General features: G+C 66.6%; 107 protein-coding genes (2 of these 107 cut by a window edge). 43 read left to right on the top strand and 64 right to left on the bottom strand.

The window, feature by feature from the left end:
• Positions 1-172, top strand: the final stretch of a protein-coding gene (locus tag AC1DDH_RS01885; RefSeq protein ID WP_476870868.1) for a class I SAM-dependent methyltransferase. Its footprint begins 524 nt before the window's first position; the window shows 172 of its 696 coding nt (coding positions 525-696); the start codon falls outside the window, past its left edge; the stop codon is at positions 170-172.
• A gap of 37 nt (positions 173-209) precedes the next feature.
• Here the strand turns inward: AC1DDH_RS01885 and AC1DDH_RS01880 are convergent, their stop codons facing one another.
• Positions 210-539: a YqfO family protein gene (locus AC1DDH_RS01880; RefSeq protein WP_439954074.1), complete on the bottom strand. Its 330-nt coding sequence runs from the start codon at positions 537-539 to the stop codon at positions 210-212.
• A 191-nt stretch (positions 540-730) separates the two neighbouring features.
• Between AC1DDH_RS01880 and AC1DDH_RS01875 the strand changes: the two genes are divergently transcribed.
• Together AC1DDH_RS01875 and AC1DDH_RS01870 are read left to right on the top strand one after the other, a co-directional pair.
• Complete coding sequence (locus AC1DDH_RS01875) at positions 731-1,156, top strand: GNAT family N-acetyltransferase (RefSeq protein ID WP_476954726.1); 426 nt, start codon at positions 731-733, stop codon at positions 1,154-1,156.
• Between the two features lie 123 nt (positions 1,157-1,279).
• Positions 1,280-2,002, top strand: coding sequence for an AAA family ATPase (locus AC1DDH_RS01870; protein ID WP_476930945.1), 723 nt, complete (start codon positions 1,280-1,282; stop codon positions 2,000-2,002).
• A 101-nt stretch (positions 2,003-2,103) separates the two neighbouring features.
• Here the strand turns inward: AC1DDH_RS01870 and AC1DDH_RS01865 are convergent, their stop codons facing one another.
• Complete coding sequence (locus AC1DDH_RS01865) at positions 2,104-2,898, bottom strand: MBL fold metallo-hydrolase (RefSeq protein ID WP_476954725.1); 795 nt, start codon at positions 2,896-2,898, stop codon at positions 2,104-2,106.
• 441 nt (positions 2,899-3,339) lie between these two features.
• Between AC1DDH_RS01865 and AC1DDH_RS01860 the strand changes: the two genes are divergently transcribed.
• On the top strand, positions 3,340-4,014 hold the full coding sequence (locus tag AC1DDH_RS01860) for a ScbR family autoregulator-binding transcription factor (RefSeq protein ID WP_476870871.1): 675 nt from the start codon (positions 3,340-3,342) through the stop codon (positions 4,012-4,014).
• Positions 4,015-4,466: 452 nt separating this feature from the next.
• Here AC1DDH_RS01860 and AC1DDH_RS01855 read toward each other — a convergent pair whose 3' ends face one another.
• The 3 genes from AC1DDH_RS01855 to AC1DDH_RS01845 all read right to left on the bottom strand — a co-directional run bounded on the left by AC1DDH_RS01855 (position 4,467) and on the right by AC1DDH_RS01845 (position 5,889).
• The gene (locus AC1DDH_RS01855) at positions 4,467-4,955 is read right to left on the bottom strand and encodes a GNAT family N-acetyltransferase (protein WP_476954724.1); all 489 of its coding nucleotides are present in this window, start codon (positions 4,953-4,955) and stop codon (positions 4,467-4,469) included.
• 201 nt (positions 4,956-5,156) lie between these two features.
• Positions 5,157-5,396 (bottom strand): hypothetical protein, encoded by a 240-nt coding sequence (locus AC1DDH_RS01850; protein ID WP_476954723.1) that lies wholly within the window; start codon positions 5,394-5,396, stop codon positions 5,157-5,159.
• Positions 5,397-5,556: 160 nt separating this feature from the next.
• On the bottom strand, positions 5,557-5,889 hold the full coding sequence (locus AC1DDH_RS01845; protein WP_476849242.1) for a hypothetical protein: 333 nt from the start codon (positions 5,887-5,889) through the stop codon (positions 5,557-5,559).
• A 141-nt stretch (positions 5,890-6,030) separates the two neighbouring features.
• Between AC1DDH_RS01845 and AC1DDH_RS01840 the strand changes: the two genes are divergently transcribed.
• Positions 6,031-7,083 carry a S66 family peptidase gene (locus tag AC1DDH_RS01840; RefSeq protein ID WP_476947754.1) on the top strand — a complete coding sequence of 351 codons (1,053 nt, stop codon included), beginning with the start codon at positions 6,031-6,033 and terminating at the stop codon, positions 7,081-7,083.
• A 46-nt stretch (positions 7,084-7,129) separates the two neighbouring features.
• On the opposite strand, the gene AC1DDH_RS01835 is transcribed toward AC1DDH_RS01840, so the two are convergent.
• The 5 genes from AC1DDH_RS01835 to AC1DDH_RS01815 form a co-directional block, all read right to left on the bottom strand.
• Positions 7,130-8,503, bottom strand: coding sequence for an FAD-binding oxidoreductase (locus AC1DDH_RS01835; RefSeq protein ID WP_476954722.1), 1,374 nt, complete (start codon positions 8,501-8,503; stop codon positions 7,130-7,132).
• Positions 8,504-8,563: 60 nt separating this feature from the next.
• Positions 8,564-9,013 (bottom strand): cupredoxin domain-containing protein, encoded by a 450-nt coding sequence (locus AC1DDH_RS01830; protein ID WP_230009278.1) that lies wholly within the window; start codon positions 9,011-9,013, stop codon positions 8,564-8,566.
• Positions 9,014-9,128: 115 nt separating this feature from the next.
• The gene (locus AC1DDH_RS01825; RefSeq protein WP_476954721.1) at positions 9,129-9,890 is read right to left on the bottom strand and encodes a MerR family transcriptional regulator; all 762 of its coding nucleotides are present in this window, start codon (positions 9,888-9,890) and stop codon (positions 9,129-9,131) included.
• Between the two features lie 105 nt (positions 9,891-9,995).
• The gene (locus tag AC1DDH_RS01820; RefSeq protein WP_476855790.1) at positions 9,996-11,186 is read right to left on the bottom strand and encodes a Fic family protein; all 1,191 of its coding nucleotides are present in this window, start codon (positions 11,184-11,186) and stop codon (positions 9,996-9,998) included.
• A 123-nt stretch (positions 11,187-11,309) separates the two neighbouring features.
• Positions 11,310-11,699, bottom strand: a complete 390-nt coding sequence (locus AC1DDH_RS01815) for a VOC family protein (RefSeq protein WP_476855789.1) — start codon at positions 11,697-11,699, stop codon at positions 11,310-11,312.
• Positions 11,700-12,060: 361 nt separating this feature from the next.
• Between AC1DDH_RS01815 and AC1DDH_RS01810 the strand changes: the two genes are divergently transcribed.
• From AC1DDH_RS01810 to AC1DDH_RS01795, 4 genes are all read left to right on the top strand, one after another.
• Positions 12,061-13,350, top strand: a complete 1,290-nt coding sequence (locus tag AC1DDH_RS01810; RefSeq protein WP_476954757.1) for a DJ-1/PfpI family protein — start codon at positions 12,061-12,063, stop codon at positions 13,348-13,350.
• Positions 13,351-13,468: 118 nt separating this feature from the next.
• Positions 13,469-13,855, top strand: a complete 387-nt coding sequence (locus AC1DDH_RS01805; protein ID WP_476857036.1) for a hypothetical protein — start codon at positions 13,469-13,471, stop codon at positions 13,853-13,855.
• A gap of 380 nt (positions 13,856-14,235) precedes the next feature.
• Entirely contained in the window at positions 14,236-15,222 is a 987-nt protein-coding gene (locus AC1DDH_RS01800) for a sensor histidine kinase (RefSeq protein ID WP_476954720.1), read from the top strand.
• A 71-nt stretch (positions 15,223-15,293) separates the two neighbouring features.
• On the top strand, positions 15,294-15,908 hold the full coding sequence (locus tag AC1DDH_RS01795; RefSeq protein WP_476954756.1) for a response regulator: 615 nt from the start codon (positions 15,294-15,296) through the stop codon (positions 15,906-15,908).
• A 48-nt stretch (positions 15,909-15,956) separates the two neighbouring features.
• Here the strand turns inward: AC1DDH_RS01795 and AC1DDH_RS01790 are convergent, their stop codons facing one another.
• The 3 genes from AC1DDH_RS01790 to AC1DDH_RS01780 all read right to left on the bottom strand — a co-directional run bounded on the left by AC1DDH_RS01790 (position 15,957) and on the right by AC1DDH_RS01780 (position 17,304).
• Complete coding sequence (locus AC1DDH_RS01790) at positions 15,957-16,349, bottom strand: SHOCT domain-containing protein (RefSeq protein ID WP_476954719.1); 393 nt, start codon at positions 16,347-16,349, stop codon at positions 15,957-15,959.
• Positions 16,350-16,520: 171 nt separating this feature from the next.
• The gene (locus AC1DDH_RS01785; protein WP_156945122.1) at positions 16,521-16,676 is read right to left on the bottom strand and encodes a hypothetical protein; all 156 of its coding nucleotides are present in this window, start codon (positions 16,674-16,676) and stop codon (positions 16,521-16,523) included.
• A 94-nt stretch (positions 16,677-16,770) separates the two neighbouring features.
• Positions 16,771-17,304, bottom strand: a complete 534-nt coding sequence (locus tag AC1DDH_RS01780; protein WP_476886497.1) for a VOC family protein — start codon at positions 17,302-17,304, stop codon at positions 16,771-16,773.
• 82 nt (positions 17,305-17,386) lie between these two features.
• On the opposite strand from AC1DDH_RS01780, the gene AC1DDH_RS01775 reads away from it, so the two are divergent.
• Entirely contained in the window at positions 17,387-17,830 is a 444-nt protein-coding gene (locus AC1DDH_RS01775) for a DUF3054 domain-containing protein (RefSeq protein ID WP_476849253.1), read from the top strand.
• 88 nt (positions 17,831-17,918) lie between these two features.
• Positions 17,919-18,200 carry an Lrp/AsnC family transcriptional regulator gene (locus AC1DDH_RS01770; RefSeq protein WP_028276733.1) on the top strand — a complete coding sequence of 94 codons (282 nt, stop codon included), beginning with the start codon at positions 17,919-17,921 and terminating at the stop codon, positions 18,198-18,200.
• Positions 18,201-18,274: 74 nt separating this feature from the next.
• On the opposite strand, the gene trpD is transcribed toward AC1DDH_RS01770, so the two are convergent.
• Complete coding sequence (gene trpD / locus AC1DDH_RS01765; protein ID WP_476858457.1) at positions 18,275-19,336, bottom strand: anthranilate phosphoribosyltransferase; 1,062 nt, start codon at positions 19,334-19,336, stop codon at positions 18,275-18,277.
• Between the two features lie 148 nt (positions 19,337-19,484).
• Between trpD and ctaE the strand changes: the two genes are divergently transcribed.
• From ctaE to qcrB, 4 genes are all read left to right on the top strand, one after another.
• Positions 19,485-20,123, top strand: coding sequence for an aa3-type cytochrome oxidase subunit III (gene ctaE, locus AC1DDH_RS01760; protein WP_230009034.1), 639 nt, complete (start codon positions 19,485-19,487; stop codon positions 20,121-20,123).
• A gap of 85 nt (positions 20,124-20,208) precedes the next feature.
• Positions 20,209-20,997, top strand: a complete 789-nt coding sequence (gene qcrC / locus AC1DDH_RS01755) for a cytochrome bc1 complex diheme cytochrome c subunit (RefSeq protein ID WP_476849256.1) — start codon at positions 20,209-20,211, stop codon at positions 20,995-20,997.
• Positions 20,998-21,097: 100 nt separating this feature from the next.
• Complete coding sequence (qcrA, locus tag AC1DDH_RS01750) at positions 21,098-22,171, top strand: cytochrome bc1 complex Rieske iron-sulfur subunit (protein ID WP_028276730.1); 1,074 nt, start codon at positions 21,098-21,100, stop codon at positions 22,169-22,171.
• Positions 22,149-23,825, top strand: coding sequence for a cytochrome bc1 complex cytochrome b subunit (gene qcrB, locus AC1DDH_RS01745; RefSeq protein WP_028276729.1), 1,677 nt, complete (start codon positions 22,149-22,151; stop codon positions 23,823-23,825). The genes qcrA and qcrB overlap by 23 nt, the downstream gene beginning before the upstream one ends.
• Positions 23,826-23,977: 152 nt before the next feature.
• On the opposite strand, the gene AC1DDH_RS01740 is transcribed toward qcrB, so the two are convergent.
• Entirely contained in the window at positions 23,978-24,769 is a 792-nt protein-coding gene (locus AC1DDH_RS01740) for a GntR family transcriptional regulator (RefSeq protein WP_476954718.1), read from the bottom strand.
• Between the two features lie 273 nt (positions 24,770-25,042).
• Between AC1DDH_RS01740 and AC1DDH_RS01735 the strand changes: the two genes are divergently transcribed.
• Positions 25,043-25,336 carry an HPr family phosphocarrier protein gene (locus AC1DDH_RS01735; RefSeq protein WP_028276727.1) on the top strand — a complete coding sequence of 98 codons (294 nt, stop codon included), beginning with the start codon at positions 25,043-25,045 and terminating at the stop codon, positions 25,334-25,336.
• Between the two features lie 196 nt (positions 25,337-25,532).
• Here AC1DDH_RS01735 and AC1DDH_RS01730 read toward each other — a convergent pair whose 3' ends face one another.
• The 5 genes from AC1DDH_RS01730 to AC1DDH_RS01710 all read right to left on the bottom strand — a co-directional run bounded on the left by AC1DDH_RS01730 (position 25,533) and on the right by AC1DDH_RS01710 (position 30,732).
• Entirely contained in the window at positions 25,533-25,934 is a 402-nt protein-coding gene (locus AC1DDH_RS01730) for a cytochrome c oxidase subunit 4 (protein ID WP_018773077.1), read from the bottom strand.
• Positions 25,931-27,652: an aa3-type cytochrome oxidase subunit I gene (gene ctaD, locus AC1DDH_RS01725; RefSeq protein ID WP_223917347.1), complete on the bottom strand. Its 1,722-nt coding sequence runs from the start codon at positions 27,650-27,652 to the stop codon at positions 25,931-25,933. Before ctaD ends, AC1DDH_RS01730 begins: the two co-directional genes overlap by 4 nt.
• A 10-nt stretch (positions 27,653-27,662) precedes the next feature.
• On the bottom strand, positions 27,663-28,535 hold the full coding sequence (ctaC, locus tag AC1DDH_RS01720; protein WP_028276725.1) for an aa3-type cytochrome oxidase subunit II: 873 nt from the start codon (positions 28,533-28,535) through the stop codon (positions 27,663-27,665).
• A gap of 207 nt (positions 28,536-28,742) precedes the next feature.
• Positions 28,743-29,132, bottom strand: coding sequence for a HesB/IscA family protein (locus tag AC1DDH_RS01715; RefSeq protein WP_028276724.1), 390 nt, complete (start codon positions 29,130-29,132; stop codon positions 28,743-28,745).
• A gap of 169 nt (positions 29,133-29,301) precedes the next feature.
• Complete coding sequence (locus AC1DDH_RS01710; protein ID WP_476849257.1) at positions 29,302-30,732, bottom strand: M20/M25/M40 family metallo-hydrolase; 1,431 nt, start codon at positions 30,730-30,732, stop codon at positions 29,302-29,304.
• A 106-nt stretch (positions 30,733-30,838) separates the two neighbouring features.
• Here AC1DDH_RS01710 and AC1DDH_RS01705 point away from each other — a divergent pair, with 106 nt between their 5' ends.
• Positions 30,839-31,438 carry a DUF3043 domain-containing protein gene (locus AC1DDH_RS01705; protein ID WP_223917351.1) on the top strand — a complete coding sequence of 200 codons (600 nt, stop codon included), beginning with the start codon at positions 30,839-30,841 and terminating at the stop codon, positions 31,436-31,438.
• Positions 31,439-31,539: 101 nt separating this feature from the next.
• Here the strand turns inward: AC1DDH_RS01705 and AC1DDH_RS01700 are convergent, their stop codons facing one another.
• Positions 31,540-32,613, bottom strand: coding sequence for a quinone-dependent dihydroorotate dehydrogenase (locus tag AC1DDH_RS01700; protein ID WP_476870881.1), 1,074 nt, complete (start codon positions 32,611-32,613; stop codon positions 31,540-31,542).
• Positions 32,614-32,776: 163 nt separating this feature from the next.
• Here AC1DDH_RS01700 and AC1DDH_RS01695 point away from each other — a divergent pair, with 163 nt between their 5' ends.
• Together AC1DDH_RS01695 and AC1DDH_RS01690 are read left to right on the top strand one after the other, a co-directional pair.
• Positions 32,777-34,471, top strand: a complete 1,695-nt coding sequence (locus tag AC1DDH_RS01695; protein WP_476954717.1) for an FAD-binding dehydrogenase — start codon at positions 32,777-32,779, stop codon at positions 34,469-34,471.
• 36 nt (positions 34,472-34,507) lie between these two features.
• Positions 34,508-35,479: an alpha/beta hydrolase gene (locus AC1DDH_RS01690; protein WP_476849260.1), complete on the top strand. Its 972-nt coding sequence runs from the start codon at positions 34,508-34,510 to the stop codon at positions 35,477-35,479.
• A gap of 6 nt (positions 35,480-35,485) precedes the next feature.
• Here AC1DDH_RS01690 and AC1DDH_RS01685 read toward each other — a convergent pair whose 3' ends face one another.
• The 3 genes from AC1DDH_RS01685 to leuA all read right to left on the bottom strand — a co-directional run bounded on the left by AC1DDH_RS01685 (position 35,486) and on the right by leuA (position 39,062).
• Positions 35,486-36,337: an isoprenyl transferase gene (locus AC1DDH_RS01685; protein WP_476849340.1), complete on the bottom strand. Its 852-nt coding sequence runs from the start codon at positions 36,335-36,337 to the stop codon at positions 35,486-35,488.
• Positions 36,338-36,357: 20 nt separating this feature from the next.
• Positions 36,358-37,110, bottom strand: coding sequence for a DNA repair protein RecO (recO, locus tag AC1DDH_RS01680; protein ID WP_476954716.1), 753 nt, complete (start codon positions 37,108-37,110; stop codon positions 36,358-36,360).
• Between the two features lie 212 nt (positions 37,111-37,322).
• Complete coding sequence (leuA, locus tag AC1DDH_RS01675; protein WP_028276716.1) at positions 37,323-39,062, bottom strand: 2-isopropylmalate synthase; 1,740 nt, start codon at positions 39,060-39,062, stop codon at positions 37,323-37,325.
• A gap of 252 nt (positions 39,063-39,314) precedes the next feature.
• Here leuA and AC1DDH_RS01670 point away from each other — a divergent pair, with 252 nt between their 5' ends.
• From AC1DDH_RS01670 to AC1DDH_RS01655, 4 genes are all read left to right on the top strand, one after another.
• Positions 39,315-41,267 carry a M13 family metallopeptidase gene (locus tag AC1DDH_RS01670; protein ID WP_476954715.1) on the top strand — a complete coding sequence of 651 codons (1,953 nt, stop codon included), beginning with the start codon at positions 39,315-39,317 and terminating at the stop codon, positions 41,265-41,267.
• Positions 41,268-41,356: 89 nt separating this feature from the next.
• Complete coding sequence (locus tag AC1DDH_RS01665; RefSeq protein ID WP_028276714.1) at positions 41,357-41,683, top strand: ArsR/SmtB family transcription factor; 327 nt, start codon at positions 41,357-41,359, stop codon at positions 41,681-41,683.
• Positions 41,683-42,450: a cation diffusion facilitator family transporter gene (locus AC1DDH_RS01660; protein WP_230008759.1), complete on the top strand. Its 768-nt coding sequence runs from the start codon at positions 41,683-41,685 to the stop codon at positions 42,448-42,450. Before AC1DDH_RS01665 ends, AC1DDH_RS01660 begins: the two co-directional genes overlap by 1 nt.
• A 159-nt stretch (positions 42,451-42,609) precedes the next feature.
• Complete coding sequence (locus AC1DDH_RS01655; RefSeq protein WP_476849341.1) at positions 42,610-43,191, top strand: dihydrofolate reductase family protein; 582 nt, start codon at positions 42,610-42,612, stop codon at positions 43,189-43,191.
• A gap of 126 nt (positions 43,192-43,317) precedes the next feature.
• Here AC1DDH_RS01655 and AC1DDH_RS01650 read toward each other — a convergent pair whose 3' ends face one another.
• From AC1DDH_RS01650 to AC1DDH_RS01625, 6 genes are all read right to left on the bottom strand, one after another.
• On the bottom strand, positions 43,318-44,883 hold the full coding sequence (locus AC1DDH_RS01650; protein WP_476857049.1) for an LCP family protein: 1,566 nt from the start codon (positions 44,881-44,883) through the stop codon (positions 43,318-43,320).
• A gap of 133 nt (positions 44,884-45,016) precedes the next feature.
• Positions 45,017-45,976, bottom strand: coding sequence for a GTPase Era (gene era / locus AC1DDH_RS01645; RefSeq protein ID WP_476857050.1), 960 nt, complete (start codon positions 45,974-45,976; stop codon positions 45,017-45,019).
• On the bottom strand, positions 45,960-47,291 hold the full coding sequence (locus AC1DDH_RS01640; RefSeq protein ID WP_223917363.1) for a hemolysin family protein: 1,332 nt from the start codon (positions 47,289-47,291) through the stop codon (positions 45,960-45,962). The genes era and AC1DDH_RS01640 overlap by 17 nt, the downstream gene beginning before the upstream one ends.
• Entirely contained in the window at positions 47,288-47,761 is a 474-nt protein-coding gene (gene ybeY, locus AC1DDH_RS01635) for an rRNA maturation RNase YbeY (RefSeq protein ID WP_028276709.1), read from the bottom strand. Before ybeY ends, AC1DDH_RS01640 begins: the two co-directional genes overlap by 4 nt.
• Positions 47,758-48,846, bottom strand: coding sequence for a PhoH family protein (locus tag AC1DDH_RS01630; protein ID WP_028276708.1), 1,089 nt, complete (start codon positions 48,844-48,846; stop codon positions 47,758-47,760). Before AC1DDH_RS01630 ends, ybeY begins: the two co-directional genes overlap by 4 nt.
• Positions 48,847-49,151: 305 nt before the next feature.
• Positions 49,152-49,667: a flavin reductase family protein gene (locus AC1DDH_RS01625; RefSeq protein ID WP_476849264.1), complete on the bottom strand. Its 516-nt coding sequence runs from the start codon at positions 49,665-49,667 to the stop codon at positions 49,152-49,154.
• Positions 49,668-49,832: 165 nt separating this feature from the next.
• Here AC1DDH_RS01625 and AC1DDH_RS01620 point away from each other — a divergent pair, with 165 nt between their 5' ends.
• Entirely contained in the window at positions 49,833-50,504 is a 672-nt protein-coding gene (locus AC1DDH_RS01620) for a class I SAM-dependent DNA methyltransferase (protein WP_476954714.1), read from the top strand.
• On the opposite strand, the gene AC1DDH_RS01615 is transcribed toward AC1DDH_RS01620, so the two are convergent.
• The gene (locus AC1DDH_RS01615) at positions 50,499-51,545 is read right to left on the bottom strand and encodes an NAD-dependent epimerase/dehydratase family protein (protein ID WP_476954713.1); all 1,047 of its coding nucleotides are present in this window, start codon (positions 51,543-51,545) and stop codon (positions 50,499-50,501) included. The genes AC1DDH_RS01620 and AC1DDH_RS01615 overlap by 6 nt on opposite strands.
• Positions 51,546-51,876: 331 nt before the next feature.
• Here AC1DDH_RS01615 and AC1DDH_RS01610 point away from each other — a divergent pair, with 331 nt between their 5' ends.
• Both AC1DDH_RS01610 and AC1DDH_RS01605 read left to right on the top strand, forming a co-directional pair.
• The gene (locus tag AC1DDH_RS01610) at positions 51,877-52,320 is read left to right on the top strand and encodes an N-acetyltransferase family protein (protein WP_476954712.1); all 444 of its coding nucleotides are present in this window, start codon (positions 51,877-51,879) and stop codon (positions 52,318-52,320) included.
• Between the two features lie 46 nt (positions 52,321-52,366).
• A complete protein-coding gene (locus AC1DDH_RS01605; protein ID WP_476954711.1) occupies positions 52,367-52,882 on the top strand; it encodes a GNAT family N-acetyltransferase in 516 nt (171 codons plus the stop codon).
• A gap of 54 nt (positions 52,883-52,936) precedes the next feature.
• Here the strand turns inward: AC1DDH_RS01605 and AC1DDH_RS01600 are convergent, their stop codons facing one another.
• Positions 52,937-53,434, bottom strand: coding sequence for a GNAT family N-acetyltransferase (locus AC1DDH_RS01600; RefSeq protein ID WP_230009229.1), 498 nt, complete (start codon positions 53,432-53,434; stop codon positions 52,937-52,939).
• Positions 53,435-53,522: 88 nt separating this feature from the next.
• Positions 53,523-54,596, bottom strand: coding sequence for a DNA polymerase IV (locus tag AC1DDH_RS01595; protein WP_476870894.1), 1,074 nt, complete (start codon positions 54,594-54,596; stop codon positions 53,523-53,525).
• 213 nt (positions 54,597-54,809) lie between these two features.
• Between AC1DDH_RS01595 and AC1DDH_RS01590 the strand changes: the two genes are divergently transcribed.
• From AC1DDH_RS01590 to AC1DDH_RS01580, 3 genes are all read left to right on the top strand, one after another.
• The gene (locus AC1DDH_RS01590) at positions 54,810-55,208 is read left to right on the top strand and encodes an NUDIX domain-containing protein (RefSeq protein WP_476870895.1); all 399 of its coding nucleotides are present in this window, start codon (positions 54,810-54,812) and stop codon (positions 55,206-55,208) included.
• 313 nt (positions 55,209-55,521) lie between these two features.
• Positions 55,522-56,640, top strand: coding sequence for a PheS-related mystery ligase SrmL (gene srmL / locus AC1DDH_RS01585; protein WP_476954710.1), 1,119 nt, complete (start codon positions 55,522-55,524; stop codon positions 56,638-56,640).
• 399 nt (positions 56,641-57,039) lie between these two features.
• A complete protein-coding gene (locus AC1DDH_RS01580) occupies positions 57,040-57,921 on the top strand; it encodes a GerMN domain-containing protein (RefSeq protein WP_476954709.1) in 882 nt (293 codons plus the stop codon).
• A gap of 50 nt (positions 57,922-57,971) precedes the next feature.
• Here the strand turns inward: AC1DDH_RS01580 and AC1DDH_RS01575 are convergent, their stop codons facing one another.
• The 3 genes from AC1DDH_RS01575 to hrcA form a co-directional block, all read right to left on the bottom strand.
• Positions 57,972-58,760 (bottom strand): 16S rRNA (uracil(1498)-N(3))-methyltransferase, encoded by a 789-nt coding sequence (locus AC1DDH_RS01575; RefSeq protein ID WP_476849273.1) that lies wholly within the window; start codon positions 58,758-58,760, stop codon positions 57,972-57,974.
• Between the two features lie 2 nt (positions 58,761-58,762).
• Positions 58,763-59,893, bottom strand: a complete 1,131-nt coding sequence (dnaJ, locus tag AC1DDH_RS01570) for a molecular chaperone DnaJ (protein ID WP_028276700.1) — start codon at positions 59,891-59,893, stop codon at positions 58,763-58,765.
• Positions 59,894-59,985: 92 nt separating this feature from the next.
• Entirely contained in the window at positions 59,986-60,999 is a 1,014-nt protein-coding gene (gene hrcA, locus AC1DDH_RS01565; RefSeq protein ID WP_476849274.1) for a heat-inducible transcriptional repressor HrcA, read from the bottom strand.
• A 317-nt stretch (positions 61,000-61,316) separates the two neighbouring features.
• Between hrcA and AC1DDH_RS01560 the strand changes: the two genes are divergently transcribed.
• Positions 61,317-62,168: a DUF3097 domain-containing protein gene (locus AC1DDH_RS01560; RefSeq protein WP_476930922.1), complete on the top strand. Its 852-nt coding sequence runs from the start codon at positions 61,317-61,319 to the stop codon at positions 62,166-62,168.
• A 143-nt stretch (positions 62,169-62,311) separates the two neighbouring features.
• A complete protein-coding gene (locus AC1DDH_RS01555; RefSeq protein WP_026537291.1) occupies positions 62,312-62,731 on the top strand; it encodes a DUF4870 domain-containing protein in 420 nt (139 codons plus the stop codon).
• Positions 62,732-62,858: 127 nt separating this feature from the next.
• On the opposite strand, the gene hemW is transcribed toward AC1DDH_RS01555, so the two are convergent.
• Entirely contained in the window at positions 62,859-64,097 is a 1,239-nt protein-coding gene (gene hemW, locus AC1DDH_RS01550) for a radical SAM family heme chaperone HemW (protein ID WP_476954708.1), read from the bottom strand.
• Positions 64,098-64,142: 45 nt separating this feature from the next.
• A complete protein-coding gene (gene lepA / locus AC1DDH_RS01545; protein WP_026266375.1) occupies positions 64,143-65,996 on the bottom strand; it encodes a translation elongation factor 4 in 1,854 nt (617 codons plus the stop codon).
• Between the two features lie 359 nt (positions 65,997-66,355).
• Between lepA and AC1DDH_RS01540 the strand changes: the two genes are divergently transcribed.
• Together AC1DDH_RS01540 and rpsT are read left to right on the top strand one after the other, a co-directional pair.
• Positions 66,356-66,961, top strand: a complete 606-nt coding sequence (locus tag AC1DDH_RS01540; RefSeq protein ID WP_476954707.1) for a type II toxin-antitoxin system PemK/MazF family toxin — start codon at positions 66,356-66,358, stop codon at positions 66,959-66,961.
• Between the two features lie 203 nt (positions 66,962-67,164).
• On the top strand, positions 67,165-67,425 hold the full coding sequence (rpsT, locus tag AC1DDH_RS01535) for a 30S ribosomal protein S20 (RefSeq protein ID WP_018773112.1): 261 nt from the start codon (positions 67,165-67,167) through the stop codon (positions 67,423-67,425).
• A gap of 268 nt (positions 67,426-67,693) precedes the next feature.
• Here the strand turns inward: rpsT and holA are convergent, their stop codons facing one another.
• Genes holA through AC1DDH_RS01520 form a run of 3 tightly spaced genes read right to left on the bottom strand, consistent with a single transcriptional unit; the run spans position 67,694 to position 71,365 of the window.
• Positions 67,694-68,710 carry a DNA polymerase III subunit delta gene (gene holA / locus AC1DDH_RS01530; protein WP_028276695.1) on the bottom strand — a complete coding sequence of 339 codons (1,017 nt, stop codon included), beginning with the start codon at positions 68,708-68,710 and terminating at the stop codon, positions 67,694-67,696.
• Positions 68,644-70,677: a ComEC/Rec2 family competence protein gene (locus AC1DDH_RS01525; protein ID WP_476954706.1), complete on the bottom strand. Its 2,034-nt coding sequence runs from the start codon at positions 70,675-70,677 to the stop codon at positions 68,644-68,646. The genes holA and AC1DDH_RS01525 overlap by 67 nt, the downstream gene beginning before the upstream one ends.
• 16 nt (positions 70,678-70,693) lie before the next feature.
• Positions 70,694-71,365 (bottom strand): ComEA family DNA-binding protein, encoded by a 672-nt coding sequence (locus AC1DDH_RS01520; RefSeq protein ID WP_476857061.1) that lies wholly within the window; start codon positions 71,363-71,365, stop codon positions 70,694-70,696.
• 886 nt (positions 71,366-72,251) lie between these two features.
• Between AC1DDH_RS01520 and AC1DDH_RS01515 the strand changes: the two genes are divergently transcribed.
• The gene (locus AC1DDH_RS01515) at positions 72,252-72,878 is read left to right on the top strand and encodes a hypothetical protein (protein ID WP_476954705.1); all 627 of its coding nucleotides are present in this window, start codon (positions 72,252-72,254) and stop codon (positions 72,876-72,878) included.
• Here the strand turns inward: AC1DDH_RS01515 and AC1DDH_RS01510 are convergent.
• The 3 genes from AC1DDH_RS01510 to leuS form a co-directional block, all read right to left on the bottom strand.
• Positions 72,862-73,047, bottom strand: coding sequence for a hypothetical protein (locus tag AC1DDH_RS01510; protein ID WP_476870903.1), 186 nt, complete (start codon positions 73,045-73,047; stop codon positions 72,862-72,864). The two genes, AC1DDH_RS01515 and AC1DDH_RS01510, sit on opposite strands and share 17 nt — an antisense overlap.
• Before the next feature lie 113 nt (positions 73,048-73,160).
• Complete coding sequence (locus tag AC1DDH_RS01505; protein ID WP_476954704.1) at positions 73,161-74,237, bottom strand: DegV family protein; 1,077 nt, start codon at positions 74,235-74,237, stop codon at positions 73,161-73,163.
• A gap of 136 nt (positions 74,238-74,373) precedes the next feature.
• The gene (leuS, locus tag AC1DDH_RS01500; protein WP_476849282.1) at positions 74,374-76,905 is read right to left on the bottom strand and encodes a leucine--tRNA ligase; all 2,532 of its coding nucleotides are present in this window, start codon (positions 76,903-76,905) and stop codon (positions 74,374-74,376) included.
• A gap of 876 nt (positions 76,906-77,781) precedes the next feature.
• On the opposite strand from leuS, the gene AC1DDH_RS01495 reads away from it, so the two are divergent.
• From AC1DDH_RS01495 to AC1DDH_RS01480, 4 genes are read left to right on the top strand one after another with little or no spacing between them, the layout of a single operon-like run.
• Positions 77,782-80,931, top strand: a complete 3,150-nt coding sequence (locus AC1DDH_RS01495) for an efflux RND transporter permease subunit (protein WP_476954703.1) — start codon at positions 77,782-77,784, stop codon at positions 80,929-80,931.
• Positions 80,928-81,386, top strand: a complete 459-nt coding sequence (locus AC1DDH_RS01490; protein ID WP_230008548.1) for a hypothetical protein — start codon at positions 80,928-80,930, stop codon at positions 81,384-81,386. The genes AC1DDH_RS01495 and AC1DDH_RS01490 overlap by 4 nt, the downstream gene beginning before the upstream one ends.
• Before the next feature lies 1 nt (position 81,387).
• Entirely contained in the window at positions 81,388-84,534 is a 3,147-nt protein-coding gene (locus AC1DDH_RS01485) for an efflux RND transporter permease subunit (protein WP_476849284.1), read from the top strand.
• Positions 84,535-84,565: 31 nt separating this feature from the next.
• Positions 84,566-85,504: a hypothetical protein gene (locus AC1DDH_RS01480; protein ID WP_476870907.1), complete on the top strand. Its 939-nt coding sequence runs from the start codon at positions 84,566-84,568 to the stop codon at positions 85,502-85,504.
• 75 nt (positions 85,505-85,579) lie between these two features.
• Here the strand turns inward: AC1DDH_RS01480 and glpK are convergent, their stop codons facing one another.
• The 3 genes from glpK to AC1DDH_RS01465 all read right to left on the bottom strand — a co-directional run bounded on the left by glpK (position 85,580) and on the right by AC1DDH_RS01465 (position 89,836).
• Complete coding sequence (gene glpK / locus AC1DDH_RS01475; protein ID WP_476857067.1) at positions 85,580-87,094, bottom strand: glycerol kinase GlpK; 1,515 nt, start codon at positions 87,092-87,094, stop codon at positions 85,580-85,582.
• Between the two features lie 54 nt (positions 87,095-87,148).
• Positions 87,149-87,901 carry an MIP/aquaporin family protein gene (locus tag AC1DDH_RS01470; RefSeq protein ID WP_476857068.1) on the bottom strand — a complete coding sequence of 251 codons (753 nt, stop codon included), beginning with the start codon at positions 87,899-87,901 and terminating at the stop codon, positions 87,149-87,151.
• Positions 87,902-88,057: 156 nt separating this feature from the next.
• Entirely contained in the window at positions 88,058-89,836 is a 1,779-nt protein-coding gene (locus AC1DDH_RS01465) for a glycerol-3-phosphate dehydrogenase/oxidase (RefSeq protein ID WP_476886473.1), read from the bottom strand.
• Positions 89,837-89,959: 123 nt separating this feature from the next.
• Here AC1DDH_RS01465 and AC1DDH_RS01460 point away from each other — a divergent pair, with 123 nt between their 5' ends.
• The 4 genes from AC1DDH_RS01460 to AC1DDH_RS01445 all read left to right on the top strand — a co-directional run bounded on the left by AC1DDH_RS01460 (position 89,960) and on the right by AC1DDH_RS01445 (position 93,900).
• On the top strand, positions 89,960-90,922 hold the full coding sequence (locus AC1DDH_RS01460; protein ID WP_476849289.1) for a sugar-binding transcriptional regulator: 963 nt from the start codon (positions 89,960-89,962) through the stop codon (positions 90,920-90,922).
• 82 nt (positions 90,923-91,004) lie between these two features.
• Positions 91,005-91,874 carry an aldo/keto reductase gene (locus tag AC1DDH_RS01455; RefSeq protein WP_476849290.1) on the top strand — a complete coding sequence of 290 codons (870 nt, stop codon included), beginning with the start codon at positions 91,005-91,007 and terminating at the stop codon, positions 91,872-91,874.
• A gap of 11 nt (positions 91,875-91,885) precedes the next feature.
• Positions 91,886-92,812 carry an alpha/beta fold hydrolase gene (locus tag AC1DDH_RS01450; RefSeq protein WP_476857071.1) on the top strand — a complete coding sequence of 309 codons (927 nt, stop codon included), beginning with the start codon at positions 91,886-91,888 and terminating at the stop codon, positions 92,810-92,812.
• Entirely contained in the window at positions 92,809-93,900 is a 1,092-nt protein-coding gene (locus AC1DDH_RS01445) for a glycosyltransferase family 4 protein (protein ID WP_476954702.1), read from the top strand. The genes AC1DDH_RS01450 and AC1DDH_RS01445 overlap by 4 nt, the downstream gene beginning before the upstream one ends.
• Positions 93,901-94,158: 258 nt before the next feature.
• Here AC1DDH_RS01445 and AC1DDH_RS01440 read toward each other — a convergent pair whose 3' ends face one another.
• The 13 genes from AC1DDH_RS01440 to pyrR all read right to left on the bottom strand — a co-directional run bounded on the left by AC1DDH_RS01440 (position 94,159) and on the right by pyrR (position 109,709).
• Positions 94,159-96,378: a primosomal protein N' gene (locus AC1DDH_RS01440; RefSeq protein ID WP_476954701.1), complete on the bottom strand. Its 2,220-nt coding sequence runs from the start codon at positions 96,376-96,378 to the stop codon at positions 94,159-94,161.
• 195 nt (positions 96,379-96,573) lie between these two features.
• A complete protein-coding gene (gene metK, locus AC1DDH_RS01435) occupies positions 96,574-97,809 on the bottom strand; it encodes a methionine adenosyltransferase (protein ID WP_028276457.1) in 1,236 nt (411 codons plus the stop codon).
• 77 nt (positions 97,810-97,886) lie between these two features.
• The gene (locus tag AC1DDH_RS01430; protein ID WP_476954700.1) at positions 97,887-99,215 is read right to left on the bottom strand and encodes a bifunctional phosphopantothenoylcysteine decarboxylase/phosphopantothenate synthase; all 1,329 of its coding nucleotides are present in this window, start codon (positions 99,213-99,215) and stop codon (positions 97,887-97,889) included.
• A 52-nt stretch (positions 99,216-99,267) separates the two neighbouring features.
• A complete protein-coding gene (gene rpoZ / locus AC1DDH_RS01425) occupies positions 99,268-99,528 on the bottom strand; it encodes a DNA-directed RNA polymerase subunit omega (RefSeq protein ID WP_018773134.1) in 261 nt (86 codons plus the stop codon).
• A 39-nt stretch (positions 99,529-99,567) separates the two neighbouring features.
• Positions 99,568-100,140: a guanylate kinase gene (gmk, locus tag AC1DDH_RS01420; RefSeq protein WP_476954699.1), complete on the bottom strand. Its 573-nt coding sequence runs from the start codon at positions 100,138-100,140 to the stop codon at positions 99,568-99,570.
• A gap of 40 nt (positions 100,141-100,180) precedes the next feature.
• Positions 100,181-100,498, bottom strand: coding sequence for an integration host factor, actinobacterial type (gene mihF, locus AC1DDH_RS01415; RefSeq protein WP_223916673.1), 318 nt, complete (start codon positions 100,496-100,498; stop codon positions 100,181-100,183).
• A 189-nt stretch (positions 100,499-100,687) separates the two neighbouring features.
• Positions 100,688-101,554, bottom strand: a complete 867-nt coding sequence (pyrF, locus tag AC1DDH_RS01410; protein WP_476872425.1) for an orotidine-5'-phosphate decarboxylase — start codon at positions 101,552-101,554, stop codon at positions 100,688-100,690.
• Positions 101,547-104,846, bottom strand: a complete 3,300-nt coding sequence (gene carB, locus AC1DDH_RS01405) for a carbamoyl-phosphate synthase large subunit (protein ID WP_459384934.1) — start codon at positions 104,844-104,846, stop codon at positions 101,547-101,549. The genes pyrF and carB overlap by 8 nt, the downstream gene beginning before the upstream one ends.
• Complete coding sequence (carA, locus tag AC1DDH_RS01400) at positions 104,846-106,105, bottom strand: glutamine-hydrolyzing carbamoyl-phosphate synthase small subunit (protein WP_476857075.1); 1,260 nt, start codon at positions 106,103-106,105, stop codon at positions 104,846-104,848. Before carA ends, carB begins: the two co-directional genes overlap by 1 nt.
• 37 nt (positions 106,106-106,142) lie before the next feature.
• Positions 106,143-106,664, bottom strand: coding sequence for a PH-like domain-containing protein (locus AC1DDH_RS01395; protein WP_476849297.1), 522 nt, complete (start codon positions 106,662-106,664; stop codon positions 106,143-106,145).
• Positions 106,661-108,049: a dihydroorotase gene (locus AC1DDH_RS01390; RefSeq protein WP_223916683.1), complete on the bottom strand. Its 1,389-nt coding sequence runs from the start codon at positions 108,047-108,049 to the stop codon at positions 106,661-106,663. The genes AC1DDH_RS01395 and AC1DDH_RS01390 overlap by 4 nt, the downstream gene beginning before the upstream one ends.
• A complete protein-coding gene (locus AC1DDH_RS01385) occupies positions 108,049-109,113 on the bottom strand; it encodes an aspartate carbamoyltransferase catalytic subunit (RefSeq protein ID WP_476954698.1) in 1,065 nt (354 codons plus the stop codon). The genes AC1DDH_RS01390 and AC1DDH_RS01385 overlap by 1 nt, the downstream gene beginning before the upstream one ends.
• Positions 109,110-109,709 (bottom strand): bifunctional pyr operon transcriptional regulator/uracil phosphoribosyltransferase PyrR, encoded by a 600-nt coding sequence (gene pyrR, locus AC1DDH_RS01380; protein WP_026537264.1) that lies wholly within the window; start codon positions 109,707-109,709, stop codon positions 109,110-109,112. The genes AC1DDH_RS01385 and pyrR overlap by 4 nt, the downstream gene beginning before the upstream one ends.
• 136 nt (positions 109,710-109,845) lie before the next feature.
• Between pyrR and AC1DDH_RS01375 the strand changes: the two genes are divergently transcribed.
• Entirely contained in the window at positions 109,846-111,120 is a 1,275-nt protein-coding gene (locus AC1DDH_RS01375; RefSeq protein WP_476954697.1) for a PrsW family intramembrane metalloprotease, read from the top strand.
• A gap of 89 nt (positions 111,121-111,209) precedes the next feature.
• Here the strand turns inward: AC1DDH_RS01375 and nusB are convergent, their stop codons facing one another.
• The 4 genes from nusB to aroB form a co-directional block, all read right to left on the bottom strand.
• Positions 111,210-111,620, bottom strand: a complete 411-nt coding sequence (gene nusB, locus AC1DDH_RS01370; RefSeq protein WP_018773145.1) for a transcription antitermination factor NusB — start codon at positions 111,618-111,620, stop codon at positions 111,210-111,212.
• The gene (efp, locus tag AC1DDH_RS01365) at positions 111,620-112,183 is read right to left on the bottom strand and encodes an elongation factor P (protein ID WP_018773146.1); all 564 of its coding nucleotides are present in this window, start codon (positions 112,181-112,183) and stop codon (positions 111,620-111,622) included. Before efp ends, nusB begins: the two co-directional genes overlap by 1 nt.
• Positions 112,184-112,338: 155 nt before the next feature.
• A complete protein-coding gene (locus tag AC1DDH_RS01360; RefSeq protein ID WP_476857080.1) occupies positions 112,339-112,857 on the bottom strand; it encodes a tetratricopeptide repeat protein in 519 nt (172 codons plus the stop codon).
• On the bottom strand, positions 112,857-113,549 hold the 3' portion of the coding sequence (aroB, locus tag AC1DDH_RS01355) for a 3-dehydroquinate synthase (protein WP_476954696.1). 399 nt of this gene lie beyond the right edge of the window; 693 of the gene's 1,092 nt are visible here — the last part of the coding sequence; the start codon falls outside the window, past its right edge; it ends in the stop codon at positions 112,857-112,859. Before aroB ends, AC1DDH_RS01360 begins: the two co-directional genes overlap by 1 nt.

Below are 113,549 nucleotides of genomic sequence, written 5' to 3'. Positions count from 1 at the left end.
GCACCGCCCTCCCCCGGAAGCGACTGTCACCCTCGCGGACATCACCGGGGGTCTCAACGCTGCCGTATGGAGCATCACGAGTGCCGAGGAGATCACGCGGACACTCCCCGGACCCGGTGACCGTGCGTTGCCGCTGCACGACGTCGTCGTGCGTGCCACCCGGCGCGGGTGACCTCACAGTTTCCGCCGCGCTGCACCCCCGGTGTTGCTCAGTCCGGCCGGCTGGCATCTACCGGGTAGGTCATGAACGCCGGCGTCTCGTACGGATGAACGGACAACGCGGCATTGACGACGGCGTTACGCCGCGAGCGGGGGAAGATTGCCTCGATCCGGGTTTCCGGCACCTCCTCGGAGGAACCGACGACGCCGACGAACGGGGTCGCGCCGGGTAACGGGGTAAAACGCCCGGTGCCGTCGAGGCTGAACGAGCAGTGGGAGTAATTGCCGAGCCTGCCCGCCCCGGCGTCGCCAATGGCCTGCCGGACCGCGGGCGCAGCGTCGGTGGGGACGTAAATGACCAGACAATCCATGGGCTCCATGGCAGAAAGTCTGCCACCGGGTGCCTCTCAGCGCCGAGGGTTCCAGCTAATCAGAATGTGGATGCTCCGGACCCGCCGAGCGGGTCCTCGCGCTCGATCTGGGCGGCCTTCGGATCGTTCTCGTCGGCGCCGTAATCGGAGTTGCGCACGGTGTCCATGAACAAATGGCAAGGCCATGCAACACTGGTCGGATGCCGGCGTTCAGCATCCTCACATCCAACGAGTTTTCCGATGCCGAGGTTCTCTCGTTGTACGAATCTGTGGGGTGGGCCGCCTATACCCGGGATCCGGAACTGCTCGCCAGAGCGATCCGAAGTTCCTCGTTTGTCGTGACGGCCCGGAATGCGGATGGTGAGCTTGTTGGCCTCGCGAGGGTTGTGTCCGACGATGCGACCATCTGCTATTTGCAGGACATCCTTGTACGGCCGCCTTTCCAAGGCACGGGCGTAGGCCGGGCTCTGGTCGAGCACGTCACGGCACGATACGCGCATGTCCGGCAAACAGTACTCATCACTGACAATGAACCGGGGCAACGCGCCTTCTACGAAGCCATGGGTTTTACGGAGGGGTCGAACTTCGCTCCGGAACCCGTGCGTGTCTTCGCTCTATTTCGGTAGTCCCGGAGTTTCAGTTCGAAATGACTGGTATGTTCCAGGACCTTTCGTCATGAGCCGCTGCGAACTCCCCAGTGACCCTGCCCGGTGGGGAAGGACCGCGAGAGGTGCCTGTAAGAATGGGGCATGCCCCCGCATAGTTTTCCGATCAGACGGTTGGCCGAAGACCCGGACCACGTCCTCGACCGGCGCCGGTGGCCAGGCAACCTGCCCCCTGTCGCACAGGTTCTGGACCAAGGGCTCGACCTGACCCCGGCCACAATCTTCGTAGGCGAAAATGGGTCGGGAAAATCCACTCTCGTGGAAGCCATTGCACTGGCTTATGGCTTGTCTCCAGAAGGCGGATCTACAGGCGCCCGCCACAGCACCCGATCCACGGAGTCCATACTTGCCGATCACCTGCAGCTTGTCCGCACCGCCGGCGCCACAAGACGCGGCTACTTCCTGCGCGCGGAAACCATGCACGGCTTCTTCACCTACCTCGAGAAGAACCCGAGCACCGCGGGTCCGGACATCTCGTTCCACGACATGTCACACGGTGAATCGTTCCTGGAGCTGGCCGTGGATCGTTTCCGGGGACCCGGATTGTGGGTGCTCGATGAACCGGAATCAGCGCTGTCCTTCGCGGGATGCCTCAGCCTCCTTGCGGTCTTGAAAGATCTCCTCGCCGAAGGCTCCTCGCAAGTCATCATGTCCACGCACTCCCCAGTTCTTGCAGCGCTTCCAGGCGCGCAGATTCTCGAAGTCGGCCCGTGGGGACTTCGGCAGCAGGAATGGTCGGACCTCGATCTGGTTTCCAACTGGCGATCATTCATGGACTCCCCCGAAAGATACCTGAGACACCTATAAGGCCGGCCCGGTCGGGGTTGAACTAACGGCGTCCCCGAACGGAAAATGCCAGACAACGCCACAGGGGAAAAACGAACCGCCGACCGCGGTCAACGCTCATGTCATGTGTCGAGCTTTCCCGACTTCCTTTGGGCGAGGCGCTGGAGTTGCCGTGCGTGAACGCCGCTCACCCAGTCCCACCCGGGAGCGGCCGATGGGCCGACCCGCGGGTCGCTGGGCTCATGGGCGTCACGCAAGGCGTGCACGTACGCCCGATCCTGGTCGATCCGTGCGTGTACCTGTTCAGCTCCGCCGACGGACCCGTGTCCGGGGACAAGGACATCGACGTCGCCCGCCACGCCCTCGAGCAGCCGCAGCGCGGCGAGGTAGTCCTCGATCGGGTCTTCGGTGTCGTTCAAGTCGAGCATCGGGATCAAAACATCAGAAAGCATGTCGCCGGCGACGAGAACCCCACGTTCCTCAATCAACAGCGCCGCGTGGCCCGGGGCATGTGCTCGATGCTCGAGAATGCGGACTTGGGGCCCATCCCAAGGAATCTGCACCGTCCCGACGGGCAGGCCGGTAAGAAGGCCGAGGAGGTCCAGCGGTACCTGTTCGGGGATGCCGGCCGCCTTCGCGACCGCGTCCACTCCGCCCGACAGCCGATCCCGGGCGGTAGCCGCGCAGCGCGCGGTGCCGTAACGGGGAGCCGCGCCGAGCCCGGCGTGCCAAAGCAGGTGGTCCCAATGAGGATGCGTCGAGAAGCCTGCCACAACGGTCTGGCCCGAATCGGACAGATCCTTCGCGAGGCAGTCCATTTCGTAGCCGTGCACCCCGGCGTCGATGAGCAGCACGCCAGCCCGGCCCTTTACGACGACGGCGTTACTCTGGCAGAACTCGCTCTCGTGGATCAGCACACCCTCCGCGACCTGCCTCAACACGAACTGGCCTCGTTTACATCGCGGACGGCGTGGTTGTCCCCCGGAACTTGCTCCACCCGCAGCTCGGCGGAGACATTCATCCAATGGTCGATGCGGCCCATCATCTCCTCTTCCTAACAGTGATACGTTCTGCAACTCCTATACTGAGGACCAAATACCTGTCAAGGAGGAATTGTGGAACCTCGGTCCCAGTACACCCTCGGCAGCTGGGGCCTCGGCTGGCGCACCAAGACGGTTGACCGTTTTGCTAGGATCGGACCAGTCTTTCGTCCCCTACCTTTCAGTTGGCGGCCGGTGGATCCCGGAAATGCGCGCCAGGGTGCTTCAGAGAAGGCCAGCGGAACTCCCGATCAACTCGCGCAGCGGGTGGGTAAAGATCCTGCTTCCACATCCCAGAGTTGAAGTTGAGGTTCACAGATGGTCATTCAGGATCGCGCGAAGGCCACCCGCGGTGCCATTGTCGTCGGTGCCGCTGCGGTCTTTGAGGAGCACGGCTACGGCAGTGCCAGCCTGACCCAGGTCTCTGAGACAGCCGGGGTGACCAAGGGCGCCCTCTATTTCCACTTTCAGTCCAAGGAAGATCTCGCCAGGGCGGTCATCGAGGAGCAGCATCGGATCGTCGTGGCCGAAAGCGAGAGCATCCTTGCCGGGGATTGGCCAGGCCTGACGGCAATGATCCTGCTGTGCCGCGCTTTCGGTCTTCAGCTCGTGCACGAGCCAGTTGTCAGGGCCGGCATCCGATTGACGTTTGAAGCGACGGCTTTTGGTCCGCCCGTGCGCGGCCCCTACGAGGACTGGATCGCCGTCATGGAGCAGCTTACCGAACGGGCCAAGGCAGAATTGCAGGTCCGGCCCTCCGTCGACGCCGGGACATTTGCCCGATACCTTGTTGCTTCGTTCACCGGGGTTCAGATGGTCTCCGGAGTACTTACCGACCGAGCGGACGTCATGCAACGGATCGAAGAGATGTGGGAGATCGTGCTGCCGGGGATCATGCATGACGATTTCAACGGTGACCCCCATGCTCTCTCCGGACTGGTTTCCGCTGGAAGCCCCAACCCGCCGCGGAATCCCACCCCACCAGCACCGTGACGGGCTCACACGGCCACCGAGTACTGCAGCCCCGGGCAGGTGGCGCCTTGCTTGCCATCCGCGGGACTTTCAGCGAGTCCAACTCCCATAAACCGGATGACCGCCTTGTTTTAGGGTGAGTGGTCATTTATTCTTGTCTCGGATCCATTGGGGACTCCGCTCGGAGAGCGGCTGTGTCGGCGCGCATTTTTTGGGGGGCGCCGGCACGGACCCCTGGCCTGGACTGTCCGCCATGGCGATCCAAACGTGACGGCGGCGGCCGCCGCCGTCACGTTTGAACTTGAACAGGCCTCCGCCTATGGTTGTGGGTGGCGCCCCGATGCATCCCCCAATAGCATCGGGGCGCCCCCATGTGCGGAGGCGTGAAGCGGGACGAGTGAGGCCGTTCGAGAGCCCTCCCCTAGGCCACTACCCACGCCAAAACTGCGCCGCTTACCGTCGAGACGAAAATCTCAGAGGGACAGTTTGAAGCCCACGTGCGACGCTTCGAAGCCAAGACGCTCATAGAACCGGTGTGCCGCGACCCTGGACTCGTCAGACGTAAGCTGAACCAGCCTTGCGCCACGCCGGCGCCCTTCAGCGATCGCCCACGTAATCATCGCCCCTCCAAGGCCGTTGCTCCGAAGGCTAGACCGGACCCGCACTGCCTCGATCTGCAGTCGTGTCGCTCCGCCTCTGGCGAGGCCGGGAATGAATGTCAGTTGCATGGTCGCAACCACTTCATTTTCGGTTGAGACAACTACGAGAAGAAGCTGCGCGGGGTCCGCATCAATTGCCTGGAAAGCAAGATCGTAGGGACGCCGGTGCTCGTCTGCAATCGAGTCGACAGAGGCCCGGAGCTGGTCGGCAGCCAGAAGCCCAACAATCGAAGCCACATCACATGATTCAGCTTTCCTGATGGTGAATGGGCCGCCAGGCAGTTCCAGTTCAGCGAGAGTCATTTCCCCAGTATTCCAGCCATCTCGAATCAGTCAGGCGCCGGCCTCCGTCGACTCGAAACTACATGGTGAATTCTGGACTGCCGCTGGCCAAAAAGCCGCAGGCTGGAGCCACCCGAAATTGCGGCTCCAACTTTCGGGCCACCGTTTCACGAGTCCATTTAGACCTTCGGAATATCGGGCCGGGAACTGCAGTGGCAAGGATCAGGCGATAGCGAACGGATTTCCGGGCTGCGTGGCGTTGGTCCGCCGGCGTGAGGCCAGCACGCCAATGATCGCGGTCACGACGACGACAAACGTTGCCAAAACTGACGCGTTGAGGACGAGCGAGAGTTCCATTTGGTGCGGGAGAAGCATAGATTCGTCCCACCCTGCATTGTCGGCGCGATTGATGAAGTCTGCGTCGATCGGATTCCACAGGATGGCCGCGACACTGGTTGCCACCAACGCGCAGAGACTGACGGCCAGCTGGACGACGGACCATACTGACGGCTTTCCCTTGTGGCTTAACGGACGTTTGTCCATAGCTTCCCCCGTTTAGTGTCTGCAGTGGCCGTTGCGGCCGCCGTGAATGCATTGCCCGTTGCCCACCGCCGGGGCGGCGTCAGCCGGCCCGGTCGCTTCGATAAGCCCTGAGTGCGTCTTCTCTGATCCACTTTCGGGTCAGGAAAGCGTCCAGAACGCAAGAAACGCCGAGGATCGTCCAGGAAGTCCAAACCGGCGCAAGTCCGGCAATCACCAAGACCCCGACAGCAACAACGAAGCCGACGGAGACGTAGCCATAGATCCGGCGTGCACGGGTTGCAAATCGCGCCTCTTGCGTTTCGCGAAAGTAGTTCAGCATCAGTCCCCCAAGGTTCGAATCGGAGCCTACAGCACTGGCTGCACCAAATACCGAAAATGGGTGCGCGCCAGATACGGCTTTGACCCACACCATTTCTGAATCACGGAGTTATCGGGCGTGTCATCGGCACCGCTATTTGGTCTGCTCCTCTCCGCAGCACGTTAAAGGATCCTGCACCGGCACGTCGGGTCGTCGAGTTGCCTCGAACCGCGTCCCGTCTGGTTCGATGAGTGCATGGATCATTCGCAACTGAAGCTGTCCGCCCCGAAACTCAATGCGGGCGATCGAGTCGCGGTTCTCTCCCCGTCGTTCGCCGCCCCCGGGTTCGCCCCGGCCGTGCATGAGCAGGCGATGCGGCGGCTTACATCGGCTACGGGTTTGATTCCTGTGGAATTCCCGACGACGCGCAAGCTCGGATCCAGTCCCGAGGAACGGGCGGCGGACATCAATGCGGCGTTCGCCGATCCCAGCATCCACGCGATTCTCGCCACGATCGGCGGCGACGACCAGATCACGGTCGTACCTCATCTTGACGAGGCGGCCGTCCGGGCGAATCCAAAGATCTTCGTCGGATACAGCGACAACACCAACCTGCTGAACTGGCTGTGGTCACTCGGGATACGCGGATATTATGGCGGTTCGACCCAGGTCCACCTCGGCGCCGGGCCGGGCGCTGACGACGTCCACCTCGCTTCCCTGCGGGCCGCGCTGCTCACTGGGGGCGAGCTCGAGGTCACCGATCCCGGGGAGTCAGAGGACTTCGGGCCGGATTGGCTCGAGCCGCGGGCACTCGTCGAATACGGCGACCGCGAACCCACCGAACCCTGGACGTGGACAGGTCCCGAGCGCACGGTCTCCGGTTACACCTGGGGTGGCTGCATCGAAGTCCTCGACCAGCTCGCCATCGCCGACAGGCTGCCCTCCGTCGACGCGCTCCGGGGCACAATCCTGATCCTCGAATCCAGCGAACTGCTGGTTCCCGCCGATTGGGTCAAGCGATGGGTTCGAGCGCTCGGTGAGCGTGGTGTCCTGGGGGCGGTCGACGGCGTGATGGTCGCCAGGCCTCCAGTCAGCAGCCACGGGCAGGTTCCGCCTGCCGCCGAACGGGCTCGGCTCCGCGCCGCACAGCGCGATGTGGTCAGCACCGAAATCGCGCGATACAACCCGGACGCCGTCGTGTGCATCGGGGTCCCCTTCGGACACACCCGACCGCAGTGGATCCTCCCCTACGGCGGTCGAATCCAACTCGACGGCGAAGCCAGGAGGGTTACAGCCAGCTATGCCTGATCGTGGCAGGCAGTGCCGTGAGCACACGTCGGGTGATCATCATTTCCTATGCGGTCGGACGCACGTTCTGATTTGACCGGAAGAGGTTGATGGGGTCGTATGCGGCTTTGACGGCGGCCAGCCGGTCGTAGTTGGCGCCGTAGGCTGCCCTCACCCGCTCCTCCCCTTCCTGGCCAAGATCGTTGACGTACACCCCGCTAGCAGCAAAGGGCTGCATCGCTTCGAAGAAGGCGCGGGCCCAGCCGACGTGTCGCTCCGTTTCTGCTGGATTGGACCACTGGGCCAGGATGAGGAGTTCGCTCTGGGACCGGCGATGGGGAAATGCCGTGGCCGCCGGGGGAACCCGAGCGGCCACACCGTGCAGTTGCTGCATTCCGATGCCGCTCGCCGTTGAAGGCATCTCGGCCGCAAACTGGAGCAGGACATCGATGGCGTCGGCGGTGAGGTCAGTCAAAAAGCTCGATTTCCAATAGTGGTGCCGGCCCGACGGAAAGCCGCCGTCGTGGGCGCTTTGCCAAACGCCATAGTTGGTGGGCACCACCGCGTCCACATCTGGGCCGAGGTCGCGCAGGGGCCGGAGCGCCAGCTCCGCCTCATCATGCCCGCCGCTCCAGCAGACGCCGACGCCGAAGACAGGGCGTCCTGAGGTGTCACACCCCAGACTGGCCGACATCGAGAGTTCGTCGGGGCACGAAGCGGCGAATCCGGGATAAAAGCCCAGGACCTCCCTTGTCCGTTCGGCCGGGAATGAGAGCGCTCCGGCAAGAACCTGTCCGACCGGATGCAAACGATAGGTGAAAGACGTGACAACACCGAAGTTGCCGCCGCCTCCGCGGATGGCCCAATGGAGGTCGGTGTGTTGGTCGGGGCTCGCCGTCAGCAGCCTGCCATCAGATGTCACGATGTCGGCGGCCAGCACGTTGTCGCAAGCGAGCCCGTGTTTGCCGTTGAGCCAGCCGATGCCACCTCCGAGGGTCAAACCGGCGATGCCGGTAACCGACACGACTCCGAGCGGCGTGGCCAGGCCGTGCGCCTGGGTGGCGACGTCAAGGTCGGCCAGGAGCGCACCCGCTCCGGCCACGGCGACGCGCCGTTCGGCGTCGACCTGAACGTTCTTCATGCCGGAGCAATCCAGCATGAGCCCATGGGCGCCGACGGCGTTCCCTGCCACGTTGTGGCCGCCGCCCTTGATGGAGACAGGGAGATCATTTTCCCGGGCGAAGGTCACGGCACGGCGAATATCCTCGGCGTCGGCAGGGCGGACAATGACGTCCGGCCGGCGGTCAATCATCGCATTGAAGACCTTCCGGGCTTCGTCGTAGCCGGCGTCTCCGGGCCGGAACAGCCGGCCCCGGAGCGCCGAGCCCAGGCCATCGACGGCGGATGGGTCAAGCGACGGTGCGGGGGTCCCGAAAGCCACGCCACGGCACCTTTCTCGTTCGAGATCGTCAAGGACGCGCGCCGGCCGGCGGCGTCGCGCTCATTTGACCGTCAATGAGCCGTGCATGTTGGGGTGGTAGTTGCAGTGAAAGGCGTAGGTCCCCGGTTCGGAAGGTGCCTTGAATGTGGCCGTCCCGCCGTTTTCCTTGACCTCGACATCAAAGAGGGTCGCATTCTGGTCTGCGGTTACCGTGTGCTCTGCGGTGTCCATGTTGATCACCTTCACCTCCGCGCCGGGAGCCACCGCACCCGGTATCTCGTAGGCGAAGTTGCTGATCGTGATTGCGGCGGCGGCGGCGTTTGCCGCCCCGCTTCCCGGCCCCGAAGCGGTGGAGCCGGCCGGGGCAGACGGTTCCATCGACATGCTGGGCGAGGTCCCGGCGGTCGTGGCGGGCGCCGACGCCTGCGTTCCGCCGCCTCCGGCACAGCCGCTCAACCCGATCAGTACCGTCGCCAACACAAGTGCAGTCCGTGTCTTGTTGCTCGTCATGATGTGCCGTCCTCGACGCTGGAGGGGGCTGAGAAATCAGCCCGGCTTCCTTCCATTCTGCATCCGCCACCATCAAAAAGCACCGCTGAAAAGCTCCGACAGAGAGCACGGGCCATCAGGGCTGCGTCCTGGACTCTTGCAGGTAGGCCATGAGTCCGGCCAGTTGCTCAGGGGTCCAGGGCAGACCGGCACTGAGGGCAGTCCTATTGTCCTGCCACATGGAACGGGCAGCGGCTTTGGTCTCTTCGCCTGCGTGGAACATGGATCCGATCTCGTCCCATGCCGTGGCCCATTCCCGGATGGACGGATCGGATGCCGGCGTCCCGTTTTCGACGTGCCTGAGACCCTCCTCGACCAATGCGGCCCACCGGACTTTGGCGGCCTCGATGCTGTCGCTGCCAAGTTCGGCCCTGCGGCCGGCCAGTTCCTGGCGCTGTTCTGGGGTGAAGTAGTTTTCGAGCATGGTGATCATCTCCAAAGTTGCCATGAACTGTTCCGGCGCCGGCATGGCGGCCCCGTCGATGCGTGAAAGCAGGTCGCGTATCCGGTCCTGGACCGCCCGGACCTGCTCGGCGTGCAGGCGAAGGTGCAGCAACTGCCTTTCCAGGAGCGTGCGCAGCGAGCCCATGTCATCGGCAGGGGTTCCCAGTGCGACGCCGATTTCGGCCAACGGGAGGCCGAGCATCTGCAGCGACCGGATCCGGTAGAGCCGCCGGACGTCTTTCTCGGTGTAGCGGCGGTGGCCGGAAGCCGTCCGCCGGCCTGCCGGCAGCAACCCAATCTCGTCGTAGTGATGGAGCGCCCTGACCGTTACGCCACACGCTTTGGCAAGCTCGCCGATGCTCCATTGATCTGCGGCACCGCTCGTCTCTGTCATGGGAACAACCGTAGATCCTCACCCCGCGTCAGGATCAAGACCCTACGCCGGCCCCGCGTGCCGGCCGCCGGCCCCGTCCCGTCCGGTCAGCCCGTCTTCCCGGCGTCAGCCAGCCTTACCGACGTCGGCCAGCCGGTTGTTCAGCCGGTCCACCTCGTCGAGGACTTCGGTCGCCGCCCAGGCACGGCTGCGCTTGGACTGGGTGACGGGGGTAATGACCCCGGCGGCGGAGAGCCGCTGCAGTGCGGCGTACACGGAGCTTTCGGCGACGCCGGCAATGTGGGCTGCGCTGTGGGCCTCGAACACGGGCCGCTCCAGCAGCCACGGAATGATCTTCTCGTCCGCGGATCCTCTGCGTGGCCTGGCCAGCTCCAGCCACATCGCCGGCAGCGCATCGAGGGCGGCGACGGATTCGCGGGCAGCATCCGAGGCACGGACAGCGGAACGGGCCAGGTAGAGCACGAACGGATCGGCATCACCGGAGCGGTAGTTATTGACCAGGCTGAAGTAGGTGTCGACGTCGGCGACCATCGCCGACGCGATAGGGGTGACGGTGTTCCTGGTGAGCCCACGACGCCGGGAAATCGCACCGATGAGTGCCCGCCCGATCCGGCCGTTGCCGTCCGTGAACGGGTGGATGGACTCGAAGTGGGCGTGCGCGATTGCCGCCTGCGCCATGATCGGCACGTCGCGGCGGTTGCAGAAGACCATCAGGTCTTCCATCAGGTCCGGCACGAGCTCCGGCGGGGGCGGGACGTGGATGGCGCCGCGTGGTGAATGGTCACTGCCACCGATCCAGTTCTGAACCTCCCTGAACCGGCCGGCGTGTGGGCCGTCCATCGGGTCGTCCTTCATGAGCGTGCGATGGGCGGCCAGCATTGCCTCCAGCCGGATCTCGCCGGTTCGCCCGGCGTCGTCGATCATTCCTTGTACGGCGTCGGCGGCCGCCACCATGGAGCGGGCGTCGTCACTGGCTTTGAGCCCGATCATGGCCCGGGCGTAGTCGTCGCGGTTGGCGTTGACGTGCTCGATTTTGGAGGAGGAGACCGCCTCGCTGCGGAGCAGGAACCCGCTAATGGCGGCCATCCGCGTGCCGGCGGTGACGTCCAGGGACGCGATGGCGACGGCGGCCTCTTCCAGGGCGACGATGGTCTCACGCCCCGGATCGAACCAGCTCCCGGCGATCAAGGGTGGCAGCGAGACCACCACCTCGGTGAATTCCCGGTCTTCGCGCGGCGGCCGCCCGGACGACTTCCAGGGCATCATCTTGCTGCCGTGCGCGGGCCAGCGGGTCATGGATCCTCCGGAAGTCTAAATAGTCACCCTACTATTTAGATTTTAGGGGCTAAACATGAATAACGCGACGCGTGCTTCGGAAAACCTGCCCTGGCGGGGCGCGCTGCCCTCGATCGTCCAGCCCTAGGAGCCGGCTTCCCTCACGTCCGGCCGCGTGGCTTCCTGCAGCACCCAGCGGTTGCCATCCGGGTCGCTGAAGTAGGCGAAGGCGATTCCACCCATGTCCTGGACTTCGCTGATTTCGGCTCCCCGCCGAAGCAGCTCAGCCCGCGTGGACGCCATATCGGGGACCACCAATTGCAGGCCCTCCAGGCTGCCCGGCGGCATGCTGGTCATTCCGGTACCGACGACGATAGAGGCGGCGGAGCCCGGTGGCGTGAGTTGCACGACCCTCATTCCCGGGATGTATTCGACGTCGTGGTCCAGAACGAACCCGAGCCGGTCCGTATAGAACGACTTGGCCTGGTCCACATCACTGACCGGTACTTGCACTACCTCGAGGCGCATCTCCATGCGGCTCACAGTACCCCTGTTTCCAGCTGCGCACAGGCCGTGGATCAAAGGCGCGCCCTACAGGTGATGCCAGATTCTTGTCGTTCACCGCGGAGTGGGACGTGCAACCTGCGGCGTACAGGAAGCATCCGATGGAGCGCCCGGGTAGTACCCAGGTACCACTTGTCCCTGTTCAGGAGTGTCCTCGGGGCCGATGTGTGTGGATTGGGCGATCCGTAGCGTGAAAGAACAACGCTGGGGACATGGACGGCACAAGCCCCGCAACTTCACACGGAATCGAGACTCACTCATGGCTCCCCTCTCTGGACGACTCATTCACGCCGCTCTCTCGGTTGGCCTGTCCCTCTTAGCTGTGACCGCGATGGCTTTCGCGGGCGCGGTGGTGGCGGACGCGCAAAGTCACATCCGCCCCGCCGCTCAAGAACTGACCAACCTGCCCACGAACCGGCCCTCCTCTTCCGGCACGATAGTTGTCGCCGTTGTCCTGGGATCGTCAGGCACCGTGGGAAGTGACGTTCTGGCCCCCTACGAAGTGTTTGCCAGTTCCCCGGATTTTTCGGTCTACACAATCGCAGCGCGGGCCGTCCCTGCCGCCGTCGACGGGGGTCCGGCGATTGTGCCCACGTACACGTTCGAGGACATCCGTTCGGGCAGGGCGCGGCAGCCTGACCTGGTGGTGGTCCCGGCCGTCGGCGCCCCGGAGAGCGCAAAAGAAGCACCCACGCGGGACTGGATCGCGGAACAAGCGGGGCGCGGCGCCCGCATCCTTGGCGTGTGCAGCGGATCAATGGTCCTGGCCGAAGCCGGTGTGCTGGACGGGCGAAAGGCTACGAGCCACTGGTCCCGCCTGGGTGCGCTCAAGCGGAGCCATCCCGAGGTCCAATGGATGGGAGGCCTGCGATTCGTTCAGGACGGCAGGATCACCACCACGGCCGGTGTGTCTTCCGGCATCCCCGGTGCCCTGAAAGTCTTGGAGGACCTGGCCGGCACGGCCGAAGCCGAGCGAGTCGGTCGGCTGATGAATTACCCGGGTTGGCAGGTGGCGGCGGCAGCCCAGATACCTGACCAGTTCTTCGCCGCCTCGGATATTCCCGTCGGGCTCAACGCCCTCCTCCCCTGGTTCCGGCCGACGATCGCCGTCGGCCTCTTCAACGGGGTGGGTGAAATCGACGTCGCCAGCGCATTCGAGGTCTACAACATGTCATTCGCTGCCCGGACGGTGGCGGTTGCCGCCACGGACACGGTCACCACCAAACACGGGATGATTCTCCTGACCGTCCCGGAACACGAGGCACCTCCGGTGGACAACGTCATTGCCCCTGGCGCGGCTGGGGACGAGGGCATTGATCCGCAATTGCGCGGCTGGGCCGCGTCCCGCGACATTCCCGTGGATGCTTTTGCTGGCGCCGGCGGGGTGCTCGGGTTCGACGGCGCCATCACGTATCTGGCGCAGCACACCGACCGTACAACCGCTGTATCGGCAGCTAAGATGATCGACTACCCGACGGCGCACCTCAACCTTCCGGCCGGAGAAGCTTCTGGCCGGGTTCCCGGACTGATCGCGCTCGGCCTCCTGCTCGCCACCTTGATCGGTTCAATCCCAGCGGTCATTCGAAGCGCCATCCGGCGCCGAAGGGAAGGGCGCGGCTAGCGGGTCCCGTAATTGCCTCGGATTCACGAATATGCTCTCCACAGCCACCACAAGACGGCGTGCATCGCACGGCGCAACACGCGTTGCTGCCCAGGACTCGACAAGGGGATGGATCCAGATGCTGTTGGACCAGCTTTCCGCAATACTCGCCTGCGCACTCTTGGCCGGCCTGGCTGTATTCCAGGTGGCGCTGATCGCGGGAGCACCGCTGGGGAGAATGGCATGGGGCGGACAACACCGCGTCCTCCCGGCCAAACTCAGAATCGGGAGCGCAGCATCCATACCCCTGTACGCCCTCTTCGCTTATGCGGCGCTGGCCAAGTCCGGCTTTGTCCCGCTGTTGGTCAGCGAATCATTTACTGCGATCACCGTGTGGGTGCTGACGGCATACTTCGTGCTCGGAGTCCTCATGAACGCAATCTCCCGGAGCAAACCCGAACGCTTCGTCATGACCCCCACCACGATGGCCCTGGCAGCCCTCTACCTGGTCCTCGCACTCCACTGATCTCGTGCCAGCAGCTCCAGGAGCGGCAACCTGGCAGTACTGGCCGCACGCCAACAACGCCACCATCGCCATGACCCAAGGACCCTCATGCATTCCACGACCGGTACAGTCCGGAGCATGACCGACGCAGGAACACTGCGCACCCCGCAACACTGCCGGGTGTGGCCTTGACGTCGCCGGTTTCGTCGGACGAAGCGCTTCGGCTGGGCGGATGGCGCCCTGGTCCGCGTATTACAGACGTCCTGGCCGCCGTCGCATACACAGGGCCGGCCCTGGCAGCAGCCGTTGCCGTTCCGACTGCCGACGGCCCAGCGTTGGTTCTGCCATTGATGGCGGCGGTGGTTTCCGGCACCGCACTGCTGTTCCGCCGGCAGGCTCCGATGTCTTCTTTGGCCGCCACAGCCGGCATCATGCTCATCACGTTCTCGGTTCCGGCCAGCTTCGCAGCGGTGGCGACAGCCATGGCGCTCTACGCCGTCGGCGTTTACCGGTCCGCACGGCACGCCGTCCTTGCCCTCCTGGCCATCAGCGCAATTCTCCTTGCCGCAGCGGCCCAGCAACCCCGGTCGATGGTGGACCTTGGCCAAGCCGTCCAGGCGATTGCCGTACTAGTGATCGCGACCCTGCTCGGGCTGAACGTACGCATGCGCCGCAACTACGTGTCCGCCCTGGTGGACCGTGCCGACCGGCTGATGCATGAACGCAAGTATCTGGCAAGCATTGCGGCCGCCGCCGAGCGCAACGCGATCGCCCGGGAGATGCACGACATCGTCGCTCATGGATTGGCGGTGATGATTTCCTTGGCCCATGGTTCGGCGGAAATCGCCCCGACCGACCCTGCCCGCGCCGTCCAAGCCATGCGCCAGGTCGCCGAGACAGGCCGCGTTGCGGTGACGGACATGCGCCGGATGCTCGGAGTCTTGAACGAGGACAACACCGGCGAATTGGCCGGCGCGGCAGCACCATCGCCGGGGGTGGGCGATGTTCCCGCACTGGTGGAGCTTTTCCGCTCTGCGGGGCTTCCCGTGGTTCTGCAGTCAGCCGGAGTCGCTCCCGCTGACCCCGGGATCCAGCTGGCTGTATATCGGGTCATCCAGGAAGGGCTCACCAACGCGCTCAAATACGCGCGCGCCGCAACAGCTGTCACGGTTCGCTCGCAGTTCACCGGCCAGGAGATCATGGTCTCGGTGACCGACGACGGCCAGCCCGTGGACGCCCCTGCCGACCGTGCTGGGCACGGCGTGGCGGGAATGCGCCAGCGCGTCGCACTCTACGGCGGTACATTGCGCGCGGGACCCCTGACCAACGGTGGCTGGTCCGTGACCGCACGGTTCCCGCTGCCGGAAGGAGCCATTTGGAAGCCGTAGCTGCCCCGTCCACGCGCCCGATCCGGGTGCTGCTTGTCGATGACCAAACACTCGTCCGGGCGGGCTTCCGCATGGTCCTGGAAGCCCAGGACGGCGTGGAAGTCGCCGGTGAAGCCGCTGACGGCAGCAGTGGCGTCGACATGTGTCGAACTCTGGCACCGGACGTCGTGCTGATGGATGTGCGAATGCCCGGCACCGACGGGATTGCCGCGACCCGGCGCATTGTCGAGGAGTGCCCGCACTCACGGGTCATTGTCCTCGCGACGTTCGATCTCGACGAGTATGCCTTCGCGGCCCTCCGGGCCGGTGCCAGTGGTTTTCTGCTCAAGGATGTGGGGCCAGCTGAGTTGCTCGCTTCCCTTCGGGCCGTCGCCGGAGGAGACGCCGCCATTTCCTCCCGGGTCAGCCGCCGGATGCTGGACCTCTTCAGCCAAAGGCTTCCCTCCGGTCCCCCGGCCGCGGGCGATGAAGCGGTGGCATCACTGACACAGAGGGAACGGGAAATACTCTCGGCCATTGCGCTGGGACTCACAAACACCGAGATCGGGGAACGCCTGACCGTGGCGGAATCAACAGTCAAAACCCATGTGGGCCGCATCCTCATGAAACTCGGGCTGCGCGACCGTGTGCACGCCGTCATCTTCGCCTACGAACATGGCCTGGCCAGCTACCGGCGGCCGAACTGACCGGTGGTCCGAGGGCGGGAAATGCACATACAGGACGCAGCGGGACGGTCAGGCCTGGCTCAGCGCCTTGGCCTTGATGGCGTCGAATTCGGCCTGGGTCAGGGTGCCGGCGTCGAGGAGTTCCTTGGCCTTTGCGATTTCCTGGGAGGGGGACGCCTTGGCCACGGAGCGGATGTATTCCGTTGTTGCGGCTTCGGACTGCTGGGCACTGCGGGCCTGGCGCTCGGCCATGCTGCGGCCCCGCGCGATCAGGTACACGAGAACCGTGAGGAACGGCACAAAGACCAGGAAGATGATCCACACAGCCTTGAGCCAACCGCTGAGTTCGTGGTCCCGGAAAATATCCGAGATAACTGCAAACAGCGCGAAAAGATACGCGATGAACGCGAATGACCAAAAGAACAGCCAAATGAAGTTCCAGAATTGCTCCACGGGAGCCATCCTTCCGTTCTGAGGAGGCCCTGCTGGCATCCTTAAGCGCCAAACTAGCCCCCCCGGGCCGTGCCCCGTTAGGACCAAAGGGCCCGAATTCGGCGCGGGAGCGCCTCTCTGCGGGGTCACCAGAAGGAACTGTGGAGCAGGCGCGGGATGGCGGAACCGGAAGCGGCGGGCCTAGAAGAAGTGCAGCTCACTGGCCGCGTCCGGCGAGGGGTGCACCACGGGAGCCTGGCCAAGTTCGAGCAGGATGTCGTTAATGCTCAGCTGGCCGTCCAGCTGAGGATCCAGCTGCACCGGAACACCAGCCTCCGGAACGGCGTCGCTACTCATGCCACGATCATATGTGCGGACAGTCCCTGGGCCGGGGGGCCACGCCGACCGGGGTCACGGACAGGGGCACCGGACGCCACGCGGACCAGGGGCGTCATGCGCCGTCGTAGGCCTCCTGCAAGGCGGCGATGTCCAGCTTGCGCATGGCGAGCATTGCCTGCATGGCACGCCGGGCGCCGTCGGGGTCGGGGCCGGCGATCAGTTGTCCCAGCACGGCCGGCACAACCTGCCACGAGACCCCGTACCGGTCCTTGAGCCAGCCGCACTGGCTTTCCTGGCCGCCGTCGGTCAGGGCCGACCAGTACCGGTCCACTTCTTCCTGCGACGCGCAGTCGATCACAAAGGACACCGCCTCATTGAAAGTGAAGGCCGGACCCCCGTTCAATGCCGTGAAGGTCCGCCCGTCAAGCAGGAACTGAACGGTGATGGCCTGGCCGGCAGGCCCGGGACCGCCGTCGCCATACCGCGAGACATCGAGGATTTTGCCGCCGTCGAAGATGGAGACGTAGTACTCGGCGGCTTCCTCGGCCTGGCTGTCGAACCACAGGCAGGTGGTGATCTTTTCGCTCACAGCGCTCCCCTTGCGTTTGCCGCGCCGCCGGCAGACTCCGGCGGCGATCAGCGGCATGGGGCCGAGCCTAGCCCGGAGGTGACTTCACACACAACGGTCCCCGCCCGGAGCCCATCCTGACGGGACTAGGCTTGGATGTATGCCTTCTCCAACCCCCAAACTCCCCCGCCCGTCCGCCCAGGACGCTCCCCATTCCGGCCTCCGGCCCGCGCAGACAGCAGCCCTGGCAGCATGCGCGGATGCACTCCTGATTCTGCTGTTCGCGGCGATCGGGCGCGACGCGCACCAGCGCGGGGAAATTATCACCGGCGTCTTTGCGACGGCGTGGCCGTTCCTGGCAGGCGCGGCACTGGCATGGCTGGCCCTGCGGCTGTGGCATGACCCCCTGCGGGTGTGGCCCGCCGGCGTCGCTGTCTGGCTCGGAACCGTCGGCGTGGGGATGATCCTGCGGGCCCTCACCGGGCAGACGGTGGTGCTGCCCTTCATCATCGTGGCCCTGCTGAGCCTGGCCGTTTTCCTCCTGGGCTACCGCCTTGTGGCCGCGGGCGTTCGGCGGCTGCGTTCACGCAGCCGCCAGGCCTAATGCACTAGGCTTGCAGAAGATGGCAGCGCCCGTGCAAGGGCCGCCGACAGGCCCGCAAACGGCGCAACCGATCCGGAAAGGTTCACACGTGGTCACCGCATTCGTCCTGATCAAGACAAACGCTTCACGCATCCCGGAGACCGCCGAGGAAATCTCCGCCATCGCCGGCATCAGCGAGGTCTATTCCGTAACGGGCGAGTGGGACCTGATCGCCATCGCCCGGGTCGCCAAGCACGAGGACCTGGCGGACGTCATCGCGGACAAGCTCTCGAAGGTTCCCGGCGTCGCGCACACCACAACGCAGATCGCATTCCGCGCTTACTCCCAGCACGACCTCGATGCGGCCTTTGCCCTCGGATTCGAGCAGTAGCGAACAACCGAATTACGAACAGCTCACATGAGACGGGCCCGGCAGAAATCTGCCGGGCCCGTCTCATGTGATCTTTAGGCTGTCTGCGACAGGGCGACCCACCTGTCCAGCACCGCGGCCGCGGCTCCGGATTCAATGGACTGCTCGGCGCGGTTGAACGCGGCGGCCATGCGCTCCGCCAGCGGACCCACGGCGTCGAGGTCGAACGCCACCAGCCCGGCCGCGGCGTTGAGCAGCGCCGCATCGCGGGCCGGCCCCGGCGCACCGCTGAGGACAGCCCGGACGACGGCGGCATTGGCCACCGCGTCCCCGCCGCGCAGTTCCTCCAGCGTGGCCGTCCGGATGCCCAGATCGCGCGGATCAAACATCGCTTCAGTTACCTCACCGTTGCGGATCTCCCACACCCGCGACGGGCCGGTGGTGGTGAGCTCATCCAGGCCGTCATTGCCGCGGAAAACCAGGCCGCGGCTGCCTCGCTTGGCCAGCACTCCGGCCACCAGCGGGGCCATTTGCTCATTGGCGACGCCCACCGCCGACGCCTGGACATGTGCCGGGTTGATCATGGGGCCCAGGAAGTTGAACGCCGTCGGAACGCCGAGTTCGCGGCGGGCGACGGCGGCATGCCGCATGGAGGGGTGGAAAACCTGGGCGAAGCAAAACGTGATTCCCGCCTCTTCGGCGTTGAGTGCCACGCGGGGAATGGGGAGATCAAGCCGGACGCCGAGGGCCTCCAGGACATCGGCGGATCCCGACGAGGACGACGACGCCCGGTTGCCGTGCTTGACCACCCGGGCACCCGCTCCCGCGGCGATAAGGGCGGCCATCGTGGAGATGTTGACAGTGTTCTGCTGGTCGCCGCCCGTGCCCACGATGTCCAGCTTCTCACCGGCAATGTCAATGGGGTTGGCGTTGGCGATCATCGCCTCCACCAGGCCGGCCAGCTCATCCACGGTCTCGCCCTTGGCACGCAGCGCCACCAGGAAACCCGCCACCTGGGCCGGCGTCGCCTCACCGGACATGATGGAATTCATGGCCCACTCAGTGCTCCCGGCTGTGAGGTCGGCGCCGCTGATGAGTGCGTTGATGAGCCGCGGCCAGGTGTTGCCTGCCGCCTGTGCAGATGCCTGTGAAGTCACCTCCCGATGCTATCGAGGTCGGCCCCGCAAAGACCAATGTGAACCCCGCCGGGAACTTTTCCGCGCGAATTCGCGTCTTTGTAGAAAAAGTCCTCCGAAAACGCGGTTTGCGTTGGGCAGGACGGACTTTTATAGACATAATGTCTATGTGACATCTGCGACCCATGCCCCCAGTACCCCGGCGCACCCGACGCTGAACCGCCCGAACATGGTTTCTGTTGGAACCGTTGTGTGGCTGTCCAGTGAGTTGATGTTCTTCGCCGGTCTCTTCGCCATGTACTTCACACTCCGTTCGACTTCCGGACTGATGTGGGCCGAAGAGACAGCCAAGCTCAACTTCCCGTTTGCGCTCGTTAACACGATCGTCCTCGTGGCAAGTTCCTTTACTTGCCAGATGGGCGTCTTCGCTGCCGAGCGGCTCCAGCCGCGCCGGACCGGCGGACGCTTCAGCTTCACCCAGTGGGGGATGAACGGATGGTTCATCCTGACGTTCCTCATGGGTGCCTTCTTCGTCGCCGGCCAGGCGACCGAGTACGCCATGCTCGTTTCCGAGCATGTCTCGCTGTCCTCCAACGCCTACGGTTCGGCCTTCTACATAACGACGGGCTTCCACGGCCTGCACGTCATCGGCGGTCTGATTGCCTTCCTGCTCATCATGGGCCGCTCCTTCGCCGCGAAGAAGTTCGGACACTTTGAGGCAACTTCAGCGATCGTCACCTCGTACTACTGGCACTTCGTGGACGTCGTCTGGATTGGCCTCTTCCTGGTCATCTACGTCCTCAAGTAGTCAGCTTGACTCTTTTTCTACAAGAGGCAGAATTTCAAGAAGCGGCTCCCGGAGCCACCGCAGGATCGAATAAAGGAACCACCACGTGAAGGCACTCTCGCAGAAGCGACGTCACCCACTGGCAGCAATTGCACTGCTGCTGATGGGCCTCTTGGTCACGGGTGGGCTGTACGCCGTTGCCACCACCGTCAACCAGGCCAAGGCCGATACCACCACCTATAGCGCAAGCGACGTAAAGGAGGGCGGCAAGCTCTTTGCCGCCAACTGCGCCACCTGCCACGGCATGGGTGCCAGCGGTTCGCAGGCCGGACCGTCCCTTGTGGGCGTCGGCGCCGCCGCTGTTGACTTCCAGGTCGGCACCGGCCGCATGCCCATGCAGATGAATGGCCCGCAGGCCTACAAGAAGCCCGCCCAGTTCAACGAGGAACAGACCAAGCAGCTGGCTGCTTATGTTGCCTCCCTCGGCCCCGGCCCGGCCATCCCCGAGGCAGGCGTGCTCGATGAGAAGGGCGACGCCGCCAACGGTGGAGAGCTGTTCCGCACCAACTGCGCCATGTGCCACAACGCCGCCGCTGCAGGCGGCGCACTGACCCGGGGCAAGTTTGCCCCTGCCCTCGCGGGTGTCTCCGGGCAGCACATCTACGAAGCAATGGTCACCGGCCCCCAGAACATGCCGGTTTTCAGTGACGCGAACATCTCCCCCGAGGGGAAGCGCGACATCATCACCTACCTGAAGCAGATTGAGGCCAACGGTTCACCCGGCGGCGCCGATCTTGGTGCTTTGGGACCGGTCTCCGAAGGTCTCTTTGTCTGGATCGCCGGGCTGGGCGTCATCATCGCGTTCACCATTTGGCTGACTTCCCGCACTTCATAAGCGGACCTTGCACCTGTAAGAATTTTCTGCTGACCCGTCAGCAGTTTGAATTGAAACCTAACTCGGCACTCGCCGAGACGAGAGAAGGATGAGGCGAATTATGGGCAACCATAGTGACGGCGGTCCGAACGACTCGGGCACCGTAGCTACGGCTGGTCAGAATGAGGTGGAGAAGTTCCAGGATCCTGGAATTCCCCCGCACCGTTTGCGCCTGGCTGACACGGACCCGAAGGCCGCAAAAAAGGCAGAACGGCAGGTAGCCCTTCTGTTCGGCATCTCGGTCGTTGGCACCTTGATATTCCTGGTGGCGTATTTCGCGATCGATCTGGGGCAAGACTCCGCGATCGCCACGATCCGCCTCCAGAATGCCCTGCTGGGCATCGGCACCGCTTTCGCGATGCTGGGCATCGGCACCGGTATCGTCCACTGGGCCAAAGCCCTTATGCCGGACCACGAAGTCTCGGAAGAGCGCCACGCGATCCGCACTGAGGAAGACCGCCAGGCTGCCGTGCGCATCGTCGATGACATCGTCGAGGAAACCGGCATTAAGCGCCGGCCGCTGATCCGCAACACCCTGCTCGGCGCCGTCGCCCTCGCCCCCCTGCCGGCCCTGGCCATCTTCGGTGACCTCGGTCCCCGTCCGGACGACAAGCTGGCCCACACTCTGTGGGCCCCGGCCCCGGACGGCAGGCTCAAGCGGCTGGCCCGCGACCCGGATGGCACCCCCATCAAGGCCGCGGACGTCACCATGGGCTCCGCGTTCCACGTCATCCCCGAAGGGCTGAACGAACTGAGCGAAGGAAAGCTGAACGAGAAGGCCAAATCGGTCGTTCTGCTCATGCGCCTGGACCCGGCACTGCTCAACCCCTCCCCCGAGCGCGCAGATTGGGCCTACAACGGAATCGTTGCATACTCCAAGATCTGCACCCACGTTGGCTGCCCTGTTGCCCTGTACGAACAGCAGACCCACCACCTTCTGTGCCCGTGCCACCAGTCAACCTTCGACCTGACCCAGCAGTGCAAGGTTATCTTCGGCCCGGCCAGCCGCCCCCTCCCCCAGCTGCCTATCGCAGTCGACGCTGAGGGCTACCTCGTCGCCACGAGCGACTTCCATGAACCCGTTGGACCGACCTACTGGGAGCGTGAGCAGCATGTCCTCAACAACAACGCCTGATGCCCCTGTTTTCGTCGCCAAAACCACAGGCGGCCGCATCACCGACTTCGTCGACCAGCGTGTTGGCGGCTCCGGAATCCTTCGTGAATTCGGCCGGAAGGTCTTCCCGGACCACTGGTCGTTCATGTTCGGCGAAGTGGCGCTGTACTCCTTCGTCATTCTGCTGCTCTCGGGCACGTTCCTGACGTTCTTCTTCGATCCGTCCATGGCGGAGACGCATTATGCGGGCTCGTACACGCCGCTGAAGAACGTTGAAATGTCGGTGGCATACAGCTCCTCCCTGAACATCTCCTTCGATGTCCGCGGCGGCTTGTTCATGCGCCAGGTACACCACTGGGCAGCCCTGCTGTTCGTCGCATCTGTCTCCGTGCACATGCTCCGCGTGTTCTTCACCGGCGCATTCCGGAAGCCCCGCGAACTGAACTGGGTGGTGGGCAGCGTTCTGCTCATCCTGTCCATGGCCGCAGGCTTCACCGGCTACTCGCTCCCCGATGACCTGCTCTCCGGCAACGGCCTGCGCATCATCGACGGCGTCATCAAGTCCATCCCGGTCATCGGCACCTACACCTCGTTCTTCCTCTTCGGCGGCGAGTTCCCGGGCACCATGATCATCAGCCGCCTGTACATGCTCCACATCCTCCTGGTTCCCGCGCTCATCCTGCTGATGATCGTGATGCACCTCTTCATGGTGGTTGTGCACAAGCACACGCAGTACCCCGGCCCGGGCCGCAACGACGGCAACGTCGTCGGCTACCCCCTGGGACCGGTTTACGCGGCGAAGGCCGGCGGCTTCTTCTTCATCGTGTTCGGTGTCGTTGCCATCATGGCGGCGTTCTTCACCATCAACCCGATCTGGAACTACGGCCCGTACGACCCCTCCCCGGTTTCTGCGGGCACCCAGCCTGACTGGTACATCGGCTTCGTTGACGGTGCCCTCCGCCTCATGCCGGGCACGATCGGCGACTGGAAGGTCGAGCAGATCTGGTTCGGCCACATGTTCACGTTCAACGTGCTGCTGCCGGCACTCGTCCCGGCGGGCATCCTCTTCACGGTCATGTTCGCCTACCCGTGGATTGAACGCTGGATCACCAAGGACAACCGCGAGCACCACGTCCTGGACCGCCCCCGCAACGCTCCTACCCGTACGGCAATCGGCATGGCCGGTTTCGTCTGGTACTGCGTGATGTGGGCAGCGGCCGGCTCGGACCTCATCGCCACCCACTTCCACGTGGCCCTGAACGATGTCACCTACTGGCTGCGCGCACTGTTCTTCATCGGCCCGGTCATCGCGTTCATCGTCACCAAGCGCGTCGCCCTGGCGCTCCAGCGCAAGGACCGCGAGATTGCCCTGCACGGCCGTGAAACCGGCCGCATCGTGCGCCTGCCGCACGGCGAGTTCATCGAGGTCCACGCCCCGCTGGATGAATACAAGCGCTACAAGCTGGTCGGCTTCGAGTCACCGGCCCCGCTGCCCGCGGTGCCGAACGAGCACGGCGTCGTGGACCGCAAGGAAAAGCGCCGCGCGAAGCTGTCCCGCTGGTTCTTCGAGGACCGGGTTGCCCCGGCCACCCCGGCAGAGCTGGAGGCCGCTCACGGCCACCACGGCGCCCACGAAGCGATCGAAACCGCTGAGTCGAAGTCGCTAAGCCACTAGGCGGCACCAAGCAATACAAAGGAAGGCCCGGTCCCTTGGGACCGGGCCTTCCTGCGTCCCCCCGAAGCTGCAGAAACAAGAGGGAACGCGGGGTCACGTCGCGCCCATCAACCCCTTCGGGATGGACGCGACGTGACCCCGCGTTGCTGTGTTTAGGGGCGGTACCCCGAGGCGTAGTTCCGGGTGGGCCGGACGCCAGGGCGCTGCAGGGGCACCCAGAGCTTGTAGCGGTCAGCCCGGTAGTAGGACACGGAGTAGTCCACCATGGCGCGGGCCACGAAGGCGTGGCGCTGGATCTTGAGCAGCGGGGTTCCGACCTCGACGTTCAGGAGACGGGCCGTGGACGGCGACGCAGCCGTCGCCTCGATCATGTCCTCGCCCCATTCCATCACCAGCCCGTAGCGTTCGCTCAGCACGTTGTAGAGCGATGTGGGCGGTTCGCCGTCCAGCAGGCCGGGAACCCGGTGGGCCGGGATGAAGTTTTCGTCCACGCTCATGGGTTCGTTGTCGGCCAGCAGGAGGCGCCGGAACCTGACAAGGGGTGTCCCCTCCTCCAACTGCAGCTCACGGGCCAGGAACGCGCTGGCGCCAATTTGTTCGAAGCTCAGGACCTTGGCGGCCGGGACCATGCCGCGGCGCTGCATCTCTTCGCTGTAGGAAGTCAGCTTTACCTGGAGATCCAGTTTGGGTTTGCGCACAAACGTGCCCAGGCCCACGACGCGTTCAATCACTTCCTCACCCACGAGGGCATCGATGGCCTGGCGCACGGTCATCCGGGCGAGGCCGAAGCGCTGGGCGAGGTCCCGTTCGGAGGGCAGCGCGGATCCGGGCGGGCACGCGGCGGCGATGTGCGCGCGGAGGATCTCGCGCAACTGCACGTAGATTGGCACCCCGCTCTGACGGTCGATCTCGCCAATCATCTTGGACGCGTTAGTGGCCGCCATGGTTCAGCCTCCGGTTGCGGCCCGGCGCGGGAAATACACTCATATCTCAAGGGTAAGCCCGTGACCCGGCAGGTCTAGACCACGCCGCCGACTCAAGTCGTGCCGGGTACTCCCCCGCCGCTACCCTTGTATGTACAGGCCAGAGCCGGGGCAATGCCGCCCGCCCGGTCTGACGGACTGCCTGCCGGACGCCCTCCATCTGGGTCACCGTTCGCGTGGCCAGCCCGTGCAGCAGAAACACGTACAGCACAACACCAGCATGAGGGAGTCCCGTTGCCAGTTCGCAAGGCAATCGTCACGGCCGCCATCGGCCTCCACGCCCGGCCCGCGGCAGTATTTGTCCGGGCTGTCACGGCGACCGGCCTCCCGGTGACCATCAGCAAGGACGGTAGGCCAGGCGTCGACGCCCGCTCGCTGCTGGAGGTCATGACCGAGGACTTCGAGTGCGGCTGTGAGGTGGAGCTGGCCGTCGCTGCGGACGCCCTCCCGGCCTCCTGCAGCCCCGCAGAGGCAGAGGGTGCGCTGGAGGAACTCCGGATCCTCTTGGAATCGGCAGCCGCCGCCTGAGGGCCTCCCCGCTCCCACTCGGCGGCCCGCAGTGCGGTGCCGCCCTCCAGGAGGGATGCTGCGCAGGCGGGCTGGGCGTGCAGGGACACGCCGCACGCGGCCGGCAGGAACTCAAGAACCAAGACACAACGACGGCGGGCCCCACCAATGGTGGGGCCCGCCGTCGTGAGTTCTGAACTTTTAGTCCGGGTGGGCGCTAGTGCGCGTGGTCACCGCGGCTGTACTCGTAGACCCAGCCGACCAGTGCGACCACTGCCATCCCGCCGGCGATGAAGACGATCCACCAGCCCACGGCCAGGCCGAGGAACCCTGCGGCGCAGGACAGGCCCAGCATCAGCGGCCACCAGCTCCAGGGGCTGAAGTGTCCCTGCTCGCCGGCGCCTTCGTGGATCTCGGCGTCGTTGCGGTCCTCGGGGCGCATGCCCACGCGGCGGCCGGTGAAGCCGAGGTAAGCGCCGATCATGCCGGCGAGTCCGCCAACCAGCAGGATGGCCAGTGCGCCCACCCATTCAGTCCAGTTGGTCAGGTATCCGTAGATGAATGCAACGGGCACGAAGAAGAAGACGCCGAAGCCAAAGATCCTTGATTCGATTTTCACTTGGCGGTGTCCTTCTGGTCGGCGTTACCGAGAGCCGCTGCTGCCGGAGCAGGCGAATCCGCGGTGTAGGACTGGGAGAGCTCCGGGTGGTGCAGGTCCAGGGCAGGACGCTCGGAGCGGATGCGGGGCAGGGAGGTGAAGTTGTGGCGCGGCGGCGGGCAGGACGTGGCCCATTCCAGCGAGGCACCGAAGCCCCACGGGTCGTCAACTTCCACACGCTCGTTGCTGCGCCAGGTGATGTAGACGTTCCAGAAGAACGGAATCAGCGAGGCGCCGAGGACGAACGAGGCGATGGTGGAGAACTGGTTCATCCACGTGAAGTTGTCCTGCGGCATGTAGTCGGCGTAACGGCGGGGCATGCCCTCGACGCCGAGCCAGTGCTGGATCAGGAAGGTGCCGTGGAAGCCCAGGAACAGCATCCAGAAGTGGATCTTGCCGAGGCGCTCGTTGAGCATCTTGCCGGTCCACTTAGGCCACCAGAAGTAGAACCCGGCGAACATGGCGAACACGACGGTGCCGAAGACCACGTAGTGGAAGTGCGCCACAACGAAGTAGGAGTCCGAGACGTGGAAGTCCAGCGGCGGCGAGGCCAGAATGATGCCGGTGAGGCCGCCGAAGAGGAACGTCGCCAGGAAGCCGATGCTCCACAGCATGGGGGTCTCGAACGTGATGGAACCGCGCCACATGGTGCCGATCCAGTTGAAGAACTTCACACCGGTCGGAACGGCGATGAGCATCGTCATGAAGGAGAAGAACGGCAGCAGGACCGAGCCGGTGACGTACATGTGGTGGGCCCACACAGTCACGGACAGGGCGGCGATGGAGATGGTCGCGTAGACCAGGCCCTTGTAGCCGAAGATCGGCTTGCGGCTGAAGACCGGGAAGATCTCGGAGACGATGCCGAAGAACGGCAGCGCGATGATGTACACCTCAGGGTGGCCGAAGAACCAGAACAGGTGCTGCCAGAGGACGGCGCCGCCGTTCTCGGGATCGAAGATGTGCGCACCGAACCGGCGGTCGGCGCCGAGGGCAAACAGCGCGGCGGCCAGCGGCGGGAAGGCCATCAGGACCAGGATGGAGGTCACGAGGGCGTTCCAGGTGAAGATCGGCATCCGCCACATGGTCATGCCCGGGGCGCGCATGCAGATGATGGTGGTGATGAAGTTGACGGCGCCGAGGATGGTGCCGAAGCCGGAGAGCGCCAAGCCGAAGACCCAGAGGTCACCGCCCACGCCGGGGCTGAACGTCGTGTTGGACAGCGGCGCGTACGCGAACCAGCCGAACGACGCGGCACCCTGCGGGGTGATGAACCCGGAGACGGCGATCGTGGAGCCGAAGAGGAAGAACCAGAAGGCCAGCGCGTTCAGTCGCGGGAAGGCGACGTCGGGGGCACCGATCTGCAGCGGCATGATGACGTTGGTGAAGCCGGCGAACAGCGGCGTCGCGAACATCAGCAGCATGACGGTGCCGTGCATGGTGAAGAGCTGGTTGTACTGCTCTTTGGTCTGCAGGATCTGCATGCCGGGCTCGAAGAGCTCGGCACGGATCAGCAGCGCCATGATGCCGCCGAAGCAGAAGAAGATGAACGACGCGATCAGGTACATGTACCCGATCGTTTTGTGGTCGGTCGAGGTGATCCAGTTGACGACGATGCGTCCCTTGGACTTCGGTACTACGGGAGCCTCGAGGATCCCGGCGGATTGAGTGTAAGTTGCCACGTCGCTCCCCTTACTTGGTTTCGGCCGGGGCCGGGTTGCGGTCGTACTCTTCACCGAGCAGGCCGGTGTTCCCGTCCTGGCGCAGCTGGTTCATGTGCGCCTGGAACTCCGACTCGGAGACAACCTTCACGCGGAACAGCATTTCGGAGTGGTACTCGCCACAGAGTTCGGCGCACTTACCGTCGTAGGTGCCCTCCCTGGTGGGCGTCAACCGGATGTAGTTGGTCTTGCCGGGAATCATGTCGCGCTTCTGCAGGAAGGCAGGAACCCAGAAGGAGTGGATGACGTCGCGCGCGTTGAGCTCGAGGTCAACCGACTTGTTGACCGGCAGGTACAGGGTGGGCAGCTTGTTCTTGTCCACGTCGTTACCGGTCAGGTGCGCCTGGACGCCCGCTTCGTGAACGTCCTCGGTGACGACGTTGCCCTTCAAGTAGTTGAAGTCCCACGCCCACTGCTTGCCGCGGACGTCGACGACGACGTCGGCCGGCGTTGAGCGGTCATCGATCGACTGCTGGTCGCGGTCGGTGAAGTAGAAGAACACCAGAACCATGAACAGCGGGATCGTCAGGTAGAACACTTCAAGCGGAAGGTTGAAGCTGTTCTGGCGCGGGAAGCCCACGGTGCCCTTGCGGCGCCGGTAAGCGACGATGCACCAGATCATCAGGCCCCAGGTGATGATGCCGACGACCAGCGCGGCAATCCATGAGTTGACCCAGAGGTCCATGATGAGGTCAGTGTGATTGGTGGTGCCACGCTCGGTGGGCAACCAGCCCTTCTGTACCTCTGGTGAACATCCAGTCAAAGCCAACGCGCCGGCTAGTGCCAAGCCAGTGATCGTAGTGATCTGTTTGCGTCGGCTGCCGGTTCGGTTCTGCGAACTCACAGACGGCCCTTCCTACTTGTTGCTGTTGCCCCGCAAATTACGGGCAGGGCAAACGAAAAGTTTTACTACTCGGTGTAGAGCTTACCGCTCCCCGGGAGTTTTCGCCCACATGTCCGCACCGTGCGTCGGGAGCTTTTTGTAGGCGCCGCTCGTTGAGGATCCTGCGGCACTAAGGCCGGGCAAAATGCCCGGCCTTAGTGGAAGGAATTAGTGGAAAGAATCTCCGCAGGCGCAGGACCCGCCGGCATTCGGGTTATCGATCGTGAAGCCCTGCTTGGCGATGGTGTCCTCGAAATCGATGCTGGCACCGCTGAGGTAAGGAACGCTCATCTTGTCGACGACGACTTCGACCCCGTCGTAGTCTCGCACTGCATCCCCGTCGAGCAGCCGCTCGTCGAAGTAGAGCTGGTAAATCAGGCCGGAGCAACCGCCGGGCTGCACGGCAACGCGGAGGCGCAGATCGGTGCGGCCTTCCTGCTCCAGCAGGCTGCGGACCTTTCCAGCCGCGACGTCGGTCAGCATGACCTCGTGCGTGGCCAGCTCGCCGGCCTCGGCGGCAGAGTTGCCGGCGCTGTTTTCATTGGTTGTAGTGCTCATGGCCTACCTTCTTGCAACGGTGGTGGCGGCCCCGCTCGCACGGTGCCCGCCCCTACTTAAACGGTATGGGCTATAGCTACATGCTACTTCGCGCAGCCCTCTAGCTCTAACTTCTGACGTAACCGTGGGAGACGGCTGGATGTTCCCCGGGACCCGCCGGGCGCGGGGGCTAGAGCGCGCCTTCGTTGTTCAGGCGCGCGAGCAGCAGGGCCTCGGCGACAATTGCGTTCCGGAAGTCGCCCAGATGCAGCGATTCGTTGGCGCTGTGGGCTCGGGAATCGGGATCCTCGACGCCGGTGACCAGGATCTGCACGTCCGGGTAGAGCTCGGTGAGGTCCGCGATGAAGGGGATCGATCCGCCGATCCCCATTTCGACGGCGGGCACCCCCCAGGCTTCGCCCAGGGCCCACATGGCCATGGACGCGGCCTTCGAGCTCGTGTCCGTCAGGAATGAGTTGCCGCTCTCCCCCGGGGTGAACACCACCTCAGCGCCGAACGGGGCGTGGGTTTCGACGTGCTGGCGGACAGCCTCCATGGCGGCTGCCGGATCCTGACCCGGGGCCAGGCGCAGGCTGAACTTGGCCCGGGCCCGCGGCAGCAGGGTGTTGGAAGCTACGTCCACGGCCGGGGCGTCAAAGCCGATGATGGACAGGGCGGGCTTGGTCCACATGCGTGAGGCAATGCTGCCGGTCCCGGCGAGCTTCACGCCGTCGATCACGGAGGCGTCGGCGCGGTACTCCTCCTCGGTGAGGTCGACAACCACGTCATCGCGGCTCACCAGGCCCTTGATCGCGACGCTGCCCTCGTCGTCGTGGAGGGTCGCGATCAGACGGGCCAGCAGGGTCGGGGCGTCGAGCACGGGGCCGCCGAACATGCCCGAATGCACGGCGTGGTCCAGGACCTTGACCTCGATGGTGCCGTCCACCAGGCCGCGCAGGCTGGTGGTGAGGGCCGGAATGCCGACCTTCCAGTTGCTGGAGTCCGCCACGACGATCACGTCGGCGCGGAGCAGTTCGCGGTGGGTTTCCAGGAACTGCCGGAACGTTGGCGAGCCGGCTTCCTCTTCGCCCTCGAAGAAGAACGTCACGCCCAGGCCCAGTTCGTCACCGAGCACCCGCGTCACCGCAGAGTAGGCGGCGATGTGCGCCAGGATGCCGGCCTTGTCATCGGCGGCACCGCGGCCGAAGAGCCTGCCGTCGCGCTCGACGGCGGTAAAGGGGTCGGTTTCCCACAGTGCCAGGTCGCCAGTGGGCTGGACGTCGTGGTGGGCGTACAGCAGGACTGTCGGCTTGCCCTCCGCGGCCGGGCGGCGGGCGACGACGGCGGGCCCGCCGGGCGTCCCGTCTTCCTTGTCGCAACGGAGGATCCGGACGTCGTCGAAGCCGCTGGCCCGCACGAGGCTGGCGACGGCGTCGGCGCTGCGGTTCAACGGGGCAGGATCAAAGCTCGGCCAGGCGATGCCCGGTATGGCGACAAGGTCCGTCAGCTGGCCGATCGTCTCGTCGAACGATTCGGCAACGGCCTGGCGGAGGGCCTCGGCATCGATGGTGCCCTCGTGGTCCATGGTGGTCTGCGGGTTCCCCGCGGTAGATGAAGTCATGGCCAAAACACTACCCGTGCTCTGAATCACTACAAACAGCGTCACGCCCGGGCCTGCGCCGTGTGGGCTGGGTCTCGGGCCTGTGTCTGCGGGGTATTCTTTAGGGGTGTTTGGACGTAAAAAGGAAGCGCCATCGGCGCAGGACGTAGTTGACCAGCAGGCATCCGAGGCAGCAGCCCGTAGCGCCGTGACCGGCAAGGGCGCACCCACGCCCAAGCGCAGCGCCCAGGAGGCGGCCCGCAAGCGGCCCCTCGTGCCGGAGGACCGCAAGGCTTCCAAGGCGGCCGAGCGCGCCGCCGTCACGGAGCAGCGGCTCAAGATGCGGCAGGCCATGGACACCGGTGACGAGAAGTTCCTGCCGCTGCGGGACAAGGGTCCGCAGAAGCGGTTCGCCCGCGATTTCGTCGATGCCCGCTTCAGCCTTGGCGAGTTCCTCATGTTCGGCGCCCTGCTGTTTGTCATCATCTCCTTGCTCGTGCCGGCCTCCAGCGCACAGATGGTCTACGTCCTGGGCGCCTTCTGGGTCATGTTCCTCGCGGTCTTCGTGGACGTCTTCATCCTCTCCCGCAAGCTCAAGAAACGGCTCGGCGAAAAGTTCGGCGACGTCGAGCGCGGCACGGTCTGGTACGGCTCCATGCGCTCCCTGCAGTTCCGCCGCCTGCGCCTGCCCAAGCCCCAGGTCCGGCGCGGCGAGTTCCCCGCCTGACCTTCCCTTCCACGATTCTTCAACCAAGAAGCCCCCGGCAGTCACCTGCCGGGGGCTTCTTGGTTGCGGCGACCGGTCCGGGCCCGATCGCAGCGTAAGGTCTAGCGCCGGCTCGGGTGGGTGGCCAGCAGCCGGTTGATGCGGGCGGCCCAGAAAGGCCCCTCGTAAAGGAACGCCGTGTAGCCCTGGACGAGGGTGGCGCCGGCGTCCAGCCGTTCCTGCACATCCTGTGCCGTTTCGACGCCGCCCACCGAGACCAGGGTCAGCGCCCCGCCGGTTACGGACTTGAGCCGGGCCAGGACCTCCAGGGACCGTTTCTTCAGGGGCGCCCCGGAAAGACCTCCTGCTCCGCACGCCTCGACGTTGTCGGGGCTGGAGGCGAGCCCGGTGCGGGCGATCGTGGTGTTGGTGGCGATGATGCCGTCCAGCTTCAGGTCAAGCGCCAGGCGCGCGACGTCGTCGATGTCCTCATCACTGAGGTCGGGCGCGATCTTGACCAGGAGGGGAACGTGGCGGCCGGCGGCCTTGTCCGCCTCCTCCCCCACTGCGGCCAGCAGCGGACGCAGGGTCTCCACGTCCTGCAGCAGCCGAAGCCCGGGGGTGTTGGGCGAGCTGACGTTCACCACGAGATAATCCGCTGCGGGGGCCAGGCTGCGCGCGCTGATCAGGTAATCGGACACCGCATCCTCGAGCCCGACCACCTTGCTCTTGCCGATGTTCACCCCGATCACCGGCCGGACGCCGGGGTGCTGGCGCTGCAGGGCGGCGCGGGCGGACTTCAGGCGCGGGGCCACCGCCGCGGCGCCGTCGTTGTTGAATCCCATGCGGTTGATGACGGCCCTGTCCTCCACGAGGCGGAACAGCCGCGGCGCCGGGTTCCCGGGCTGGGCCTGGCCGGTGATGGTGCCGACCTCCACATGGCCGAAGCCGAGCTCCGCCAGCGCCTCGATGCCGTGACCTTCCTTGTCGAAACCGGCCGCAAGGCCGAACGGGGACGGGAAGGTCAGGCCTAACGCCTGGGTCTGCAGCGACGCCGCGGGGGCGGTGAACTTCTGCAGCAACCGCCCGGCACCGCAGCTGTGGGCGAGACGAATGGCCTTGAACCCGATCTTATGGGCGCGTTCGGCGTCCATCCATGAGAAGGCCAGCCGGAAAAATGTGGGATATACGCGCATGCCTCTAGTTTTCCGGTTCGGGCCGCGCAGACCAAACCAGCGCGCGCGCCGGCACGGTTGTGACTGCCGTTGTGACTGCCCGTTGTGACTGCGGTTGTGACTGCGGCGCCCCGCGCCCCGGGCCCGGCGGCGGAAGTGCTCCGACGCGAGTTAGCATGAAGCCATGACCAGCAATGAGGGTGTCGGAACGGGCGGCCGTGGGGCTTCGGGTCGCGGGATCGAGGCCGACGTTGTGGTGGTCGGCGCCGGCCTGGCAGGGCTCGTGGCCGCGGCCCAGGCCTATGCGGCCGGCCGCCGGGTGGCGGTGCTCGATCAGGAACCCGAGGCCTCCGTCGGCGGCCAGGCGCACTGGTCTTTCGGCGGCCTCTTCATGGTCAACACTCCGGAACAGCGGCGGCTCGGGGTGCGGGACAGCGAAGAGCTGGCCCTCGCCGACTGGCATGCGTCCGCGGGATTCGACCGGCCGCAGGACGCCCTGGCAAAGGAGTGGGCGGCGGCGTACGTGAACTTCGCCGCCGGTGAGAAGCGTGCCTGGCTCGCCTCGCTGGGCGTCGGGCTGTTTCCCCTGGTGCAGTGGGCCGAACGCGGCGGCTACGGCCCGGACGGCCACGGCAACACTGTCCCGCGCTTCCATGTCGTGTGGGGCACGGGACCGGCGCTGGTGGCCCCCTTCCTTGCCAAACTGCGCGAAGGCGAAGCCGCCGGCCGCGTGTCCTTCCATTTCCGCCACCGCGCCACCGGGCTCGTGAAAACTGCGGGCCGGGTGAGCGGCGTGCGCGGCGAACTGCTCGAAGCCAGTGGCGCAGGCCGGGGTGAAAGCTCTTCCCGACGCCCTGACGGTACTTTCGAGGCTGCGGCCGCGGCCGTGGTGGTGACAAGCGGCGGCATCGGCGGCAACCACGATGTGGTCCGCAAGCAATGGCCGGGCGGCGCGGCGCCGGAGCGGATGTTGAGTGGCGTTCCGGCATCCGTGGACGGGGACTTCCTCCCGGCCGTGGGCCGCGCCGGCGGACACCTCATCAACGGGGACCGGATGTGGCATTACCCGGAGGGTATCCACAACCATGCCCCGGTCTGGCCGCGGCACGGCATCCGGATCCTGCCCGGACCGTCGGCCCTATGGCTGGACGCGACGGGGCGGATGCTCCCGCCTCCCCTGTTTCCGGGTTTCGATTCGCTCGGCGCCCTGCGCCACATCCTGGCCACGGGACATGCCCATTCATGGTTCGTCTTGAACCGCAGCATCGCGCTGAAGGAGTTCGCGCTGTCAGGATCCGAGCAGAACCCGGATCTCACGGGCAAGGACGTCCGTCGGCTGGTCTCACGGCTGAAGCCCGGCAGCGATACACCGCTGCAGCGGTTCCTGGACCGCGGGGTCGACTTCCTGCAGGCAGCGGACCCCGCCGGGCTCGCCGGGCAGATGAACGATCTGACGGGCGGGCAGCTCATCGACCCCGCTGCCCTGGAGCAGCTGATCCGCGACCGGGACCGGCAGTTTGCCAGCGGGATGGGCAAGGATCCGCAGCTGGCGGCGATCCGGGCAGCGCGGCGTTTCGCCACCGACAAGATCATGAGGGTCGCCCCGCCGCACCGGCTGTTGGATCCGCGGCACGGTCCCCTGCTCGCCGTCCGGCTCTCGGTCCTGACGCGCAAGAGCCTTGGCGGGGTGCAGACGGACCTGCAGTCGCGGGTCCTGGATGCCGCCGGGCAGCCCGTGCCCGGGCTGTTCGCGGCCGGTGAAGCCGCAGGGTTTGGCGGCGGCGGAATCCACGGCTACCGGGCCCTCGAGGGAACGTTCCTGGGCGGATGCCTCTTCTCCGGACGTTCCGCGGGCCGGGCCGCTGCGTCCGCGGCCTAGTCCGGGCAGGCACTCAGCAACACAGGAGGAAAGTCGATGCAGTGGCGGACCGACATTCTCGGGGATGATTTCCAGGCGTGCACCTTTGAGGCCGTCAGCCCTGACGGTGTGCTGCGCACTGCCACCCTGGTCCGCCATACCCCACTCCCGCCGGCACCATCGGCGCTGCCGGCCCGGGCGGTGCTGTTCCTGCACGGCTGGAGTGACTACTTCTTCAATGAGGAGCTCGCGGAATTCTGGGCGGGGCAGGGGTTTGAGTTTTTTGCCCTCGACATGCACAATCATGGCCGCAGCCTGCGTCCGGGCACCCACGGCGGCTACGTCGCGGACCTGGACAACTACGACGCCGAGATCACTGCAGCGCTCGGGATCATCGGTTCGCTCAGGCCGGACGGTGCGGCGCCGCAGGTGACGCTGATGGGACACTCCACCGGCGGCCTGATCGCGGCGCTGTGGGCCGACCGGCATCCGGGAATGGTGTCACAACTGGTCCTGGACAGCCCATGGCTGGAAGTCCACGGCAGCCCCGCCCTGCGCCGCGCCGCGCGGACCATGGTGGAGCCGTTCGCCCGGTTCTGGCCGGAGTCGGTGATCCGGCTGCCCGAGCGGGCCTTCTACTGGCGCAGCATCAGCAGCGCCGCGGAAGGCGAATGGGCCCTGGACGATGCCTACCGTCCGCCGCACGCCTTTCCGGTCCGCGCCGGCTGGCTCAGCGCCGTGCTCGCCGGGCAGTCCAAGGTGGCGCGTGGCCTGAACATCGATGTGCCCATCCTGGTGCTCATCTCGGGCGCCAGCGCCAACGGGATGTTCTGGAAGGAGTCCATGCGCCGCACGGACGCGGTCCTGGACGTGAACACAATCGCCCTCCGCGCGCTCAGTCTGGGCCGCACCGTGACGCTGGAGCGGATTGACGGCGCCCTGCATGACGTCTTCCTCTCCGCCCCGCGGGTCCGCGCGGACGCCTATGCCCGGCTGTCCCGGTGGATCAGGGCGTACGTCTACGACTGACGCGGATCAGCTGACCTGGCCGCCCGCGGCGGGAGCGGCGTCGATGGCCCCACCGTAGCGGCGGTCCCGCTGTGCATAGATCTCGACGGCGTCCCACAGCGTCCGCCGGTCCACGTCCGGCCACAGGGTGTCCATGAACACGAACTCGGCATAGGCCGACTGCCAGAGCATGAAGTTGGAGAGCCGCTGTTCCCCGGAACTGCGCAGGAACAGGTCCACGTCGGGCAGGTCGGGCTCGTCGAGGAACTTCTGGATGGTCCGCTCGGTGATGGCCCCCGGCTTCAGCCGGCCCTGGGCCACTTCCTCCGCGATCGCGGAGACGGCGTCGGCGATCTCGGCCCGTCCGCCGTAGTTGACGCACATGTTCAGGGTGCACGTGCTGTTGCCCCGGGTGTAGTCCTCGGCCTCTTCGAGTTCGCGGATCACCGAGCCCCACAGCTTCGGGCGCCGCCCGGACCAGCGGATCCGTACCCCCCATTCATCGAGTTGGTTCCGCTGCCGGCGCAGGACGTCCTTGTTGAAGCCCATCAGGAAGCGCACCTCCTCAGGGGACCGCCGCCAGTTCTCGGTGGAGAAGGCGTACACACTGACGTATTCGATCCCCAGCTCGATCGCGCCGGCCATGACGTCCAGCAGGGCAGGCTCCCCTGCTTTGTGGCCCTCGATCCGGGGCAGGCCGCGCTGGTTCGCCCAGCGCCCGTTGCCGTCCATGACGATCGCCACATGCCGCGGGATGAACTCCGCGGGAATCGCGGGCGGAACAGCGCCGGACGGGTGCGGGTAGGGAGCCACCACCGGGGTGGTCCGCCGCGGACCGTTGGACTGTTTCGTCTGGCTTTTCTCCAGGTTCTTTCCCAGGCTTCTTCCCAATGCCACTTTTACGTTCGCTCCACATGTTTGAGGGATTTCAGGACTCGTTCCAGGTGCCACCGGAGGTAGCTGGCTACCAGGCCTGCCGCTTCCCGGCGGTGGACGGACGCGGAGGCATCCGCCGTCGTCCAGTTTCCGGTGAGCAGGGCCCCCATGAGGAGCACTGTCTCCGGGGCTGGCGCGGGCGATCCCGGCGGCCGGCACCCGTGGCAGACCATGCCGCCGAGCGGCGCGGAAAAGGCGGTGTGCGGCCCGGGCGCACCGCACCGGGCGCAGTCGGTGAAGCTGGGCGCCCAGCCGCCGGTCGCGAGGGCGCGGAGCAGGTAGGAATCCAGGATGAGTTCGGGGGCGTGGTCGCCCCGGCTCAGGGACGCGAGGGCCCCCACCAGCAGGTTGTACTGGGCGGTGCCGGCTTCGCCGTCGACGTCGGTGAGCTTCTCCGCCGTCTCGGTCATGGCGGCCGCCACCGTGTACCGGCCATAGTCCGCGGCGATGTTCCCGCCGTAGGCGCCCTTGGCCACGGCCTGCGTGACGACGTCCAAAGTGCGCCCGGAAATCAGCTGGAGATCGGCCACCATGAACGGTTCCAGCCTGGCGCCGAACCGGCTGCTGGTGCGCCGGACCCCCTTGGCCACCGCCCGCACCTGGCCGTGGTGCTTGGTCAACAGGGTGATGATCCGGTCGGCCTCGCCCAGCTTATGGGTGCGCAGCACGACGGCGTCATCACGGTAGGCACGCGCTGCAAAGGATTGTTGGACCACAGTTAATCTTCGCACTGTCTTTACGGAATCACGGCATGGGCAGCGCCGCCGAGGCAGAACGGTAAAAGACTGAGGTAAAAGACTGAGGCAAAAATGCTGCGCCGCCGGAGTGTTCCGGCGGCGCAGTCATGCGCTGGTTCGCCAGTGCCTGCCCGTCCGGGGACGGATCAGGCGCGGACGGATCAGGCAGGGACGAATCGAGCAGCGACGGATCAGGCGCGGGCGTCCCGGATGGCGCGGTTCACGGCCGAGATGACGGCCTTGAGGGCTGATGTGCTCGTGTTGGCATCGATCCCCACGCCCCAGAGCACGCGCTCCCCCACGGCGCATTCGACATACGCGGCGGCCAGGGCGCTGCCGCCCTCGGAGAGTGCGTGTTCGCTGTAGTCCAGGACCCGGACGTCCACGCCGTCCTCGCGCAGGATGCTCAGCAGGGCCGCGATGGGGCCGTTCCCGGTCCCGGTCCGGCGGACCTGGGTCCCGTCGATCTTCAGGGCGGCGGTCAGGGTCATGTCGCCGTCTTCGTCCGTCTCCGTGCTGATCGAACCGAGGGCGTAGCGGCCCCACTGCGTGTCGGCAGAGCCCGAGGGCAGGTATTCGTCCTGGAAGACCTGCCACAGCTGGGGTCCGCTCACTTCTCCGCCGACCGTGTCGGTCCGTTTTTGGATGACGCCGGAGAACTCGATCTGGGCGCGGCGCGGCAGGTCCAGGCTGTGCTCGTTCTTGAGCAGGTAGGCGACGCCGCCCTTGCCGGACTGCGAGTTGACCCGGATGACCGCCTCGTAGCTCCGGCCGAGGTCCTTCGGGTCCACCGGCAGGTACGGGACTTGCCACGTGTAGTCGGCCACGTCCTTGCCCGCCGCGGCCGCGTCCTTTTCGAGGGCCTCCAGGCCCTTCTTGATCGCGTCCTGGTGCGAACCGGAGAACGCCGTGAAGACGAGGTCTCCGCCGTACGGGGACCGCTCGGCCACCGGCAGCTGGTTGCAGTACTCCACCGTGCGGCGGATTTCGTCGATGTCGGAGAAGTCGATCATCGGGTCGATGCCCTGGACGAACATGTTCAGGCCCAGGGTCACCAGGTCCACGTTGCCGGTCCGCTCGCCGTTGCCGAAGAGACAGCCCTCGATCCGGTCTGCCCCGGCCAGGTAGCCCAGCTCGGCGGCGGCGACGCCGGTGCCGCGGTCGTTATGCGGGTGCAGGGACAGGATGATGCCTTCGCGCGGGTGCAGATTCCGGCTCATCCACTCGATGGAGTCGGCGTAGACATTGGGGGTGGCCATTTCCACGGTGGCAGGCAGGTTGATGATGACCTGACGGTCCGCCGAGGCCTCGAAGACGTCGGCGATCGCGTTGCAGACCCTGATGGCGTACTCCAGCTCGGTGCCGGTGAAGGACTCGGGCGAGTATTCGTAGGTGATGTGCGTATCGGCGAGGGTTTCCTCGTACTTCTTGCACAACCGCGCACCCTGCAGGGCGATGTCGAGGATGCCGTCCTCGTCCTGGTTGAAGACCACGCGGCGCTGCAGGACGGACGTGGAGTTGTAGAGGTGGACGATTGCCTGCTTCGCCCCGACCAGGGACTCATAGGTCCGCTCGATCAGGTGTTCGCGGGCCTGGGTCAGCACCTGGATCGTGACGTCGTCGGGGATGTGGTTGCCCTCGATCAGCTGCCGGACGAAGTCGAAGTCCGTCTGCGATGCCGAGGGGAACCCGACCTCGATCTCCTTGTAGCCCATCCGGACCAGCAGGTCGAACATCTTCAGCTTACGGGCCGGGCTCATGGGATCGATGAGGGCCTGGTTGCCGTCGCGTAGGTCCACGGCGCACCAGCGCGGGGCCTTGGTGATGACTTTGTCCGGCCAGGTGCGGTCCGGCAGTTCAACGGTGATCTGGTCCTGGAACGGGATGTAACGGTGGACCGGCATTCCTGAGGGCTTCTGTGCGTTTCGCATTACAATCGGGGCCTTTTCTGTGATTCTTGGTGAAAGGGTGGCCGGGCAACACAAACTCCGCAGCGAGGGTGGGCCTTGCGCTAGATCGCGTCTGAGGCCTCGCCGCGGCAGCTAAGAAGGAGCAGTTCTGCGCGCACCTTTTCACAGTAACACGGGTGCGTAAGATGAAGGAGCCAGACCACCGTAACGTCCACCATGCAGACCGTGCGCCGGCAAACGCTCCGCGCCGGACTGCCTCTCAAAGGAGCATCCGTGCCACTTTCGGGGATCGATCTGTCCACCATCGACGCCAGCGTCCGCCCGCAGGATGACCTGTACCAGCATGTGAATGGCGGCTGGCTCAACACTACGGTCATCCCGGACGACCGGCCGCTGGAGGGCACCTTCACCGCCTTGCGCGACGCGTCGGAGCTCGCGGTGAAGGAGATCATCGAGCAGGCCGCCGCACGCGGTGCGAAGGCTACCGGCATCGAGCGCAAGATCGGGGACCTGTACAACAGCTTCATGGACGAAGCGGCGGTCGAGGCCAAGGGCCTGGACCCGCTCCGGGCGCGGCTGGCGCAGGTATTCGCGACGACGTCGGTGCCCGAACTCGTGGCGCTGGCCGGACGGCTGTTCCGCGCCGATGTGTCCGGGCTCTTTTATATTTACCCCGCCCCGGATGCCGGAAACCCGGACCGGGTCCTGCTCTACACGGGCCAGGGCGGCCTCGGCCTGCCGGATGAGTCTTATTACCGGGAAGCGAAGTTCGCCCCGATGGTCCAGGCCTACCGTGCACACGTGGGGGCCATGCTGGGCCTCGCGGAGGTTGCCGACCCTGAGGGGGCTGCCGGACGCGTGGTGGCGCTGGAAACTGCGCTGGCTTCGCACCACTGGGACAACGTGACATTGCGGAATCCGCAAAAGACGTACAACTTGAAGTCCGCCAAAGAAGCCGCGGAGCTGTTCCCCCTGCTGGCGGACTGGTTCGACGCGGCCGGCATCGAGCCGGAGAAGCGCGCCGAGCTGGTGGTGAGCACCCCCGACTTCTTCTCCGGCGCGGCCTCGCTGCTGGATTCCGAACCGCTGGCGACCTGGCAGGAATGGCTCGCCATGCGCGTGGTCAGCGCGGCCGCCCCGTACCTGTCTTCCGGGTTCGTGGACGCGAACTTCGCGTTCTATGGCACCACCCTGAGCGGTACGCCGCGGATCAAGGACCGCTGGAAGCGCGGCGTCGCGGTGGTCGAGGCGGCCCTGGGTGAGGCGGTCGGGCAGATCTACGTGGCCGGACAGTTCCCGGAGGGGCACAAGGCGCGCATGCAGACCCTCGTGGCCAACCTGATCGAGGCGTACCGCGAGTCCATCACCGGGCTGACCTGGATGGGCGAGGCAACCAAGCTCGAGGCCCTGAAGAAGCTGGACTCCTTCCGCGCCAAGATCGGCTTCCCGGACAAGTGGATCGACTACTCCGCGGTGGAGATCGACCCCGCCGATCTGCTGGGGAATGTGGAGCGCGCGCACAGCGCCGACGTCGACCGCCACCTCGACGAGGTCGGCAAGCCCGTGGACCGCGAGAAGTGGCTGATGACGCCCCAGACGGTCAACGCCTACTACCATCCGCTCCTGAACGAGATCGTGTTCCCTGCGGCCATGCTGCAGCCCCCGTTCTTCACTGCCGACGCCGATGACGCCGTCAACTACGGCGGCATCGGTGCCGTGATCGGCCATGAAATCGGCCACGGCTTCGATGACCAGGGCTCGCAGTACGACGGCAGCGGCCTGCTGCGCAACTGGTGGACGGAGGATGACCGCACCGCGTTCGAGGCTCTGGCCGCCCGGCTCGTGGCGCAGTTCGATGCCCTTTCCCCCACGGCAGCCCCCGGCCACACGGTCAACGGCAAGCTGACCTTGGGCGAGAACATCGGCGACCTGGGCGGGCTCACCATCGGCTACAAGGCCTACCTGATCAGCCTCGACGGGCAGGAACCGCCGGTGCTCGATGGCCTGACCGGGGTGCAGCGTTTCTTCGCGTCCTGGGCCGCGGGGTGGCGGCAGGTCATCCGGACTGAAGAGGCCATCCGCCGGCTGGCGACGGATCCGCACTCCCCAAATGAGTTCCGCACGAACGCCATCGCCAAGAACCTCGACGCCTTCCATGCGGCATTCGGCGTCACGGACCAGGACGGCATGTGGATGGCACCGCAGGAGCGCGTCAGCATCTGGTGACCCGGGGGCCCGGTCACTGGCACCGACCCAGCCGGGAGGGCTTTGCTTACACGCTTGCGTGAATACATCGACAGCTGTACTTTCGGTTGATGGAGACTCTTACGCATGCCCCGGTGCTGGCACGGTTCGGTTATGCCGTGTCAGACCCGACACGGGCAGAAATCCTGCTTGCCCTCACGGCTGCGCCGTCCTATCCCTCGGAGCTGGCGGATTCCCTCGGGGTATCCCGGCAGAGCATGTCGAACCACCTGACGTGCCTGCGGGGATGCGGGCTGGTCGTTGCCGTTCCGGAGGGGCGAAGGACCCGCTATGAGCTCGCCGATCAGCGCCTCGGCCATGCCCTGAAAGATCTTCTGGGCGTCGTGCTGGCGGTGGACCCGGCCTGCTGCGCACCCGACGGGACGTGCACGCTGTGATGGCTTCCCTCCAACTGTCGCCGGGCCCGGCCCGCCGCGCCGTCCTCAGCCGCCGGATCCGCTTGTTCGCGGCGGCCACCATCAGCTATAACCTCATCGAGGCCGTTGTGGCTTTGTGGGCCGGGGGTACGGCGGACTCGTCGGCGCTCCTCGGCTTTGGCCTGGATTCCATCATTGAGGTCGCGTCGGCGCTGGCGCTGTCGTGGCAGTTTTCCACCAAGGACCCTGAACGGCGTGAACACCTCACCTTGCGGATTATCGCTGTCTCATTCTTCGCGCTGGCGGCCTTTGTCTCCGCCGAGGCAATCAGGTCACTTCTCGGCGCCGGCGAGGCACAGCACTCGACCCCGGGCATCGTGATTGCCGCACTGAGCCTGGTGATCATGCCGGTCCTGTCCTGGCTCCAGCGCCGGGCCGGCCGGGAGCTCGGATCACGCACGGCGGTGGCTGACTCCAAGCAGACCCTGCTCTGCACGTATTTGTCGGCAGTCCTGCTCGCGGGTTTGGTGCTGAACAGCACCCTTGGCTGGTGGTGGGCCGACGCCGGCGCTGCGCTGGTCATCGCCGCGATCGCCCTCCGGGAGGGCATCAACGCCTGGCGCGGCGACATCTGCTGCACGGTCCCCCACACGGCGGCAGACACCCTTCCGACGGCCACGGAGCCGGCCTGCTGTGACGGATGCGGTGCCGATTCAGCACCTCCAAAGGCGCTCTTCCTACCTGAGGTGGGGGTGGGACAGTCCGCCGCCGATGAGCAGCATGCGTAGTCGGTAGTGCTTCCGGTTGCGGAAGCCGCGGTGTCAGCAGCACTCATCTGGCACAGCGGTTCAAGGAGCTCGTCGCCGCTGCCGGCCGCTTGATTTCTTACTGGAGCGACAGCTCGCGGCACGCTAATGTGGGGGCACCCCAAAGCAGAGGAGTGCCCCGTGGGCAAGGTGGTCATGTACAGCTCGGTGTCGGTGGACGGCTTCATCGCGGACGAGAATGACCAGCCCGGACCGCTGTTCGACTGGTTGTCCAACGGTGACGTCCCGTTGGACGAGAGCGGCGAGGTGAAGGTGTCCCAGGCCTCCTACGACTACACCCGGCCGTACTGGGACCAGATCGGGGCGACCCTCGTCGGCCGCCACGTCTTCGACCTGACGGACGGCTGGGACGGGAAACCCCCGAGCGGGATCGATCACGTGGTCGTCGTGACGCACCGGCCGCAGCCCGAGGGCTGGGACCCCGAGGCGCCGTTTCACTTCGTCGACGGCGTCGAGGCAGCCATGGCCAAGGCGCAAGAGCTTGCGGGTGACCGCATCGTCGAGGTCGCCGCTGGTGATGTCGGTGGCCAGATGCTTGCCGCGGGCCTGGTCGACGAGGTGCGCATGGACGTCGTACCCGTCGTGTTCGGGTCCGGCAAGCGCTACTTCGGGTCGGTCCACGCACAGCACCTGCTGGAGGATCCCGACGTGGTGATTCAGGGCAACCGGGTGCTTCACCTGCGCTATCGGGTGCGCCGTTGAGGTCCTCGCCGTGTGCCACGACCCAGCAGGACGTGGAAGAGCCTCCAAAGGCCGCCGTCCAACATCCATGACAAAAGAAGGCCCCCGTTCAGGAAAATCTGAACGGGGGCCTTCCTGGCTGCCGGGTCAGCGGGTGATCAGTGCCGGGTTGGCCTGCTGGCAAACGGTGTCGCCGGCTGTCTGGTTGACGATGTCCTTGGGCAGCTGCGGGGCAGCGGCGGCGGCGGTCGGCGTCCCGTTCGCGAAGTCACTGCCCAGGTAGACCTGGACACCGGCAACTCCGGCGGCCGGGAGCACCCGGTCCGGCGCCACACCGACCAGGGCCGCGACGTCCCCGGCCACGTCAGCGTAATCCGCACCGTAGTAGACCGCCGTCGCGGCGACGGGCGGAGCAGTCAACTGGCCCACCTGGGTGAAGCCGGCGCCCTTGATGGCCTGCATGATCTCCTGGGTCCGGGCCGGAACACCAGAGCCGTTGGCCACAGTGACGGGCTGCAGGGTCTTGTCATAGGCCGGGGCAGTGGGGCTGGGCGTCGGCGTGGCGCTGGCGCTCGGGGAAGCGCTCGGCTTCGCGGTCGGATCCGTCAGGTCCACGTCGTTGCGCATGGCGGCGAACAGCTGGGATGCCGCGGGCTCGGCCAGCTGCAGCCGGTTGATGTCCGTTTCGGCCGGGACTGTCGGCGTGGCCACGAAAGCTACCTTGCCGACGTCGATGTTCTTGAGCCGGTTGCCCACGGTCAGCAGCGTCGGCACCGAGGCCAGGCCGTCGTCGATGGTCAGGTTCTTGGTGATCGCGTCCGCGATGCCGAGCATCCGGGCCGGGTTGGTAAGGGTGCCGTCGTCCTTGATTTTCCGGGTCAGCGCGGACAGGAAGCCCTGCTGGGCCTTGATCCGGCCGAGGTCGCCGCCGTCGCCGAAGGCGTGCCGGGTGCGCACGAACGACAATGCCTGCTCGCCCTGGACAGTGGAGGTGCCCTTGGGCAGGCGCAGCTTAGAGTCGGGGTCATACACGGCGTCGCTGACACACACTGACACGCCGCCCACGGCGTTGGAGAGTTCCTTGACGGCGTTGAAGTCGGCCATCATGAAGTGGTCGATCTCCAGGCCAGTGAGCTTGTTGACGGTGTCCACGGCGCAGCCGATGCCGGCCTCGGACATCGCCGAGTTAATCATGACGCCGGTCTGGGCCGGGTACTCCTTGTTGGTTTTCGGATCCTTGCACTTGGGGATGTCGACCAGCAGGTCGCGGGGGAAGCTGACGACGTTGACCCGCTTGTTGTCCGCGGAGATGTCCATCAGCATCATCACGTCCGAGTGCCCATATCCGGTCGCGTCATCGCTGGTGCCGTACTGCGAGTTCTTCCCGTCGCGCGTGTCCGAGCCGAGGATCAGGATCTGCATCCGGTCCGTCGAATCGTTCACGGCACCCTCGGTCTTGATGCTGCCGGCGCTCAGTGGGGCCTTGGTGAGGTTGCCCTGGAGCCGGATGGTCCAGTAGGCGCCAAAAGCGATCACGCCGACCAAGAGCACGGCCACCACGCCCGTGAAGATTTTCAGCCAGGTGGGGGTCCGGCGGGCGGAGCCGAGGTGGCGGGCCGGGCCAACGGCGGGATCGGCCGTGTGCCGGGCAGCGGCTGTTGACCGGGCCGGCGGGGCGGATCCGTCGGCACGGTTGTCACGGGGTCGAACCACTTGTTGAGCCTTCCTAAACGAACGGGGAGTCAGCCCATTTTAGAGTCCGAATCTGAGAAAACGCCGATGGCCCTCTCTTGGGAGCGGCGGGAAAGGGCCAACGGTCAAAATAGCGGCCTAAGAACAGCGCGTCTCAGAAGCCCAGTTTGACGAGCTGCTTCGGGTCGCGCTGCCAGTCCTTGGCGACCTTGACGTGCAGGTCAAGGTAGATCCGGGCACCGAGCAGCGCCTCGATCGCCTTGCGCGCGTTGGTGCCGACATCGCGGAGCCGGGCGCCGCCCTTGCCGATGATGATGGCCTTCTGGGAGGGCCGCTCGACGTACAGGTTGACGCGGACGTCCAGGAACGGGCGGTCCTCGGGCCGGCCTTCCCGCGGAACGATTTCATCGACGACGACGGCCAGGGAGTGCGGCAATTCGTCGCGGACGCCTTCGAGGGCTGCTTCCCGGATGAGTTCGGCGATCATCACCGCTTCCGGCTCGTCCGTCAGGTGACCGTCCGGATACAGCGGCGGCGACGCCGGCATGTGACCGATCAGGACGTCGGCAAGGGTGTCGACCTGGAAGCCGTCCGTGGCGGAGACCGGGACGATGTCCTTCCAGCCGTCCTCGCCAAGGACCTCGCGGCCCAGGGCGGCGACGGCGAGCAACTGCTCGGTGAGGGCCTGCCGGTCGACGGTGTCGGCCTTGGTCACGATCGCGATGATGGGCTTGTTGGGGATGGCGGCGAGCTGGGCGGCAATGAACTTGTCCCCCGGGCCGATTTTCTCGTTGGCCGGCAGGCAGAAGCCGATCGCGTCGACCTCGGCGAGGGTATCGGCGACCAGTTCGTTCAGCCGCTTCCCCAGCAGCGTGCGCGGGCGGTGGAGGCCCGGGGTGTCAACGAGGATCAACTGGGCGTCGTCCCGGTGCACGATGCCCCGGATTGTGTGGCGCGTGGTCTGTGGCTTGGCCGAGGTGATCGCGACTTTTTGGCCGACCAGGGCGTTGGTGAGGGTGGACTTGCCCGCATTGGGCCGTCCGACCAGCACCGAGAAACCGGCGCGGTAGCCGCCGTAGGCTGCGTCGCCGTCGGACTTATTCTGCTTGCTCACGTGAGACTCCCTGTTGGATTGGTGCGGCCTCGTCGAGAAGGTCTTCAAGGTCAGTTTGTTCTTTTGCTACGGCGGCCGCAATGATGTGGCTGACGCGGTTCCGCCGGCCCTCCAGCCTGTCGGCGCGGAGGGACAGTCCGTGGACCTGGACGGTGCTGCCGACAATCGGCACCCGCCCGAGGGCCTTGGCCAGCAGGCCGCCCACGGTGTCTACTTCGTCGTCGTCGAGCTCGAGGTCGAAGAGTTCGCCGAGGTCATCGATGCTCATGCGGGCGCTGACCCGGTAGCTTCCGTCCCCCAGTGCCACGGCCTCGGCGCTTTCGGTGTCGTATTCGTCCACGATTTCGCCGACGATCTCCTCGATGAGGTCCTCGAGCGTGACCAGCCCCGCCGTTCCGCCGTATTCGTCGATGACGATCGCAACGTGCGTGGATTCCTTCTGGAGTTCGCGGAGCAGGTCGCTGACGAGCTTCGAGTCCGGCACGTAGCGCACCTCACGGGCCACCTCGTCCACCACCGGCGGTTCCTCGTGCGGGCCGAGGTTGTGGAGCGAGGCGGCAACGTCCTTCAGGTACACAATGCCCAGGATCTGGTCCGTGTTTTCGCCGATGACCGGAATCCGCGAGTACCCGGAGCGCAGGAACAGCGACATCGCCCGGTGCAGGCTGGATCCGGAGTCGATCGTGAGGATGTCGGTCCTGGGCACCATAACGGAGCGGACCAGGGTGTCCCCGAAGTCGAAGACCGACTGGATCAGCTCGGCCTCGTTGTCCTCGATCACGTCGGACTCGGTGGCCCGGTCCACGAGTTCGCGGAATTCTTCCTCGCTGAAGAACGCCTCGCTGTCGGCCGGCGCGCCGGGAGCTACGACGCTGCCGAGCCGCACCAGCCAGCCCGGAATCGGGCCGAGCACGGCGTAGAGGGACCGGACGAGCGGGGCGCTGAACCGGACCAGGGCGGCGGAGTGGACCCGGCCGAGCTGCCGCGGGGACACCCCCACGATCACGAAGCCGAGCAGCGCCATGATGCCGGTGGCCGCCAGCCCGGCCAGCCAGACGTTGTCCAGCATGCTGTAAAGGAGCACGGTCACGGCGACGGCGGCGGCCATCTCGAACCAGACCCGCCAGAACCGCAGGGCGCGCATGTGCCCCACGGGCTGGGCCAGGATGCGTTTGAGTGAGGTGCCTCTGCTGTTCAGGACCGCCTGCTCGGCGTCGTGCCGGGGCAGGAAGTTGAACGCGGACTCGGCAGCGGTCAGCACTGCGGCAAAGCTAAGGAACACCAGCGCCATGCCGGCAAGGATCAGTGGGGTCACTGAACCGTCTCGGACGGGGCCGCTTTGCCGGTGAAGGCGGTCAGGAGTTCGCGCTGCAGCCCGAACATCTCTTCCTTCTCTTCCGGCTCGGCGTGGTCATAACCCAGCAGGTGCAGGATGCCGTGCGTGGTCAGCAGCAGCATCTCGTCCTGGGTGGAGTGGCCGGCGTTGCGGGCCTGGACCTCGGCCACCTGGGGGCAGATGGCGATGTCGCCGAGCATGCCCTGCGGCGTCGGCTTGTCCGGCGTGCCCGGGGTCAGCTCGTCCATGGGGACGGAGAGGACGTCGGTGGAGCCTGGCTCGTCCATCAGTTCGAGGTGCAGCTTTTCCATGGCCGGTTCGTCCACGAGCAGGATGGACAGCTCCGCCTGCGGGTGGATGTAAAGGCTTTCGAAGATGAAACGCGACAGCGCCACGAGCCCGGCCTCGTCCACGACGACGCCGGATTCGTTGTTGACCTCAATGCTCATGCGTGTTCTCCCCGCGTTTCCCGGGCAACGGAGTGCTTGACCCGGTTCCTTTGGACTTCGTCCCAGATGCTGTAGGCGTTGACGATATCCCCCACCAGGCGGTGCCGGACGACGTCGGAGGCATCCAGGATCGAGAAGTTGACGTCCTCGATCCCCTGCAGGATCTCCTCGACGATCCTGAGCCCCGAGCGGGTGCCGAAGGGCAGGTCCACCTGGGTGATGTCGCCGGTGACCACCATCTTGGAGCCGAAGCCCAGACGGGTCAGGAACATCTTCATCTGTTCCGGCGTGGTGTTCTGCGCCTCATCGAGGATGATGAAGGCATCGTTAAGCGTACGGCCCCGCATGTAGGCCAGCGGGGCGACCTCGATGGTGCCGGCGGCCATGAGGCGGGGAATGGATTCGGGGTCCATCATGTCGTGCAGGGCGTCGTACAGGGGCCGCAGATAGGGGTCGATCTTGTCGCTCAGGGTGCCCGGCAGGAAGCCGAGCCGCTCCCCCGCCTCGACAGCAGGACGGGTCAGGATGATGCGGCTGACTTCCTTCTGCTGCAGGGCCTGGACGGCCTTGGCCATGGCCAGGTAGGTCTTGCCGGTACCGGCCGGACCGATCCCGAAGATCACGGTGTTGGCGTCGATCGCGTCCACATAGTTCTTCTGGTTCAGCGTCTTGGGCCGGATGGTCTTCCCGCGGGTGGAGAGGATGTTGGTGGTCAGCACTTCCACGGGGTTCTGCAGCGACTGGCTGCGCAGCAGGGAGACGAGCTGCTGCAGCACGGCCGGGGTGATGACGGTGCCTCGGGCCACCAGCCCGCGCACCTCGTTGAGCAGCCGCATGATGCGCGGCACGTCGGCGGCAGGACCGCTGATCGCGAGCTCGTTGCCCCGGACGTGGAAATCGACGGCGGGGAACTGGTTTTCGATGAACCTTAAGGCTTCGTCATGGCTGCCCAGCGACTGGACCATCTGCTCTGAGTCGTCGAACAAGACCACCTCCGTCCGCAGCCCTGGTAGGGAGTGGGGAAATTCCCCTGCGGTGCGTTCTCGGGCGCTGAACCGGGCCTTGCCGTTCGCTGCTTCAGTCATGGTGTTGGCCCGCGGGCCTCTGGTCCCCTCCAGTATGAATATGGTCTGTCGCCGTGATCCGTGCCGACGGCGGTTCGCACCGCCCGCGGCCAGGGTCTACGGGTGCTTCCATCTTACGCCAGCGCGGCGCGGCCGACGCCGGAGGGGATCCGGCACCGGCTGTTACGGGTAGGCGTTTCCGAAGACGACCCACCCCTCCAGCCAGTGGGCGCCTGTTGCCGGGCACGGCTGTTCCGCTTTGCCGGGTTCCCGCTCCGGCTTCGGCTCCCGCTCCGGCTTCGGTTCCGCCTTCGGTTCCGACACGGTCAGGCCGCGCTCTCCAGCGCGCCGGCGCGGGACCCGACGCCCGCGTAGCGTCCCTTGTAGAAGAGCAGGGGCTCAGCGTCGGGGCGGGCGCCCAGGGCGCGGACGGCGCCGACGACGATCGTGTGGTCGCCGCCGTCGTACTCCTGGTGGAGTTCGCAATCCACCCAGGCCAGGGCGTTATCCAGGACGGGGTTGCCCAGCGGCGAGGGCGAATGGCCGACGCCGGCGAACTTGTCCGTCCCCGAGCGCGCGAACTGCCCCGCCAGATGCTGGTGCTCTGCGGCCAGGATGTTCACGGTAAACCGTCCCGCCGCACGCAGCAGCGGCCAGGTGCTCGATGTCCGTGCGGGGCTGAAAGTGACCAGGGCCGGCTCCAGGGACAGGGAGGCGAAGGACTGGCATGTGAAACCGGCCGGCCCGTGCTGGGTTGCTGCGGTGATCACCGTCAGGCCGGTGGCGAAGTGTCCGAGAATGTGGCGGAGTGCCTTCGGGCTGGGGTCAGAATGTTCCGTCATGGCGGGTCCTTTCGAGCGCTGGTACCCAATCAACCACCGCGGACGCGGGTTCCCAAGCCCGGCTGCAACGCACAGTCGCGCAACGACACAACGCGTCACGGACCCGTTGCATGACGTAAGAATTCGGCACCGGAGTTCCCCGGCCATGGCCGTTAGGCTCGGTTGATGGCAAACCAGGAAAATTTGATGGACGTCAGATCCGCGTACGACACAGTGGCCGAGACCTATTCAGCGGTGATCCCGGATACCAGTTTCGAGGCCCCGCTGGATATGGCCATGATGGACCATTTCATCGCCCATATGCGCGGCACGGCGGACCGGACGGTGATCGACGTCGGATGCGGTGCCGGACGAATGAGCAATTATCTCGGCCAGGCGGGGCTGAACGTCAGCGGAGTTGACCTGTCGCCCGAAATGGTCCGGATCGCGCAACAACTGCATCCCGGGCTGTTGTTCGAGCTGGGAGAGCTGACGGACCTGCCCCAAGCGGACGCAGCTGCGGACGGCGTCCTCGCCTGGTATTCGATCATCCACTCTCCCCCGACGGCGCTGCCGGCGATCGCGCGCGAGTTCTGGAGGGCGCTCCGCCCTGGCGGTTCGGCGCTCGTCGCCTTCCACGCCGGCAGCGGCCACCGCGCGATTGACCGTGCCTACGGACACGACGTCCAGCTCCGGGCGGAACTGCACGCACCCGAAGAGGTGGCGCTCCGGTTCACCGAACAAGGCTTTGTGATGCGCGCCCAGTTGGTGCGTTCACCGAGGGCCAAGGAAAAACATCCACAGGCCGCCATCCTCGTCGACAAACCCTTCGTGTCTTCAACACTTAGTCCTTCATAGCGGACGTTGGCGTGTTCGCAGGGTCGAACCAGCGGTGAACTGCTCTTCACGGGAGTAGTCGAGATAGTGCTTGAGGGACGGATCGCCGGTTCCCGGCATGGCTCCGTCCGCTGCCGCCTTCACCAGCCAGTCGACCTGATGCGGGATGGTCTGAGCGTATGTCCCAACAGGTTCATAGGCGAGGTCAAGGGAGGCCTTGGTGCTCAGTACCAGCGGAGGCCGGAAATCCCACGGATGGTCACCGAGGCCCGTGGGTGCGCTGTCATCCAGAAGCACCTCTTCCCAGTGGTGGCCCAGGTAGCGGGCAATTGCTGCGGCGATCTGCCGGGCATTCGGCGCATCTGGATCGGCGCTGTTGAGGATTCGTGCCGCGGGCACGGCGGCAACCCGTTCCACGAGGGCCGACGTGTTCACCGCTGCCGTCGTGTGGTCCGCGCCCTGCCCCGCATGGGCCAGGAACACGGCCGGGCGCCGGTCGAGCACCCGTTTGACGAACATCCATTCCCGGGGCAGGGCCGCGCCCTCACCATGTACCTTGGACGCCCGGATCACCGTCACGGGATGGCCGCTGCCCAGGAGAGTGTTCTCTGCAGCCACCTTGTTGGCGCCATAGCCTTCCCGGGATTGGTAGTCCCCGATTCCCGGCCGCATGGTCGGATTGTTCTCGAGGATCGGCGCATCAAAGCGGGGCGCTACCTCGGAATTGACGTGATTGCCGGCGGCGTCAACGTACACAGCCTTGCTTGAGAGCATGACGGCAGAGGTCACCGCGGCCAGGTGCGGCAGGAGTTGCCGGGCGTCGGCCTCGGTGTAGCACACCGCGTCCACGAGGAGATCGGCACCACCGGCCATCACCCCGGCCAGTGCGGCGTCGTCACGACGTTCGGCGGCGATAAATCGGGCACCGGCGGCAGCCAGGTCAGCCGGCATCTTGGTCCGGTCCCGGCCCGTCACGTCCACGGCCCAGCCGGCACGGATCAGCCGCCACGCAATCGCGCGGCCGAGAACGCCAGTGCCTCCAAGGATCACAGCCCGTTTCATTTGTCCGACTCTAACGGACGGGTGCGTCAGGCGGAGGCGATGCCGGGACCAAGAAGCCTCGGGTATTCCACTCCTTGGAGAGCGCGGGAACCGCGGCGGCCGTGCGGGGAAGCCGGACGACGAGCCGGTCACCGAGCGTGAGCATGACGTTGTCCGTCCCGCTGGATGACACCGGCTTCAGACGGAGCCCGGCCCACCCCGGAAACTGATCCGCGATCATGAGGCCGACCTGGCTTGTGTCGATGTCAGGCTCAGCGTCGTGCCGCTTCTTCGAGGTCGCCCTGCGGACCTTCAGTGGGAGGCGGGCGCCCCGCCAAAGTAGGGTACTTCCATGTTCATCATTCGCGAAGGGCGCCCAGACGATGTGCCCGGCCTCGCGACGCTAAGGGCCACGTGGGCGGCGGAACAGGACCCCGCGCCCATGGACGATCCCACCTTCGACGCCGTCTTCATGGAGTGGATGAATGCCGGTCCCCGAAAGTTCTTTGTGGCCGACTACGGTGGCGAACTCGTCGGGATGCTCAACCTGATGATTTTCGAGCGGATGCCCAAACCCGGAACAGAATCGTCCCGGTGGGTCTATCTGGGCAACGCCTACGTGCTCCCGGAGTTTCGGAACGCAGGAATCGGCGGCCGGCTCGTGGAGGCATCGATCCAGTTCGCGCAAGGCATCAAGGCCGTACGGATGGTGCTTTCCCCCTCCGATGCATCACGCGGCATTTACGCACGGCTTGGTTTCGAACCGGCCGCGGAATTGAACATTCTCAGGTTTTGACCCACGGCCCGCCAGGCCGATGCGCCGGCTCCGGCATGATGGACACATGGAATTGCAGACTGATCGTCTCCTGCTGCGCGAGTACACCCTGGATGATTTCGCAGCGGTACATTCATTCGCTTCCGACTTGAGGATCGCCGAATACGTGGACTGGGGACCGAATACAACCGGCGAAACGCTGGAATTCCTTAAAATGTGCTCGGCGGCGCAACGCGGTTCGAACCGGACAAACTTCACTCTTGCTGTCACTTTTCCCAGGGGCGAACCCTTCGGTTCTGTCGGACTCGGCATTGATCGTTGCCGGGGCGAGCTGGGGTACGTGATTGATGCTGACCACTGGGGGCACGGATATGCCACTGAGGCCGCAGCCGCCCTCCTCAGGTTCGGCCAAGAAACCCTCAGACTGCGGGACATTACCGCAACCTGCAGACCTGAAAACACCGCTTCGGCAAAAGTGCTGGAAAAGATCGGAATGGTCCAGATCGGGTCGCGGAGGGCGGACAAACTCATTCGTGGACAGTGGCGTGATTCTCTCGTCTTTTCAGCGGTCGGCACGAGCTGAAAACGCACGCACGGCAGGTGACCTCAGCCGGTGTTCAGCGTGGCACCTGCCCGGCTAAATGTCGGAGCGGACCATCCGTATTTCAGGTAGTTCCTCCCACTCGGGTGAAAGCAACTTACGCGTCCCATCGGGCTGAAAACCGTTCTTGACGTAAAAGGCCTGAGCGCGCACGTTGGCCTCAAGGACCCACAGGTAGGCGGGTAAATCGCCGAGGGCGGCTTTCAACAGGGCGACCCCGAGCCCAGTGCCATGGGTGCGCCTCAGAGTGTAAATGGAGTAAAGCTCAAGTTCGCCGGGCAGGTCATCGTCACGCCCCGTGCCTGCGTCGGCAAATCCAACTATTTCATTGCTCTCGTCCATGGCGATGATTCGCGGCTGGGCGCTGTCCAGATACGGCCGGCGTTTTTCCACGCGCAGCGGCATGCTGGCACGGCGGGCATCGAAGAACGCCGGGGACAATAGGTGCCCGTAGCATTCCTCATGGGCCAGGGTGTGCATCCTAACCACGGCATCAGCGTCCTCGACCGCGGCCTGGCGGATCTGATATTCCATCGTCCCAGCCTAACTTTGACTTGAGGGCTTCCCAGGGTCATTTTGCGGCCGGCCGGCGGAACGCCGCACCGGGGAGGAAGCGACGCCGTCACCAGCCGCCGCGTGTCGGCGTATGTCCCTTTCGGGCATCGTCGGGCATTGCCATTTCGGCCCGCAGGCCCAGGAGCCGGATCGGACGGTCTGCTTCGATTCCGGCTGCGAGGTCCAACGCCTGCGCGAGGATTTCGTTCCGGTCGAATGTCTCGGGAAGCTTCCTCGCGTGGGTCTTGGTGACGAACGGCGCGTACCGGACCTTGAGGGTCAGCCCAACCACGGGCCGACCTTCGGCCACAACATCCTCCAGGACGCGCGCTGTCAGCTCCCTCACGGCGTCGTCGACCTGGGCGGGTTCAGTCAGGTCGCGCTGGAAGGTGGTCTCCCGGCTATGCCCGCGGGCAACCCACGGGGTGTCGTCCACAACGCTGGCGCCGTCCCCGCGTCCGAGCTCCGCGTACCAAGGTCCCATCCTGGGGCCGAACTCCGGGACCAGGTCCCGGGGGTCGGACGCGGCTAGCTCGGCCACTGTGTTGATGCCGAGTTTGGCCAGCCTGCCCGACACTTTGGTTCCGACGCCCCAGAGCTCCTTGGTGGGCCGACTGCCCATGACGTCGAGCCAGTTCGCGGCAGTGAGACGGAAGACGCCGGCCGGTTTGCCGAAACCGGTGGCGACCTTGGCTCGTACCAGGGTGTCGCCGATGCCCACGCTGCAGTGCAGCTGCGTTCGCTCCAGGACAGCGGCCTGCACCTGCCGGGCGTAGGCTTCCGGATTCTCTGTCTCGGTGCCTACAAAAGCTTCATCCCACCCCAGCACCTGCACTGTGGCGCCGGGCTGCGCGCGCAGGGTAGCCATGACCGTTTCGGACGCCGCGAGGTAAGCCTCCTGATCGACGGGCAGGATCACAGCATCGGGCACTTTCCGGGCCGCAATGCGTAAGGGCATTCCGGAACCCACGCCGAATGCCCTCGCTTCGTAGGATGCCGTCGACACCACGGCGCGTTCCGTGGGGTCGCCCCGACCGCCGACAATGATCGGCTTGCCAGCAAGCTCCGGCCGCCGGAGCACTTCGACCGCCGCGATGAACTGGTCGAGATCGACGTGCAGCACCCATGGGATTCCACTCACGCCACCAGTGTGCCCTAAACATCCCTTGCAAGCATCGGCCCTCCACCAAGCCTGGCCGGACTCGCCGTCGTCGACGCGCCCTCCCGTGACGAAGCATTGGAGCGGGCCGCCAAGATCGCCGCCGCTTGCCGCTGTGCGCGGGAGGTCCGCGGGTTCGTGCCTGACCCCACGGGATAATTTGTGTGCTGGATGCCCCCGTGATCGACTGATGCGATGACCCACCGCATTGCCGTCGGCGTACTCTTCGGGCCACGAGGCGTTCTGATGTGCCGCCGGGTCCCGACATCGAAATGGTACCCGGGTATGTGGGACTTCCCGGGCGGCCACATCGAGGACGGCGAATCAGCCGGCGAGGCGCTGGCCAGGGAGCTCCTCGAAGAAATCGCAGTCAACGTCGTCCCGCCTACGAACGCTCCCACGTTTAGGGTCCAGGACAACGAGGGCTCACCTGAGGGGTTGGCGCTCTCGGGGTGGGTCCTGGAAATGTGGACCGGCGATCCTGCCAACTTGGCCAGGGATGAGCACTCCGAAATACGCTGGTTCAGCCCTAACGATGCCCTCGGACTGGACCTCGCGCACGCCCATTACACCGAAGTACTTCAACACCTTTGAAGTTTAAGAAACGGCGGCGCCTGAAGAGGACAGACTTACACGCATTCTGATAAAGGCCGGCCCGCGGATGGGTTCTGATAGGTGTCGGCCTTCGGAGCACCTTGGCATATGGAACCAGACCGTCCGGCTCGAGGAAACGCGTGCCGGGTGCGCATCGGGGGTATAGTCGGCGCATGCAACTTTCGCGTCGATTTATATGCCCCCGGCCGGTCCCCGGCCGCGAGGGCTCTGAGGCGCGCGCCTAGGTCCTGGCGCCGGGTTTGAGTCGGGGGAAGTCAACCCACCACTCGAAATCCGAAAACAAGGACCTGCAATGCCCTCATATCTCAGTCCCTCCGAGCTCCACGACGCTTTGACCATCCGCGATCTTTCAGATCCGGACGGCGGGCCCCATGCAATGCAGCCGCTGTTGCAGGGCATCCTCGACGCGCTCAGCCGCGAATGGAGAGTGCCACAACGAATCGTCCGCCACAGCCCGCTGGTGAGCGTGGCCGACAATTACGACCGCTTGGGGTTCAAGGAATCAGATGTGACGCGGGATCAAAGGTATTCCCGCTATCTCCGCCCGACGGTCATGCTCCGAAGCCACACGTCGGCTTCCATCCCGCAGCTGCTGCGTGCACTGCACGCGGACCAATCCATGGACGAGCTCTGGGCGGTCCCAGGTCTGGTCTACCGGCGCGATTGCATCGACCGCACCCATGTGGGAACTCCCCACCAGGTCGACCTATGGCGCGTCAGCTCACGGGGGCAACTCGACGCCGGCAACCTGCAGGAAATGGTCGGATCGCTGGTGCAGGCGGTGCTTCCAGGAGCACCCTGGCGCGCAGTTCCGGCAGATCACCCCTACACCGAAGAAGGCTTGCAGGTCGATGTCCTCGCGGACGGGGAGTGGCTCGAACTCGCCGAGTGCGGGCTCATCGCGCCGCATCTGTTCTCCGGGGCCGGCCTGGATCCCACCAAGTGGTCGGGACTGGCTCTGGGCATGGGATTGGACCGCGCCCTCATGCTCCGCAAGGGCATCCCCGACATCAGGCTGCTTCGGTCCACAGACCAGAAGATGGACCAGCAGATGCTGGACCTGTCCCGGTGGAATCCAGTTTCCCAGATGCCCTCCATCCGCCGGGACATCTCCATCGTCATTCCCGCTGACCTGGATACCGAAGTGCTTGGAGACCGGGTGCGAACAGCGTTGGGCGCAAAGGCCGACGATCTGGAAAGTGTCGAACTCCTGGCCCTGACGCCCTGCGCTGACCTCCCCGCAGCGGCGAGGAAACGACTCCGCCTCAGCGATGGGCAGGCCAATGCACTGATACGCCTGGTGCTGCGTCCCCTCGCCCGGACCATGACAGACCCGGAGGCGAATCGGATCCGGGACGACGTCTACCTGGCCCTGCACGAGGGGCCCGTCAAGGAACTCATCGCAGGATAGTGCCTGCCGTGCCAGTTCACCATCGGGCTGCTGGCACGGCAGGCATGGAGACGCGGCCGGACCATGTCAGTGCCAGGAACCACAAGCGGACGCCATTAGGTATCAACTTTGTATCGGCCTCATATCGTTCCCGTTGCAGTTCCGACGCCAGGGCCCAAACCCGGCTGCCGCGCCGCGCCCGTGTGCCATGCTGGAATCCGGCTGTCCCGGGATCGCCGGGCCGGTCTCCGGCCGGTGAGGGATGGGGCGGCCGTCGACGGCCGACGACGGCTACAAACGGATCATCACCGCGGAACGCGGGGCGTACGACGAAGGGACAGCGGCATCAGGAAGCGTGGAGTTCAGCAGCCATCGGCGGGGCGCGTCCGCCGCGTCGCGCTGGCGTTGGCGCTGCCTGCCGTGCTCGTCCTGTCCGGCTGCGTGGCGACGCCGCAGAGCGGCATCACGAATTCCAGCAGCCCATCAGAGCTCATTCCCGCCCCGGCGTCGGGCGCCCCCACCACGAGCGCACCGCTGGAGACTGCCCAGACGTCGAACAAGGCTCCGGTGTATTGGATCGGCCGTGGCAATGACAACGCGTTTCTCTACCGCGAGTTCCGCGACGTTCCGGATCAGGACAATCCCGTCACCCGCGCCCTGCGGGTCATGATGTCGCAGAAGCCACTGGACCCGGATTTTTTCACGCCCTGGCAAAATCCGAAGAAGCTGGCGACGTCGATTTCCGGCAAGAACGTCATCACGGTGGATGTCTCCGCTGATGCCTTCAACAGCAACGTGGATGCGGCCATGGCCGAGCGCGCCATCCAGCAGCTCGTCTACACGGCGACAGCTGCCGCGGCCAGCGCCGGCCTCATCGATGCCGGACAGCAGGTCCAGGTGGTTGTGCTGGTGGACGGTCACACCGACTACGTCGCCTTCAACCATGTCCGCCTGGGCGAGCCGACCTCCCGCAGCGCCGGGATGGTGGCACCAGTGTGGATCATTGATCCGCAGGAGGGCACGTCCGTGGCCGACGGTTCGGTCAAGATCAGCGGCCGCAGCACCGTCCAGGGCGGGAAGCTCCGCTGGGCGATCCTCAAGGTCGGCGGCGACGGCGACAACGCCAAGACCGCGTATCTCAACGGCAGCGCCACCGCCTCCGCCGATGCAGCCCGGCCCGGGCTGTTCACCTTGTCCGTGAACCTCGGCCCGGGCAATTACGAGGTCCGGGTGTCCCAGGTGGACGCATCCGACAGCGCCAAGGAAGTATTCCAGGACACCCGCGGGTTCACGGTCAAGTAGCCGTCACCTCAACAAGGCATCACGTCACCTGCGGCGGCGGCTGCCGCAGGTCACCAGCGGCCGAGGATGTCACTGGCCAGCACAGTCGCGGCGGGCCCGGCCGTGGACGAACGCAGCACATGGTGCCCCAAAAGGGCCGTAACTGCGCCGGCGTCGCAAAGCCGGGTCACCTCCCGCGGGCTGATGCCGCCTTCCGGACCCACGATCAGCAGGACCTCACGGGATCCGGCATCATCTGCCACCACATCGCCGGGCCCAACACTTTCCAGCCAGGCCTCGAGTACCTGCCGCAGCGGGCGCACGGCGTCTTCGTGCAGGATGACGGCGAGGTCTGCCGCCGTTACGGCCGCCTGCAACCCGGCGCCGTCGACGGCGGCCCGGACCTCGGGAATCCATGCCCGGCGCGCCTGTTTGGCGGCTGCCGTCACCACCGACTGCCACTTGGCATGCGCCTTCGCGGCCCGCTCAGCCTTCCACCGCACAATGGACCGCTCGGCCTGCCAGGGAATGACGGCGTCGATGCCCAACTCGGTCGCGGTCTCGGCCGCCAGTTCATCGCGGTCGCCCTTCGCCAGGGCCTGGACCAGGACCAGCCGTGTTCCTGGCCGTGGTTCCTCAGCCAGGTCCACGCATTCGACGCTCAGCTCCCCGGCAGCGACGGCTGTCACGGTGCCGGTCAGGCGCTTGCCTGCGCCGTCCGCGATGTCGACCGCTTCGCCGACGCCGATCCGTTTGACGGTGACGGCGTGGCGGGCCTCGGTTCCCTCGAGGACGAAGGCCGAGCCGGGGACCTGCTGGTCCAGGGTGCCTGGGGCGGTGAAGAAGACCGGGTTACTCACCGCTACAGGTTACCGAGCCGGTCCCGCAGTTTGGCGAAGACGCCGCCGCTGGCCGCAAGCTTTCCTTCCGTGAGGTGCTCGCCACGGTGCTTGGCCAGCTGGCGGAGAAGTTCCTCCTGGACGTGATCGAGCTTGACCGGTGTTTCCACCTGCAGGTGCACCTTCAGATCGCCGCGGCCGTGGCCGCGCAGGTGCGTGACGCCAAGACCGCGAAGGGTGATGATCTCGCCGGACTGGGTGCCGGCCTTGACGTCGATCTCCTGCTGTCCGTCGAAGGTGTCGAGGGATATTTCGGTGCCGAGGGCGGCCGCCGTCATGGGAATGTTGAGGCTCGCGTGCAGGTCATCGCCCTCGCGCACGTAAGTGGCGTCGTTGTTGACCCTGATCTCCACGTACAGGTCCCCGGCGGGGCCGCCGGCAGGGCCGGCCTCGCCCTGGCCGGACAGCTGGATGCGGGTGCCGGTGGCCACGCCGGCCGGGACCTTGACGGTCAGCGAGCGGCGGCTGCGGATCCGGCCCTGGCCGCTGCATTCGTTGCACGGGTCCTTGATGACGGTGCCGAAGCCCTCGCAAGACCCGCAGGGGGCGGACGTCATGACCTGGCCCAGGATGGACCGCACGGCGCGCTGGACCTGACCGCTGCCGCCACAGATGTCGCAGCGGACCGGGTGGGTGCCCTCCCGGCAGCAGGACCCCTCGCAGGTGGGGCAGATGACGGCCGTGTCGACCTCGAGCTTTTTGTTCACGCCGAACACCGCATCGCGGAGGTCGATCCGGACGCTGATCAGCGCGTCCTGGCCGCGGCGGACCCGTGATGCCGGGCCGCCCTGGCCGCCACCGGCGCCGAAGAAGGTCTCGAAGATGTCCTGGAAGGCGAAGCCCTGGCCCGAGTAGCTGCCGCCGCCGAACCCGTTGTCGGTGCCGTTCTCGTTGCCGGTGGTGTCATAGACCCGGCGCTTCTGCGGATCGGAGAGGACCTCGTAGGCGTGCGTGACGGCCTTGAACCTGTCCGAGGCGTCCTCCCCGGGGTTCACGTCCGGGTGCAGGGTCCGGGCCAGTTTCCGGTAGGCCTTCTTGATCTCCTCCCCCGATGCGTCGCGGGAGACTCCAAGAACGTCGTAGTGGCTGCTCAAAGTGTGTATCTCTTCCTTGTTGTACTGCCTGTGGGGTACTGCCTGTGGGGCACTGCCTGTGGGGCAAGAAGTCGTATTCGGTCCCGGGCCTGTCAGGGCCCCAGGATCCTCGAAAGGTAGCGGGCCACCGCTCGGACGGCGGCCATGGTGGTGGGATAGTCCATCCGGGTGGGCCCAAGCACTCCGACCTTGGCCGTGGCGTCCGGCCCGTAGGCGGTGGCCACGACCGAGGCCTCGGCGAGACCGTCGTAGGGGTTTTCCCGGCCGATGCTGACGGTCACGCCGCGCGGGTCTTCGGCCATTTCGCTGAGCAGGCGGAGCATGACCACCTGTTCCTCGAGGGCCTCCAGCACGGGGCCGATGCTGAGCGGGAAGTCCACATTGGAGCGGGCCAGGTTGGCGGTGCCGGCCATGACCATGCGCTCTTCACGGCTGCTCGTGGCCAGGGCCTCAAGGCCGCGGGCCAGCGCCTGGGCTGCTCCGCGCCGCGCGGGCGGGCCACCGGCAACGACGGCGGGCAGCAACTGCGGCATCAGGCTCAGCGGCGTACCGGAGAGGCTGGCCAGAAAACTGCTCCGCAATTCCGACAGCGCGTCGTCGGGAATGTCCTGCCCGACGTCGATCACGCGCTGCTCCACCTTGCCCGTGTCAGCGATCAGAACAGCCAGCACTTTCCTGGGCGCCAGCAGCACGAACTCAATGTGCCGCACCCGGGCGCGGCTGAGCAGCGGATACTGCACGACGGCGACCTGGTTGGTCAGGTGCGAGAGGAGCCTCACGGTCCGGTCAAGGATGTCGTCGAGGTCCTCGGATCCTTCCAGCAGCGCCTGGATGGCCCGGCGCTCGGCCTGGGACAACGGCTTCACCGCTGAGATCTGGTCGACGAACAACCGGTAGCCCTTGTCAGTGGGGATCCGGCCTGCACTCGTGTGCGGTGCCGTGATCAGGCCCTCGTCTTCCAGCGCCGCCATGTCATTTCGGATCGTGGCGCTCGAGACGCCGAGATGGTGCCGTTCAACGAGCGCTTTGGAACCAACGGGCTCACGCGAATGGACGTAGTCCTCCACGATGGCGCGCAGCACTTCGAGTTTGCGCGGTTCGCTCACGCTCCACCTCCAATCGACTGTCCCGCAGCCGGTGCCACCCCCGCGTCCGGTCCGGGTCCACCAGTGGTGCACGGACGGCCCGCCACAGGACAAGGGTTAGCACTCGACATGCCTAAGTGCTAACCAGTCTAATATGAGTCGCCGCGTTGTTAGCATTGGATTCGCTCCAGGCGTGGCCCGCGGGAACGCGATTCCCGTCACGCCGGCGCCGAGACCGTGGCAGATGCTGCCGTTGCCGCGCCGTCGCGGTCCGGTTCCGGCCCCCGGAGAGTTCCACCGACCGCCGTACATTCCGAGTGCAAAGTAAGCGTGAAGAGATGTCGTACCAGAACTGGGGACCCCAGGACCTGTCCGCCCCCGCCAAGACCCAGTTGCCGGAAGTCCCGGTGGAACGCGGGATGGTCCTCGAGGAGGTCCAGTCCGGCTGGGTGGGCGCCGTAACCCGCGTGGAGAAGTCCGGCGGCATGCACGTGGTGGCGCTGGAGGACCGGCGGGGCAAGTCGCGGTCCTTCCGCCTCGGCTTCGGCTTCCTCTTGGACGGCCAGCCCATCCGCCTGATGCCGCCGGCCCCGAAAAGGACGGCACCGGCCGCCGGTGCCGGCCGCACGGCGTCGGGCTCGGTGCGGGTGGCCGGGCAGCGCGCACAGGTGGCCAAGGCCAGCCGCATCTGGGTGGAAGGAAAGCACGACGCCGAGCTGGTGGAGAAGGTCTGGGGCGATGACCTCCGGGTGGAGGGCATCGTCGTCGAGCCCCTGCACGGCATTGACGACCTCGCGTCCGCCGTGGCGGACTTCGGCCCGGGCCCCGGCCGGCGCCTCGGCGTGCTCGTAGACCACCTGGTGGCCGACTCCAAGGAGTCGCGGATCGCCGACGCCGTCATGGCCTCACCGGGCGCCGCAGGCAACGTCCTGATTGTGGGGCACCCCTACGTGGACGTGTGGCAGGCCATCCGGCCCTCGGTCCTGGGGATCGAGCAGTGGCCCGTGATCCCCCGCGGCACGGACTGGAAGACCGGGATCCTGATGGCTTTCGGGTGGCCCCACTCCACGAAGGAGGACATCGGCCTCGGCTGGCAGAAACTCCTGGGGGCTGTCCGCAGCTACGCTGATCTGGAGGCGTCGCTGCTTGGCCGCGTGGAAGAGGTCATTGACTTCCTCACCGTGCCCTAGTCCGCCGCGGCGGCCGCCCCTGATCTCCATTTCCTTGCCCGAGCAAGTATTCTTGAAACGGCGGCCGCGCTTCCAGTGCGGTCCCGGCTATTTCAGGCACAACCCAGGCAGCAACGCATCACCGCAATCCGAAGGGCTACACCGTGGCAGATAACGCACGCGAACACACGGGCAATCAGGCTGGCCATGGCCAGCCCCCGTACCATGGCGTTCCGGCAAACGCGCTGCCGCTGACGGCCAGCGAGGACCGCCAGTGGGCCACGCTCGCGCACTTCGGCGGCATCCTGGGCTGCGTGCCGTCGCTGCTGATCTACCTCATCTTCAAGGACCGCGGCCCGTTCACGGCACAGGAATCCAAGGAAGCCCTCAATTTCACCTTGCCGCCGACCCTGGCCGCGGTACTGGCCAATCTGCTGGTCTTCATCCCGGTGGTGGGCAACCTCTTCGCCGTGCTCGCCACGGTGATCTGGATCGCCGTGACGTGCTTCTCGGTGGCGGCAGGCATCCACGTCAACCGCGGCCAGCCGCACCGCTACGAGTTCAACCTGCGCTGGATCAAATAGCCGGCCCGGACCCAAGCACGAGAGCCGGCCGCCGCCCGTCAGGGGCAGCGGCCGGCTCTCTTTTGTGTGGCAGGGTGTTGTGGCCGCTGATGCGGGCAACCAAGTCGTGGAAGTTTTGCCGGCCAGACTAGTCCGGCAGGATCCTGCGGACGACGGCGTCGGCCAGCAGCCGGCCCTTAAGGGTGAGAATGAGCCGGCCTTTGAAAGCCGCCGCGGGGTCCACGAGGCCGTCCGCGATCAGCCCCGCCACAGCGTGCCTGCCGGTGTCCCCCAGGCCGCCGAGGCTTGGGATGTCGAGCCCGGAATTGAGCCGGGCCTCGAGCATGACCCGTTCCACGTTGCGGGTTTCAGAGTCCAGCGTTTCGCGTCCGGCGGCGGGTGAGGCGCCGGCGCCGAGGCGGTTGGCGTAGGCGGTGGGGTGCTTGACGTTCCACCAGCGGACGCCGCCCACGTGCGAGTGCGCCCCCGGCCCGATGCCCCACCAGTCGTCCCCACGCCAGTAAGCGAGGTTGTGCCGGCAGGCCTGTTCGGGGGTGCGGGACCAGTTGCTGACCTCGTACCAGTTGAGCCCGGCGGCGGAAATCAGTTCGTCGGCGAGTTCGTATTTGGCGGCGTGGTCGTCGTCGTCGATTTCCGACACTTCGCCACGGCGGATCTGCGCGGCAAGCTTGGTGCCGTCTTCAACGATCAGGGCATAGGCGCTGATGTGGTCGGGGGCGTAGGACAGTGCGGTCTCGAGCGAGTAGCGCCAGTCCGCCAAAGACTCCCCCGGCGTCCCGTAAATGAGGTCGAGGCTGACCGAGAGCCCGGCATTACGCGCCCACTGCACCGCCTCGGGCACCCGGCTGGGCGTGTGGGTGCGGTCCAGGACCTTCAGGACGTGCGGCACAGCCGACTGCATGCCGAACGAAACGCGGGTGAACCCGGCGTCGGCCAGCAGCTGCAGGGATGCGGGCGTGACGGAATCGGGGTTCGCCTCGGTGGTCGCCTCGGCGCCGGGCTGCAGTCCCCAGGCGTCGATCGCGGCGCTGAGTATGCGCGCCAGGTCCTCCGCCGGCAGCAGGGTGGGGGTGCCGCCGCCGAAGAAGACCGTGCTGAGGGGGCGGCCGGGCAGGCCGCTGCCCTTCAGGGCCGCGGCGGCGAACTCCACTTCCGCGATCGCGGTGGCGGCGTAGGCGTCCTGGGAGGCCCCGCCGCCCAGCTCGGTGGCGGTGTAGGTGTTGAAGTCGCAGTACCCGCAGCGGACCGCGCAGAACGGGATGTGCACGTACAGCCCGAATGCTCGCTGATCGGCGCCCTCGCCCGCCTGGGCGGGCAGCAGCCCGTCCGCCGGCGCCGGGTCGCCGAGGGGAAGAACGCTAGGCACGGGCCCGGCCTGCCGATACTGCAGCAACAGTCATTACCTGCACCGTTACTTCTTGGCCTTGTCCTTGGACTCGTCCGTTGTCAGCGCGGCGATGAAAGCCTCCTGCGGCACCTCGACGCGGCCCACCATCTTCATGCGCTTCTTGCCTTCCTTCTGCTTTTCCAGCAGCTTGCGCTTTCGGGTGATGTCACCGCCGTAGCACTTGGCAAGGACGTCCTTGCGGATGGCGCGGATGCTTTCGCGGGCGATGATCCTGGAGCCGATGGCGGCCTGGATGGGCACCTCGAACTGCTGGCGCGGGATGAGTTCGCGCAGCTTGCCGGTCATCATCACGCCGTAGGCGTAGGCCTTGTCGCGGTGGGTGATGGCGGAGAACGCATCAACCTGTTCGCCCTGGAGCATGATGTCCACCTTGACCAGGTCGGCCACCTGCTCGCCGTCGGCCTTCCAGTCCAGTGACCCGTAGCCGCGGGTCTTGGATTTGAGGATGTCGAAGAAATCGAAGACGATTTCGGCCAGCGGCAGGCGGTAGCGGATTTCCACCCGGTCCTCGGAGAGGTAGTCCATGCCGCCCATGACGCCGCGCCGGCTCTGGCACAGCTCCATGATGGCGCCGACAAACTCGTTCGGCGCAAGGATGGTGGCGGACACCATCGGCTCACGGACCTCAGCGATCTTGCCGGTGGGGTATTCGCTGGGGTTGGTGACGTGGACGACCTTCTTGTCCTCCAGCGTGACCTCGTATTCCACGTTGGGCGCGGTGGAAATGAGGTCCAGGTTGTATTCGCGTTCGAGCCGCTCGCGGGTGATTTCCAGGTGCAGCAGGCCCAGGAATCCCACCCGGAAGCCGAAGCCCAGCGCGGCGGACGTTTCGGGCTCGTACACCAGTGCGGCGTCGTTGAGCATCAGCTTCTCCAGCGCATCGCGGAGCACCGGATAGTCCGTGCCATCGAGCGGATACAGGCCGGAGAAGACCATCGGCTTGGCGTCAGCGTAGCCGGGGAGGGACTCGGTGGCGGGCTTGGCCAGGTTGGTGACGGTGTCGCCCACCTTGGACAGGCGGACGTCCTTCACACCGGTGATGAGGTAGCCGACCTCGCCGACGCCAAGGCCCTTGGAGGGGGTGGGTTCCGGGGAGCTCACACCAATCTCAAGGAGCTCGTGCGTAGCACGGGTGGACATCATCTGGATGCGTTCACGCGGGTGCAGCATGCCGTCGACGACGCGGACGTAGGTGACCACACCGCGGTAGGTGTCGTAGACCGAGTCGAAGATCATGGCCCGGGCGGGGGCGTTCGGGTCGCCCACCGGTGCCGGCAGGTCGCGGACGATCTTGTCCAGCAGGACCTCGACGCCCATGCCGGTCTTGCCGGAGACGCGGAGCACGTCGTCGGGGTCGCCGCCGATCAGGTTGGCGAGTTCCGCCGCGTATTTCTCGGGCTGGGCTGCCGGGAGGTCGATCTTGTTCAGGACCGGGATGATGGTGAGGTTGTTTTCCATCGCCAGGTAGAGGTTGGCGAGAGTCTGGGCCTCGATGCCCTGGGCCGCGTCCACCAGCAGGATCGCGCCTTCGCAGGCCGCGAGCGAGCGGGAGACCTCGTACGTGAAGTCGACGTGCCCGGGGGTGTCGATCATGTTCAGCGCGTAGCTGGTGCCGTCGAGTTCCCAGGGCATGCGGACGGCCTGGGATTTGATGGTGATGCCGCGTTCGCGCTCAATGTCCATGCGGTCCAGGTACTGGGCCTTCATGTCACGGGACTGGACAACACCGGTGAACTGGAGCATCCGGTCGGCCAGTGTGGATTTGCCGTGGTCAATGTGCGCAATGATGCAGAAGTTCCGGATGATGGCCGGATCTGTTGCGGCGGGCACCGGGGCGGTGCGGGCCATGGGAGACACGCAGGGTCCTTACTGTTGGCATTACGGTTGGCTTTTCCACGGCTCGGTGCGGATGCTCGTATGCCATCCTGCGACGTGGCGCATTTCTGTCCCTATAGTCTCCCACGTCCGGGCCAGTGGCAGTGCATCCCTGCGTTGCGTTGCGGACTCTCCTGGGTCCGGTGGACTCTCGGAGGGATTCCGCCCGCGGATCTGGCTTCGGCTCGGCTGCGGTTGCGCGCGCGGATCTGGCTGCGTGCTGCGCCGTGCCTGGGTCCGCCCCTGCCTGCCCGCCGGCCGACTGCGGCCACCCTCTGCCCCACCTATCCCCCGCTCATTCCCTGCCCCTTTCTCTGCAGGGGTGCCGGTATGGTTTCCCCATGGCTTGGAACTTACGATCGATCAGCGGCGCGGTCCGCGATGCCCTGCGCTTCCTGGATAAACTTGGCGGCTCCGCACCGGGAACCACCCGTGGGCCGGCGGCAAAACCCGCCCGAAAGCCTGCGGCGAAGCGGCGGCCGGGCCAGGCGCGTCCCGGCACCCCGGCCCGCTCCACAGGGGGCACCCCGGCCGCCGGACTGACCGGAACATATCCCGGCGACTTCCAGGGGCGGGCCGCCGTCCGCTATGCCCCCGCACCCAACGGCCTGCCCGAGCCCGGCGAAATCGTCTGGACCTGGGTGCCCTACGAAGAGGACTACTCCCAGGGCAAGGACCGTCCGGTGCTGCTGGTGGGCACCAGCGGCCGGTATTTGTTGGGCCTGATGCTGACGAGCAAGGACCACGACGGCGACTCCCGCCGGTCGGATGACTACGTGGACATCGGCACGGGACCCTGGGACCGCCAGTGGCGGCCCAGCGAAGCGAAGCTGGACCGGGTTCTGCAGATCAACGCGAAGGACATCCGGCGCGAAGGAGCGATCCTGGACGCAGGCCGCTTCAACCACATCGCGGCCGCGCTGCGGCAGCGGCACGGCTGGAGCTGACCCGGCGGACACCGTGCGCGGCGGCGGATCGCCACCCGCACTCGTGCCTGTACGTTGATCTCTGCTATTATTTACAGCTGTGTGTCCGTGCAGGTCGACGGCCACAGATGGTTGGTCGCCATAGGTATCCCCACGCCGCTCAGTCAATGGCCAATCTGAAAGCCCTCTAGACCATTTTCCGCATTGAAAAAGAGAGTTCACACGTGGCTAATATCAAGTCCCAGAAGAAGCGCATCCTGACCAACGAAAAGGCTCGCCTGCGCAACAACGCAGTCAAGTCTGAGCTGAAGACGGCCATCCGCGCCGTCAACACCGCCGTTGAGTCCACCGACAAGGATGCTGCGGCTGTTGCACTGCTTTCTGCCAGCCGCAAGCTGGACAAGGCCGTCAGCAAGGGCGTTCTCCACAAGAACAACGCTGCAAACCGCAAGTCGGCCATCTCCAAGAAGGTCAACGCGCTCTAAGGTTTCCAGTTCACTTGAACTGATGATTGTGGCCGGCACCCCATGGGTGCCGGCCACATCCAGTTAAGCCGGTTCCGCAAGGGGCCGACTCCGCACCCGTTCTCGTACTACTCCGGTACGCCGCCGGCTGCCCGCTGCCGGGTCCGCGCCAGCAGGGCCAACACGCCGGGCCCCGGTCCGGCCGGACCCGCAGGGCCAACACGCCGGGCCCCGGTCCGGCCGGACTCGCAGGGCCGACACGCCGGGCCCCTGGGTTCGAACGCGGGTGTCAGGAACTCCTGGCCGAGGTGGCAATCACCGTTACCGCATGTTCCACGGCATAGACAGGATCCCGGGAGAGGCCCTTGACCTGGGCGTCGGCCTCGGCGGTGACCTGGATGGAGCGGACCAGCCCCTCGGGCGTCCAGCGCCGGACTTCCCGCTGGGCCTGTTCGACGAGCCAAGGCTGCATACCCAGTTGCTTGGCGATCTGCGAGGACGACCCCTGCGCGCCGGCCACCTTGGCCAGGGAGCGCAACTTCGACGCCAGGGCAGCCACGATCGGCACCGGGTCCGCGCCGGTGGCCAGGGCGTGGCGAAGTGTGGAGAGGGCCAGCGGGCCGTTGCCGGCCATCGCGGCGTCGGCGACCTTGAAACCTGTTGCCTCGACCCGGCCGCCGTAGTACTTGTCCACCATGGCCGCGTCCACGCCGGTGGTGGCGTCAGCGATCAGCTGGCTGCAGGCGGCGGCGAGTTCCGCGAGCTGCGCGCCAACCGCATTGACCAGGGCGTGCACGGCGTCGGGGTCGATACGCCGGGAGGCCGCCCGGAACTCGGCCGTGACGAAGGCGATCTTCTCGGCGTCTTTCTTGAGCGGCTGGCAGTCGACAACGGGCCAGCCCGCGGCCTTGATGGCGTCCAGCAGCTTCTTGCCGCGGACTCCCCCGCCGTGGCGGAGCACCAGGAAGGCCTCCGGTTCGGGCTGGACCACATACTTCAGGGCATCGGCGAGGAAGGCATCGTTCATCGCCTCGAGCCCGTCGACCTCGATGAGCTTTTGTTCGCCGAACAGTGAAGGGCTGACGTTCATGGCCAGGGACCCGGCCGTGTAGCTGCCGGCATTGAGCCGCGTAATTTCGACGTCGGGCGCCACCGCGCGGACCTGCGCGCGGATACGGTCCATGGCCCGGGCACCTATGTAGTCTTCCGGACCGCCCACCAGGACGACGGCAGCAGGTGTCACATCGCGCCAGGTGGCGGTGTTCGACGCCGAGGTCCTGGGCCGTTGGGTCTGGGCAGCAGCCACTCTCGATTCCTCCCGGAAGTTGGTTTGCGGACTCTAAGCGTCCCACGCCCGGACCGGTGCTCCAAGCCGCGGCTGACGGCCCGCCGGACGGCTGACCGTGCCGCCGCATGCGAGCGTCCGTCGAGGACGGCGACCACCCGTGCGTGTGCCGCGAGGACGCCACGGGCGGCCGCGGCAGGGTGCAGGGCGAGCCACGCCGCCGCCAGCACAGCCGCGGAAAAGATTCCCATGGTGGCTGCACCAAAGACTCCTTCCGGCCACGGCAGGGCGGCGCCCGGGAGTGCCGCGAAGAACCGGGCGACCCCCGCCACCGCACCTGCGAAGGCAGCAGCGGCGGCCATGAGGAGGCCCGCTGCGGCCGGGAGAGCGGGCAGGAGCACCACGGCGGCCGTGCCGAGGAGTGTAACTGGCGCCACGAGCGCTGCGGCGGCCACATTCGCGGGCAGGGCGTAGGCGCCGAACTGCGGCTGCAACAACACGATCGCCGGGGCGCAGAAGAGCTGGGCAGACAGGGGTACGGCGACGCCGGCTGCCGCCCAGCGCGGAACCGAAGGCGGCAGCCAGTCCATGATGCGGCGTCCGGCGACCACGATTCCCAGCGTGGCCAGGACCGAGAGCAGGAATCCGAAGCTGGCAGCCAGGACCGGCTGCGCCAGCAGCAGGCCGATGACGGCAACACAGAGCAGGCTGAGTCCGCGCCCCGCCCGGCCAAGAGCTACGGACGCGAGGCCGATGCTGCCCATGAGTGCGGCCCGCAGCACACTCGGATCCAGTCCCACCATGAGGACGAACAGCGCCAGCCCCGCGAGGCTGGCCGCGGCGGCGGCCGCGCGCGGAAGGCGGAGCGTGCGGGCGGCGAGCAGCAGCGTCCCGAGGATCAGGCTGCAGTTGGCCCCGCTGACGGCGGTCAGGTGCGTCATCCCGACGGTCTTCATGGCGGCTTCCAACTCGGGGTCCAGGGCGCTGGTGTCGCCGGTGACCATGCCGGGCAGCAGCCCGCCGGCGTCGCCCCCGAACCTTGCCGCCGCGGCGGTGAAGGCGCGGCGAAGCTCCCCGGGACCCTGCTGCCAGGGCCCGGGTCCCCGCAGCAGGGTTGGCGCAGACGTCGCTGCCAGGAGTCCGGCCTCCGACTCCCCTGGCGCGGCGGGACGGAGTTTGCCTGTGGCGCGCAGGAGCTGGCCCGGAACGGCGTCTCCCCAGGTGGCCCCGCCCATGACCACGATCCGTGCGTCCCCGGCGACCCTGTGGCCGCCGAAGGTCATCGCCGTCAGGATCACGGGAACTGCCCAGCGGTCCGGCAGGCCACCGGCACCGGGAATCCTGAGCGGCCGTGGGGCGCCTGCAATTTCCAGTTCCGCGACGACGGCCGCGCGGGCGGCCACAGCTTCTGCGATGGCGCCGTCGTGCCGCCGGGAGGCCTCGACGGCGGCGTGTGAGCCTGCCGCGGAGGACAACAGCAGCGCCGCTGCCACTGTGGCGCGAATGCTGCGCGGAACCGCCTGCCCGGCGCTGCGGCCGCGCCCGTGGCCACCCCGCCCAATCCTGGCGCCCCGCTCCCTCGCCGGGCGGAGCCCAGAACGGCCGAGGATGACGCGACCGGCCAGGAAGAGCATGCCTCCGGCCGCCGCCAGCGCCGTGCAGAGACCGGCCAGCCCTGCAGGGGACAGCCAGTTTCCGGCAACGGCGGTCCCCCAGACAAGAAGTGCCGGGAGCACCAGACGAAGGTCCGTCCGTCGTGTCCGTTCGATCGGGCGCCGACGCGCGGCGGTGTCTCGCGCGGGTTTACCGGATCCGCGGATCCGGCCGGAGGCCACCGGATCCTCGTGCTCCGCACGCGCCGGGGAATCGACGGCCGCATCGACGTAGCGCTGCCAGCGACTCTGCGGGACCGCCACAGAACCCAGCGGGCCGGTCCGGTCCACGCCACGCCGTGCAGTGCCAGGCTGTGCAGTGTCAGGCTTTTCCATCTCAGGATTTGCCACGTCAGATACCCACCAACGGGAGCAGGGCCTCGAGCAACTTCGGACCGATCCCGTCGACGGCGTCGAGCTCCTGCACTGTCTTGAACCGCCCGTGCTGCTGGCGCCAATCCACGATCCGCTGCGCCAGCACCGGCCCGACGCGCGGGAGGGTCCCGAGTTCCTCGAGGCCGGCGGTGTTGAGGTTGACCTTCCCGCCCCCGCCGACTGGCCCCGTGCCGCCCGGACCGGAACCGGGCGCAGGTGAGCCGCCCGTGGGCGTATCGGCCTCACCGGGTTCGCCGCGGATGGGCACCAGGACCTTCTGCCCATCCTCCAGCACGGCGGCCAGGTTGAGCCGGTCCGGATCCCCGAGAACCGTGGGCCCGCCCGCCGCTGCAATCGCCTCATGCAGCCGGCTTCCCGCCGGCAGTTGAACCACCCCCGGGCTGGCCACGGCACCGGCAACATGGACCTCGATCCTTTCGGGCGCCGCGGTGGCCTCATCTCCCGGCGGCGCGGTTGACCCGTCATCCGCCGGATCGGGTGCTTCCTCGGCGGCGGGGGCGGAGTCGCTGAGAGCCACCACCTGCGCGCCGCCGGTTCCGGCCTGCCACCAGAAGCAGCCGCCCAGCACCACGGCAAGGACGCCCAGCAGGGCAGCGGCTTTAACCCCTGTCCTGGCCCGAAATCGCATAGCCAGCGTCGGCCTTCTTCCCCGGCGGTACCCGCGGGTTTCATCCGCATGGTGTGAAGGGCCGCCCCCGACGCATCGTCCAGCAGCGAGGACGCCATCAGCCCGGACCGGGACAGGGCTGCCGGGCGCCGGAACCTGCAACTCCAGCAGCCCCGCTGAGTCGCCCGGTTCCCGGCCCGGAGCCGGGGATTCGCCCGGCTCCGCAGTATCTTTCGCACCCCGGGCAGCCCAGCGCGTCGCTGCCAGGCGATCACGGGCAACCCTGACGCCTGTGGCGGATTCAGTTCCCGGGTTGCGGCGTGGCATGGAACGACTCTAGGCAGCCCTCACCCCCGCTGATACCGGGGACCGGGCGTATGTGGATATACCTGAGTAATACGCGTAGATCCGCGGCATCAGGCAAGTATTCCCTACGCTGGTGCCCGCCCGGACCCGGTGGTAACGTCTGCATCCAATCGAGAAGACTTTGCCGGCTGGGGGCAACCCTGATCGCCTGGAGGTAAATTTCAGGCGTCGAAAGCTGGTGTGCAATGAAGTGGTTGTTTGGGCCCGCGGCGGTGCTGGCGCTTGGCGGCACCATGCTGCCAGCCCCACCGGTCGTGGCAGACACAACGCAAGCCACCTCAACCCAGGTGGTCAATTTTTCTCTGGAAAGCAGTTTCTGCCCCCAGTACGGTCTGTACGGCATAGCGCATGTTTCGGTCGACGGCACGGCCGGAATGACTGCCGACCAGAATTTCATCTGGACCACCCAAACAGCCGCCACCTCGATCCATGCAGTTCCGCCGCAGGGCGCCGTCGCCAATGTCACGATTGTCTACCACTGCAACGTACAGGTGCTCTGGTGGCTGGAGCCCGGAAGTGCCCGCCGGGTGCAGGCCGCCCTGTGGGTCAACGGCTCAGGCCAGCAGCCCAGCTACACTATCGGGCCGAATCAGCCAGCCCCCGGGCCAACCCCGCCGCCAACGACTCCGCCTCCCGCAGCCCCGCCGGCCTCCCTAACGCCAACGACTCCACCAACGTCAGTGTCGGTACCCGCGCCCACGACGCCAACCGTCATACCGACCACCGAGCCAACGTCCGCGCCAGTCACCGTGCCGACGGTCCCGGAAACACCCGCCGCACCAACGTCCGAGCCGGCCGCGCCACCGACGGTCCCGGAAACGCCCGCCGCGCCAACGTCCGAGCCGGCCGCGCCACCGACGGTCCCGGAAACGCCCGCCGCGCCAACGTCCGAGCCGGCCGCCCCACCGACGGTCCCGGAAACGCCCGCCCCGCCAACGTCCGAGCCGGCCGCCCCACCGACGGTCCCGGAAACGCCCGCCCCGCCAACGTCCGAGCCGGCCGCCCCACCAACCATCCCGCCGACGTCCGTGTCAGCGACAACGCCAGAGACAGCGCCAACGGAACCAGCCACACCCGCGCGTACAGCATCGCCCACGCCCGGACGGACATCGCCCGTGCCCACCCCCTGAAATGCAGCTACAGGCGGGGGTTCACTTCTGGTAGGTGATGTATGCCTCGTACTGCACGCGCCATTTGTCCGCGGCCTTGGGATCCGGGACCGTGGTGGTGAGGAATTGAACGCTGGTCACTTGGCCTTTGAGGTATTTCAGCCACTTGGTCACCTCTTCGGCAACGTCGCGATCGAACTGGACTACGTGGTGCACCTGCATTGCCATGGCGGCCTCCGGATTCGCTGGTTCGCTGGGTTCGGTGGAGTGACTTTACCGCCGCCGCCCGTTCACGGCCAGAGTCCGGCGTCCGCGCAGATGGAGCACATGGACCCGCCGCGCTAGTCGCCGGTTTCCGTCGCTTCGGCCGCTGCCCTGCCAGGGTGCGCTTCCCCGCTGTCCGGGCTGGCGATGTCCCCGGCGAAGGCATCGGGTTTCGCTGCCGCAGGGGTGCTGCCCTCCCCCACGATCACGGCGAGCACACCGAGCCCGGCGTGTGCCGCCAGGACTGCCGGGAGAGCGCTGATCTGGGCCGGCGGACATGCCGGTAATGCCACGGCCAGGCGCCGGGCAAGGTCTTCGGCCTCGGCCTGGTTGCCAAAGTGGTGCACAGCCAGCCGCGCCTGCCCGGCAGGGCGGCCGGAGGCGTCCGCGGCCACGATTTCTTCCAGGCGTGCGATGGCCTTCGCCGCTGACCGGACCTTTTCCAGCGGGATGATCCGGCCGTCTTCCACCGCCAGGATGGGTTTGATGGAGAACATGGTCCCCCAGAGCGAGGCCGCCGCCCCGATCCGGCCGCCCCGGCGCAACTGTTCCAGGGTCGGGACATAGAAGTACACTTTGGTGCGGTCCAGCCGGTCCTGCGCGAAGGCCAAGACGTCGGCCGCGCTCCTGCCGTCGGCGGCCGCGACCACCGCGCCCTGCACGCCCATGCCCTGGGCCATTCCGACCGTCCGGGAGTCGAGGACCTCTACCGGTATGCCGACCCGTTGGGCTGCCAGGCGGGCGGCGTCGGCTGTCCCGGACAGCCCCGCGGAGATGTGAATGGAGACCACGGACTGGAAGCCACGCTCGCTGGCCTCCCGGTAGGCGTGTTCAAACTGCCCCGGTGACGGACGCGAGGTCTTGACGGGCTTGCCGCTGGCCAGGGCCACGGCGATGGTCTCCGCAATGTCGTCCTCACCCTCGCCGTAGATTTCGGCGCCGACCATCACGGGCATCGGGACCACGGTGAGCCGGCCGTCAGCAGCGAAAGCCCGGACCCAGTCCGCGGGCAGCGCGGCGGCAGAGTCCGTGACCACCGCAACCTGCACGACGGCGGCGGGAGCCGCTTCGGGGATGCTGTCCCGGGAACCCTGCCGCAGGCGAACAAGCCGCTCGCGCAGCCATGGCCAGCCTGACGGCTCGCGGTGTGGCACGAAGGACCTCCTGCTGTGGGGACGCGTGGACTTGCTTCTCCGGCGGGGGCACTTGTGCCCGTCCCATTGTCTGCGCTGGTTGTCTGCACTGGCCGCCGGGATCAGCCGGCGGCCAGTGTCAGGCTGGTACGTCCGGCTAGGCCGGGACGATGTTGACCAGTTTAGGCGCCCGTACGATCACCGTGCGCAGGGCACGGCCATCGAGGGCGCGCTGGACATTTTCCGATGCCAGCGCCAGTTCGCGCAGGTCCTCCTCGGAGATGTCCGGGGAAACCTCCAGCCGGTCCCGCACCTTGCCCTGCACCTGGACGACGGCGGTGACCGTGTCCTCCACGAGGAGTGCGTCGTCGTGCGTGGGCCAGCCGGCGTTGGCGACCGATGCCGGGTGCCCCAGGACGTTCCACAGATCCTCGGCGGTATACGGTGCAAACAGGCTCAGGATTACGGCTACGGCCTCGACGGCCTCGCGGACTGCTGGGTCCGCACCGCCGGCACCGCTGGCTGCATCTATGGTCTTGCGGGTCGCGTTGACCAGTTCCATCAGCTTTGCGACAACCACGTTGAACTTGTTGTTGTCCAGCAGGGCCTGCGCATCGGCGATCGTGCGGTGGGTGACGGTGCGCAGGGCACGGTCACCGGTGGCGGCATCGACGCCAGGTGCGCTTGTGACGTCCTGGCCGAGGCGCCAGGCCCGGGCCAGGAACTTCGCGGAGCCCGACGGCGATACGTCCGCCCAGTCGACGTCGTCCTCCGGCGGGGAGGCGAAGATCATGGTCAGGCGGACAGCGTCCACACCGAACTTGTCCAACTGCTCGCCGAGGTCGACGCCGTTGCCCAGGGACTTGCTCATGGCCTTGCCGCCGTTGAGCACCTGCCCCTGGTTCAGCAGTGCGCTGAACGGCTCGTCCGCCTCAATCATGCCGAGGTCGTGGATGACCTTGGTGAAGAACCGCGCATAGAGCAGGTGCAGGATGGCGTGCTCCACGCCGCCCACGTACTGTCCGACCGGCATCCAGTCGTTGATCTTCTCCGGATCGAACGGACCACCGGTGTACTGCGGAGAGACGAAGCGCAGGAAGTACCAGGAGGAATCCACGAAGGTGTCCATCGTGTCCGTGTCCCGCTTGGCCGGGCCCTGGCAGTTGGGGCACTCGACATTGACCCAGCTTTCGACCGCGGCGAGCGGTGACGTGCCCTTCGGGGACAGGTCCTCGCCGCGCAGGTCCGCCGGCAGGGTCACGGGCAGCTGATCATCCGGGACCGGGACCTCCCCGCAGGCCGGGCAGTGGATGATGGGGATCGGTGTGCCCCAGAACCGCTGCCGGCTGAGCAGCCAGTCACGCAGCCGGAAGTTCACGAACTTCTCGCCGGTGCCCAACTCGCGCAGGATTTCGATGGCCGCCGGGATGGCCTCGGCCTTGGGCAGCCCGTCGAGGCCGCCGGAGTTGATCAGGGTCCCTTCGCCGGTGGTGGCGATGCCCGTGGCGGCGGGGTCTTCCTCGCCCGTGTCCAGGACTGCCCGGACGGGCAGGTCAAAGGTCTTGGCGAAGTCGAGGTCGCGCTGGTCATGGGCCGGGACGGCCATGATGGCGCCTGTGCCATAGTCGGCCAGGACATAGTCGGCGGCCCAGACGGGCAGCTTTTCGCCGTTGAGCGGGTTGGTCGCGTAGCGCCCGGTGAAGACGCCGGTCTTTTCGCGCTCGGTGGACTGGCGCTCGATTTCGGAGAGCGCCTTGACCTGCTCCCGGTAGGCGTCCAGGGCGGCGGCGTGCTCGTCGGTGACCAGTTCGACGGCGAGCGGCGCGTCGGCGGCGACGACGAAGAACGTGGCGCCGTAGAGGGTGTCCGGGCGCGTCGTGAAGACGGTGACGTCCTTGGCGGCTTTGCCGCCGTCGGCCTCGATCACGAAGTTGACATGGGCGCCCTCGGAACGGCCGATCCAGTTTTTCTGCATCGCCAGGACGCGTTCGGGCCAGTGCCCGCGCAGTTCGTCCATGTCATCGAGCAGGCGGTCGGCGTAGTCGGTGATCTTGAAGTACCACTGGTTCAGGGACTTCTTGGTCACGGGAGTGCCGCACCGCTCGCAGGCGCCGTTGACCACCTGTTCGTTGGCCAGCACGGTCTGGTCCTTGGGGCACCAGTTGACCGGCGAATTCTTGCGGTAGGCCAATCCACGCTCGTAGAACCGCGTGAACAGCCACTGGGTCCAGCGGTAGTACTCCGGGTCCGAGGTGTGCAGCCGGCGGGACCAGTCGGCGGAGATTGCGTAGCGCTTGAACGATGCCGCCTGGGTGTCGATGTTGGCGTACGTCCACTCACTGGGGTGCGCGTTGCGTTTGATCGCCGCGTTTTCCGCGGGCAGGCCGAAGGAGTCCCAGCCGATCGGGTGCAGCACGTCGTAGCCCTGCTGGCGCAGGTAGCGCGCCACAACGTCGCCCATCGCGAACGCCTCGGCGTGGCCCATGTGAAGGTCACCGGACGGATACGGGAACATGTCCAGCACGTAGCGGCGTTCCTTTGAGCCGTCGTCGAGCGGCGTGAAGACCTTCAGGTCTTCCCAGACCTGCGGCCATTTGGCTTCCATTGCCGCGAAGCTGTAGGCACCTTCCTCAGGCCCCTCCGCCGCGGCTGCTGGCGATCCGGTCTGTGTTTCCGGCTGAACGCTCACTGCTGGCCTCTTCTGTTCTGTGCGGCCTGTTACCCAGGCCTGTCTACCTTCAGGCCTGCCTGCCGCCAGGCCTGTTCACCATCAAGTCTGCACTGTCACGGCCGGCTGCCCGGTCCTGACTCCATACTGTCCGTACGTGGTACTCCTGCTGTAAATTCGTGCGTTGCGGACCGGAATTTACCCCGGACACACAAAAGCCCCTCGACATGGAGGGGCCGCCGCTCGGCAATCCGGGGACTCTTCGGAAACGAGGTCTCGCCGGGATGCCGGGCGGCTAGCTAAGCAGGAGCACGGCGCGCATAGGACCACTTTAGCCCCTCGGGCTGGTTCGCGCTGAACCGACGGGCCGGTAGCGGCCCGGTAGTCGCAGTCGACTCGCGCTCCGGCGGCCTGCGCGGGCTGCTATGTCCGCAATTGTTACAAACGACATACCTATGGAATAGCGGTACTTACTGCCAATTGCCCGACGTATCGGGCAAGTAACTACGACAGAAATTCGGGTAGCTCGGCGCGGAAAACAAGTAGAAAAACAACGAACACCCGGGTGGCCGGCCACGGGCGCCCGGGCCCTTCCGCGAAGTTTCTTCGGAGAGCGCATTGTGAGCCTCCAAGCTGGGAGAAACCCGTGAAAAACCGTGAAGCAGGCATAAAATTTTGATCTTGCCAAACGATTCAAATGGGAACACTATTCGATAAAGATCAGCAAGAAATGGGATCTCTCGGGGGGATTCGCAAATGGTCTCGGGTTGAGGAGCCTGTCATGTATCAATTGCGCAATTCTTCCGTGCATTTGCCGAAATCCCCCGCCGGCCGCACCCGCGACGCCGGCTCCCTGGAACAGGGCTAGCCATGTTCGGCTGGATCACCCGTTTCAGTATGCAGTTCCGCATCCTGGTTCTCGCCATGGCGGCCGGACTCATTGCCTTCGGGGTAGTGAACGTCCCCCACGTCGCCATCGACAGCATGCCCGAGTTCGCCCCGGCCCACGTCGAGATCCAGACCGAGGCCCTGGGCCTCTCAGCCGCCGAAGTTGAACAGCTCATCACTGCCCCGATGGAAGCCGACCTCCTTAACGGGGTGGCGTGGCTCGATGAAATCCGGTCCAAATCAGTTCCCGGCCTGTCCTCGATCGAGCTCGTGTTCGAGCCGGGCACCGACCTTCTGCGCGCGCGCCAGCTCGTGGCCGAACGCATGACCCAGGCCCACGCGCTGCCGAACGTCTCGGCGCCGCCGCTGATCATGCAGCCGTTGTCGTCAACCAGCCGCGTCCTTATGGTCCGGATGAGCTCCAAAGAGCTATCCGGGATCGAAATGTCGGTCCTGGCCCGGTGGAAGATCAAGCCTCGGCTGATCGGCATTCCCGGGGTCGCCAACGTTTCCATTTGGGGACAGCGCGAGCAGCAGCTCCAGGTAGAGGTGACCCCCACGCAGCTGCGTGACAAGGGCATCACGCTCGAACAGGTCATCAAGACCACCGGCAACGCAGTCTGGGTGTCGCCGCTGAGCTTCCTTGAGGCGTCCACCCCCGGCACCGGCGGGTTCGTGGAGTCGCCGAGCCAACGCCTGGGCATCCAGCACGTGCTGCCCATCCGAACACCGGAGGACCTGGCCAAGGTCAGTGTCGAAGACGCCGGATCTCCCATGCTCCTGGGTGACATTGCCCAGGTGAAGGAGGACCACCAGCCGCTGATCGGCGATGCCGTCGTCGGCCAGGATGCGGGCCTCCTGCTGGTCGTGGAGAAGTTCCCCGGCGCCAGCACGCTGCAGGTCACCAAGGACCTCGAGGCTGCGCTGAACGACATGCAGCCCGGGCTTTCCGGAATCCAGATGGATACGTCCGTCTTCCGGCCCGCCTCCTTCCTGCAGGATGCCGTGGACGGACTCGGCCTGGCGCTGCTCGTGAGCCTCCTGATCGCCGTGCTGCTCTTCTGGGCCCTGTTCCGCTCCTGGCGGGTGGCCGTGATCGCCCTCGTGGCGATCAGCACCACCGTCATGGCGGCGGGAGTGGTGCTCTACTTGCTCGACTCCACACTGAATATCTCGATCCTCGCCGGCATCTTGCTGGGCGTCTCTGTGATTGTCGGAGACATCGTGGAGGATGTGCAGGCGCAGCGGCGCCGGCCGTTGCGGACCACCGGGACCGAGACAGATGCCACCATCAGGTTCCGCATGGTCCAGCTTGTCCGCAGCGTCCGCACACCGCTGTTCCACGGGTCGCTCATCATGGCCCTCGCGCTCGTACCGACGCTGTTCGTCACGGGAGTCGGCGGTGCGTTCTTCCAGCCCCTCTTCTGGTCCCTGGCGTTGGCACTTGCCGTGTCAATGCTGGTGGGTTTGTCCGTGACACCGGTCCTGGCATATCTCCTGCTTCCCGGTGAGAAAGCCCGGCGGGCGGACTCGCCCGGTGTTGTCCGGGCCAGGTCCACGTACGACAGGGCACTCGAGGGGGCACGTTCCCGCCGTGCCCTCGGCATTGTCGCTGTCGCCGTCGTTGGACTGCTGGGGCTCGCCGCGGCATCGCAGCTGGTCGGGAACCGGGCGGTCGTGCCGACGATTCCGGACCGGACACTCCTGGTGCAGTGGGACTCGATGGCAGGCACGTCCAACGACGAGGTGCGTCGGGTGGCGTCCAAGGCGTCCGACGAACTGCGGACCCTGCCTGGTGTCTCGGGAGTTGGCGGCCACATCGGCCGCGCCATTTCCTCCGACCAGGTTGTCGGGAACAGTTCCGCGGAACTCTGGGTTTCCATCACACCGGATGCCGACTTCAGCGAAACGGAGCAGGCGGTCCGTGACGTCGTCCAGGGCTACCCCGGCATCGCCCACAACGTGGTGAACTACTCCCAGCAGCAGATCGGCCAGGAGCGCAGCAGCATGGATCCCGGATTCGCTGTCCGCGTCTACGGAACAGACTTGCCCGTCTTGCGAGAGAAGGCAGAAGAGGTCCGCAAGGCCATCGAAAAGGTCGACGGCGTGAAGAACCCGACGATCAACGCCAGCGCCATGACGCCCATCGTCGAAGTCGAGGTCAACCTCGAGGCGGCGCAGAAGGTCGGCATCAAACCCGGCGACGCACGCCGCGCCGCCGCCGCCCTGATGCAAGGCATCGTCGTCGGCAACCTCTTCGAACAGCAGAAGGTCTTTGAAGTGGTGGTGCGCGGCGCGGTGGACGTCCGGGATGACCTGACCAGCATCCGTGAGCTCCTGCTGGACACGCCAAGCGGCGGCCAGGTCCAGCTGGGCCAAATCGCCGACATCCGGCTCGTTCCCAATGAAGTCGTGATTCTGCACGATGACACCTCACGCCGGATCGATGTGGTGGCCGAGGTCAGCGGACGTCCGCTCGCGGATATCCAGCGCGACATCAACGCGGCGATCGAGCAGATCCAGTTCCCGCTGGAATACCACGCCGAAATCCCCACGAAGTACAGTGAACAGCTCGCCGGGGACGCCATGGTTCTGTGGATCGGCGCGGCTGCCCTTCTGGGAATCCTGCTCCTTCTCCAGACAGCGGTGCGGAGCTGGAAGCTGGCGCTTGCCATCTTCCTGTCCCTGCCGGCCGCGCTGGCCGGGGCCGCCGTGGCAGCGTGGATCGCGGGAGGCGCCATCACTGTGCTGGCACTCACGGCCTTTGCCGCGGTGCTGGCCGTTGCAGCCCGCAACGCGGCGCTGCTCTCCGCCCGGACGGATGAGCTGTGGCGGGCCGCCCCGCACGAGTCCCCTGACAAGGTCATCATGATGGCGGCCCGGGACCGGGTCTCGCCCATTCTGAAGGCAGCCCTGATCACGGTGGCGATCCTGATCCCGCCGGGACTCTTCGGCGGCGCCGTCGGCGGGTCCTTCCTGGGCCCGATGGCCCTGATCATCGTCTGCGGACTCATCACGACAACTCTCATCGGGATCTTTGTACTCCCCCTGCTCGCTCTCTGGTTCGGGCCCGGTTCCGCCCCGGAAGAGTGGGCCGAAGTGTACGAGGCCGAAGTTCCCGTCCAGCCCGTTACGCAGGAAAAGGTGGAAGCAAAATGACCAGCCAACAGCCCTCGCGGCGCCTGCCCCTGGCGGCCGCTGTATGCGCAGCACTTCTGTTCGCGTTGCCCGCATGTGCCCAGACGACGGCGGCGGCCCCCGCCGCCGTCTCGGCCAACGAACCCGCCAAGGTGGAGAAGAATGCCGCAACAGGCATCGCGAAACTGACGTTGACGGAGAAGGGAATCGAACGCCTCGACCTGAAGACCGACACCGTCAAGGCCGGAAAGGGCAAGGACGTCGTCGTGCCCTACTCAGCCCTGCTCTACGACGCCAGCGGAAAAACCTGGGTGTACACCAACCCGGCCCCGCGGGTCTACCAGCGGCAGTCGGTCACGGTAGCCAAGGTGGAGGACGGAGTGGTCACGGCCTCGGCCGGCCCCGCGGTCGGCACCGCAATCGTAACCGTCGGCGCGGCTGAACTCTTCGGCGCTGAATTCGATACGGCGCACTGACATGCGCCGGATTGTCGCTGCAAGCCTGAGGTTCCGGTCGATCATCATTGCGATGGCGGCCGCCCTCATGATCGTGGGCGGCGCGCAACTCAGCAGCGCTTCGGTGGATGTTTTCCCGGAGTTCGCACCGCCCCGCGTCGAGGTTCAGACGGCATGTCTGGGTCTCACTGCCTCCGAAGTCGAGGAACTCGTAACGGTTCCGATGGAGCAGGCCTTCAACGGCATAGACGGCCTGGACCAGATGCGGTCGAAGTCTGTGTCGCAGCTGTCCGCCATCGTGATGGAGTTCAAACCCGGGACCGATCTGCTCACCGCCCGGCAGCTGGTGTCGGAGCGGATGGCAACGGTCATACCGACTCTGCCGACCTGGGCCGCGCCGCCAATAATGCTCCAGCCGCTGTCCTCCACCAGCCGTGTCATGAAGATCGGGCTCTCCTCCGAGACCCGCTCCCTGATCGAAATGTCCATGGTTTCCTACTGGAACATCCGGGCACACCTGCTGCGGGTGCCTGGCGTGGCGAACGTTGCGATCTGGGGCGAACGGCTTCAGATGCTCCAGGTCCAGGTTGATCCGACCAAGCTGGCAGCCAACAACGTGACGCTGGAAAACGTCATGAACTCCACGTCCGACGCCTTGGACGCCGGCCTGCTCAAGTACTCCCCCGGTGCCTTGATCGGCACCGGAGGGGCGCTGGAAACACCCAGCCAGAGCATGTCCATCAGGCACGTACAACCCATCACGTCTCCGGCGGACCTTGCCCAGGTGCCACTGGAGGAACGCGAGGGACTGCCTCCCCTGAAGCTCGCCGACGTGGCAACCGTCGTGGAGGACCACCAGCAACTGATCGGTGACGCGGTTATCAATGGCGGCCCCGGACTGATGCTGATCGTCGAAAAGCTGCCGTGGGGCAACACCCTCGAAGTCACCCGCGGGGTCGAGGAAGCGCTCAAGGAACTGCAGCCCGGCCTGACCGGAATCGCAGTCGACACCACCCTGTTCCGGCCCGCCTCGTTCATCGAGGAGTCGCTCGGCAACCTGAGCCTTGCGCTGCTGCTGGGCTGCTTCCTGGTCGTCCTGGTGCTGAGCGTCTTCCTGTTCCAATGGCGGACAGCCCTGGTGAGCGTGACGGCGATCCCGTTGTCGCTGATGGCAGCGGCCCTGGTGCTGTATTGGACCGGAGGCACGATTAATACGATGGTGCTTGCGGGGCTGGTGATTGCCGTCGGGGTCGTGGTGGACGATGCCATCATCGACGTCGAGAACATCGTCAGGCGGCTCCGGCACCACCGCGCCAGCGGCGGGACCGAAAGCACCGCCCGCGTGGTCGTGAACGCCTCCCTGGAAGTCCGCGGCCCCATCGTCTACGCCACCCTGATTATCGTTGCCGCCACGGTACCGATCTTCTTCCTGGACGGCCTGACGGGCGCCTTCTTCCGGCCCCTGGCGACCGCCTACACCCTGGCGGTTTTGGCGTCCATGCTGGTGGCCCTCACGGTCACGCCGGCCATGGCGTACATCTTCCTGCGCAATGCCAAGCTGGAAGACCGCGATCCGCCGGTGGTCCGGGTCCTCAAGCGCTGGTACGGCGCCGCCCTGCGTCCCATTGTGAAACGCCCGCTCCCGGGCTACCTCGCGGTGGGGGCACTCGGCGTCGTCGGAATCATAGCGGCCCCGCTCCTGGGCCAGTCACTGTTGCCCTCGTTCAAGGAACGTGACTTCCTCATGCACTGGGTCACGCAACCCGGCACCTCCAACGCCGAGGAAGTGCGCGTCAGCCAACTGGCCTGCCAGGAGCTGATGACCATTCCAGGCGTCAACAACTGCGGGTCCCACATCGGTCAGGCCTTCGCCGCCGATGAGGTGGTGGGAGTCAACTTTGGCGAGAACTGGATCAGCGTTGACCCCTCGGTCGACTACGACAAGACCCTGGCCTCCATCCAGCAGGTCGTGGACGGGTATCCCGGCATCCACCGGGACGTCCAGACCTACCTCAAGGAACGTGTCCGCGAGGTGCTCACCGGTACGGGCTACTCGATCGTGGTCCGCGTGTACGGCGATGACCTGGACACGCTGAAGAAGCAGGCGGACAAGGTCAAGACTGCCCTGGCCGGCATCGAGGGTGCCATCGGAGCCAAAGTCGCACTCCAGGTCAACGTTCCGCAGGTGGACGTCGAGGTGAACCTGGACGCCGCCAACCGCTACGGCCTGAAGCCCGGTGACGTCCGCCGTGCCGCAGCCACCCTGGTATCCGGCGAAGAGGTCGGCGACGTCTACCGGGACGGCAAGGCCTATGACGTCCAGGTCTGGAGTCCTCCGGCGATCCGGACCAGCGTCACAAGCATCGAGAACCTCCCGCTGGACACTCCCAGCGGGCAGAAGATCCGGGTGGCCGATGTCGCCAAGATCACGGTAAAGCCCACTCCCAACGTCATTGAGCGTTCGGAAGGGTCCCGCCGCCTCGATGTCAGCGCCAACGTCAAGGAAGGCGATCTGGCCAAAGTCGTCGAGAAGCTCGAATCCGATCTCAAGTCCGTGGAGTTCCCCACCGGATACAGCGCCGAGATCCTGGGCGAATACGCGGAGCGGCAGGCCGCCTCGCAGCGGCTTCTCCTCTTCGCGATGGGCGCCCTGGTTGTGGTGTTCCTCCTGCTCCAGGCGGCATTCCGGAGCTGGCGGCTTGCCGTTCTGGGCATCCTGACGCTGCCGGTGGCACTGGTGGGCGGGGTGATCGCCGCGCACATGAGCGGCGGAATCCTGTCCCTCGGGTCGCTGGTCGGGTTCCTGACAGTGATGGGCATCGCCGCCCGCAACGGCATCCTGCTCATCAACCACTGCCAGCACCTGGAACAGTTCGAAGGCGTGCCGTTCGGCCGGGACCTGGTCCTGCGGGGCGCAGCCGAACGCCTGTCACCAATCCTGATGACCACGCTCGCCACCGCACTCGCCCTGGTCCCGCTGGTGGTGATGGGCAACCGCCCCGGCCATGAGATCGAGCACCCCATGGCCGTGGTGATCCTGGGCGGGCTGGTGACATCGACACTGGTCAACCTGTTCATCGTTCCATCGCTCTACCTGCGGTTCGCCAAGAAGGGTCCGGCACGTCATGACCGTCAGCCCCGCGAGCCGGAACCTGTATCAGCCGTATAGCAACAACTACCAACAATGAGAGGCCAGTCAGATGACTCCACTATCTAAGAGATTTACCGCTTACGGCTCCGCGGTCTTGCTGGTGGTGGCGTCGCTGACGGCGGCGACGGCGGCCGCGGCGACGGCAGCCACCGCGCCGGCGGCCGCCCGTTCGCAGGAACTGTGCGGCCCCGGCTCGGCAATCAAATTCAACCGCAGCGCCTTCCCGTCCAGGCCGGAGATTGACAACAAGTGGTTCCCCCTCGAACCCGGCATGCAGTACACCACCACCGGCAAAGTAGTCTCCCCGGATGGGACAACCACCCGCAAGGTTGTCAGCACGGTCACGGGGCTGACCAAGGTGATCGACGGGGTGAAGACCATCGCGATATGGGACCGGGACTACTCCGACGGTGAGCTCGCGGAATCGGAACTTGCCTTCTTCGCCGAGACACGGAAGGGCGACGTGTGGCTCTTCGGCGAATATCCGGAGGAGTACGAGAACGGGAAGCTTGTGGGTGCGCCAAGTACGTTCATCAGCGGCATCGACAAGGCCCAGGCGGGCATCGCCATGCAGAGCCACCCGCGCCTGAAGACCCCCGCCTACCCCCAGGCCTACGCACCCAGCGTGGACTTCCTGGACTGCGGTGATGTGTTCGCGAAGGACCAACGCGTCTGCGTCGCCACTGGTTGCTACAGCGATGTGCTGGTCATCGATGAGTTCAACCCGCTGGACCCGCCAAGCGCCGGCCACCAGCGAAAGTTCTATTCCAAGCACACGGGTCTGATCAAGGTCACGGCCGTGGGCGGAGAGGACCAGGAGTTCCTGAATCTCGTCAAGATCAAGAAGCTCAGCCGCTCCGAGCTGAAGAGCGTCAACGAGCAGGCACTGCAGATCGACCGCCGGGGTTACACGGTCAGCAAGGACGTCTACGCGAAGACGCCGCGCGCTGAGGTGGCACGTGGCTACGATGGCCACCACTACCACTAACGGCCCTGCCGCTCCCGGGCAATAGACAAAGGAGCCCCGGCCGGGATCTTCCCGGCCGGGGCTCCTTGTGCGCGCCTACTTCACGTCGTCGTCAACCCAGTCCATCGACTTGGTGACGGCCTTCTTCCAGAGACGCATCTGGCGTTCCCGCTCGGCCTGGTCCATTTGCGGCTCCCACCGCTTGTCCTCGGCCCAGTTGGCCGAGCACTCGCCCAGGTCCTTCCAGAATCCGACCGCCAGGCCGGCCGCGTAGGCTGCGCCCAGCGCCGTCGTCTCGACCACCTTCGGACGGATGACCGGCACGCCGAGGATGTCCGCCTGGAACTGCATCAGGGCGTCGTTGGCGACCATGCCGCCGTCGACCTTCAGCTCCGTCAGCGGTACGCCGGAGTCGGCGTTGACGGCGTCCAGCACCTCACGGGTCTGGAAGGCGGTGGCCTCCAGCGCCGCGCGGGCGATATGGGCCTTGGTAACATAGCGGGTCAGGCCCACAATGGCGCCGCGGGCGTCCGAGCGCCAGTACGGTGCGAAGAGGCCGGAGAATGCCGGCACAATGTACACACCGCCGTTGTCCTCCACCGAGGCCGCGAGGGTCTCGACCTCCGGGGCGCTGCTGATCATGCCGAGGTTGTCCCGCAGCCACTGGATCAAGGAACCGGTGACGGCAATGGAGCCCTCCAGCGCGTAGTGCGGCGCCGCGTCGCCGAGCTTGTAGCCGACGGTGGTCAGCAGCCCGTTCTTGGAATGGATAATTTCCTCGGCCGTGTTGAAGATCAGGAAGCAGCCCGTGCCGTAGGTGTTCTTGGCTTCCCCGGCATCGAACGCCGCCTGCCCGAACGTGGCCGCCTGCTGGTCGCCCAGGATCCCGGCCACAGGAACCTCGCGAAGCAGCTGGGAGGTGTGCACCGTGCCATAGACCTCGGAGGAGGACTTGATGGCCGGCATCATGGAGGCCGGGACGCCGAACGCGTCCAGAATCTCCTGGTCCCACGACAGCGTCTCAAGATCCATGAACATGGTCCGTGAGGCGTTGGTCACGTCGGTGACGTGCACTCCGCCGTCGGTCCCGCCGGTCAGGTTCCAGAGCACCCAGCAGTCGGTGTTGCCGAAGACGAGGTCGCCGGCCTCCGCCTTGGCCCGGGCGCCCTCGACGTTGTCCAGGATCCACTTGATCTTGGTGCCCGAGAAGTAGGTCGCCAGCGGCAGGCCCACCTTCTGCTTGAAGCGTTCTACGCCGCCGTCCTTCGCGAGTTCGTCCACGATCGGCTGGGTGCGGGTGTCCTGCCACACGATGGCGTTGTAGATCGCCTCGCCGGTGGTCTTGTCCCACACCACCGCTGTTTCGCGCTGGTTGGTGATGCCGACGGCGGCGATGTCGTGCCGGGTCAGGTTCGCCTTGGACAGGGCCGAGCCGATCACCTCGCGGGTGTTGTTCCAGATTTCAGCGGGGTTGTGCTCCACCCAGCCGGGCTGGGGGAAGATCTGCTCGTGCTCCATCTGGCCGGAGGAGACGATGCTGCCGCTGTGGTCGAACACGATGGCTCGGGTGCTCGTGGTCCCCTGGTCGATTGCAACTACGTACTGGTTCATAGTGACGTCCTTGTCTGTTTGGCGTGGCAGTTGTACTGACGGTTGAACGGGCAGTTAGTGAGGGATGACGGGGATGATGATCGGCACGACTGCTGCCACGAGGCCGCCGAGGCCGCCGCCAATGAGCGGACCGACCACCGGGATCCAGGAGTAGCTCCAGTCGCTGGAGCCCTTGCCCTTGATGGGGAGCAAGGCGTGCGCGATGCGGGGGCCCAGGTCACGGGCGGGGTTGATGGCGTAGCCGGTGGGGCCGCCGAGCGAAACACCGATACCGACGACCAGCAGGGCCACCGACAGCGGGCCGAGCCCGGAAGGCGTCCCGCCGAAGGTCAGGATGACGAACACGAGGACAAAGGTGCCGATGATCTCGGTGATCAGGTTCCACTGGTTGGAGCGGATCGCCGGGCCGGTGGAGAAGACGGCCAGCTGGCTGGCGGGCTCCTGCTCAAGATCAAAGTGCTGCTTGTGGGCCAGCCACATCACGACCGCGCCGAGGAAGGCACCGGTCAGTTCACCGCCGAAGTAGGTCAGGGTTGAGGCGAAGTCGACCGGAACGCCGGGAGCGTACAACTTCTTGCCGTTGACCAGCAGGCCAAAAGTCACGGCAGGGTTCAGGTGCGCACCTGAGATGGAAGCAACATAGACACCGGAGAAGACGGCAAGGCCCCACCCCCAGGTGACCATGAGGAACCCGCCGTTATTGCCCTTGGTGCCTTTGAGCGCAACGTTGGCCACAACGCCGCAACCCAGCAGGGTCAGCATGGCGGTACCGAATAATTCGGATAGGAAAACTATTCCAAGAGACATCTTTGACTCCTCTATTTTCTGTTGTCGGCCTCCGCGAGTTTGGAAGCCGTTGGGCCGGCAGCATGTTCGTGCTGCCGGCCGGCCACTGCGCCGGCCGCCAGGGCGGACCGCGCAGTGCTTGCACCCGGGCTTCCCTGCCCGGGCACGCAAGCAATATCAGGCGACCAGGCTGTGGACCCGGACACCGTGGAACCGCTGTAGCACCTCCTGTGCGTGGCTGATCTCTGAGGCCCGGCGTGCCGCGTCCCAGCCGAGCGGTCCGGAAAGGATGTCCGCGACTTCGTTGAGCAGTTCCCCTGTCACCAGGCCGCGAAAGGCCAGGGACGTGCGGCGGATGAGGACGTCCACGAGGTGCCCGATCTGCTCATGGGCGGCCATGAACTCCAGTTCCCGGGTGCTCAGCTCGCGGGTGGAATGCAGCAGCCGGTCCGGCTCGCCGGCCGCGGCCCCGTCCAGGAAGCGGATGACTTCTTCGGCACGGGTCCCGTAGCGGGTCAGCAGCCCGGTGACGCGGGCGGCGTCGCGGCCGGCCGACATGTGGGCCTTGATCCAGCGCTGGACGCCGTCCTCGCTGTCCGGGAAGCCGGCGCCGCCGCCGATGGCGAGCTTCGCCGTCGAAACCTTCCGTTCCATACCGAGTTCGGCCAGGACGTCGTTGCTCAGGTGCTCGGCGAGGGCCCGGAACGTGGTCCACTTGCCGCCGACGAGGCTGAGGACGGCGCCGCCCGCCGCCGCACGGCGTTCGATCCGGTAGTCCCTGCTGACGAAGCCGGGCTGGGTCGCGTCGTGCTTCGGAAGCGGCCGAACACCGGAGAACGAGTAGACAATCTGGTCCCGGCCCACCGGGATGTCCGGGAACACGTGGCCGATCAGGTCAAAGAAGTAGTCGATTTCCGCTTCGGTGCACACGGCGTCCTGGGCCATGTCGGCGTCGACGTCGGTGGTGCCGACCAGGACGCGGTCCCCCATCGGGTAGATCAGTACGATCCGGCCGTCGGTGTGCTCGAAGAAGATTTCGCGGCCGTTGCACGCCGCGAGCAGCTCCGGATGGTCCAGCACGATGTGCGAACCCTTGGTTCCGCCCATGAACGACGACGCCGCCCCCATGGCCTCGTTGGTCAGGTCGACCCAGGCGCCGGTGGTGTTCACGACAACGTCGGCAGTGAAGTCGAACACCTCACCGGTCAGTTCATCGCGCAGCTGGACAGTGGTTCCGGGGGTGCTGGGGGTTCCGGGGGTTCCGGAGCCGCCCAGCGAGACCAGGGAGACGTAGTTGCTGGCGCGGGCGTGGCCGTCCGCGCCGCCGGCCTTCTCGCCGTCCTGGAGCACGTCGAGGGTGAGGCGCTCGGGGTTGTGGACGGAGGCGTCGAAGTACGTGGCCGCGTACTTGATCCCGGGGTGCAGGCGGGGCAGCTCGGCGAGGGCGCGTTTGCGTCCGCGGAACTGGTGGCGCGGAACCGTGCCGCCGTCGCGGGAGAAGAAGTCGTACATGCTCAGGCCGAGCTTGATCAGGAACGCCCCGCGTTCGGTGTGCTTGCCCTGCTTGTGGGTCAGGAAGCGCATGGGGGCGGCCAGGACCCCGGAGAAGGTGCTGAAGATCGGGATCGTGGTCTGCAGCGGCTTGACGTAGTGCGGCGCGATCCGCAGAAGCCTGTTGCGCTCGGTCACCGACTCCTGGACCAGGCGGAACTCGCCGTTTTCGAGGTACCGGATACCGCCGTGGATCATGTGGGAAGAGGCGCCGCTGGCACCCTGGCAGTAATCGCCGCGCTCAACGAGCGCCACATCCACGCCCTGCAGCGCCAGGTCACGGAACGTTCCGACCCCGTTGATTCCGCCTCCGATGATCAGAACCTGCGCGTGCCGCCGCGTCCGCAGCTTCTGCACCGAGGCGCGATCGTTCGCCGGTGTGCCGACTGAGTCCTTCTGTCCCAAAATTGCTCCCTTGGGTTTGATTCTGTGCGGCACGCCCGTGGCGCGGCGCCGTTCAACACTATTCTTTGGACTAATGGAAAATGGAGTCAAGCACTATGCACAAACGTGCAGATGGGAAATGTCATGATGCAATCACGCCAGTCCGACGCCCTCCGCGCGGCCCAGCTGTATTACCTGCAGGACCTGACCATGGACGCCATCGCCCGCGAGCTCCGGACGTCCCGGTCCACGGTTTCCCGGCTGTTGTCCGCGGCGCGCGATTCGGGTCTCGTGCAGATCCAGATCCGCAGCCCGCTGGACACCGGGCCCGAACTCGAGGGCATGATCCGCGCCGAATACAAGGTGGATGTCCATGTCGTTCCGGTGGTGGACACCCTCAATGAGGCGGAAACACTGGACCGTGTGGCCATGCAGGCTGCCCGGACGATCGGACCGCTGGTGGACTCCAACGCCATCATCGGCGTCGCATGGGGCTCCACCCTGAGCGCCGTGAGCCGGCACCTGACGCGCAAGATCACCCACGACAGCGTGATCGTCCAGCTCAACGGCGCCGGGAACATGCAGACCACCGGCATCACCTATGCCTCGGACATCATGAGGCGGTTCGGGAGCGCCTACGGAGCACGGGTGGAACAGTTTCCCGTGCCGGCCTTCTTCGACCACGCCGCGACCAAAAGGGCAATGTGGAATGAGCGGAGTGTTCAGCGGATCCTGGAGCTGCAGGCCCGGATGAGCATCGCGATCTTTGGTGTCGGATCGGTCGACGCCGACTACCCCAGCCACGTCTACGCCGGCGGCTACCTCGATGAAGACGACCTGAACGTCCTGGCGAACTCCGATGTGGTGGGCGATGTTGCCACGGTGTTTTTCCGCGCCGACGGGTCCTCGGACGGCATCACGCTCAACGCGCGCTCCACCGGCCCGGACCTGGCCCAGCTCCGCCAGGTCCGGCGCCGCATCTGCGTGGTGTCCGGTGCTTCCAAAATCAACGGGCTCAGGGGCGCGCTGGCGGCAGGACTGGCCACCGACCTGATCCTGGACGAGGCCAGCGCCCGCAGGCTCGTCCGGTTCGACGGACTGGGCTGAGCGGTTGCGGGCACCGTGACCGGCGCGGCCGGCGGCAACGGCGGTCCGGCACTCGCCAGCGCCAGTGGGTAAAGTCTTTGTCATGAGACTCTCCCCCCGGCTGACCCTGAACAACGGCGTATTGATCGACCGGCTGGGGTTCGGGCTGTACAAGGTCCCCCCGGCCGACGCCGCCAGCCTGGTGACCATGGCGGTCGAGACCGGCTACCGGCACTTCGACACCGCCGCCATGTACGGCAACGAGACGGGCGTCGGCAAGGGAATCGGTGCCCTGTCCGGATTTGAGGGCACCGGCGGCGGGCCTGGGGAAACCGCACCCTACGTTTCCCGCGAGGACCTCTTCATCACCACCAAGGTCTGGAATGACGACCACGGCTACGACGCCACCATGCGTGCGTTCGACACCTCGATCTCCAACCTCGGCCTGGAATACATCGACCTCTACCTGATCCATTGGCCGTGCGCGCGCCGTGGCCTGTTCCCGGAAACGTACCGGGCCCTGGAGACGCTGTACCGCGAGGGCAAGGTCCGCGCAATCGGCGTCTCCAACTTCCAGCCGCAGCACCTGGACCGGCTCCTGGAAACGGCGGAGGTGGTGCCCGCCGTGAACCAGATCGAACTTCATCCCTGGCTGCAGCAGGATGAACTGCGGGAAAAGCACGAGCTGCTGGGTATCCGCACCGAGGCGTGGAGTCCTTTGGGCCGCGGCCAGGTCCTGAAGGACCCCGTGATCCTGGCCCTGGCGGCCGAACACGACCGCACGCCGGCACAGATCATCCTGCGCTGGCACCTGCAGCTGGGCAATATCGCCATCCCCAAGGCCAGCTCGTCCGGGCGGATCCGTGAAAACTTCGAGGTCTTCGACTTTGAGCTCTCCCCGCTGGATATGACGGAGGTCGGCGGCCTCGAACGCGGCTTCCGGACCGGCTCCCACCCCGACAACGTCGCATAGGATTCGAACCAATGGAACAAGTGGATACCGGGTCCTCACGCACGCCCCTCTTCAGCGGCGGACTCGACGCCCGCACCCGGGCCGCGTCCGTTGAGGTTGACGGTGCCCGGATCGCGTACTGGGTCTACGAACCCGCCGAGGTCACCCCCGAAACGCGCACCATCCTGGTGGTGCACGGGTTCCGCGGCGACCACCACGGCCTGCTCCGGGTAGCCGACCAGCTGACGGACATGCGCCTGATCATGCCGGACCTGCCGGGCTTCGGCAGCTCGGCCGCCTTCGCGGGAACCGGGCACAGCGTTGCCGGCTACAGCCAGTTCCTGGGCGGTTTCATGGCTGCTCTGGGACTGGGCGCGGACACGGTCCTGCTGGGGCATTCGTTCGGTTCGATCATTGCCAGCCATTTCGTGGCGGCCAACCCCGGTGCCGTGGCCGAGCTGATCCTTGTCAATCCCATCGCGGCGCCCGCCCTCGAAGGGCCCAAGGGCCTGATGACGAAGCTCGCGGTGCTCTACTACGAGGCCGCCGCACGCCTTCCCCAGCGGCTCGGGCTGGCCCTGCTGCGCAGCCAGGCGATCGTGCGGGTGATGAGCGTGACCATGGCCAAGACCGGGGACAAGGACATCCGCCGGTTCGTGCACGCCCAGCACAGCGCCTATTTTTCCTCCTTCGCGGACCGGGACAGCCTGCTTCAGGCCTTCAAGGCCTCGGTGGGCAGCAACGTCACCGAGGTGGCCGGCGACCTGACGCTGCCGGTGCTGCTGATCGCGGGCGAGAAGGACGAGATCGCCATGCTGGCGGACCAGCACAAACTCGCGGCGCGGCTCCCGGACGGGAGGCTGGAGGTCATTCCCGGCGTCGGGCACCTGATCCACTACGAAACCCCCGAGCCCGCTGCCCGCTACATCAGACGCTTCCTAAAGGACCACGCCGCGTGAAAATTCTCATTGATGCCCGCTTCACCCGGCTGGACCACCACGACGGAATCAGCCGTTACGGCGCCAGCCTGATCGCGGCGGCCGCCAGGATCGCCGACGTCTCGATGCTGATCAGCGACACCCGCCAGCTCGCGCTCCTGCCCGATGTTCCCTACACCCTGATCAACAGCCCGCTGTCCCCGGCCGAACTCTTCGTGGCGGCCAAGGTCAACAAGCTGGGCGCCGACGTGGTGGTATGCCCCATGCAGACCATGGGCAGCTGGGGCCGGAAGTACGCCCTGGTGCTGACCCTGCACGACCTCATCTACTACGAGCACCCCACCCCTCCCGGATTCCTGCCGGCCCCCGTCAGGGTCCTGTGGCGCCTGTACCACAAGGCTTTCTGGCCCCAGCGGCTCCTGCTGAACCGGGCGGACATCGTGGCGACGATCAGCTCCACCACGGCGGCCCTGATGGCGAAGTACCGGCTCACCCGGCGTCCTGTCAGGATTGTCGGCAACGCCCCCCAGCACGGCCACACCCCGCGCGATCCCGGGGCGGGGGCCGACAAGACGCTGCTCTACATGGGTTCCTTCATGCCCTATAAGAACGTGGAGACCATGGTCCGCGGCATGGCGGAACTGCCGGACATGACCCTGCATCTGCTCAGCCGCATCACGCCCGAGCGGCGGGCCGAGCTCGAGGCACTGGCTCCGGAGGGCGCAAGCATCGTCTTCCACAACGGGGTGACCGAGGCCGAGTATGAGGCCCTCCTGGCACGCACCACCGCCCTGGTCAGCCTGTCCCGGGCCGAGGGCTACGGACTGCCGCTCGTCGAGGCCATGTCCCACGGCACGCCGGTGATTGCCAGCGACATCCCGATCTTCCGGGAGGTCGGTGACGATGCCGTCAGCTACGTGCATCCGGACTCCCCGGCGGAGTTTGCCGAGGCGGTGCGCACGCTCGAGGACCCCGCCCTGTGGAAGGCCCGGTCCCGCCGTTCAGTGGAGCGGGCCGCAGACTTCAGCTGGGATGAGTCGGCGCGGCGGCTCGTGGCCGTCGCCGAAGAGGCCGTCGCGCTCCGGAACCGGCCCCGCGACCGGAGATAGCCGGAACGGCTGTAAGTGGCCGGCACGGAAATCCGCTCCGCGCCGCACCCAAAGCGAGGCCGGGATGACGCCGGCGCCACGGGCCCCGACCACCCATTTGCCGCGGAGGGCCGCAATACGGAGCCTCATTCCGGCCATCTGCGGCGAATGGCCGCCGGCCTGCGGGGCCGTTGTGGCATGCGCGCCCGTTGCATGGAGGGACCGCCGTGCCGGTGGGGCCATGTGAGCCGCGGAGACGCGGGGACGCAATGGAGGGTCCTACAGGACGTCGACGCCGTCCAGGCGCAGTTGCACCGGGTCGTCGCTGCGTTTGGCTGCGGCCGCCGCCTTGACGGCCCGCATGACGGCCGTGGCAGCCGCGGCCTGGGCGTAGGGGATGAACAGCAGGGTCCGGACCTCCTGGCCGGAGTCCCGGGGCACAGCATTCCGTGGCACAGCATCCCGGGGCACAGTATCCCGCGTCGCAGCATCCTGCGGCTGCGTGCGGCCTGCCCCCGCGGCCGCCGGCAGGATCAGGGGCGCGGGCCCGGCCGTCCTGAGGACGGTTCCCTGCACCGCCAGCCGCTGCTGAATGGCGTCCGTGAAATGGCCGACGGCGGTCCTGCCGCCGGTGACGGAGGCGACCCGCACGGCGGGCGGCAGCTGCAGTTCCTGCCGCAGTGCCAGTTCCCGGCTGGCGTACCCGGCGGGATCCCAGCGCAGCAGGGCGCCAACCCCGGCGGCGTCGTCGGCGGTGATGACCACCAGGCCTCCCTCGGAAGCGGGCCGCACCAGGGCCGCGGCGTTGAACCAGCGGCGGACCGCGTCCTCCCCCGCCCTCAGGTTTTCCCGGCGCAGCAGCGAATCGCCGTCGAGCAGCAGGGCCGCGGCGTACCCGCCGAAGGCCACGGGTTCGGCACCGACGGTGGCCACCACGAGGGCCGCGGTCTCCGCAACGGTGGCCTTGATCTGGTCCCCGGAGGAGGTGATGACCGGTTTTCCCGGAAACGCCCGGCCCAGCTCCTCCGCGGTGCGGAGGGCTCCCGTGGCGCCGCGCCTTAGCTTGGCGCCGTTGCACGTGCCGCAGCGCCAGGCCGGGGCCGGGGCCGAGCACCAGCGGCATTGCGGCACGGCGCTGCTCCCGGCCGGGCCGGCGATCGCCAGCGGGCCGCTGCAGGCAGTGCAGCGGGCCGGTTCCCGGCAGGTGTCGCACACCAGCGAGGGGGCGTAGCCGGCGCGGGCCACCTGGACCAGGACCGGACCCCGTTCCAGGCCTTCCTTGGCGGCCCGCCAGGCCGCGCCGGGGAGCCGGGCGATCCGGGCGAGCGGGTCATGCTCGAGTTCGTAGCTGTCGGCTGTGTTCAGGACCCGCGGGACTGTACGCCGCACGACGGCCCGGTCCGCTTCCACGGCCTGGGCCCAGCCCGAGGCGACCAGCCGCTCCGCTTCGGTGCTGCGCGAATGGGCCGCGAGCAGGCACGCGGCCCCCTCCTGGGCCGCCCGGAGCAGGAGGACTTCGCGGGTGTGCGCGTACGGGGAGCGCTGCTCGATGTGGAGGTCGTCGCCGTCGTCCCAGCAGATGACGAGCCCGAGGTTCGGCACCGGCGCGTAGGCCGCGGACCGCGTGCCCACGGCGACCCCGGCGGCGCCGCTGAGCACGCGCAGGAAGCTGCGGTAGCGCGGCGTCTGGCCGTCGTCCGCGGTGAGCCGGGCGACGTCGCCGGCGGGAAGCAGTTCCAGCAGGGCAGATTCCACGCGGTCAAGGTCCCGGTAGTCGGGCACCACGACGACGGCGCCGCGGCCGGAGATCCGCACCGCGGCCACGGCTTCGGCGATCATCCGCGGCCAGCCGGCGGGCCCGTACCCCTGCAGGGCGGTCAGCACGGCCCGGGGCGACTCCCCCGCGGCGAGGTGGGCGAGGAATGCCGCACCGTTGCGGTACCGGGTCCAGATGCTGCCGGCGGCCGGCGACGGAAGCGACACGTCGGTCGCCAGACCGAACGTCTCAGTGCCGAACAGCGCGGGATCGAGCCGGCCGTCCGGGGCGAATTCCTTTTCCAGCTTGGCCATGCGCGGCGGCACGGCCACGCGCAGGACATCGCTGACCGTTCCGGCGTAGCGCGAGGCGATCCGGCCGGCGAGCTCGGCCACTGCGGGGGTCAGGACCGGGACGGCGGAGAGCACCTTGTGCAGCGGCACCAGGGGGTGGCCGGCGTCGGATCCGGCGGTGCGCTCCAGCAGGTATCCGGCCAGTTCCTGCCCGTTGAATTTGACCTTGACCCGGACTCCGGGGATGGCGTCGGCGTCGAGGGCGGCGGGGACGCTGTAGTCGAAAGGCCTGTCCAGGTGGGGCAGCGAGGACTCGATCAGCACCCGTGCCACCGGCAGATGTGCCGCAAGGGCCGGCCCGGACGCTTCCGCGGCGGAGGCGGGAAAACCCTGGAGCAGGGACAGCTGCTGGGGTTCACCGGGCGCGCCGCCGGCAGGAATGGGACTCACGGCTCGCACCTCCCCTGAGGATCGTTCGACACATGCACTGTTTCAAAATGCACTGTTTCCGAAATGCACTGTATTCCCAAATGCACTGTAGCCAGGCCACCGGAGGGCGGCCTGGCTACAGCACATCACGCAGGACTGACAAACTCACTGTCAAAACACACCGCCGGGGCGGCTTTGGACCGTGTGGGCCGGGTCTTAGGCGTTGAAGAACGCCTTCAGCTCGTCGACCCGGTCCAGGCGTTCCCACGTGAAGTCCGGGTCTTCGCGGCCGAAGTGACCGTGGGCGGCGGTCTTGGCGTAGATCGGGCGCTTGAGGTCGAGGGCGTCGATGATGGCCCGCGGGCGCAGGTCGAAGATCTCGGCGATCGCGGCGCTGATGCGGGCCGGGTCCACGGTTTCGGTTCCGAACGTCTCAACGTAGGTCCCCACCGGGCGGGCCTGGCCGATCGCGTAGGCGATCTGGATTTCGGCACGCTTGGCGAGGCCGGCGGCCACCACGTTCTTGGCGACCCAGCGCATGGCGTAGGCGGCCGAACGGTCCACCTTCGACGGGTCCTTGCCGGAGAACGCGCCGCCGCCGTGGCGGGCCATGCCGCCGTAGGTGTCGACGATGATCTTACGGCCGGTGAGGCCGGCGTCGCCTACCGGGCCGCCAATCACAAAGGCACCTGCGGGGTTGAGGATGTTGCGGGTCCGTGAGGTGTCCAGGTTGGACAGTGCCATGACCGGCCCCACCACGTGCTCGGCGAGGTCGGCCCGGAGCTGGTCCAGGCTGGTGCCTTCGGCGTGCTGGCTGGAGATGACGACGGTTTCGACTGAGACCGGGCGGTCGCCGTCGTAGCCCACGGTGACCTGGGTCTTGCCGTCCGGGCGCAGGTAGGCGAGTTCGCCGTTCTTGCGGACCTCGGTCAGGCGCTCGGAGAGCCGGTGCGCGAGCCAGATCGGCACGGGCATGTAGGACGGCGTTTCGTCGCTGGCGTAGCCGAACATGAGTCCCTGGTCGCCGGCTCCCTGGAGGTCGTAGTCGTCCTCCTGGCGGCCCTCACGCGCTTCGAGGGAGTTGAACACGCCGCCGGCGATGTCGTTGGACTGCTGGCCGATGGATACCGAGACGCCGCACCGGGCGCCGTCGAAGCCGTTGGCCGAAGAATCGTACCCGATGCCCAGGATGGTCTCCCGGACAATCTGCGGAATCTCGACATAGGCATCGGTGGTGACCTCGCCCGCGACGTGGACCAGCCCGGTGGTGGCCAGCGTCTCCACGGCTACCCGGGACTCGGGGTCTTTGTCGAGCAGTGCGTCGAGGATCGCATCGCTGATCTGGTCACAGATCTTGTCGGGGTGGCCCTCCGTCACCGACTCGGACGTGAAGAGCCGGAGCGCGGCGGGCGTGGACCCGTGGAAGGCGGGGATGTGCAGCGGTAAAGTCACTCAACTACCTTACTGGTTGGATAACGGACGTCCGGCGGCGTGTGTCCCCGTGCTAAGGAGATGTTGGTTACGCCGGGCTACGCCGGCGGTACAGCCCGGCTCAGCTCGGCGCTGATCCGGTCGATCACGGCAGCCGCGACGTCGGATTTGGAACCCGACGCCTCTTGGGGTTCGGAGCCGTCACGGGAAAGGATGACTACTGTGTTCGTGTCCTCGCCAAAGACCAAGTCCCGGCCCACCTGGTTGACGACCAGCAGGTCGCAGGCTTTCCGGTGCAGCTTGGCCCGGGCATAGTCCAGGACATCGCCGCCGGCATCGCCCGTCTCGGCGGCGAAGCCGACGATCAGCTGATTCCGGGACGCGGCGTCGCGGACCTCGACGAGTTCGCGCAGGATGTCGGGGTTGCGCACCAGGTTGATCACGGGATCGGCGACGTCGTCGCGCTTCTTGATCTTGGTCCCGGCGACGTCCGCCGGCCGGAAGTCCGCGACCGCGGCGGCCATGATGACGACGTCGGAGTCGGCGGCCGCGTGCAGCGCCGCCTCCCGCAGTTCCAGGGCCGTTTCGACCTGGACGATTTCGACGCCGGCGGGCGCCGGGACTTCCATGTGGGCGGTCAGCAGGCGGACGCGGGCTCCGGCGTCGCGGGCCGCGGCGGCCAGGGCCACGCCCTGCTTGCCGGAGGAGCGGTTGCCGAGGAACCGCACGGGGTCCAGCGGTTCCCGGGTGCCGCCGGCACTGATGGTCACCGTCAGTCCGGCCAACGGCGTAACCGCCGGCTGCGCCGTTGCAGGCGCGGCGGCCAGGGCAGTGGTCACGTCCGGGTCAACGGCCGGCATCGCCGCGGAAGTTGCGGAAGCGTTGGCGGCGGCCGCTTCGGCGCCGGCGAGGGCCATGGCTGCGGTGAAGATCGCCTCCGGCTCGGGCAGGCGGCCGGGACCGGAGTCGGCGCCGGTCAGCCGCCCGCTCGCGGGTTCCAGCACGGTGACGCCGCGGTTGCGCAACGTTTCGACGTTGGCCTGGGTCGCGGGGTGTTGCCACATTTCGGTGTGCATGGCCGGGGCCATGAGCACCGGGCAGTCGCCGGCCATCAGCAGGGTGTTGGTGAGGAGGTCGTCGGCCTGGCCGGTGGCCGCGCGGGCCAGGAGATCGGCCGTGGCCGGGGCCACGACGATCAGTTCGGCCTCGTGGCCGAGACGGACATGGTTGACCGTGTGGACGGCGTCGAACACGCTGTTGCTCACCGGGTGCCCGGACAGGGCCTCCCACGTCGCGACGCCGACGAAGCGGGTGGCCGCCTCGGTGGGGATGACCGTGACGTCATGCCCGGCTTCAGTAAAAAGCCGGAGGAGCGATGCCACCTTGTAGGCGGCGATCCCTCCCCCGACTCCGAGGACTATGCGCACGTGATCTCCGTCAGCAGGCAGTCTGTTTACTTGGCTCTTCCCGCGGGGGGAATTACTCTGCGGTTTCGATCGGCGTGGAGACGAGCTTGCCTTCGTTGATCTCGCGCAGGGCGATCGACAGGGACTTCTCGTTCAGCTTGGTGTCGACCAGCGGGCCAACGTACTCAAACAGGCCCTCATGCAGCTGGGCGTAGTACGCGTTGATCTGGCGTGCGCGCTTGGCACCAAAAATCACCAGTCCGTACTTCGAGTCGGCGGCCTTCAGCAGCTCGTCGATCGGCGGGTTGATGATGCCTTCAAGGTTCGTGGACACGAATTCTCCAAATTCTAACGGGCCGGTACGTCCCGGCGCCTAGCGCGGGTTCGGGGTCAGCCCCATGAGTGAAACAAGCTCGTCCGCTGCCCGACGAACGTCATCATTGATGACGGTGTGGTCGAACTCCGGTTCAGCGGCAAGTTCTAGTTTAGCGGTTTCCAGCCTCTGCTGCTGTTCTTCGGCGCTTTCCGTGCCGCGGCCGACCAGCCGGCGGACCATTTCGTCCCAGCTCGGGGGCGCCAGGAACACAAACTGGGCATCCGGGACGGCCTGCTTGACCTGCCGGGCGCCCTGCAGATCGATCTCCAGCAGCACCGAGCGGCCCTCGGCAATGGCGGCGTCAACCGTGCTGCGCAGCGTGCCGTAGCGGTTCCGGCCGTGGACAATGGCCCACTCGAGCAGTTCGCCGTTTTCGACCAGGGCATCGAATTCCTCGGCCGATTTGAAGAAGTAGTGGATCCCGTCCTGCTCCCCCGGCCGCGGCGGGCGCGTGGTGGCCGACACGGAGAGCCAGACTCCGGGGTAGTTGTCCCGGATGTAGGTGGACACGGTGCCTTTGCCAACAGCCGTCGGGCCGGCGAGGACTGTCAGTCCCGGTTTCTTGCTCACATATTCCTTTGGGCGGTGGTGGGCAGCTCGGCGGACCGGGCTACTTGTCGTCAATAAAATCTACCAGCGCCCGGCGCTGGTGGATTCCCAGGCCGCGGACCCGTCGGGATTGTGCGATGCCGAGCTGGTCCATGATGGCCGCCGCCCGGACCCGGCCGATCCCGGGCAGGGCCTCGAGCAGCTCCACGATTCTCATGCGGGCAATGGCGTCGTCGGATTCGGCGGCACTGATGACATTGGCGATGGTCAGCTCCCCCGTCTTGAGCCGCTCCTTTGCCTCGGCCCTGGTGGCCCTTGCGGCAGCGGCCTTGCGAAGGGCGTCGGAACGCTCCTGAGGAGTGAGTGGTCTCAAACTCACGGAAGGCCTCCCTGCATGGCGGGACGGGGCACTCATGCCCTTGCCCCGAACCTACCGTCAGGCGGCGGCAGAAATCAATGGAAATCTGCGCGCCGGCCAGTTCGGGAACGGGAAAAGCACAATTCCGAACGGGACGGCCCCCGGCCCGGGTCCGGCAGCTCCGGTCCCGGGCCGGCGAGGCGGCTGCCGCTAAGCCGCGAGGAGTTCGTCGAGGGTGCGCCGCGCGGCATCCCGGAGGGACTGCAGCTGCGGTCCGGCGCCGAGAATCTCCCGGCTCGAGGTCCCCAGGACCTGGGGATAGGCCGCACCGAACGTGCGGCGCAGGTCCGCGGCCGTGGCGCCCTGAGCGCCCAGCCCCGGGGCCAGGATCGGCCCGCGGACCGCCGCCAGATCGATATCCAGTGCGGAAAGGGCCGAGCCCACCGTGGCACCGACCACCAGGCCCACGGAACCGAGCGAACCGTCATAGCGCTGGTTCTCCACCGCGGCCGCTTCCGTGATCCGCCGCGCGACGGAATCGCCCCCGCCGACGTGCTGGACCGAGGCGCCCTCCGGGTTCGAAGTCAGCGCGAGGACGAACACCCCGCGGCCGGTCCCGGCCGCCAGGTCCAGGGCGGGCCGGAGCGACTCAAAGCCCAGGTACGGGCTCAACGTCACCGAATCCGCGGCCAGGGCCGAGCCGTCCCGCAGCCAGGCATCCGCGTAGGCGGCCATGGTGGAGCCGATGTCGCCGCGTTTGGCGTCCGCGATGGTCAGCACGGACGCTTCCGCCGCCGCGGCCAGGGTGCGTTCGAGCACGGCGATTCCAGCCGATCCGTGGCGCTCGTACAGGGCCACCTGCGGTTTCACCGCGGCAGCGAGGGAGCCCACTGCCTCCAGCACGGTCAGCGAGAAGCGTTCCAGCCCGGCGGCGTCGTCAGTGAGCCCCCAGCGCTGCAGCAGCGCCGGGTGCGGGTCGATGCCGACGCACAGCGGGCCGCGGTCCGCCATGGCCCGCCCCAGCCGGGAGCCGAAGGTCTCCCGGCCGGCCGCCGGGGCGGTGGATGCCTCAGGCATCCTGGAGCGCCTTCAGGTTCGCGGCGTGTTCCTGCAGGCTCGTGACCGACCATTCGTAGGTGCGCAGCGCCTCGATGGCCTGGACGGCCGCGTTGAACTCGGCCACGGTGGTGATGCACGGGATCCCGATCGAGGTCGCGGCGGCACGGAGTTCGTAGCCGTCGCTGCGGGCCTCGCCGCCGGAGGGTGTGTTGAATACCATGTCGATCTCGCCGGCGATGATGAGGTCGGCGATGGTGCCTTCGCCTTCGGCGCTGGAACCTTCGGCGACCTTCCGGACCGGGGTGGCCTGGATCCCGTTGCGGCGGAGCACGTCGGCTGTGCCGCCGGTGGAGACGATCTCGAAGCCGAGGTCCGAGAGCCGCTTGACGCCCATGATGACCGAGCGCTTGTCCCGGTTGGCCACCGAGACGAAGATCTTGCCCTCGGTGGGCAGGGCGTTGTTCGCGGCCGCCTGGCTCTTGGCGAAGGCCGTGTCGAAGTGCTTGTCGATGCCCATGACCTCGCCCGTGGAGCGCATTTCCGGGCCGAGCAGGGAGTCCACCACCTTGCCCTCCGGGGTGCGGAAGCGGCTGAACGGCAGCACGGCTTCCTTGACCGAGACCGGCGCGTCCAGCGGCAGGGTGGAGCCGTCGCCGCTCTCCGGCAGCATCTTGTAGGCGCTGCGGAGCTGGTTGATGGTGACGCCGGTGCCGATCAGGGCCGCGGCTTTCGCCATCTGGACACCCGTGGCCTTGGAGACGAACGGGACGGTGCGGGACGCGCGCGGGTTGGCTTCGAGGACGTAGAGCACGTCGGAGGCCAGGGCGAACTGGATGTTGATCAGGCCGCGGACGCCCACGCCCTCGGCGATCGCCAAGGTGGCGGTGCGCACCCGTTCCAGTACGTTGCCGCCCAGGGTGATGGGCGGCAGGACGCAGGCCGAGTCGCCGGAGTGGATGCCGGCCTCCTCGATGTGTTCCATGATGCCGCCGAGGTACATCTCCGTGCCGTCGTAGAGGGCATCGACGTCGATCTCGACGGCGTCCTCGAGGAAGCGGTCGATCAGGACCGGGTGGTCGGGGGTGATCTCGGTGGCGTTGGCGATGTAGCGGGAGAGGTTGGGCTCGTCGTAGACGATCTCCATGCCGCGTCCGCCGAGGACGTAGGAGGGCCGGACCAGGACCGGGTAGCCGATCTCGTCGGCGATCTTCTTGGCGTCCTCGAAGGACACGGCGGTGCCGTTCTTCGGCGAGACGAGCCCGGCCTTGTCGAGGACGCGGGAGAAGGCGCCGCGGTGTTCGGCCAGGTCGATGGCCTCCGGCGAGGTGCCGAGGATCGGCACGCCGGCGTCGGCGAGCTGCTGGGCGAGCTTGAGCGGGGTCTGGCCGCCGAGCTGGACGAAGACGCCCATGACCCCGCCGGTGCGCTCCTCGGCCGCGATGACCTCGAGGACGTCCTCCAGGGTGAGCGGCTCGAAGTAGAGCCGGGTGGAGACGTCGTAGTCGGTGGAGACGGTTTCCGGGTTGCAGTTGACCATCACGGTCTCGTAGCCGGCCTTGCGCAGCGCCATCGAGGCGTGCACGCAGGAGTAGTCGAACTCGATGCCCTGGCCGATCCGGTTGGGGCCGGACCCGAGGATGATGATGGACGGCTTGGCGTGCAGCGCAACCTCGTCCTCCTCGTCATAGGAGGAGTAGTGGTACGGGGTGTAGGCGGCGAACTCGGCCGCGCAGGTGTCCACGGTCTTGTAGACGGGACGGATGCCCAGGGCCTGCCGGACCCCGCGGACGACGTCCTCGGAGTTGTGGGTCAGCGCACCGATCTGTTCGTCGGAGAAGCCGTGGCGCTTGGCGCGGGTCAGCATCTCCGGCGTCAGCGCCGCGGCCTGGCGGATTTCGAGCGAGATCTCGTTGAGCAGCTGGAGCTGGTCCAGGTACCAGGGGTCGATCTTGGTCGCCTCGAAGAGCTGTTCCACGGTGGCGCCGCCGAGCATGGCGCGCTGCACCTGGTGCAGGCGCTCGGTGGTGGGGCGCTTGGCCTTCTCGATCAGCTCCGCGACTTCCCATTCCGGGACGTGGCTGAAGTCCAGCTGGGAGCCCTTCTGCTCCAGGGAGCGCAAGGCCTTCTGCAGGGCCTCGGTGAAGTTCCGGCCCATGGCCATGGCCTCGCCCACCGACTTCATGGTGGTGGTCAGGGTGGGGTCCGCCGCCGGGAACTTCTCGAAGGCGAAGCGCGGGACCTTCACCACCACGTAGTCCAGGGTCGGTTCGAAGGACGCCGGGGTCTTCTGGGTGATGTCGTTCGGGATCTCGTCCAGGGTGTAGCCGAGGGACAGCTTCGTGGCGATCTTGGCGATCGCGAAGCCGGTGGCCTTGGACGCGAGGGCGGAGGAACGGGAGACGCGGGGGTTCATTTCGATCACGACGACGCGGCCGGTGTCCGGCTCGACGGCGAACTGGATGTTGCAGCCGCCGGTGTCGACGCCGACTTCGCGGATGACGGCGATGGAGATGTCGCGCAGCCGCTGGTATTCGCGGTCCGTCAGGGTCAGCGCCGGGGCGACGGTGATCGAGTCGCCGGTGTGCACGCCGACCGGATCGAAGTTCTCGATGGAGCAGACCACCACGACGTTGTCGTTCTTGTCCCGCATCATCTCGAGCTCGTACTCCTTCCAGCCGAGGATGCTCTCTTCGAGCAGCACCTCGGACGTGGGGCTGTACTGCAGGCCCTGGCCGACAATCCGGCGCAGGTCCCCCTCGTCGTAGGCCAGCCCGGAGCCCAGGCCGCCCATGGTGAAGGAGGGCCGGACGACCATCGGGTAACCGAGGTCACCGGCCGCGGCGAGTGCCTCGTCCATGGTGTGGATGATGTGGCTGCGGGCCGACTCGGCGCCGCAGCGCTCGACGACGCCCTTGAACTTCTCGCGGTCCTCGCCCAGCTCAATCGCGGCGATATTGGCGCCGATCAGCTCGACGTTGTACTTCTCCAGGACGCCGTTCTTGTCCAGCGCGATGGCCGTGTTGAGCGCCGTCTGGCCGCCGAGGGTCGGCAGGAGCGCGTCGGGGCGCTCCTTGGCGATGATTTTCTCCACCACTTCGGGGGTGATCGGCTCGATGTAGGTCGCGTCCGCGAACTCGGGGTCCGTCATGATGGTGGCCGGGTTGGAGTTGACGAGGATGACCCGCAGGCCTTCCTCCTTGAGGACGCGCAGCGCCTGGGTGCCGGAGTAATCGAATTCGGCCGCCTGGCCGATCACGATCGGGCCGGACCCGATGACCATGACGCTCTTGAGGTCAGTTCTCTTGGGCATTACTTCGTGTCCCCAGTCTTGGAATCGGTGGCAGTCTTTGTGCCGGTCTCTGTCTTTGAAGAAGCGTCCGCCATCAGCTCGATGAAGCGGTCGAAGAGGTAGGCGGCGTCGTGCGGGCCGGCGGCCGCTTCGGGGTGGTACTGCACGGAGAAGGCCGGAATGTCGAGGCAGGACAGCCCCTCGACGACGTCGTCGTTGAGGCTCACGTGGCTGACCTCGACCCGGCCGAAGCGCTCCTCGGGGGCCTGGGTGGCGCCGTTGAGCGGGGCGTCGACGGCGAAGCCGTGGTTCTGCGAAGTGATTTCGACCTTGCCGGTGCGGCGGTCCATCACGGGCTGGTTCAGGCCGCGGTGGCCGTAGCGGAGCTTGTAGGTGCCGAACCCGAGAGCCCGGCCGAGGATCTGGTTGCCGAAGCAGATGCCGAAGTACGGGATCTTCTCATCGAGCACGGAGCGCAGCAGCGCCACCTGGTTGTCCGCGGTGGCGGGGTCGCCGGGGCCGTTGGACATGAAGAAGCCGTCCGGGTTGACGGCCTGGACGTCGGCGAGGGTTGCCGTGGCGGGCAGCACGTGCACCCGGACCCCGCGCTCGGCGAACCGTACGGGGGTCATGCGCTTGATGCCCAAATCGATGGCGGCGATGCTGAACCGCGGCTCGCCGTCCCAGCCGAAGTCCTTGGGCTCCACCGTGTAGGCGGCGTCCACGCTGACTTCCTCGGCGAGCCGTGAGCCTTCCATCGGCGCGCTGGCCAGGACAGCGTCGACGAGTTCCTTGTCCGTGGCGCGGGCGGCGTCACCGGAGAAGATGCCGGCGCGCATGGTCTTGTGTTCGCGCAGGTGGCGGGTGATGGCGCGGGTGTCGACGCCCTGGATGCCGACGATCCCCTGCTCGACGAGCTCGTCGTCGAGGGGGCGTTCGGAACGCCAGTTGGAGGGCCGGCGCGCGGCGTCGCGGACGATGTAGCCGGCCACCCAGATGCGGCGGGACTCGGCGTCGTCGGTGTTGACGCCGGTGTTGCCAATGTGCGGCGCGGTCTGGACCACGAGCTGGCGGGCGTAGGAGGGGTCGGTGATGGTCTCCTGGTAGCCGGTCATGCCGGTCGCGAAGACTGCCTCGCCGAGGGCCGTTCCGGTGGCGCCGTAGCTGGTGCCGCGGAAAATCCGGCCGTCCTCGAGCACGAGGACCGCGGGGGTGGATGCTGCTGCGGGTGCAGTGGGGTTAGCTGGCACTGATTCTTCTGTCACTGTTTTCTCTGACACTGCTGTTTCTGTCACTTCGTTGGATTCCGTCACGTCGTTACTTTCCACTATCGGCTTCTGCCTGAGGGGCTGCGGAGATCAAATCTTGGAGGGTGGTGAGGAGCACGGCCTTGTCCTCGGCGCGGCGCGTCCTGTAGCCGGTGTCGAGTTCGTGGGAACCGAGCATCCAGCTGAGCACCAGCAGGCCGTCCTTTTCCACGAACTTTCCGGCCATGCCGCTTTCCTGCCGCACACCGGTCAGGCATCCGGCCGGGATGAACACCGGGCCGGCGCCCGCGCGCTCGAACAGCACGCCTTCGGGGTGCACGGAGAGCTTGGCGTTGGTGCGGATGCCCAGATTGTGCACGGCGATCCGGTCCAGCCAGTCGCCGGCGGTGGTGGAGGCGACGTACTGGCCGTCGGCGGCGGCCAGCGGGGCGCCGAGTTCGGCGGGAACCTCGGGGAGGGGCTCGACGTCGGACTGGCGGCGCAGGCGGTTACGCCAGCCGACGGCGATGAGGGCAAGCGCGACGCCAATCAGGACGAGCGTGAAGAGCAGGGAGAGGTCCTTGACACTCACGGGCGGCGGCCCGCCGGTCCTGCGTCGAGCGCTTCGGCCGGCCACCGGTACGGGGTGTTGAGTTTTCCGTCGAGAACGGTCGGGTGGCCCTTGAAGAACGTCGCCACTACCTTCCCCGGCAGTTCCCGGCCGGCAAACGGAGAGTTACGGCCCATGGTTGCCATCTTAGAAGGGTCCACGGTCCAGCGCGCAGCCGGGTCCACGAGTATGACGTTGGCAGGCTCCCCGGCCTCGAGCGGGCGGCCCTGGTCCTGGACCCGGCCGATGGCGGCCGGCGCCGTGGAGGTCACGCGGGCAAAATCCTCCCAGCCCATCAGGCCTGTTTCGATCATGGTGTGCTGGACCACGGAGAGCGCGGTTTCCAGCCCGGTCATGCCCATGGCCGCCTGCGCCCACTCGCATTCCTTGTGTTCGCTCGGGTGCGGGGCGTGGTCGGTGCCGACGACGTCGATCGTGCCGTCGGCCAGGGCGGCCCGGAGGGCCTGGACATCGGCGTCCGTGCGCAGCGGCGGGTTGACCTTGTAGACGGGGTCGTAGCTGCGGGCGAGCTCATCCGTGAGCCAGAGGTGGTGCGGGGTGACCTCGGCCGTGACGTTGACGCCGCGGGACTTGGCCCAGCGGATGATCTCCACGGACCCCGCCGTGGAGACGTGGCAGACGTGCAGGCGGGACCCGACGTGCTGGGCCAGCAGCACGTCCCGGGCGATGATGCTCTCTTCGGCGACGGCCGGCCAGCCGGCCAGGCCGAGGACGGCGGAGACCTCGCCCTCGTTCATCTGGGCGCCGGCGGTGAGGCGGGGTTCCTGCGCGTGCTGGGCCACGACGCCGTCGAACGCCTTGACGTATTCGAGCGCGCGGCGCATCAGCACCGGATCGTGGACGCAGATGCCGTCGTCGGAGAACACGCGGACGTGGGCGCGGGAGTCGGCCATGGCGCCGAGCTCGGCGAGCTGCTCCCCCGCGAGGCCCACGGTGACTGCTCCCACCGGGCGGACGTCCACCCAGCCGGCGGTCCGGCCAAGGGTGAGGACTTGCTCCACGACGCCGGCGGTGTCCGCCACCGGGGTGCTGTTGGCCATGGCGTGCACGGCCGTGTAGCCGCCCAGGGCGGCGGCGCGGGTGCCGGTTTCGACGGTTTCGGCGTCTTCGCGGCCGGGTTCGCGCAGGTGGGTGTGGATGTCCACCATGCCCGGGAGCGCGACAAGGCCCGCGGCGTCGATTACTGTTGCGTCCCGCACCCCGGCGCCTTCGGCGTCCAGCTGACGGCCGCGGGCGGCGATCACGCCGTCCCGGATCAGGAGGTCCTCAGCTGCTCCGCCCAGGATCGAGGCCCCCCGGATGAGGTAGGCGCCGTTGTTGTCTGCGTTCTGGTGCTGATCGGCCATCAGTGGCTCTCCTGGTGGGAATAAGTGAGGTTCGGAATGGCGGCGTGCGCCGCGGACGCGGCCGCAGAGGCAGCGGCAGAAACTGGTGCGGCGGCCGGCTCGCGGTTCTCCCCGGACAGGAGCAGGTACAGTGCCGCCATCCGGACTGAGACGCCGTTGCGCACCTGCGCCAGCACGGTGGAGCGGGGCGAGTCGGCCGCGGCTGCGGAGATTTCCAGCCCGCGGTTCATGGGACCGGGGTGCATGATGATGGTGTCCTTGAGCCCCAGGCTGTCGAGGGCACGGAGCCGGTTGTCGTCGAAGCCCCAGCGCCGCGAGTATTCGCGGGTGGTGGGGAAGAAGGAGGCATTCATCCGTTCGCCCTGGACGCGGAGCATCATCATGGCGTCCACGCCTTGCGCGAGGGTCTCGTCGAGGTCGAAGCTGACGGCGCACGGCCATTTTTCGACGCCGATGGGGAGCAGCGTGGGCGGCGCGACGAGGGTGACCTCGGCGCCGAGGGTGCGCAGCAGCCAGACGTTGGAGCGGGCAACGCGCGAGTGCAGAACGTCACCGGCGATGGCGACGCGCATGCCTTTGAGGTCGGCGCCGGCCGAGGGCGTGCCGGCCAGCTTCGACCAGTGCCGGCGCATCGTGAACGCGTCCAGCAACGCCTGGGTGGGGTGTTCGTGGGTGCCGTCGCCGGCGTTGATGACGGCGGCTTCGATCCAGTCGGTCGCGGCGAGCCGGTGCGGGGCGCCGGAGGCCCAGTGCCGGATGACGACGGCGTCGGCGCCCATCGCGGCGAGCGTCTGGGCGGTGTCCTTCAGCGACTCGCCCTTGGAGACGGACGAGCCCTTCGCGGCGAAGTTGATGACGTCGGCGGAGAGCCGCTTGGCGGCGGCTTCGAAGGAGATCCGGGTGCGGGTGGAGTCCTCGAAGAAGAGGTTGACCACGGTGCGCCCCCGCAGGGCGGGGAGCTTTTTGACCTCGCGATCCCCCACCGCAGCCATTTCCTCGGCGGTGTCCAGGATGCGGATGGCGTTGTGCAGGCTCAGGTCTTCGGTGGAGAGCAGGTGCCTCATGCGGTGGCCTCGATGACGACCTCATTTACGGGGGCGCCGTCCACCGAGTCGGTTTCCTCGAGCCGGACCCGGACCTTCTCCGATGAGGAGGTAGGCAGGTTCTTGCCGACATGGTCGGCGCGGATGGGCAGTTCCCGATGGCCGCGGTCGATCAGCACGGCGAGGCGGACAATCCGCGGCCGGCCGAGGTCGATGATGGCGTCCAGTGCTGCCCGGATGGTGCGCCCGGAATAGAGGACGTCGTCGATCAGCACCACAACTTTGTTGTCGATGCCCGTGCGCGGCAGCTGGGTGGGGTAGGGCGGCCTGGTGGGCTGGTGCGAGAGGTCGTCGCGGAACATCGTGACGTCGAGTTGGCCGACAATGGCCGCGGCGTCCACGGTGGGATCCGCGGCGGCGATCTTGGCGGCGAGGCGGACGGCGAGGGGATAGCCCCGGCGCGGGATGCCCAGCAGGACGAGGTCCTGGGAGCCCTTGTTGGCCTCAAGAATTTCATGGGCGATACGAGTGAGCGCGCGGTCAATGTCAGCCTGGTTAAGGACAACCCGGGTGAGCACCACCTGCGCCGGACCCGGTGCTGAAGGCACGGAAGTCAAAGCTCGTCTCCCCTTTCCCCGCCTCACGGGACGGAATTAAAAAAGGATTATTTGCTCTTTCAAATTACCACAACGGCACCGCTGCCCCGTCGCCGCCGGAATGCGTTTAACCTCACACGGACATAGGCTCGGTTCCATGACGATGAACGGACCGCGGCCGGGGCATGAGCACCCTGGCGGCCCCCGCCAGGGGCCGCTGCCCCGGCAGGCCAACCCGACGTGGCTGGGGCGTGTCCAGCCCGCGAACTACCAGCTGGCCCCTGCCAACGACGGCGGCCAGCTGCAGCCGGCACTGCCTCCCGCCGGGCCGGCGGGAGGCAGCCCGGGCTGGAAGAACGGCCGCGGTTCCGGCGTATTCGGCCTGGTGATGGCCGGCGGATTCCTGGCGGTCCTCTGCCTCTTCCTGGTGGTGCCCTTCCTGCTGGAAAGGACCGGAATCACCGGCTTTGCCATTGGTTTCGTGGCCTCGCTGGTTCCCCTGGGGACCGTATTGCTGACTGTGCGCTTCATCGACCGCTGGGAACCTGAGCCGAAACGCCTGCTGCTTTTCGCATTTGCCTGGGGAGCCGTCGTCTCGATCGCGGTGACGATGCTGATCCAGCCCTATTTCTCACTGGTGGCCGGGCCCGCCTCGGGACTGGACTATACGACGTTCGCCGTGACGGTCCAGGCGCCGGTGGTGGAGGAATTCGCCAAGTCCCTGGGGCTGCTGTTGCTCGTGCTCTTTGCCCCGAAACACTTCAACGGACCGGTCGACGGCGTGGTGTTCGCCTTCACGATCGCGGCGGGCTTCGCGTTTACCGAGAACATCCTCTACTTCGGCCGCGCCATCGCCGAATCCAGCGATCCCGGCACGGACCTCGCGGTGGTCTTCTTTCTCCGCGGGGTCCTCTCACCCTTCGCCCACGCCATTTTCACGGGTACGACCGGTCTGGTGATGGGCTTCGCCGCCGGCCGCGGGAACACCGGGCTGTCCGTGCTGGCGTTCTTCGCCGGCCTCGTCCCCGCGATGCTGTTGCACAGCGCCTGGAACAGCATGGGCCGGGACTTCCTGGGCCGGTACGTGATGGTGCAGGTGCCGATCTTCCTGCTGGCGGTGCTGGTGATCGCGCTGCTGCGGGTGGCTGAGCGCAGGCTCACGCGTCAGCGGCTGACGGAATACGCGGCCGCGGGCTGGTTTACCTCGGCCGAGGTCGACATGCTGGCCACCGCCGCCGGCCGCCGTTCCGCGCTGCGCTGGGCCAGGTCCACCGGGCGGGGCGTGCAGATGAAGGCGCTGCTCGATGCCGCGACCCAGCTCGCCCTCACCCGGCAACGCATCCTCAGCGGCCGGGACGTGCCGGCACACCAGCGCGATGAGCAGCACCAGCTCGCCGGGATCGCCGCGCTCCGGGCCGCCGTCGTCGGTTAGGGACCGGGGCAACCCAGCGTGGGCAACCGGGGAAAAGAAAGAACCCCGGCCAGGATGTCCTGGCCGGGGTTCTTCGGGGCACTGAGAGCTTACGCCAGCAGCGAGGGCTTGAGCTGCTGCAGCCGGCCCAGCAGGCCGTTGATGAACGACGGCGACTCGTCCGTGGAGAGCGTCTTGGCCAAGGCCACAGCCTCGCTGACCGCCACGCCGTCCGGGACGTCGTCGTTGTAGAGCAGTTCCCACGTGCCGATCCGCAGGATGATGCGGTCCACGGAGGGCATGCGCTCCAGGGTCCAGCCCTGCGAATAGGTCTCCAGGAATTCGTCGATGGCTACCTGGTGCGAGACCACGCCTTCGACGATTTCGAGGGTGTAGGGGTTGACGATCTGGTCTGTCTGCTCGCGGCGGGACTTCAGCACGTCGAACGCGGAGGCTGAGCGCTGCTCGGCCTCAAAGAGCACATCGAGGGCCCGGTTCCGGGCCTTACCGCGCGCACTCACTAGTCGTTGACCCGGCCGAGGTAGCTGCCGTCGCGGGTGTCGACCTTGACCTTGGTGTTGTTCTCGACGAACAGCGGCACCTGGATCTCGTACCCGGTTTCGAGGGTGGCGGGCTTGGTGCCGGCCGAGGAGCGGTCGCCCTGCAGGCCCGGCTCGGTGTAGGTGATCTCGAGGACGACGCTCGGGGGCAGCTCGATGTAGAGCGGGTTGCCTTCGTGGATGGCGATGTTGACCATCTGGTTCTCGAGCATGAAGTTGGTGGCGTCGCCGACGGTGGCGGCCGAGACGGTGAGCTGGTCGAAGTCGGAGGTGTCCATGAAGACGAAGTCGGCGCCGTCCTGGTACAGGTACTGGTAGTCGCGGCGGTCCACCGTGGCGGTCTCAATCTTCAGTCCGGCGTTGAAGGTCTTGTCGACGACCTTGCCGGACATCACGTTGCGCATCTTGGTGCGCACGAACGCGCCACCCTTGCCGGGCTTGACGTGCTGGAACTCGATGATGTTCCAAAGCTGGCCCTCGAGCTTAAGGACGGTTCCGTTCTTGATGTCGTTAGTGGTTGCCACTGTATCCTCTTAGTTTCTCTCTGGTTCCATCAGGCCGGTGCTATCGGCCGGACGATCTATGCCGGGCCGGCATGCCAAGCGGGCCGCCAGCGCGTATTTGTCAAAAATCCAAGATCTATTCTACCGGTTCCGGCGGACAGCTGCCTGACGCAGGCTCAGGACTGCTGTTCCAGGACGTCCCTGGCGCGCTGCAACGCAACGGTGGAGGCATAGATGAGGGCCGCGTCGGCGGACCCGGCGACGCGCAGATCCAGCGCCTTGGCGAAGGATTCGACGGCGGCGCCAATGTTCCCGCCGGCGAAGTAGGACCGGCCGAGGTGCTGGCGGACGGCGGCCTCCTCCAGGGTGCCCTGGGTCTCGGCGAGGAGTTGGCGGAACACCTCCACCGCCCGGTCGAACCGGTTCGAGACCCGGAGCACGTCCGCCTCGAAGATCCGCAGCCGGAGCGAGCCGGGGTCCTTGTAGCGGGCCTCGGCGAGGAGCTCGGCGGCTTCGGCCGCGTGCCCTTCTACGAGCCGGACCAGGATCAGGTCCCCTGGGTCTGTCGAGGCCGCCAGGGCCTCGGCCATGATCTCGTCATTGACGATCTGGGGCATCAGGGACTGCGGGTTGATCCGGATCCCGGGAAATCCCGCGTCCGGCCACTCGCTCGTGCCGCCCTTGACCATGTGCATCAGGAGGCAATCTCCTGGTAGGCGGCAAACAGCAGGGACGTGTCCGGGACATCGAGGATGCCGGGCCGGCCAACGCCGTCGAGCACCACGAACCGCAGCAGGTCACCGCGGGACTTCTTGTCCCGGCGCATGCCGTCCAGGAGGGCCTGCCAGCGGTCGCGGCGGTACGTGATGGGAAGCCCGAGGCTTTCCAGGATGCTCCGGTGCCTGTCGGCGTCGGCGTCGCTGAGCCGGCCGACGCTGCGGGCGAGCTCGGCGGCGAACATCATGCCCACGGAGACGGCGGCGCCGTGCCGCCAGGAGTAGCGCTCGGCGAGTTCGATCGCGTGGCCCAGGGTGTGGCCGTAGTTCAGGATCTCGCGCTGGCCGGTTTCCTTCAGGTCCTCGGACACCACCCGGGCCTTGACGCTGATGGCGCGTTCGATCAGTTCGCGCAGGATGTCCGAGCGCGGATCGGAAACCGCGGACGGGTCCTTCTCGATCAGGTCCAGGATGGCCGGGTCGGCGATGAAGCCGCACTTGATGACCTCGGCCATGCCGGAGATGATCTCGTTCTTCGGCAGCGTCTCCAGCGTGTCGAGGTCCGCGAGGACACCGGCCGGGGGGTGGAACGCGCCCACCAGGTTCTTGCCCTCGGCGGTGTTGATGCCGGTCTTGCCGCCGACCGAGGCGTCCACCATGCCCAGCAGGCT

This window comes from Arthrobacter sp. 10T425 (assembly GCF_056393985.1).
The sequence above is the reverse complement of the archived record's forward strand: the minus strand, read 5'-3'. Positions and strand labels throughout refer to the sequence as shown.

What these genes read in the sequence shown, in the direction of transcription:
- AC1DDH_RS01695 (WP_476954717.1), top strand. Translation starts at nt 32,777, where the DNA reads ATGACCAGCAATGAGGGTGTCGGAACGGGCGGCCGTGGGGCTTCGGGT.
- AC1DDH_RS01560 (WP_476930922.1), top strand. Translation starts at nt 61,317, where the DNA reads ATGTCGTACCAGAACTGGGGACCCCAGGACCTGTCCGCCCCCGCCAAG.
- AC1DDH_RS01830 (WP_230009278.1), bottom strand. Translation starts at nt 9,013, where the DNA reads ATGACGAGCAACAAGACACGGACTGCACTTGTGTTGGCGACGGTACTG.
- AC1DDH_RS01615 (WP_476954713.1), bottom strand. Translation starts at nt 51,545, where the DNA reads ATGAAACGGGCTGTGATCCTTGGAGGCACTGGCGTTCTCGGCCGCGCG.
- AC1DDH_RS01605 (WP_476954711.1), top strand. Translation starts at nt 52,367, where the DNA reads ATGGAATTGCAGACTGATCGTCTCCTGCTGCGCGAGTACACCCTGGAT.
- AC1DDH_RS01840 (WP_476947754.1), top strand. Translation starts at nt 6,031, where the DNA reads ATGGATCATTCGCAACTGAAGCTGTCCGCCCCGAAACTCAATGCGGGC.
- carB (WP_459384934.1), bottom strand. Translation starts at nt 104,846, where the DNA reads ATGCCCAAGAGAACTGACCTCAAGAGCGTCATGGTCATCGGGTCCGGC.
- AC1DDH_RS01790 (WP_476954719.1), bottom strand. Translation starts at nt 16,349, where the DNA reads ATGGCTCCCGTGGAGCAATTCTGGAACTTCATTTGGCTGTTCTTTTGG.
- AC1DDH_RS01625 (WP_476849264.1), bottom strand. Translation starts at nt 49,667, where the DNA reads ATGACGGAACATTCTGACCCCAGCCCGAAGGCACTCCGCCACATTCTC.
- leuA (WP_028276716.1), bottom strand. Translation starts at nt 39,062, where the DNA reads ATGCGAAACGCACAGAAGCCCTCAGGAATGCCGGTCCACCGTTACATC.
- AC1DDH_RS01860 (WP_476870871.1), top strand. Translation starts at nt 3,340, where the DNA reads ATGGTCATTCAGGATCGCGCGAAGGCCACCCGCGGTGCCATTGTCGTC.
- AC1DDH_RS01360 (WP_476857080.1), bottom strand. Translation starts at nt 112,857, where the DNA reads ATGCACATGGTCAAGGGCGGCACGAGCGAGTGGCCGGACGCGGGATTT.
- AC1DDH_RS01805 (WP_476857036.1), top strand. Translation starts at nt 13,469, where the DNA reads ATGCTGTTGGACCAGCTTTCCGCAATACTCGCCTGCGCACTCTTGGCC.
- AC1DDH_RS01880 (WP_439954074.1), bottom strand. Translation starts at nt 539, where the DNA reads ATGGAGCCCATGGATTGTCTGGTCATTTACGTCCCCACCGACGCTGCG.
- AC1DDH_RS01845 (WP_476849242.1), bottom strand. Translation starts at nt 5,889, where the DNA reads ATGGTGTGGGTCAAAGCCGTATCTGGCGCGCACCCATTTTCGGTATTT.
- AC1DDH_RS01520 (WP_476857061.1), bottom strand. Translation starts at nt 71,365, where the DNA reads ATGCGATTTCGGGCCAGGACAGGGGTTAAAGCCGCTGCCCTGCTGGGC.
- AC1DDH_RS01455 (WP_476849290.1), top strand. Translation starts at nt 91,005, where the DNA reads ATGAGACTCTCCCCCCGGCTGACCCTGAACAACGGCGTATTGATCGAC.
- AC1DDH_RS01665 (WP_028276714.1), top strand. Translation starts at nt 41,357, where the DNA reads ATGGAGACTCTTACGCATGCCCCGGTGCTGGCACGGTTCGGTTATGCC.
- AC1DDH_RS01510 (WP_476870903.1), bottom strand. Translation starts at nt 73,047, where the DNA reads ATGGCAATGCAGGTGCACCACGTAGTCCAGTTCGATCGCGACGTTGCC.
- AC1DDH_RS01375 (WP_476954697.1), top strand. Translation starts at nt 109,846, where the DNA reads ATGACGATGAACGGACCGCGGCCGGGGCATGAGCACCCTGGCGGCCCC.
- AC1DDH_RS01810 (WP_476954757.1), top strand. Translation starts at nt 12,061, where the DNA reads ATGGCTTTCGCGGGCGCGGTGGTGGCGGACGCGCAAAGTCACATCCGC.
- AC1DDH_RS01620 (WP_476954714.1), top strand. Translation starts at nt 49,833, where the DNA reads ATGGCAAACCAGGAAAATTTGATGGACGTCAGATCCGCGTACGACACA.
- AC1DDH_RS01390 (WP_223916683.1), bottom strand. Translation starts at nt 108,049, where the DNA reads ATGGCCGATCAGCACCAGAACGCAGACAACAACGGCGCCTACCTCATC.
- ybeY (WP_028276709.1), bottom strand. Translation starts at nt 47,761, where the DNA reads ATGAGCATTGAGGTCAACAACGAATCCGGCGTCGTCGTGGACGAGGCC.
- AC1DDH_RS01825 (WP_476954721.1), bottom strand. Translation starts at nt 9,890, where the DNA reads ATGACAGAGACGAGCGGTGCCGCAGATCAATGGAGCATCGGCGAGCTT.
- AC1DDH_RS01525 (WP_476954706.1), bottom strand. Translation starts at nt 70,677, where the DNA reads ATGGAAAAGCCTGACACTGCACAGCCTGGCACTGCACGGCGTGGCGTG.
- qcrB (WP_028276729.1), top strand. Translation starts at nt 22,149, where the DNA reads ATGTCCTCAACAACAACGCCTGATGCCCCTGTTTTCGTCGCCAAAACC.
- AC1DDH_RS01700 (WP_476870881.1), bottom strand. Translation starts at nt 32,613, where the DNA reads ATGCGCGTATATCCCACATTTTTCCGGCTGGCCTTCTCATGGATGGAC.
- AC1DDH_RS01630 (WP_028276708.1), bottom strand. Translation starts at nt 48,846, where the DNA reads ATGACTGAAGCAGCGAACGGCAAGGCCCGGTTCAGCGCCCGAGAACGC.
- glpK (WP_476857067.1), bottom strand. Translation starts at nt 87,094, where the DNA reads ATGAACCAGTACGTAGTTGCAATCGACCAGGGGACCACGAGCACCCGA.
- AC1DDH_RS01800 (WP_476954720.1), top strand. Translation starts at nt 14,236, where the DNA reads ATGTCTTCTTTGGCCGCCACAGCCGGCATCATGCTCATCACGTTCTCG.
- AC1DDH_RS01815 (WP_476855789.1), bottom strand. Translation starts at nt 11,699, where the DNA reads ATGGAGATGCGCCTCGAGGTAGTGCAAGTACCGGTCAGTGATGTGGAC.
- AC1DDH_RS01795 (WP_476954756.1), top strand. Translation starts at nt 15,294, where the DNA reads ATGGTCCTGGAAGCCCAGGACGGCGTGGAAGTCGCCGGTGAAGCCGCT.
- AC1DDH_RS01600 (WP_230009229.1), bottom strand. Translation starts at nt 53,434, where the DNA reads ATGGAATATCAGATCCGCCAGGCCGCGGTCGAGGACGCTGATGCCGTG.
- AC1DDH_RS01495 (WP_476954703.1), top strand. Translation starts at nt 77,782, where the DNA reads ATGCAGTTCCGCATCCTGGTTCTCGCCATGGCGGCCGGACTCATTGCC.
- AC1DDH_RS01875 (WP_476954726.1), top strand. Translation starts at nt 731, where the DNA reads ATGCCGGCGTTCAGCATCCTCACATCCAACGAGTTTTCCGATGCCGAG.
- AC1DDH_RS01590 (WP_476870895.1), top strand. Translation starts at nt 54,810, where the DNA reads ATGACCCACCGCATTGCCGTCGGCGTACTCTTCGGGCCACGAGGCGTT.
- AC1DDH_RS01490 (WP_230008548.1), top strand. Translation starts at nt 80,928, where the DNA reads ATGACCAGCCAACAGCCCTCGCGGCGCCTGCCCCTGGCGGCCGCTGTA.
- AC1DDH_RS01820 (WP_476855790.1), bottom strand. Translation starts at nt 11,186, where the DNA reads ATGACCCGCTGGCCCGCGCACGGCAGCAAGATGATGCCCTGGAAGTCG.
- AC1DDH_RS01870 (WP_476930945.1), top strand. Translation starts at nt 1,280, where the DNA reads ATGCCCCCGCATAGTTTTCCGATCAGACGGTTGGCCGAAGACCCGGAC.
- AC1DDH_RS01480 (WP_476870907.1), top strand. Translation starts at nt 84,566, where the DNA reads ATGACTCCACTATCTAAGAGATTTACCGCTTACGGCTCCGCGGTCTTG.
- AC1DDH_RS01385 (WP_476954698.1), bottom strand. Translation starts at nt 109,113, where the DNA reads ATGAGGCACCTGCTCTCCACCGAAGACCTGAGCCTGCACAACGCCATC.
- AC1DDH_RS01780 (WP_476886497.1), bottom strand. Translation starts at nt 17,304, where the DNA reads ATGCCGCTGATCGCCGCCGGAGTCTGCCGGCGGCGCGGCAAACGCAAG.
- AC1DDH_RS01785 (WP_156945122.1), bottom strand. Translation starts at nt 16,676, where the DNA reads ATGAGTAGCGACGCCGTTCCGGAGGCTGGTGTTCCGGTGCAGCTGGAT.
- qcrA (WP_028276730.1), top strand. Translation starts at nt 21,098, where the DNA reads ATGGGCAACCATAGTGACGGCGGTCCGAACGACTCGGGCACCGTAGCT.
- AC1DDH_RS01855 (WP_476954724.1), bottom strand. Translation starts at nt 4,955, where the DNA reads ATGACTCTCGCTGAACTGGAACTGCCTGGCGGCCCATTCACCATCAGG.
- AC1DDH_RS01715 (WP_028276724.1), bottom strand. Translation starts at nt 29,132, where the DNA reads ATGAGCACTACAACCAATGAAAACAGCGCCGGCAACTCTGCCGCCGAG.
- AC1DDH_RS01660 (WP_230008759.1), top strand. Translation starts at nt 41,683, where the DNA reads ATGGCTTCCCTCCAACTGTCGCCGGGCCCGGCCCGCCGCGCCGTCCTC.
- AC1DDH_RS01470 (WP_476857068.1), bottom strand. Translation starts at nt 87,901, where the DNA reads ATGTCTCTTGGAATAGTTTTCCTATCCGAATTATTCGGTACCGCCATG.
- AC1DDH_RS01460 (WP_476849289.1), top strand. Translation starts at nt 89,960, where the DNA reads ATGATGCAATCACGCCAGTCCGACGCCCTCCGCGCGGCCCAGCTGTAT.
- AC1DDH_RS01485 (WP_476849284.1), top strand. Translation starts at nt 81,388, where the DNA reads ATGCGCCGGATTGTCGCTGCAAGCCTGAGGTTCCGGTCGATCATCATT.
- AC1DDH_RS01740 (WP_476954718.1), bottom strand. Translation starts at nt 24,769, where the DNA reads ATGGCGGCCACTAACGCGTCCAAGATGATTGGCGAGATCGACCGTCAG.
- AC1DDH_RS01690 (WP_476849260.1), top strand. Translation starts at nt 34,508, where the DNA reads ATGCAGTGGCGGACCGACATTCTCGGGGATGATTTCCAGGCGTGCACC.
- AC1DDH_RS01710 (WP_476849257.1), bottom strand. Translation starts at nt 30,732, where the DNA reads ATGACTTCATCTACCGCGGGGAACCCGCAGACCACCATGGACCACGAG.
- srmL (WP_476954710.1), top strand. Translation starts at nt 55,522, where the DNA reads ATGCCCTCATATCTCAGTCCCTCCGAGCTCCACGACGCTTTGACCATC.
- AC1DDH_RS01775 (WP_476849253.1), top strand. Translation starts at nt 17,387, where the DNA reads ATGCCTTCTCCAACCCCCAAACTCCCCCGCCCGTCCGCCCAGGACGCT.
- AC1DDH_RS01610 (WP_476954712.1), top strand. Translation starts at nt 51,877, where the DNA reads ATGTTCATCATTCGCGAAGGGCGCCCAGACGATGTGCCCGGCCTCGCG.
- pyrF (WP_476872425.1), bottom strand. Translation starts at nt 101,554, where the DNA reads ATGCCTGAGGCATCCACCGCCCCGGCGGCCGGCCGGGAGACCTTCGGC.
- AC1DDH_RS01540 (WP_476954707.1), top strand. Translation starts at nt 66,356, where the DNA reads ATGGCTTGGAACTTACGATCGATCAGCGGCGCGGTCCGCGATGCCCTG.
- AC1DDH_RS01450 (WP_476857071.1), top strand. Translation starts at nt 91,886, where the DNA reads ATGGAACAAGTGGATACCGGGTCCTCACGCACGCCCCTCTTCAGCGGC.